Consider the following 115,343-nt stretch of genomic DNA (forward strand, 5'->3'; position numbering starts at 1 on the left):
CGATGGTAGTTGGGACCTTGTCCCTGTGAGAGTAGGACGTTGCCAGGCAATTCGGAGGATTAGCTCAGCTGGGAGAGCACCTGCCTTACAAGCAGGGGGTCGGCGGTTCGATCCCGTCATCCTCCACCATTTAGCCGACTTAGCTCAATTGGTAGAGCAACTGACTTGTAATCAGTAGGTTGGGGGTTCAAGTCCTCTAGTCGGCACCAGAAAATCATGGCGGTTGTGGCGAAGTGGTTAACGCACCGGATTGTGGCTCCGGCACTCGTGGGTTCAATTCCCATCAGTCGCCCCATTTTTTCTTTTGAAATATATAATATGCGGGTGTGGCGGAATTGGCAGACGCACTAGACTTAGGATCTAGCGCCTTTGGCGTGGGGGTTCGACTCCCTTCACCCGCACTTTTAATAAAATAACTCATACATGTCTTGCGGAAGTAGTTCAGTGGTAGAATACAACCTTGCCAAGGTTGGGGTCGCGGGTTCGAATCCCGTCTTCCGCTCCAATTTCCAATATGACATGCCGGGGTGGCGGAACAGGCAGACGCACAGGACTTAAAATCCTGCGGTGGGTGACCACCGTGCGGGTTCGACCCCCGCCCTCGGCACCATATGCGCCCGTAGCTCAATTGGATAGAGCGTTTGACTACGGATCAAGAGGTTAGGGGTTCGACTCCTCTCGGGCGCGTTTTTATTAACGGGAAGTGGCTCAGCTTGGTAGAGCACCTGGTTTGGGACCAGGGGGTCGCAGGTTCAAATCCTGTCTTCCCGATTTTTTCAAAATATGGGGCCTTAGCTCAGCTGGGAGAGCGCCTGCCTTGCACGCAGGAGGTCAGCGGTTCGATCCCGCTAGGCTCCACTTATTTGAATATCACTTATGGCGGTGTAGCTCAGCTGGCTAGAGCGTACGGTTCATACCCGTGAGGTCGGGGGTTCGATCCCCTCCGCCGCTACCATAAGGACCTTTAGCTCAGCTGGTTAGAGCAGACGGCTCATAACCGTCCGGTCGTAGGTTCGAGTCCTACAAGGTCCACCACTCAAAGTTCATATCTCGGAGGTATACCCAAGTTCGGCTGAAGGGATCGGTCTTGAAAACCGACAGGCGGCGAGAGTCGCGCGGGGGTTCGAATCCCTCTACCTCCTCCATTTTTTCTAAATTAAATATTATATCATCGCGGGGTGGAGCAGTACGGTAGCTCGTCGGGCTCATAACCCGAAGGTCGCAGGTTCAAATCCTGTCCCCGCAACCAAATGGTCCCGTGGTGTAGTGGTTAACATGCCTGCCTGTCACGCAGGAGATCGCCGGTTCGACCCCGGTCGGGACCGCCATTTTTTTATATAAAGGCTCGGTAGCTCAGTCGGTAGAGCAGAGGACTGAAAATCCTCGTGTCGGCGGTTCGATTCCGTCCCGAGCCACCATTTTGAAATCGCAAGCCGGCTTAGCTCAATTGGTAGAGCAACTGACTTGTAATCAGTAGGTTGGGGGTTCAAGTCCTCTAGCCGGCACCACTTTCAAAATGAGCCATTAGCTCAGTTGGTAGAGCATCTGACTTTTAATCAGAGGGTCGAAGGTTCGAATCCTTCATGGCTCACCATTTTTAATTTAATGCGGGTGTAGTTTAGTGGTAAAACAAGAGCCTTCCAAGCTCTGGTCGAGAGTTCGATTCTCTTCACCCGCTTTTTATGGGCCTATAGCTCAGCTGGTTAGAGCGCACGCCTGATAAGCGTGAGGTCGATGGTTCGAGTCCATTTAGGCCCACCATAATTATTCCGCAGTAGCTCAGTGGTAGAGCTATCGGCTGTTAACCGATCGGTCGTAGGTTCGAGTCCTACCTGCGGAGCCATACTATAGAGAAGTACCCAAGTGGCTCAAGGGGCTCCCCTGCTAAGGGAGTAGATCGCGAACGCGGTGCGAGGGTTCGAATCCCTTCTTCTCTGCCATATTTTGGCCCGTTGGTCAAGTGGTTAAGACACCGCCCTTTCACGGCGGTAACACGGGTTCGAATCCCGTACGGGTCATACTAAAAGAGATAGCATAATCTGCTATCTCTTTTTTGTTGTATAAAAGTGGACTTTGGATAGTCTGCTTTTTTTATGGGGCTAATGTTGTCGGGTTTTGTCGGTAAGTCGATATATTGCAAAAATCGCTGATATAATTTGAGTTACGGTCGATATATTTAAAAAATCGCTGATATATTTGGAGTTATGGTCGATATATTCAGAAAATCGTCGATATAATTTCACTTACCGAGGTATGTGTAAGAAAAACTCGTTCACAATCTAATCAAAATCCCTAAATTGGTATGGATTCCACACCTAACCTGATAAGTTTACACTCTATGTGAAAAAGTTCACAAATAGGTCATAATTTGTGAAGTAATTCACAATAATCCGTGCTACAATATGAATGTAAAGAAGTTAAACAACATTAAATTAGTATTTTAATTACTTACTTAAACAATAATAAAAAATAGATGTAAACAATTGAAAGGGGAAATTAACATGAAAAAAGGTATCAATCGCGTAGTATTAGTAGGAACAGGAGCTGTAGGCTGTAGTTACGCTTACTCAATGATCAACCAAGGTGTAGCTGAAGAATTCGTACTTGTAGATGTTAATGAAGCAAAAGCAGAAGGGGAAGCAATGGACTTAAGCCATGCGGTACCATTCTCTCCAGCACCAACAAAAGTTTGGAGCGGTAGCTATGCAGATTGTAAAGATGCAGATCTAGTTGTTATCACTGCTGGATTACCACAAAAGCCAGGCGAAACTCGTTTAGACTTAGTTGAGAAAAATACAAAGATCTTTAAACAAATCGTTCGCAGTATTATGGATAGCGGATTCGATGGAATCTTCTTAATCGCAACAAACCCAGTTGATATTTTAACTTACGTAACTTGGAAAGAATCTGGCTTGCCAAAAGAGCGCGTAATTGGTTCTGGTACAACTTTAGACTCTGCTCGTTTCCGTTACATGTTAGGTGACTACTTAGATGTAGATCCACGTAACGTTCATGCTTACATCGTTGGTGAGCACGGTGATACTGAACTTCCAGTATGGAGCCACGCTACTGTAGGTGTACAAAAACTAGAAACAATCTTAGCGAACAACGAACAGTATAACCAAGAAGATTTAGATAAAATCTTTGAAAATGTACGTGATGCAGCTTACCATATTATCGAGCGTAAAGGCGCAACTTACTACGGAATCGGTATGTCACTACTTCGTGTAACTAAAGCGATCTTAAGCAACGAGAACAGCGTATTAACTGTATCTGCATACCTTGAAGGTCAATATGGTGAGAAAGATGCTTACGTAGGTGTTCCAGCTGTTATTAACCGCGAAGGTGTACGTGAAATCGTAGAACTTGAATTAAACGAAGAAGAAAAAGCGAAATTCGCTCATTCTGTAAAAGTATTAAAAGAAACAATGGCACCAGTACTATAATAATTGCTAAATAATTCAGAGGCGGGAAACTGCTTCCTACCTCTGAATTTATATAAATTTATATAAATTAATATAAATTCCTTTTCCGGTTTCCCTTGTATATCCCCAATATACCCCTTTTGCTGGATAAGGGTCGTTTATAGAAAAAAGCACTCTATTTTTGAATAGAGTGCTTTTGTGCGTTATCCCACTAATTGCGAGCAGAGTTTCACTTTATTCTTTAGGAGTTAACCTTGTGGCAATTTTTCCTAAACGCCATTCATCTCCCGCATACTCATTAAACCATGTCCTACCTATTCCTTGAGGTGGGAGTTTTCCGTCGGGAAATGATAAAATTTGTGACAAAAAATGTTGAGAAATATTTTTAAACAATAGATTATTTCGCTTGTATTTTACGTGAGAAATAGCGTGAAAAATGGAGAGAAACTAATAAAATAAATATTGAGCAAAAATGAAGGGCGAGAAATAGTAAGGGAAATAAAGCGTTTGCAATGAATATTCGTCAAAATTCGATATTTTACACGATAAATGTAAACATTTTAAGTGAAATTAAAGAAAAAAACGAATATTTTTTAAAAAACAACAAGGATATTTCAGTTTTTTGCAGAAATGATAAAGAGTAAAAAATTTCTGTCATCTTAGTGAGGTGAACATATTGGATGTAATAAATTGTGAAGAAGTGAAACGAGATGAGTTTCATACAGAAAAGTACTATGACAGTTATAACATCTTTGGGGCACATATTGTGACGGAAGATGGGATGCAAGGGGTACGATTCACAGTATGGGCTCCTCATGCGAAAGCAATGAGTGTTGTTGGGGATTTTAATGAATGGGATTATAAGCAACATAAGATGCTACAAGTGACAGAAGAGGGGATTTGGTCCTTGTTTGCACCGCATATTGAAGAGAATGAGATATATAAGTATGCGATTGAAACGATGAACGGTGACGTTATTTTAAAAGCAGATCCTTACGCAGTATATGCAGAAGTACGACCAAATACGGCATCTGTAGTTTTTGATATAGAGGGATATGAATGGAATGATAAAAACTGGATTCGTAAGAGAAAGAAAAAATCGATTTATAAAGAAGCGATGACAGTTTATGAATTACATTTCGGTTCTTGGAAAAAGAAAGAAGATGGCGCTCTGTATTCTTACAGAGAAATGGCTGAGGAGCTCATTCCGTATGTGGTGGAACATCAATTTACACATATTGAAATTATGCCGCTTGTTGAGCATCCATATGATCGTTCTTGGGGATATCAAGGAACGGGATATTATGCAGCTACAAGTAGATTCGGCACGCCACATGATTTGATGTATTTTGTCGATGAATGTCATAAATATGGAATCGGTGTCATTTTAGATTGGGTACCGGGGCATTTTTGTAAAGATGCTCACGGTTTATATTTGTTTGATGGGGCACCGACTTATGAATATAAAGATATAGATGTACAAGAAAACCAGGTATGGGGAACTGTTAATTTTGATTTAGGGAAGAGAGAAGTACGTAATTTCTTAATTTCAAATGCGTTATTTTGGATGAGATATTTCCATATTGATGGTTTCAGAGTAGATGCAGTTGCGAATATGCTGTACTGGAATAAAGAAGGAAAAGAGCAAAGCAATGAACACGCTGTTTCGTTCTTACGAGAGTTAAATGAAGCTGTGTTTGCAGAAGATGAAGAGTTTCTTATGACAGCAGAAGATTCAACAGCTTGGCCACTTGTAACAGCTCCAACATACGAGGGTGGACTTGGATTCAATTATAAATGGAATATGGGTTGGATGAATGACGTGCTGAAATATATGGAATGTGCGCCAGAGTACCGGAAATACATTCATGAGAAAATGACATTCTCTTTAATATATGCTCACTCTGAAAACTTCATATTGCCGCTTTCTCATGATGAAGTCGTTCATGGGAAAAAGTCGTTATTAAATAAAATGCCGGGAGATTACTGGGATAAGTTCGCCCAACTTCGTTTATTATATGGATATTTCTTTACTCATCCAGGTAAGAAATTACTCTTTATGGGTGGAGAATTCGGGCAATTTGATGAGTGGAAAGACCTTGAAGATTTAGATTGGAATTTACATGATTTTGAAATGCATCGTTACATGCATGATTACTTTAAAGAGCTCATAGCATTGTATAAGCGCTCAAAACCACTTTGGCAGTTAGATCACTCGTCTGAAGGATTTCAGTGGATTGATGCTAATAATAATGAGCAAAGTATTTTCTCGTTTATCCGCCAAGGGGATAATCAGGAAGATGCGTTAGTTGTCGTATGTAATTTTACGAAAGCTACATATGAAAACTATAAAGTAGGTGTACCAGATTTCGAGTATTATAACGAAATTTTAAACAGTGACGCGGTGCAATATGGCGGATCGGGGCAAGTTAATAAGAAACGTCTCAAGACGATTCTAGAGCCATATCATAATCAAGCGGCACATGTAGAAATTACAATCCCACCATTTGGCGTATCCATATTACGACCAGTGAAGACGAGAAAGGGGAGCAAAAAACAAGATGGCTCAAAAACAAAAGTGCGTAGCAATGTTACTAGCAGGGGGAAAAGGTAGTCGTTTAAGTGCATTAACAAAAAATTTAGCCAAGCCAGCTGTTCCATTTGGTGGTAAATATCGCATTATTGATTTTACGTTAAGTAACTGTGCAAACTCCGGTATTGAAACGGTGGGGATTTTAACACAATATCAACCGCTAGAACTTCATAATTATATTGGAATCGGAAACGCTTGGGATCTTGATCGTGTAAACGGTGGAGTCACTGTGTTACCCCCTTATGCGGAGTCTTCAGGTGTGAAGTGGTATACAGGTACGGCAAGTGCTATTTATCAAAACTTAAACTATTTAAGTCAGTATGAACCAGAATATGTCCTTATTTTATCAGGCGATCATATTTATAAAATGGATTACAGCAAAATGCTAGATTACCACATTGAGAAAGAGGCGGACGTTTCGATTTCTGTTATTGAAGTGCCGTGGGATGAAGCAAGTCGCTTTGGCATTATGAATACAAATGAAGAGATGGAAGTTGTTGAATTTGAGGAGAAACCACAATTTCCAAGAAGTAATCTTGCATCAATGGGAATTTATATTTTTAACTGGGCTATTCTAAAAGAATATTTAGAGATGGATGCAAGAAACCCTGAATCTAGTAATGACTTCGGAAAAGATGTACTTCCGCTCTTGTTAGATGAAGGGAAGAAGTTGATGGCGTATCCGTTTGAAGGATATTGGAAAGATGTTGGAACGGTGAAAAGCTTATGGGAAGCGAATATGGATTTACTTCGCGATGAAACATCGTTGAACTTGAACGATCGTAATTGGCGCATTTATTCTGTAAATCCAAACGAGCCGCCTCAATATATTGCAGAACAAGCAAAAGTAGAAGAGTCACTTATTAATGAAGGATGCGTCATCGAAGGGGACGTGAAGCATTCTGTTTTATTCCAAGGAGTGACGGTGGAAGAAGGTAGTATGGTAATCGATTCTGTCGTTATGCCGGGGGCAAAGATTGGTAAAAACGTTGTGATTGAAAGAGCGATCGTTGGATCGGAAATGGTTATTGAAGATGGGACAATAATTCGTCCAGAAAAAAATGTTGATGATGTAGTACTAATTGCTGAAGGAAAATAGAAAAGGGGGATGAAATGAATGGGAGAAAAAATGTTAGGAATTATTAATGCAACCGGAAGTTTTCCTTCCTTAAAGAAAGTAACAGGGCATCGTTCATTAGCGGCGTTACCGTTTGGAGGCCGTTACCGCCTCATTGATTTCATGCTTTCAAATATGGTGAATTCTAATATTCATAGCGTGGCGGTTTTTACAAGTCATAAAAATCGTTCTTTAATGGATCATGTCGGTTCAGGAAAACAGTGGGATTTAGATAGAAAGCGTGATGGACTGTTTTTATTCCCACCGAACTGCCAATGTGATCATGACGAATTTGGATCTTTTGCACATTTTAGAAGACATATTGATTATTTTCTAAGAAGCAGAGAAGAATATGTTGTTATTACGAATAGCCATCTTGTAACAGCGTTAAACTTTCAAGCGGTGTTAGAGCGACATATACATACGTCTGCAGATATTACTGAAGTTTGTCATGAAGGGGTTTCGCTTCAAACATATGTGTTAAAGAAACAATTATTGCTAGACTTATTTGAGACATATAAAGATGTGGAGCAATACAGTTTATTTGATGTAGTGAGAGAAAAGAGCGGGAAATCACTGCATATTACTACGTACGAGCATACAGGATATGTAGCTATTATTGATTCTATTGAAAGTTACTATAAACATAGCCTAGAAATTTTGCAGCCTTCTATTTGGAAGCAATTATTTAAGAAAGAAGCACCAATCTTTACGAAAGTGAAAAATGAGCCACCAACTCGTTATATGAAGGGTGCAGTAGTGAAAAATACGATGATTGCAAACGGCAGTATTATTGAAGGTGAAGTAGAAAATAGTGTTGTCTCCCGTTCTGTTAAAATTGGAAAAGGTTCAATTGTTCGTAATAGTATTATTATGCAAAAGAGCCAAATTGGAGATAATTGCATAATAGACGGTGTTATTATTGATAAAGATGTGAAACTTGGCGACGGCGTAGTGTTAAAAGGAAATGCTGATGAGCCATATGTTGTAGAAAAAGGTAGTGTACAAAATAGTACAATCAATAGTTATTCGTAAATAGCAGGTGCATAATTAGTGGGGGATTTAGAAAACCCCCACTAATTAAGGTTTTACTCTATATGAAAACGTGAAGGGAGGAAGCTGTAAGAAGAGCGATTTATGATGTATACGCTTTTCGTGCAGTGGAACAACAGGTGAATATTTTATTTGCAGTATCAGAATGTGTACCGTTTATTAAATCCGGAGGTCTAGCTGATGTAGCAGGCGCGCTCCCAAAAGAATTAAAAAAATTAGGAGTGAATGTTCGCATTATACTTCCAAACTACAGTCTTATCCCGAAAGAGCTAAGAGAAGGATGTACGCTTCATAAAGTAATTAACGTTCCTCTTGGATGGAGAAACCAATATTGCGGGATTTTAAAAGGTGAGCAGGATGGGATTACGTATTACTTAATCGATAATGAATATTATTTTAAGAGAGATTCTCTATATGGCCATTATGATGATGGGGAGCGTTTTTCTTATTTTTCAAAAGCAGTTTTAGAGTGTATTCCGCATCTTGATTTCGAAGTAGATGTTCTTCATAGCCATGATTGGCATACAGCTATGGTTAATTTCTTACTTCGTGAAAAGTATCAAGATAACCCGTTATATGAGCATATTAAAACGGTATATACGATTCATAACTTGCAGTTCCAAGGTGTATTTCCTCCTGAAGTGATGTACGACTTACTGGAGCTTGGTCATGAATATTTTCATAGTGAACAGCTTGAGTTTTATGGAAACGTGAACTTTATGAAAGGCGGTATTATCGCATCTGACCAAATTACAGCGGTTAGCCCGACATATAAAGAAGAGATTCAATATGAGTTTTTCGGTGAGAAGTTAGATGGATTGCTAAGAGAATATAATGATAAGCTTAGTGGCATTGTAAATGGAATTGATACGAGCGTATATAATCCAGAAACAGATCCATATATTACGGCTCAGTATAGTGCAGAGTCGCTAGATGAAAAGAATGAAAATAAACGCGCATTGCAGCGTTATTTTGGTTTACCAGAAAAAGAAGATACACCAGTTATTTCGATGGTAACACGATTAACGAAGCAAAAGGGGCTTGATCTAGTACGTACTGTATTCCGTGAAATAATGGAAGAAGATGTACAATGTATTATTTTAGGGTCAGGCGATTCTGAATACGAGCAGTTCTTTGAATGGATGGCATACGAGTATCCAGAAAAGGTAAAAGTATATATTGGATTTAATGAAGCGTTAGCGCACCAAGTGTATGCGGGAAGCGATTTGTTTTTAATGCCATCGCTGTTTGAACCGTGTGGACTTGGACAACTTATTGCGCTAGCATATGGCACGATTCCAATTGTAAGAGAAACAGGCGGATTAAATGATACTGTACATTCTTACGATGAGGACACTGGAATTGGGAATGGCTTTAGCTTTACGAATTTTAATGCGCATGACATGTTACATACGATTCTTCGTGCAATTGAGTTTTATCAAGATAAACCGGTATGGGATAAGCTTGTAAAGCAAGCGATGACTGAAGATTATAGCTGGGGGAAATCTGCTCTTGCATACAAGAAATTGTATAAAAGTCTCATGGAATAACATTGAGGTGGTGAAAAAATGTTTACTCATGTTGAAAGCTTCAAATCCGCTTTTCTAGAAAAATTAGAAATGATGTATGGGAAAAGTTTCAAAGATTCTACAACTCGTGATCAGTATAATACGCTTGGTCATATGGTACGTGAGTATATGAATAGTCAATGGATTGCAACGAATGAAAGTTATCGTTCTGGAGATCAAAAGCAAATGTATTATTTATCCATTGAGTTTTTGCTTGGGCGTTTGCTAGGCAGTAACATATTAAATTTAGGCATTCGAGATGTATGTGAAAAGGGGCTTTCTGAACTTGGAATTTCTTTGCACGAGTTAGAAGAGAGTGAAGCAGATGCTGGCCTTGGTAATGGTGGCCTTGGACGTTTAGCAGCCTGTTTCCTCGATTCACTCGCTTCTTTAAACTTACCAGGACATGGCTGTGGTATTCGTTATAAGCATGGCCTGTTTGATCAAAAAATTGTTGACGGCTATCAAGTAGAATTTCCAGAACAGTGGCTTCTTCATGAAAACGTTTGGGAAGTAAGAAGGTATGACCAAGCCGTAGAAGTAAGTTATTTTGGAAACGTTGAACCACTAGAAATTGATGGACGTTTAGAGTTCAGACATACAAATGCAGAAGTTATTATGGCAGTACCATATGACGTTCCAGTTGTAGGGTATGAAACAAGTACTGTAAATACGCTTCGGCTTTGGAATGCGGAGCCAGTTCCTTTCCCGCAAAATTGTAAAGATATTTTGAAATATAAGCGTGAAACAGAGGCCGTATCGGAGTTTTTATATCCAGATGATACGCATGATGAGGGGAAAATACTTCGTTTAAAACAACAGTATTTCCTCGTATCAGCAAGTTTGCAAAATATCGTTCGTATGCATAGGGAGAGATACGGTAGTCTTCGTCAGTTACATGAAAAAATTGCGATTCATATAAACGATACACATCCGGTTCTAGCAATTCCAGAACTTATGCGTATTTTATTAGACGAAGAAAAATTGACATGGGAAGAAGCTTGGCACATAACAACGCAGACGATTTCCTATACGAATCATACAACGTTATCAGAAGCGCTTGAGAAATGGCCAATTCACATTTTTAAACCGTTATTACCGAGAATTTATATGATTATTGAAGAAATTAATGAACGTTTCTGTCATGAGCTTTGGGACCGTTATTCGTACGATTGGAAGCGCATTGAGGACATGGCCATTATTGCGCATGACCTTGTGAAAATGGCTCATTTAGCGATTGTTGGTAGCCATAGCGTTAACGGTGTGGCGAAAATTCATACGGAAATTTTAAAGCAGCGTGAAATGCGATTGTTCTATGAATTTTATCCAGATAAGTTTAATAATAAAACGAATGGAATTGCTCATAGGCGCTGGCTAATGAAGGCGAATCCGCAGCTGACGAATCTTATTTCGGAAGCGATTGGTGAAGAGTGGAAGAAAGAGCCAATTAAGCTGCAAGCACTGCAAAACTTCATATATGATACTAGTTTTCAAGAAAGGCTTGCAGGGGTAAAACAAGAGCGTAAGATTATTTTAGCGGAGCGCATTCATAATAAAATGGGGATCACTATTGATCCAAATTCTATTTTTGATGTGCAAGTGAAAAGGCTACATGCCTATAAACGACAGTTATTAAATGTTTTTCATATTTTGTACTTGTATAATCGTTTAAAAGAGGATACTAGTTTTTCATTTTACCCGCGTACTTTTATTTTTGGGGCTAAAGCATCACCTGGCTATTATTATGCGAAGAAAATTATTAAATTAATAAATGAGCTTGCAAGAAAGGTGAATACCGATCCGTACGTAAGTCAATTTATGAAAGTTATCTTTCTAGAAAACTACCGAGTTTCTTTAGCGGAAGATATATTCCCGGCGGCAGATGTAAGTGAACAAATTTCAACTGCGAGTAAAGAAGCATCGGGAACAGGTAACATGAAATTCATGATGAATGGTGCAATTACACTCGGAACGTTAGATGGAGCTAATATTGAAATAAAAGACCGGGTCGGTGATGATGCCTGCTTCATTTTCGGCTTAACAGCGGATGAGGTTCTTCATTACTACCAAAATGGTGGATATCGTGCAAGTGACTATTACCACCACAATATGCACATTAAAAAAGTAGTAGATCAGTTAACGAATGGTTTCTTTGCACAGTCGGGAGCTGAATTTGAAGCGATTTATGATTCTCTCGTTATTCAAAATGATGAATACTTCGTTCTTCGAGATTTTAGCCCATATGCTGAAAGACAAGAAGCTGTCGGAAGGGCCTATGAAAATAGGAAGAAATGGCTGGAAATGTCGATTTTGAACATTGCACAATCTGGGCATTTTGCGAGTGATCGAACAATTTTGCAGTACAGTAATGAAATTTGGGGTATTGGTAATACTGTTAAACTTTTTTAGATAAAAGCCCCTTTTGAAGGGGCTTTTATTTGTTCAATTTTAAAACAGGGATACGTTTGCTTAGAAAAATAAAACGAGCTTAATGAGATTAAGCTCGTTTTACTTATGTTGCTTAAGAAAGAAATGGGATAGCGGTATATATTATACCTGTTCCGTCATATTCCCCTGTCGCAAAGTATGAAAATGTAAAGAAACCTGTAAACGAAAAAATTATTATAAGAAAAAGTGCAAAGATAAATTTTAGCATGTAAGGTCCCCTCATCCGAAAGTAATTTCATAGATTATTATAGTATACAAATGTTTATTTTCCAATTGTTTACTGGTTAAAAATGAGAGGTCAGACATGTTTTGTATGTTGTAATGGAATGATTATTCGTAATGGATTTTGTATTTTTCGTAAATGTCATGTTGTGATGGACGTGTGCATATTCCCAGTCTTTCTCATTAAAATGGACATTTCTTGGAGGGAGAAGCGGAACGACATCGAATAAGTTGACGAAACGAAAGCTACTAGCTACTTGCAGTTTATAATAATTTCGAAAGGCAATATCTCCAACTTTTGGAGAGGCGAATGTATAAAGACCGTACTGTGCGAAGGCAGTATTTATACGGGCATCTAGTATGTGTAGTGTAGCGAGTGCACCTCCTAAGCTATGGCCTGTTGCAAGAAGTTTCTTATGGGCTGGTAATGACACGAGCATATCCATAATAGGATCCCGGCAAGATTCATAAATTGAAAGAAAGCCGTTATGGACATTTCCGCTATTTAAAGCGTATGGGTATGGCCTTTGGTTGACGAGTGAATCGATAATCCAATCTGTATCTGTTTGTGTGCCCCTAAAAGCTACAATGATTGTATCCTCAGATTCTAATATGAATCCAAACCATTCCATCGTTTGAATTGCTTTTCCTTGAAAGCCTTGTACATATTGGAATCCATCAGGTATTTCAAAAATCCCATTTTGTTTATATTGTTCATACGTTAGATCGCAGCAAGATGCTAACAATATGGCAGTATCTTTATCAAAGGATAAAGGAGTACGCATCAAGAAAGCCCTCCTTAAGAAAAGGTATAGTTCAATATATGCAGTGAGGGACTTGATTCATTCTTTTGAAAAAAGGCTTGAACCTACAGTTACGTGAGGGAGTATGATTTTTGTAAACATATTGTTAGGAGGAATGTAGGATGAGCGAAAAGGAAGGCTATTCAATTGGTGAGTTTTCAAAGAGAACAGGCACATCAATACGGACACTACAGTATTACGATGGAATTGGATTGCTTAAACCTGAAAAAAATATGAGTTCAGGACACCGTGTATATAAAGATCGAAATATATTAGAGCTTCAAAAAATAGTGAGTCTAAAAATATTAGGATATAGTTTAGAAGAAATTCGTGTCATGCTCAATATGAAAAGTTTGAATATAAGTTTAAAAGAAACATTGCAAAACCAAAGAGCAGCTTTTGAAGAAAAGAAAAAACAAATTGAAGTTTCGATAACAGCAATTGAAAGAACGATAATATGTCTTGAAGAAGAAGAGCAGGTAGATAGTGGCATATTAATGAGTCTAATTAACAGTATTCAAAAAGAAAACGAACAACGCTTATGGCTGGAAGAATATATACCGAAGGAAATGGTTGATGGATTATATAATAAGCCTGAAGAAGAGATGATAGAACTAGATAAAGAGTTTGTCCGCTTATCAAAAGAAGTAAAAAGGCTATTTGGAAAAAATGTTGATGATCCAGAAGTACAAAAGCTTGCCGATCAGCATATGAAGGCAACCCTTAAGTATGTCGGAGAAGAAACGATGTATTCTTTAAGTGAAAAAATAGAGGATATAGAAGAACAATATAATAAGATAATGCCCTCTCCTTATACAGTGGAGGAAGAGCTATGGCTTAATGAAGTGATGGAATATTATATGATTCAAAATGGTTTATACAGTCCAAAAGAAACAGATAGTTCCCTATGAAGGGGACTATCTGTTTTAGTGTTTTACTCTTTCCCATCTAAAAGGCGACCAATTCCGCCTAAAACGCTGCCTTCACCGCTATTTTGAGCTGCTGGGCTTGTAAGGCGTGCTGCTAAGCGGCTAAGTGTTAAGGACTGAATCCAAACTGTTCCAGGACCTTCTAACGTTGCGAAGAATAAACCTTCGCCACCAAATAGAGCTGTTTTTACTTTTCCAACGAACTCGACATCGTAGTTAACATCTTTCGTCATTGCAACGAGACAACCTGTATCAATGCGAAGTTTTTCACCAGGTTTTAATTCACGCTTATATACTGTTCCACCTGCGTGCATGAAAGCGAGTCCGTCACCTTCAAGTTTCTGCATGATGAAACCTTCACCACCGAAGAAACCAGTTCCAATTTTCTTTGTAAATTCGATTCCGATAGAAACACCTTTTGCTGCACAAAGAAATGCATCTTTTTGGCAGACTACTTTCCCTTGATATTCTGTTAAATCAACAGGAATAATTTTTCCAGGATAAGGAGCGGCGAATGATACGTGTCGTTTGCCATGACCTGTATTTGTAAATACAGTCATAAACATACTTTCACCCGTAACGAGACGTTTACCTGCGCCCATTAATTTCCCAAATAGACCACTAGATGGTCCAGAACCATCACCGAAAATCGTTTCCATTTCGATATGATCTTCCATCATCATCATTGCGCCAGCCTCAGCGATAACGCTTTCTTCTGGATCTAATTCAATTTCAACAAACTGCATATCATCGCCATATAATTTATACTCGATTTCATGTGCTTGCATGTTTTCACCTCATCATATGTAGTAATTATATTGTACAGAAATCAAAGGAATTAAAATACTGTAGTTTTGTTAATTTTTGAATAAAAATAGAATGGAAATTTAAGATTATACTAGGATTATAAAAATGATAGGATGAAAGTATTCTCATTTGACGTTTTGGATATAGCGTGATATAGTGAAAACACTATTGAGCTACATAATGTGGTACGGAAATAAAGCACGTTGTATTAAAGGCTGTAAGCTTGTTATACATTCATGTCCTTTATATCCACCTTTTCATGTGGATTCATAGTTTCATTTTTATTTAGGAGGTACATGACATGCAAACAGGTAAAGTTAAATGGTTTAACGGCGAAAAAGGTTTTGGCTTCATCGAAGTTGAAGGCGGAGAAGACGTATTCGTACATTTCTCAGCTATTCAAGGCGACGGCTTCAAAACTTTAGAAGAAGGTCAAGAAGTTTCTTTCGAAATCGTTGATGGAAACCGCGGACCACAAGCAGCTAACGTTACAAAAAACTAATTAGCTAGCGAAAAAAAGCATTCCGAACTTCGGAATGCTTTTTTTATGCTTTAGAACCAGACTCATCTGAAGATAATTCACCTTTAAAGGTGCGTTCTTCAAAATCATCAAGCAATTGTTCATATTCTTCATGTTCCTCTGTAGCGAAAACTTGTGGGTTTTTTCCATACATATCTGTTCCGATAAAGTTTTCGAAATCCTCTACATAACCAACATTTTCTTCACTATTTACGTACATTCCATTATAGTTTTTTGAATCCTGTCTTTCTAAATCGGATGGTGTTTCTGATGTTCCGTAATTTGCGACGTCTTGCCAAGCATCTTCAGCATCGTATTCAACAGAATGATCTTCGTCGTGCTTGTGAAACGAAGGAGCTAGCACCTCTTCTTCAACTGGGCGCGTGTTCATATCTAATTTATTTGTAGTGTGCTGAATACACGTTGTAGCAGTTGGCATTGCTTCTAATCTTTCAAATGGAATTTCCTCACCAGACACTTCGCAAATTCCGTACGTACCAGCTTCAATTTTTTGCAGAGCATGTTTCGTATCTTCTAACTGTTTATGCCAAAATTCGATGAGTCCGAAATCTTTCTCACGTTCGTACAATTCTGTAGCCATATCACCTGGATGGTTGTCATAGCTAGACAATTCTCCTACTGAATCACGTTCAGATGCACGGTTTTCATTTTCATGAGTTTGTATCGTTTGTTCGACTTCTTGCTGTTGTTTTTCTAAAATAGATTTAAATTGATTTATTTGTTGTGGAGTTAACATAGTCGTCCACCTTCCTACAATTCAGTTTCTTTACATAGTATGAGCGTTGAGAGTAGGAATTATGAGATGAATTTCAGCCGGGAAGTTGGTATATGAAAAAAGGAGCTGCGTAAGCAGCTCCTTTCTATAGGAAATATCCAAGTAATAATCCGATTCCCATTAGGAGACCGAAAATTGTATTTGTTTTTGCTGTTGAAATCATCGCAGGTACCATTTCCATTGGAATGCTTTTGCCGATAAAGCCTTTCGTCGCTTTAAATGCTTTCGGTGCACTTAAGAATACGATAAGCATCCATGGTGATACGATGTTAACGATGATTAAAGCGATTGTCCAAATGTAGGAAACGATGAACATAGAAGCAAGTACACCAACTGCTCTTTCGCGTCCAACGAGAATTGCCAATGTTTTACGGCCATTTTCTTTATCACCATCTAAATCACGAATGTTGTTAGATAGTAAAATCGCACCAATTAAAATGGAGCTTGGGATAGATAGTAAAATCACTTCTGATGTTACTGCTCCTGTTTGGATAAAGAATGAAATACCAATAATAATGACACCCATAAATAATCCTGCTGTTAGCTCTCCAAATGGTGTGTACGCAATTGGAATGGGGCCACCAGTGTAAAGGTAAGCAACGGCCATACAAACAAGACCAATCGCAGCAAGCCACCAGCTAGAGTTCATACAAATATAAACACCTAATAGCGTTGCGATGCCTAAAAATCCGAATGCTAAGTTAAGCACGGTTTTTGGTTTAATGCCATCGCGGACGATAGCACCGCCAATTCCAACTGAACCTTCATGATCGAGTCCTCTTTTATAATCAAAGTATTCATTAAACATGTTCGTTGCTGCTTGAATGAGAAGGCAAGCAAGAAGCATCATAAAGAAAAGAGGAAGATGTATTTGATTTATACCTCCGACCTGCATTGCATAAGTTGTTCCGATGAAAACAGGAACGAAAGCTGCTGTTAATGTATGGGGACGTAATAAACTCCACCAAATGCGCCAGCCGGTTTGTTTACTTGGCTTTTGCGCTGTAGGAGAGGAATTCGTTTCGACGTTCATTTCCATGTTGAACCCTCCTTGGTCACATATTATACACAATTAAGTGTAGAAAAAGCATCATTTAGTGTCAACGTTTATTTTCTAGGAAGAGAAGGTGAATTTCTCAGAAATGCTAAACGTTGACAGGCCTTTCCTTTGAGGTGTATCTTAAAATCAAGCGTAATTATGACTATTTTTCGCCCATAGGGGGGAGACAATTGTGATTCAAACGAAACAAAAAGGCTTACAAGAAGTTCTTGTTACAGCTATTAAGCGTGCGACTGATGAAAAAACATTAGTTAGTTTTGTAAAACAAATAGATTGGGTGGATCCACTTCTGTTTTATGCAGCAGGAAAAAGGGTCACATTCGAAAATAGATGTTATTTTGCAGACCCAGCTCAGCATGTAATATTTGCTGGAATTGGCTCTGTTTTCACTATAGCAAATTCTTCTCACAAACGCTTTCAAACTGCTCGTGACGAGTGGGATAAAGTAAAAGAGAAAGCATTTGTACAAAGAGAAGGATACGAATTTGGAACAGGTCCTCTTTTATTTGGTGGATTTTCATTTGACCAAGAAAAAGAAAAAACGAATCTTTGGAAAGAATTTGATGATACCACATTTTCACTACCAGCATTTTTATTAACTGTAAAAAATGAAAAAGCGTGGTTAACCATTAATCAGTTCGTTTCAGCTGAAGATTGTGCAGAAACTCTGCATAACGAAATTATTTCTGTAGAAGAGAAAATTTTACAAGAGAGTAAATGTGCACTAGAAGGATCAAAATTAACAGTTACTTCTAAAGTAGAAGTTGATCCGAAGGGCTGGATGAATGCGATTGGAAAAGTTCAGGATGAAATGAAGCAAGGGAACGTGCAGAAGGTTGTATTAGCAAGGGAGCTAAAATTAACGATGGATCAGCATATTGATTCCGTTCTTGTTTTAGAAGCGCTTCGCATTGGGCAACCGGATTGTTACGTATTTTCTTTTGATTATAAAGGAGCATGCTTCTTAGGGGCGACACCTGAGCGATTGATTCGAAAAGAAGGCAAGAAGTTTACATCGATGTGCCTTGCTGGTTCAATTGGTCATGGCAATTCTATAGAAGAAAGTAAACAAAATGGTGAGACGCTTCTTCATGATGAAAAGAATTTGGCTGAACACGGTTACGTAGTTAACATGATTCGAGGTGTGCTAAGTGAGCATTGCGAATCTGTTAATATTCCGGAGAGCCCGGGCTTATTAACGACGAAAAATTTAATCCATTTATATACGCCAGTAGAAGCAAAAGGTGATGCAAGTCTTTTAGCGATGGTAGAAGAATTACATCCAACGCCAGCTCTTGGTGGTACACCTCGTCATGAGGCGTTGAAATTAATCCGTGATGTAGAGCTTTTAGATAGAGGATTATATGGTGCCCCAATTGGCTTTATAGATGATGAAGGAAATGGTGAATTTGCGGTTGCACTTCGCTGCGGATTATTAAACGGCGAGAAAGCATCCTTATTTGCCGGCTGTGGTATCGTAATTGATTCAGTAGCGCAGTTTGAATATGAAGAAACAAGTTTGAAGTTTAGACCGATGCTTGGTGCTTTGGAGGAATTAATGAAATGAACAATCATATAGAAGCATTATCATATTATTTAGGCGCGTTCGTGGACGAACTGACGCGTCTAAATGTATGTGATGTTGTCATTAGTCCAGGCTCACGGTCAACGCCGATTGCCTTACTAATGGAACAACATGAAGGAATGAAAACATATTTACATGTAGACGAAAGATCAGCAGGATTCTTTGCGCTCGGTATTGCGAAAGCAAAAAAACGTCCTGTTGCACTATTATGTACGTCAGGGACGGCAGCAGCGAACTATTATCCAGCTGTATGTGAAGCTTTTCATTCACGAGTGCCGCTTATCGTATTAACGGCGGATAGACCGCATGAATTACGAGATGTGGGTGCACCACAGGCGATGAATCAATTTAATTTATACGGTACTTTTGTGAAGCAATTTATGGAGATGGCACTTCCAGAGGCGAGCGAAACGATGTATCATTACGCTCGTATGACGACTCAGCGTGCGATAGCAAACGCACTTCTAGCACCGCAAGGACCTATCCATCTCAATTTTCCGCTTCGCGAGCCGTTAATCCCAGATTTTTCATTAGAAAGCTTATGGGATAAAGGGCGTGGTGAATATACAGGAGTAGTTCAGCGAGGAAATGTGACGATGCCGAGTGAATATGTAAATTCTCTTGTGGGGCGCCTTTCACATATGGAAAAGGGGCTTATTATTTGTGGAGACGGCAGTCATCCAGAAATCATAGAAGTTGTTATGAAAGTAGCTGAGAAAACAGGGTATCCAATTTTAGCAGATCCACTTTCTAACCTCCGTAGTGGTAATCATGATAAAACGATGGTTATAGATTGTTACGATACATTTTTACGAAATGAATTGTTAAAAGAAACGTGGAAGCCGAATGTTGTAATTCGTTTCGGCGGAATGCCTGTTTCTAAAGCATTAACGCAGTTCATCAAAAAACAAACGAAAGCAGTTCATATCGTTATAGATGAATCAGGACAATGGAGAGATCCAGCTCTTGTTGCGACAGAAGTGGTACAAGCAAGTGACATTGAATTTTGCAGAGCATTACTAGAGAAAATGCCAGTTATGAAAAAGAATGATTGGTTCGGAATGTGGAAACATATAAACGAGAAAACGAGAGAAACACTTCGTGAGATGGAAACATATGAAACGGCATTTGAAGGAAAAGTAATTACGGATATTGTACGTGTATTACCAGAAGGGGCAACGTTATTTGTGAGTAATAGTATGCCAATTCGCGATACCGATTCATTTTTCTTCACATCGGATAAAAACATTCAAGTAATGGCGAACCGCGGTGTAAATGGTATTGATGGAATTATTTCAACCGCTTTAGGAGCTAGTATTATTTGTGATCCGCTCGTATTAGTAATCGGTGATTTATCATTTTATCACGATTTAAACGGATTATTAGCTGCAAAATTACATGAATTAAATATAACGATTGTTGTTGTAAATAATGATGGTGGAGGTATTTTCTCATTCTTACCACAATACGAGAAAAAGGAACATTTCGAATCATTATTTGGAACACCAATTGGGCTTGATTACGAGCATGTTGTCAAAATGTATGGTGGTTCATTTAGCCGTGTGAATGGATGGGAAAACTTCCGAGAAGAAGTACAAACTGGAACGAAAACGAATGGATTACACGTTGTGGAAATTTGTACGAATCGCGAAGAAAACTTGAAATTACATCGTGAACTATGGGCAAAAACAATGGACGTTATTACTATATCTTTGCAAGGTGAATCAAAATGAGAGTAACATTGCAAGGTGTATCGCATGAATATGAAGTAGTCGGAAGCGGGGAACCACTTCTACTTCTTCATGGTTTTACGGGAAGCATGGAAACGTGGCGTTCCTTTATTCCTTCTTGGAGCGAGCAGTTTCAAGTCATTCTAGTAGACATTGTTGGACACGGGAAAACGGAAAGTCCTGAAGATGTGACGCATTATGATATTCAAAATGTGGCGCTGCACATGAAGGAACTACTGGATCATCTTCATATTGAAAATGCACATGTACTTGGCTATTCAATGGGTGGTAGACTTGCGATTACGATGGCATGCTTATATCCAGAATATGTGCGTTCGCTTCTTTTAGAAAACTGTACAGCTGGACTTGAGAGTGAGGAAGAGCGAAAAGAACGCAGGGAAAAAGATGAACGACTTGCCGATAAGATTGAGCAAGAAGGTATCCGAAGTTTTGTATCGATATGGGAAAATATTCAGCTATTTGAAACGCAAAAATGTTTAGCGCAAAACGTAAAAGAAGCGGTGCGAAAAGAACGACTTGCTAATAATCCAAAAGGACTTGCAAATAGTCTTCGCGGCATGGGAACAGGGGCTCAACCTTCATGGTGGAACGAATTGCAAAACCTAAAAATGCCTGTCTTTTTACTGAATGGAGAAAGCGATGAAAAGTTCTTTCGCCTATTAAAAAACATAGAAAAATGCATCCCTCGCGCGAAATTTGTCAAAATTGATGGTGCTGGCCATGCAATTCATGTGGAACAACCGGAAAAGTTTGATACAATAGTAAAGGGATTTCTAAAAACTATGCAGTGATACTTTTTTCAGCAAGAAGGAAGTTGCACTTATAGCGGAGATCAGAAATATAAAAGGAGGTAATAGTAATGACTATTGAATGGGTAAAAGAAGGCAATTACGAAGATATTATTTATTCAACATACAATGGCATCGCAAAGATTTCGATTAACCGCCCTGAAGTACATAATGCATTCCGTCCTAAAACGGTAATGGAGTTAATTAATGCTTTTGCGCACGCTCGTGATGATGCAAATGTTGGCGTTATCATTTTAACAGGTGAAGGTGGACGTGCATTCTGTTCTGGCGGCGATCAAAAAGTTCGCGGTCATGGTGGCTATGTAGGTGACGACCAAATCCCACGTTTAAATGTATTAGACTTACAACGTCTAATTCGCGCAATCCCTAAACCAGTTATCGCAATGGTAGCAGGTTATGCAATCGGTGGTGGACACGTACTTCATATCGTATGTGACTTAACAATCGCTGCAGACAACGCTGTATTCGGACAAACAGGTCCTAAAGTAGGAAGCTTTGACGGTGGATACGGAGCTGGTTACTTAGCTCGTATGGTAGGCCATAAGAAAGCTCGCGAAATTTGGTACCTATGCCGTCAATATAGTGCACAAGAAGCGGTTGATATGGGCTTAGTAAACACAGTAGTACCATTAGAAGAACTTGAAGCAGAGACAGTACAATGGGCACAAGAAATTTTAGCAAACAGCCCAATGGCACTTCGTTTCCTAAAAGCTGCATTCAACGCAGACACAGACGGTTTAGCTGGTATTCAACAACTAGCTGGAGACGCAACGTTACTGTACTACACAACTGACGAAGCAAAAGAAGGCCGCGACGCATTCAAAGAAAAACGCAGCCCGGACTTCGGTCAATTCCCTCGTTTCCCGTGATCAAAAGCGGAAGCGGCTCGCTTAGAATGTGAGACGCTCCCAAAAGATCAAACCGGAAACAAAACAACTAAGAGACTTGATTTCATATCAAGTCTCTTTCTTTCATGAAAGGAGAATGGATGATGGAGACGATGCCGAATTGGTTAATGCAACGTGCATTTTTAACACCTGATCGCACTGCAATTGAAATAGAGGATGAAAAGGTTACTTTTATGCAGCTGCATGAAAAAGTAGTATCTGTTTGTGAACACCTTTCGCATGTAGGAGTGAAGCGGGCGCAAAAGGTGGCTGTTCTGATGAAAAATGGTATGGAGATGATTACAGTTATTCACGCCTTATCTTATATAGGTACAGTAGCTGTGCTTTTAAATACGCGTCTTTCAAGAGAAGAGCTACTTTGGCAAATGGATGATGCTGAAGTTGTTTGTTTAGTGACGGATCAACATTTTGAGGCTAAAGATGTTCCCGTATATTCATTCGCTGAAGTGATGAATGGAGCGAAGGCGGAAGCCTCTATACAAGAAGAATTCTCTTTAGAAGAAGCGATGACAATTATTTATACGTCAGGGACGACAGGGAAACCGAAGGGCGTTATTTTAACGTACGGTAATCATTGGGCAAGTGCAGTCGGTTCCGCGCTTAATTTAGGGCTTCGCGATGATGATTGTTGGTTAGCTTGTATGCCAATGTTCCACGTTGGCGGGCTATCTCTTTTAATGAAAAATATTATGTACGGTATGCGCATTTTAATCGTTCCGAAATATGATGCTAATTTCATTCATAAAGCACTTCAAACGAGGGGCGTTACGATTATTTCTGTCGTTTCTAAAATGTTAACAGATTTATTAGAACGACTTGGAGAAGGAACATATCCATCTTCTTTACGATGCATGTTACTTGGGGGAGGACCAGCGCCGAAACCGTTATTAGAAACGTGTGTGGAAAAAGGAATTCCCGTGTATCAAACGTACGGTATGACAGAAACGTCGTCGCAACTTTGTACGTTATCAGCAGATTATATGTTAACGAAAGTAGGATCAGCCGGAAAACCACTATTTCAGTGTCAGCTTCGTATTGAAAAAGACGGCGTAGTAGTACCGCCCCATGCTGAAGGTGAAATTGTAGTAAAAGGACCGAACGTAACAGGTGGCTACTTTAACCGTGAAGATGCGACGCGTGGGGCGATCAGAAATGGCTGGCTTCATACTGGTGATCTCGGTTATTTAGATGAAGAAGGATTTTTATACGTATTAGATCGCCGCAGTGATTTAATTATTTCTGGCGGGGAAAATATATATCCAGCTCAAATTGAAGAAGTATTGCTCTCTCATCCGGCGGTAGTGGAAGCGGGTGTTGTTGGTATGGCTGACGAAAGTTGGGGCCAAGTACCAGCTGCTTTTGTTGTAAAAAGTGGAGAGGTAACAGAAGAAGAAATTCTTCGTTTTTGCGAAGAGAAATTAGCGAAATATAAAGTGCCGAAGAAAGCATGTTTCTTAGAGGAATTACCACGAAATGCTTCGAAGAAATTGTTAAGACGAGAGTTAAGACAATTAGTGGAGGAGATGTAGGTGGAAATAAAAAAAGCGACACTTTATATAACGGAAATGCCACTTGTCATTCCGTTTGCCGCAAGTTACGGAACTTACGAAAAGCGTGAGAGTATCGTCATTGAATTAGAAGACACGGATGGATATGTTGGTCTTGGTGAAGTCGTTGCATTTTCCGAGCCTTGGTATACGGAAGAAACGGTGAAGACAGCACTGCATGTACTTCAGGATTTTTTATTACCAGATTTATTGAAAGCTGAAATCCCTCATCCGAATGAAGTACCGTCTTTGTTCAAACATATAAAAAGAAACCGAATGGCAAAGGCCGGAATAGAAGGAGCCGTTTGGGATTTATATGCGAAGCGTCAAAAGCAGTCGTTAGCGACATTAATAGGTGGAACTAGGACTGAAATTGAAGTCGGCGTTGTGATCGGGATCAATACGGTTCCGGTTATGTTAAAACAAATCGAGAAGTACGCGGCAGAAGGATACGAGCGCTTTAAAGTGAAAATAAAGCCAGAACATGATTACGAATTACTGAAAGAAATTCGCAAAGAGTTTCCGCACATCCCATTAATGGCTGATGCAAATTCAGCTTACGCATTAGCGGATACGGAGAAGTTGAAACGACTAGATGAATTTCAATTGATGATGATTGAACAACCGTTAGCGGATTATGATTTTCTTGATCATGCACAGTTGCAAAAGAAAATTGAAACACCGATTTGTCTAGATGAAAGCATCCATAGTTTAGAAGACGCACATGTTGCGATTACGCTTGGTAGTTGCCAAATCGTTAATATTAAACCAGGGCGAGTGGGCGGATTAACAGAATCCATTCAAATCCATAATTATTGTATGGAGCATAATATCCCGGTTTGGTGCGGCGGTATGGTGGAAATGGGGATTTCACGAGCGCAAAACGTTGCGCTTGCTTCATTGCCGAACTTTACGATTCCTGGAGATATATCTGCTTCTAGTAGACATTGGGAGAGGGATATTATTTCACCTGAAGTGATGCTTCAGGGCGGGAAAGTGATTGTACCGCAAAGTATTGAACGTGAGTATGAAGTTGACCGCGGAAGATTGGAAGAAATAACGAAGCAGCGGATTGTGTTTGAAAGATGAAATAACAAAGGTTACTCTTATGAGTAGCCTTTTCTTATTGTACAAATTGGATAGACTAGTTTACAATCGAGCGTATGAAAACGGAATGAAGTAGGGGGACTAAAATGAAGCGTATTTCAATTTTAATAGCTGATGATGAGGCGGAAATTGCTGATTTAATTGCGATACATTTAGAAAAAGAAGGTTACCACGTCGTTAAAGCAGTTGATGGAGAAGAGGCAGTTCATGTTATTGAAACTCAGCTAATCGATTTAGTGGTTTTAGATATTATGATGCCGAAAATGGATGGGTATGAAGTGACGCGCCAAATTCGCGCCAAGCATCATATGCCAATCATTTTCTTAAGTGCGAAAACATCTGACTTCGATAAGGTGACAGGTCTTGTACTAGGTGCAGATGATTATATGACGAAGCCTTTCACACCGATTGAATTAGTTGCACGTGTAAATGCACAACTGCGTAGATTTCTTACGTTAAATCAGCCGAAAGTAGAAGAGAGTAAATCTGCTTTGGAAATTGGCGGAGTTGCTATTGACCCTGAGCGCCGAACTGTAAATGTGTACGGAGAGCCAATTGAATTAACACCTAAAGAGTTTGACATTTTATATTTATTAGCGAGTCATCCGAAGAAAGTGTACAGTGTGGAAAATATTTTTCAGCAAGTATGGGCAGAAGGGTATTACGAAAGTGGAAATACAGTTATGGTACATATCCGTACTTTGCGGAAAAAACTTGGAGAAGATAAAAGAAAGAATAAGTTAATAAAAACAGTGTGGGGAGTAGGGTATACTTTCAATGGCTAAAAAGATGAGAAGCTTTCGCTCTAAGATGGTTATGCTATTTGCGTTAAGTATGATATTAGCTGGTGGGGTAACGTATTTGATGTATGAGGGATTACGGCTCTATTATAAATTAGCAGTTCGTTATGAGGATCCTTTAGCTCAATTTCGTTCAATGGTAAGACAAATTGGGGATATTAATTTCTTTTTAATTATATTTATCCCTCTATCTATTATGTTTTTCTTCTTCCTTACAAGGCCGTATTTAAAATATTTTGATGAGATTTCTAAGGGGATTCATCATTTGGCGAACGGAGATTTTACAAATCAAGTTCGCGTTTCATCAAATGATGAGTTTGGATATATTGCTCGTGAAATAAATGTAGCGAGTGAGAAATTAAAAGAAGCAGTTGAACGAGGAGACTTTGCGGAAAGTAGTAAGGATCAGCTCATTGTTAACTTAGCTCACGATTTAAGAACGCCATTAACATCTGTTTTAGGTTATTTAGATTTAATTCTTAAAGATGAGAATTTGACGAAGGAGCAAATTAAACATTTTTCCACAATTGCTTTTACGAAATCGGAAAAGCTTGAAAGCTTAATTGATGAATTATTTGAAATAACGAGAATGAATTATGGCATGTTGCAAATTGAAAAAAGACCAATTGATATAAGTGAATTACTCATACAGTTAGAGGAAGAATTGTATCCGTCATTAGAAAAAAAGGATTTAGAAGCGAGATTGAATATGGATTCGCATTTACCTATTAATGGTGACGGGAAATTATTAGCACGAGTATTTGAAAATCTTTTAACGAATGCAATTCGCTATGGGTATGATGGAAAGTTTGTTGATGTGAACGGATATATTGAGAGTGAAGAGGTAGTCGTACAAATTATTAATTACGGAGATAGCATTCCAGAAGAAGATTTACCGTATCTTTTTGATATGTTTTATACAGGTGATAAAGCTAGAACGGAGCAACAAGGTAGTACAGGCCTTGGGTTATTTATTGCGAAAAATATTGTCGAGCAGCATAACGGTACCATTTCTGCTGACAGTAATGTAATTAGAACGATATTTGAAGTGAGATTGCCAAAAGAAGAGAGTTCAATAATTTAATAAAAATTTAAACTTTACCCCACTTTTTATTTTAATAGTTTTTTCTATTCTAGACGTAAGTTACGTTAAGGAGGAACTAGAAATGAAAAAGTGGGTATTTATTTTTCTTTTTATATTATGTACAGTCTGTGTAGGCTTTTATATATCACCGTTATTTCAAAAGGAGATCGATGTTAAAATCGCAGAAAAAGATAATAAGGTAAAAGCTGCAAATACTGAAAAGATAGAGGTTACAAAAGAAGAAATTTATAAAGGTGATCTATTATTAGTTAATAAAGATTACCCAGTAAAAAAAGATAGTATTAGGTCCGATATTATAAATGTAAATCACAATAGTGAATTAGTAAGAGGCTATGTGATATTTGATAGAAATCTTCGTTTATCAAAGGACATTGTGAAAAAGTTTTTGAACGTTGTCGATGCAGCTGGAAAAGATGGAGTACAGCATTTCCTAATGAGTAGCGGTTATCGAGATTTTAAAGAACAAAGTAAATTATATAAAGAAATGGGATCTGATTATGCACTCCCAGCAGGATATAGTGAACATAATTTAGGATTATCACTGGACGTTGGGTCTACTCAAAAAAAAATGGAGAAAGCTCCTGAAGGAAAATGGATTGAAGAGAACGTATGGAAACACGGATTTGTTTTACGTTATCCAAAAAATAAAAGTAATATTACAGGCATTCAATATGAGCCGTGGCATATACGTTATGTTGGCTTACCACATAGTGCGATTATGCAAAAAGAGAAAATTACATTAGAGGAATATTTAGACTTCCTAAAAGAGAAAAAAGAAATTTCAACTGATGTAGAAGGGAAGAAATATACGGTTTCTTATTATAAAGTTTCTGGGAACATGAAAGTGAATGTTCCGGTAAATAAGCAGTATGAAATTTCGGGCAACAATATGGACGGGGTTATTGTGACGGTTCAGGAATAGAGAAAAAGGCTGATCCGTTTTGGGTCAGTCTTTTGGCATATAAGAAATGGATTGCCGTTTTTTGTCGGTAAATCGATATTCCTTGTCGAATCGTTGATATAATTTCCTGTACTATCAACATTTTGTGGATTGTTTTTTTATTCACCATTAAACATTATAACGTTATATTTACTTCTCCCTTTTTTTATGTTACGCTAAATATGTGAAAGAGATATAAAATGAAACTTTAATGTAAGCGTATTCTTATGGCTTCTTATAGAAAAGGGTGGAAATACAATGACAGAACGATTCGTGCTACGTAATGTGAAGCGTGTGAACGGGGAAGAGATTGACATTGTAGTTGAAAATAATAAAATCGCACAGGTGACGAAAGCTGGTGCTGGCGAGGGTGGAAAGGTTCTTGATTACTCAGGTACTTACGTATCGAGTGGATGGATTGATTTGCACGTTCATGCTTTTCCAGAGTTTGATCCGTATGGCGATGAGGTAGATGAAATTGGCGTTAAGCAAGGGGTAACGACAATTGTTGATGCGGGAAGCTGCGGGGCTGATCGCATTGCGGATTTAGTATTAAGTAGAGAAAAGGCAAAAACGAATTTATTTGCCTTTTTAAATATTTCTCGCATCGGTTTGAAACGAATTGATGAATTATCCAATATGGAATGGATAGATAAAGAGAAAGTAATAGATGCAGTAGAAAAGTATAAAGATGTAATCGTTGGATTAAAAGCGAGAATGAGTAAAAGTGTCGTTTGTGATAGTGGAATTGAACCGCTTCATGTGGCGCGCTCGTTATCTCGCGAAACATCATTGCCGATTATGGTACATATCGGTTCAGCGCCTCCGCGTATCGAGGAAGTTGTACCTCTTTTAGAAAAAGATGATGTGATTACACATTACTTAAACGGGAAAGAAAATAATTTATTTGATGAAGAAGGAACACCACTACCTGTGTTATTAGATGCATTGAACCGCGGAGTACATTTAGATGTTGGGCATGGCAATGCTAGTTTTTCTTTTAAAGTAGCAGAAGCAGCGAAGCGTCACGGCATTGCCTTTAATACAATTAGTACAGATATTTACCGGAAGAATCGTGTATATGGTCCAGTTTATAGTATGGCTAACGTTCTTTCGAAATTCCTTTACTTAGGTTATCCGCTAGAAGAGGTAATTGATGCGGTTACGAAAAATGCGGCAGAGTGGCTGAAAAAACCAGAGCTTGGTCGTATTCAAGAAGGAGATATTGCAAACTTAACTTTATTTACGGTGAAAGATGAACCGATTACGTTAATTGATTCAGAAGGGGATCAGCGCATTGCTGAAAGAAGAATTGATACGAAAGGGGTTGTAATCAATGGGTTATTCATTGAATGCTAAGTACGGATTAAAAAGAGTTATTAATGCGAGCGGTAGAATGAGTATTTTAGGTGTATCCGCTCCGACAAATACAGTCATGGATGCGATGAAACATGGTGGACAAAATTATGTGGAAATTGCCGATTTAGTAGATAAAGCGGGAGACCATATTGCGAGGATTTTAGATTCAGAGGCAGCGGTCGTTGTGAACTCAGCATCGAGCGGAATTGCGCTTTCTATCGCTGCTCTTGTGACAGAGGGAAAACGCCGTAAAAGTGAACGACTTCATCAAGAGGTTATTGCGAAAAATGAAGTGATTATGCTGAAAGGTCATAACGTTCAATACGGTGCTCCTGTTGAAACGATGATTTATTTAGGCGGAGGTAAGCTCGTTGAAGTCGGTTACGCGAATGAAGGGAAAGCGGAACATATTGAAGATGCGATTGGTGAAAATACAGCAGCTATTCTGTATGTGAAATCGCATCATGCAGTGCAAAAAAATATGATTTCTGTTGAAGAAGCGTGGGAAGTTGCACAGCGAAATAATGTACCACTTATCGTTGATGCGGCAGCTGAAGAAGACATTCAAAAATATGTGAAGTATTCTGATCTAGCAATTTATAGCGGTTCAAAGGCGATTGAAGGACCTACTTCTGGTATTGTCGGCGGTAAACGAAAATATATCGAATGGCTAAAAGTGCAATTACATTGCATCGGAAGAAGTATGAAAGTTGGGAAAGAGACGACTTTCGGTTTACTTCAAGCACTGGATGAATACGGAGTGAAAGAAGATAAGAGTGAACAAGAAAAAGAATTGTTGCAAGTACTTATGCCGCTAAAAGAGTTAAACGGTGTAAATGTAACAATCGTTCAAGATGAAGCAGGAAGAGCGATCTTTAGAGCACGTATTCAAATTAACGAGAAAGAGTTAAATAAAACAGCAAAAGATGTTGTGACCGCATTACGCGAAGGGGAAATCGCAATTTACACACGTGACTACGGAGTAAGACAAGGATTCTTTGATATTGATCCACGTCCACTTCAAGGTGATGATATACATGTGATTGAAGAAAAAATGAGAGAAATTGTAGGGGGAAACTAAAATGACAAACATTCAAAAACGTTTTTATAAAGGCCGCGTAGCATTAAATGTATTAGCGAACAATATCCGAAATGCGAAAGACATTTTTGAAGCAGCAGAAGGTTATGTAGTAGTCGGCGTTTTATCAAAAGATTACTCAACAGTAGAAGAAGCAGTTACAGCAATGAAAGCATACGGAAAAGAAATTGATGATGCTGTATCAATCGGACTTGGAGCAGGAGATAATCGCCAAGCAGCGGTTGTAGCTGAAATTGCGAAGCATTATCCTGGTAGTCATATTAACCAAGTGTTTCCTTCAGTTGGAGCGACACGTGCAAATCTTGGCGGAAAAGATAGCTGGATTAATAGTTTAGTATCACCAACAGGAAAAGTAGGTTACGTAAATATTTCTACTGGTCCAATTAGTGCAGCTGGGGAAGAAAAAGCAATCGTTCCAATTAAAACAGCAATCGCACTTGTACGTGATATGGGCGGAAATTCATTGAAATACTTCCCGATGAAAGGGTTAGCTCATGAAGAAGAATATCGCGCTGTTGCAAAAGCATGTGCGGAAGAAGGATTTGCATTAGAGCCAACAGGCGGAATTGATAAAGAGAACTTTGAAACAATTTTACGTATTGCTTTAGAAGCAAACGTAGAGCAAGTTATCCCGCATGTGTACTCTTCTATTATTGATAAAGAAACTGGTAATACGAAAACAGAAGATGTTCGTGAGCTATTAGCGGTAGTGAAGAAGCTAGTTGATCAATATGCGTAAGAAAATTGCAGCATTCGGTGAAGTAATGATGCGCCTGCAAGTGCCGGGATATGAATTGCTATCGCAAGCTAACACACTAAATTATTCTTTTTCAGGTACAGGTGTAAACGTCGCAGCAGCGCTTTCTCACTTAGGTCATGAAGGGTTTCTTATTTCAACTTTACCGGAGAATTCAGTTGGAGATGCTGCGGTATCACATATTCAAAAGTTAGGCATTCAGGCACCGTTTATTTCAAGAGGCGGTAAATATGTGGGCATGTACTTTTTAGAAAATGGATTTGGAGCACGTGCAAGCCGCGTTACGTATTCAAATAGACTAGAAAGTAGTTTCAATACAGCATCTGAAGAGATGTACCAATTTGAAGAAATCGCCAAGGAGATTGATATCGTTCATTTTTGCGGAATTACACTTGCGATGAATGATACTGTTCGTCATCATATGAAATCTTTAGCGAAAGCAGTTAAGGAAAACGGAGGTACTGTTGTTTTTGATTGCAACTATCGTCCATCCCTTTGGGGAGAAGATGGGTATGAACAGGCGAAACCTCATTATGAAGAAATGCTAGGCCTTGCGGATATTGTAATGATGAATGAAAAAGATGCGATGTTTGTTCTCGGAATGAAAACAGAAGAGACTGATCGAGAAGCACAGCTTGTCGATCTTATTCCAAAAGTGGCTGAAATATATAATATCGCTACAATTGCGGGAACGCATCGCTCTATTAATAGCGATAATACACACTCACTTCGCGGATTCATATGTAAAGATGGGACGTTCACTTTTGCAAAAACACTTACGTTTTCTGTATATGATAGAATAGGTGCTGGAGATGCTTATACGAGCGGAATTATTCATGGCGAGATAGAAGAATTTGCACCAGAGAAAGCTGTTTCATTTGCATCAGCAGCTGGAATGCTTGCACATACAATCGTCGGTGATACGCCAATGTCATCAGAGAAAGATATACTTCGGGCAATGACGGCATCAGTAGGTGATGTAGAAAGGTAGTGGGTGTAACGGTGAACGTAACGAGAAAAAGAGGTCCATTATATTTACAAATTAAAAATATTATTCGTGATCGAATATTACATGGTGTTTATGCCATTCATACAAATATTCCTTCTGAACCACAATTAGAAGAAGAGTTCAAAGTGAGTAAAATTACAGTGCGAAACGCAATTAAAGAACTCGTTCAAGAAGGATATTTAGAAAAGAAAAGTGGTAAAGGAACGAAAGTCATTCGAAATACTTCTGCGACAAAGCTTTCAAAGGGAAAGAAATTCACAGAAGTGTTAGTGGAAGAAGGCTATAAAGTACAAAAGAAATTGCTAAAGGCAGAAGTCGTTCATAATGAAGAAGGAACAGTGCCGTTTCGATTATTCGGTAAAGAGAGTTTTCGTATTGAGCGTCTATATGCTTTAAATGATACTCCGTACATTCATTATACGCACTATTTCTCAGCACAAATGGCAAGTACAGACTTATCGGACTTTGACTTACAATCGCTTTATGATTTAGTCGAGGACCGAGGTATACATTTAGAAAACTTCAGAGATGAATTCGCTGTTGGATTTGCACCCAATTTCGTTGCAGAAGCGTTAGGAGAAAAAGAAGGAACAGCGTTATTAAAACGTATGCGTTATTCTTACGATGAAGTAGGCGAAGTAATTGAATATAGTGAAGGCTACTACAATACGGAAATGCAGCATTATGTAGTTAATTATGACGTATAAAAAAGAGGGGATATTCCCTCTTTTTTTATAAAGTAAGGGGAATGAGAGATGAATATATACTTATTAATCGTCACGTTAATTGCGATCGCAATTGTTATTTTAGGGGTATCGTGGTGGAAGTGGCATGCATTTATTAGTTTAACAGTTGCTAGTTTGTTTTTAGCTATTATGTCTGGACTGAATTTAACGAAAATAGTGACTGCCTATGAAACTGGTGTTGGTAGTGTACTAGGGCATTTAGTTGGTATTTTAGCTCTCGGTACGATTTTGGGTAAAATGATGTCTGATTCAGGGGCTGGCATGCAAGTAGCAGATTTCTTCATTCGATTCTTCGGGGTGAAAAAATTACCTTGGGCAATGTTATTTGCGGGATTTGTTATAGGGATTCCAGTGTTTTTTGAAGTAGGGATCGTCATCTTATTACCACTTGTTATTTCAATTCGAAAAACGACGAAGCAAAACATATTATTAATTGCATTACCTGTCATTGCGGGATTATCTATCGTACATGGGCTAGTGCCCCCGCATCCAGGTGCGATGACAGCAATCGGTATTTATAACGCGAACTTAGGAAAAGTGCTTTTATATTCATTAATTATCGCGTTACCAACAGCTATTATAGCAGGGCCAATATTTGCAAAGTGGGTACATAAGAGAGTTATACCTGAAAATGAACCGGAGCTTGTTCGAGTTACGACTGTATCAACCGATTTACCAAGTCGTAAGGTTTCGTTTTTTATTATATTACTGCCAGTAGTTCTGATGATTTTATCAGTAGTTGCACCATATATTTCATTACCGAAAAAAATAACTGAATTTTTCGTCTTCATAGGAAGTCCGGTAATCGCTTTACTTATTTCATGTTTCGCAGCGTTTTATTTGCTTGGCATAAAACAAGGGATTAATAAAAAGATGATTAAAAAATTAACAGATGAAAGTTTACTACCTGTCGGATCTATTATTTTAATAATCGGTGCAGGCGGTGGATTTAAACAAATATTAATTGAAAGCGGTGTTGGAACAGCCATCGCTCAAATGGCAGAACATATTTCATTATCACCAATCGTCTTAGCGTTCATGGTAGCGGGATTAATCCGAATTGCAACAGGTTCAGCTACTGTAGCATTAACGACAGCAGCTGGAATTGTTTCACCGGTTATTCAGCACATGTCTGGTGTGAATTTAGAATTACTCGTTATAGCGACGGGTGCAGGTTCATTAATGTTTTCTCACGTAAATGATGCAGGATTCTGGCTTGTAAAAGAGTATTTAGGATTAACGGTAAAAGAAACATTTAAAACGTGGACGGTGCTAGAGACGTTGTTATCATTTATTGCATTCGGGTTTGCGCTTTTACTTAATATGTTTGTTTAAAAGAAGGGGGTGCCTATTTAAAGGTATCCTCTTTTGTGTTGGGGCTCTTTTCATGAAACAAGCCCGTTTTTAGGAGTGCCAAGCTTCCGATTTGCCCTGAAAACATAATATAAATGGAATCCCCTCATTTAGAGCAAGTTGAACTTGTTATGAATGATACTAAAGGAGGAATAGAATAATGGGCGAAAAGTGTGAACACAGACATGATGATTGCGACCGCAGATGTGATGATTTCGATCGCAGACGTGGCTGCGGAGGCGGTTTTGCGCTTCTAATCGTATTGTTTATTTTATTAATCATTATCGGTGCTAGCTGCTTCGGCGGAGGCGGCGGAGGCGGTTATGGTGGCTATGGCGGTGGCTATGGCGGCGGCTATGGTGGATATTGCTGCTAATTATTTAAAAACTATTGAAAATAGCCTTGTGCATATTGCACAAGGCTATTTTATTCACGTTTTAATATGCTGTGATAATTTACTGATGTAAAGAGAACGGATTAGGAAGAAGAAAATAATCTCGAAAATCCCGAATAAAGTGAGTACGATGAATGATTCTTTTAGTAAAGAGAAAGAAAACATGCTTTGTAAAAACTGAATCGCAAATACTGTATGAATGCCAGCAACGATATAAGGAACAAAAAATAAAATCCCTAATTGAATCGTTGCAGAGCGAAACATTTCTGATTCAGTTAATCCAAGCTTGATAATTGTAATATACTTTTGTTTCTCGCTCGTTAAGTCATTATACATACGGAAATATAAAACGCTAGCTGCACCAATAAAGAAAATAAAGCCGAGAAACGCCCAAATAAAGAATTGAGCAACCGCATTTCCTTTACCGTAAATGAGTTCATCCGTAGCCGTATATATGAAGAAAGGAACTTGCGCTTTCTCTTCTTTATGTTTTTCGTAGAACTCACGTGCATCATCACCAATAACACGTAACATATTTTTTGTTGGAACCATTGCATTTTCCCAGTTTTCTACGAAGTAGTTATAGATTACGGTTGTTTCAATATGAGGAATCATATTATCAAATACATAATCTTGTGCAACAACTAAATGTGGGAATGCAAAGGATGGTTCGATCCCCTTATTAATAAATCCTTTAATATGAAATTCTTTTTTATTAGATCCGATTGTAAGTGTATTTTGTTTTGCAAATGGATTTGAGACAAGATTTAAGAGCTCTGGTGAGTGGCGGGAAATAATATAAATTTGTGTAGAATCAAGTGTTATTTCCGGTCTCTGCAGTTGTTTAGCAATTGCGTTGTAATCACTCATTTTCATAAGCATAATGTCTTCTTTTGAAGCTGTATCTTTTAATACTGTAAACTTATATTTTTTGTACTCGAAATTGCTATTTGTAAGCTCAGTTTCAATTGTAGTAATGTGCTTTTGTTCAAGTGAATTATTGCCTTCTGATGTATATGTGAAGGGAATGGGATATCGTTCTAGTATCGACGTTTTTGTATTATTATTAGCAGCAAATAGTCCGATAATAATCGTAAATGCAAGTGCAGATAGCATAGAAACGATAAAGAGTACATTAATATTACTACGGGTACGAGAAACTAAATCTGAAATCCATAACATATTTATTTGTTTCAAATAAAACTTTCTTCGTTTCTTTAAAATATAGATAAAAAGAAGAAATGTTTGTGAAAAGAAAAAATATGTCCCAACTACTACGAGGGGTAAAATAGATAACATAATAAAGAAGACAGATCCATTTTGTACATTTTTTTCTGTTACATAGCCTTGCGGGTAACCGGCAATATAATAGCATAGCCCTAAACAAATTAAAGCGAATAAAGAGATGAGTATAGACGGCCTTTTTTCGGCTGTCATTTTCTTATTACCTTTAATGAGATGGGCTGTTTTACGAGTACGGATGAACATCGGTGTAAATGTAGAAACGATTAAAAATAAAATGATAAATGTTATGGTTGTAACGATGATTGCTTGTGTTGGCCAATATAAATAGAGCCCTTTCGCACCTGTTAATTTCGAAGTGACTAATAAGAAAAAGTTAGAGAACACAAGGCCGCCTTGAATACCGATAAAGATAGATAAAATCCCGATTATCATGTTTTCGGTAAATAAAAGTCTTTTTAGTTGTCTCTGTGAGATACCAAGAATAGTGAGTATCCCGAATTGTTGCTTTCGTACATTTAAAAATGTTCCGATTGAATATAAGAGAAAGAAGAACGAGAACATAACGATAACAAACTGTGCTGTACTCGCTAAATTCATTAGAGGATCCCGTTCTTGAAAGCTTTGTACATTTTGTAAGCGCGGATGATACGCATATACAGTAAATGAAAAGAAAACCATAATGGAAAACGCACTGCTTACAAAATAAGCGAAATATGCTTTAGAATTACGCGTGACATTTTTAAATGCAAACTGCCAAAACGTCATCCACGTCTTCCTCCTAATAATGCTAAAACATCTAATATTTCTTGATAAAACTTCTCGCGATATAATCCGCGGTGTAATTCATTGTAAAGGCCACCATCTTTAATGAAAATAACTCGGTTACAATAGCTTGCTGCAAACGGATCGTGAGTAACCATTAAAATCGTTGCATCCTCTTCTTTATTTAATTTCGTAAATAATTCCATTACATCAATTGCCGCTTTCGAATCTAAGTTTCCTGTCGGTTCATCCGCAAGTAGAAGTGATGGGTGATGAATAACAGCACGTGCTACTGCGGTACGCTGTGCTTGTCCTCCAGAAACTTCAAAAATACGTTTGTCCAAAATATGATCAATTCCAAGTTTCTTTGAAATGTTATCGAGTTTCTCGTCCATTTCTTTCAAAGGGACATTATCTAATGTTAAAGGTAGTACGATATTTTCACCGATTGTTAGTGTATCTAATAGGTTAAAGTTTTGGAAAACAAATCCTAACTCTTGGCGACGGAAAATAGCAAGCTTCTCTCTGCGGAACGTGTGCGGTTGTTTTCCATTAATAATAACTTCACCAGAAGTAGGTGAATCAATTGTAGAGATAACGTTTAAAAATGTAGATTTCCCGCTTCCAGATGGCCCCATAATCGCAACGAATTCACCTTTATCTACGTGTAAATTTATATTTTTTAAAGCAGTATGAGGAACTTTTCCTTCATACACTTTTGAGACGTTTTTTATGTGTAATACTTCTTCCATAATAATCACCTTTCTATTCGTTAAAACTTAATATGTTGTGATAATTTTTGCATATAAAAGGAACGAATTAAAAGGAAAAAGAGAATTTCAACCGTTCCAAAGATTACAAGTACAACTGTAATCTCAGCGAATAATGAGAGATTTAATATTTCTTGCAACATCTTTGTCGCAAACATCGTATGGATGGATGCCATAATGTAAGGAACAAAGAAAAGAATCGCAAGTTGAATTGTAGCAGATTGCTTCATTTCGGTTTCTGTTAAACCGATTTTTGTAATCGTTATATACTTTTCTTGCTCATTTGTTAAATCTGTATACATACGGAAGTAAAGAACACTGCCAGCACCGATAAAGAAAATGACACCTAGGAAAGTTCCAATTAAGAAGAACGAAGCGACATTTAGTTTTGTTTTGTATAGAGAATCGCTCGCTTCACTTGCATGGAACGGTGGGTGCTCTGCTTGGCTAGCTTCATTATCTTTATTAATTTTTGTTGTAAATGCTGAACCGATGTCATGTGCTTTTTCCCAATCGTTCACTTTGAAACTATATACACTCATCTGTTTTGAAACGTTTGATAATGCTTTTACATTTTCATCAGATAATACGAGTAACTGTGATATTAAGCTATTGGGGAACGGGTTATAACTTTTATATTCTTTTACTTGTAACTGTAAAGAATTTTGATTCAGCGTAAGAGTATTTTTTGCTTTTTGATCATGAATGGTGCCAATAACTTGACTGTCTAAATCTTTAATAAGGATATAAGATTCATTATTTTTTACGTTGAGATGTTCCCAGTTTAATGCATTAGCCAGTATGTTGTAGTCTCTTTGTTTAATTGCATAATAGAGCTGCGGGCTTTCTTCCGCCGAAGATACTTCATATATATCCGTTTTAAATTTCTTATAAGTAAACTGCTCTTCGTTAAATGTTTGTTCTAGCCAATTTAAATGTTCATCAGCTAACGTATTTTCAGTATGTGATAAATAAGTAAACGGGAAAGGGTTTTGTCTTATTTCATCAAACTTTGTGAATTTCCCAAACCCATATAAGAATGTAATCATTGTGAAAGCGAGTGTCGATAACATCGTCACAATAAAGAGCATGTTAATATTCGTCCGAATACGGGCTGCTAAATCAGAAATCCAAAGCATATTAATACGTTTCATATAAAATTTTCTTCTCGTCTTTAATATGCGAATGAGTAAGAAGCTAATTTGTGAGAAGAAAAAATATGTCCCAGCTGCAGCAAGTGATGGAATGACAAATATACTGGTGGCAGCGTATAAAAGTCCAGCGATATCTCCTAGTGATATAAAATATAGCGGGTTTGCTGCTAACACATATCCAGATAGTAAACATGTCGCGCCAAAGAGAGAAATGAGTACAGATGCTTTTCTTTCTTTTTGTTTTTCACCTTCTTGCAAAAGTCGTACAGCTTTTCTCGTACGAATCAGCATCGGTGTAAAGGAAGATACGAGAATAAAGAGTCCGAGAAAGATTACCGTTGTTAAAATAATAGCACTTGTAGGCCAGTACAAATATAGACCAGGTACATGTGTGATTTTGGCAGTAACCAATAGAAAGAACTGTGAAAAGACAAGGCCAAATTGAATGCCAAAAAATATGGATAGGACACCAATTAACATGTTTTCTAGAAATACGAGCCTCGTTAACTGCTTTGGAGATATGCCAAGTACTGTTAAAATCCCGAACTGTTTTTTTCGTACTTTTAAGAAAGTACCGATCGAATATAGCAAGAAGAAAAATGAAAAGAATACAATGACAACTTCTGAAACTGTCATTAATATGCTCAGAGCATAATTCACGTCTGTCATATGAAGCTTCGGATGAAACAAATAAACTGCAAATGAGAAAAAGATTGCGATGGAAAACGCACTGCTTACAAAATAGGCGAAATAAGCTCTGGCGTTCCGCGTCACGTTTTTAAATGCAAACTGCCAAAATGTCATTCACTTAAGCCTCCTAGTAGGGTGAAGATGAAAAGAGTATGAGAGATACTCTTTTCATCAAGTTTGTCTTAAATAATTTGTCCATTCGTATACTGTGATAATTTTTGCATATAAAGTGAACGAATGAATAAGAAAAATAAGATTTCAACGAATCCAAAAATAATAAGAACGGCTGAAACTTCTTTGAACAAAGATAAACCAATTACATCTTGTAGCATTTTCGTTGCAAACATTGTATGAATGGATGCCATAATGTAAGGAACGAAAAATAAAATACTAAGCTGAATGGTTGCAGAGCTTCTCATTTCTGCATCTGTTACGCCAACTTTTGAAATCGTTACGTACTTCTCTTGTTCGTTCGTTAAATCAGTATACATTCTGAAGTAAAGAACGCTACCTGCTCCAATAAAGAAAATGACACCTAAGAATGTCCCGATTAGGAAGTATACAGCACTTCCTGATGTGATTCTATATAATGAGTCTGCTGATTCATAGGAGCGTATAAGGGGTCCTTCGTATTGGAATTCCTGTCGATCTTTTTGTATTTTTTTCATAAAATCATTAGCAATTTCATACGTCTTTTCCCAGTTTTGTACGTTATAATTGTACGCTGATACATGCTTTGTTGTACTTGGTAAGTTGTTTACAACAACATCAGGTAAAATTAAAGTTTGATATAAAAAGTCAGATGGAATGGCCCCTGTTTGTTCATAGCCCTTGACTTGTAATATCGTATTTGTGCTAGAAAGTGTAATGGATTTTCTATTGTAGCTTGGTTCAAACTGGCTGAATAAGGTGAAATAAGCACTACCGCTTAAGATATATGCTTCGTTATTGCTCATGAATAGTTGTTTCATTTGCAGGGCAGCTGCAAGTTTATTATAGTCACTTTGTTTCATTGCATAGATGTCATTGTAAGTAGTTATACCTTCATCTTCTTTCAGTGATGTTTCATATAAGTCGGCCTTTATCTTTTTATAAGAGAAATTTTCCTTTTGTAACTGCTGTTCAAGCCAAGTTAAATGCTCGTTCACAAAAGGATTTGCGTCATATGAAAAATAGGAAAATGGAAAAGGTGAACTTCTCGTAACATCTAGCTTTATAAACTTTCCAAATCCATATAGAAATGTAATCATTGTGAAGGCGACTGTAGATAGCATCGCTACAATAAAAAGCATATTAATATTCGTTCGAATACGGCTTGCTAAATCTGAAATCCAAAGCATATTAATCCGTTTCATATAAAACTTTCTTCTTTTCTTTAAAATATAAATAAGTAAGAAACTAATTTGAGAAAAGAAAAAATATGTCCCAATTGTAACAAGTGCTGGAATCACGAAAATACTTGAAACCATATATATAACGCCTACTTGCGGGTTTATTGAGAAGAAATATTTAGGATTTACAGCTAAAATATAACCACCTAATAAACAGGTAGCACCAAATAGAGAAATGAATATGGATGGTTTTCTTTCTTTTTGTTTTACATTGTTTGTTTTTAAAAGGTGCACTGCTTTTTTTGTTCGAATAAGCATTGGTGTGAATGCAGATACAGCGATAAAGAGACCAAGAAACACAATCGTTGTTAAAATGAAAGCGTTCGTAGGTATATATAAATATATCCCTGGTACGTGTGTAATTTTCGCTGTCACTAATAAGAAAAATTGTGAAAATACAAATCCAAACTGCATACCGAAAAAGATAGATAAAATACCAATTAACATATTTTCAGTGAAAACGAGTCGATGTAATTGCTTTTTTGATATACCTAAAACAGTTAAAATCCCAAATTGCTTTTTACGAACTTTTAAAAACGATCCGATTGAATAGAGTAGAAAAAAGAACGAGAACAAAACAATGACAACTTCTGAAAAAATCATTAATCCTGAAATTTCAGAGATCATAGTGAAATTTTGTAATTTCGGATGAAACAAATAAACAGCGAAAGAAAAGAAAACAGCAATCGAAAATGAACTGCTTACGAAATAAGCGAAGTAAGCTCTTGAATTACGTGTTACATTTTTAAATGCGAATTGCCGAAAATTCATATGCTATACCTCCAAGTCGAAAGTATAGATGTATTCTTATTACAAAAAATGTATGAGAGTAAATTCTCATACATTTTGCTAGCATATGTTATGTTCATGCCTTGGTCACCTTCTCCGTGTTTTCTGCTGGATTGTTTGCAGCGTTGTGGAAGATGATTTTAATCGTCGTTCCTTTACCAGCTTCAGAGTCTAGCTTTACAGAATGACCTAAATAATCACAAATTTTACTTACGATATAAAGTCCCATACCAGTAGATTCTCCGAATGTACGACCATTTTTTCCAGTGTAAAATGGTTCAAATACTCTTCGAACATCTTCTTGCGGAATACCAACGCCCTCATCACGAACTTCCAAAATGATATCTTTTCCATTTCGATAAGCTGATAAGAAAACCTTCTTTCCGCGTTCACCAGAATAACGAACAGCATTTGTCATCAACTGATAAATGATGAACTTTAGCCATTTCGCATCAGAAGCAACTTTTAAATCTGAATGAACTTCTAAAACAGGGAAGACCCCATTTCGAATGAATAGTTCTTTTAATCCGTTAATATTTTTTGTTACAGCATCTTTTAATGAAACCGTCTCAACATGGAAGTCTTCATGGAAGTTGTTTAATCTTGCCATGTATAAAGCCATATCAAGTCCTTGATTTAGTCGCTCTAACTCTTTTTTAAATTGCGGGATTAAATGTTCATCTTCCATTTCAAGCACCATAAGTTGCATAATAGAAACTGGCGTTTTCATTTGATGTACCCAGTGGTTAATAAATAATTGGTGTTCTTGTTGTTTTACTTCAAATGCTTGTAGGTCTTTTTGGAATAGACGATATTGCGTACGAACGAGCTCATTTACACCGTGGGGCATAGGAGCAGTCGCTCTTTCAATAAATGCATCTTCCATTTTCTCTGGTGGTTCACTTAATCTGTGGTACATTCTACGGTTACGAACGTAACGATAAGCGAGGAAACAGATGAATAAGTATAAGCTTAAAACGATGAAGTAAAACTTATTATTTTGAAATCCGTCTACTGCATCATAAAGAACGAAAATGATTCCGAAGTTTAATACATATAGTAGGAAAAATGCAAAATGATCACGTAAAAATAGCCTCATGCTTATTCACTCCAAGTTGTGTTAAAACGATACCCAAGTCCACGTACTGTTTCAATAGCATTTTCAATACCAAGCTCATTGAACTTTTTACGAAGACGCGTGATGTTTACGTTTAATGTATTTTCCTCAACGAAGCTTTCGTCGTCCCAAAGAGCGGCTAGTAAATCTTCACGACTCGCTGTACGAGGGAATTTAGATAATAACATTTCTGCTAAAATAGCTTCTTTCTTCGTTAAAAGAACTTGCTCAGCTCCAAAATGAATTTCTGGACGCTCAGGGAATAGTTTTAGTCCTTCAACCTCAACGATACGCTCAGAAATATTTGGTGCATAATCACCGTAAATACGTCGTAATTGCCCTTTAATTTTTGCCATTACAACGTCATAGTGGAACGGTTTCGTAATATAATCGTCCGCACCGCTTTCAATCGCCATAATTTGTTCCATTTCACCAGCACGAGCTGAAATGAAAATAATTGGACAAGTAGATTCATGGCGAATTTGACGGCACCAGTAGAATCCATCAAATTTCGGTAAGTTTACATCAAGTAAAACAAGATGTGGTTTCACAGCGTTAAACGATTCCATAATATCGTCGAAGTTCTCTGCAACAACAGCATCATAGCCATATTTTTGAATGTGAGATTGTAGTAACGATGAAATATTTGGATCGTCTTCAACGATTAAAATTTTATACATATGTATATTCCTCCTAAAAAAACAATTGTAGCTATAGTGTATCATGTGTTTCAAGTCTTTTCATTATGTTGAAATGAGAGCTATATAAATATAAAGATTTTAAAAACAACATAGAACTTGTCTTTTTAGGAGAGAGAGAGGAGCCAGCCATGCATAGAAGCGGTCAGAGCCTTTTTTTGCCCCGTACGAAGTAAAAAAAAGAAATCAAATGAATAGGGTTTTCCTGTTTGTATAGCATAGCTGTGGTGTATTTATATGACGAAAGAGTAAACAGTATATAAAAATAATATAGAACCTATCTTTTTAGGGGAGAGAGAGGAGCCAGCCATGTATAGAAGCGGTCAGAGCCTTTTTTTGCCCCGTACGAAGTAAAAACAAAGAAATCAAATGAATAGGTTTTCCTGTTTGTCATACATATCATAGCTGTGGCGTATTTATATGACGAAAGAGTAAACATATAGGTCAAAAGTGGAAAAAGTAAAAAGGCTATGGATACAATTGACAATTACTGGTTTTCAATTTAATATTTAGATAAATATCTAAATGTCTAATTAGTGAAAGGGAGAAAGACATTGAATCAAGCATTCAAAGCATTAGCAGACCCAACAAGGCGAAAAATTTTAGATTTATTAAAAGAAGGCGATTTAACAGCTGGCGAAATTGCTGAACAGTTCAATATGACAAAGCCAAGTATTTCTCATCACCTAAATGCGCTTAAAAATGCTGAACTTATCCAAGATGAAAAAAGAGGGCAATTTGTTATGTACTCTTTAAACACAACTGTATTTCAAGATTTATTGACCTGGGTGTTTACATTTACGAATAAGGGGGAAGAGGGGAAATGAAAAAACATCTTTTTGCAATTATATTAGTTCTTATAACTTGTATCGCATGGGCGTTTGCTTGGCCACATTTGCCGGATACAATCGCGACACATTGGAGTGGTGGTAAGGTAGATGGCTATTCTTCTAAACTTTACGGAATGATTTCTATGGTTGGAATTATGATTGCGTTATATGTATTTCTAAATGTGATACCAAAGATTGATCCAAGGAAAGCAAATTACGAGAAATTTTCTAAAGCTTTTATGATGATGAATAACGGGATACTCCTGCTACTATTTGTAGGAAATATAGATATTATTACAAGTGGACTAGGATATAATTTATTCATTAATCGAGTTCCAGAATTATTAGTTGGTGTTTTATTTTTAGTGATGGGTAATTATTTACCGCAGTGTAAGCCTAACTTTTTCGTTGGGATGCGTAATCCTTGGACGTTAAGTAATGAAGAAGTATGGCGGAAAACACATCGATTTAGTGGAAAAGTATTTGTAGCTTTAGGACTCATTATGATTATAAGTGTTTTCGCTCCAGCTGATTGGAGATCTTATATGATGCTAGGGATTATAGTAGTTGCTGTCCTCATAACAAATTTATATTCTTACGTTTTATATAAAAAAGAAATGCAATTGTGAGCAATAAGGGATTGAACTGTACTAGTCAAATTTTATATTTATAGTTTCTATGTGTTAAGAGATTTTAATACTCAGTGGGGATAACGAAAAAGCTTGCTGAGTAAATTTTTCGCTTTTAGGTCTGAAAATTCAGTTAAAAAGATAGTTTGGGGGAAATCACATGTTAGAAATTATAAATTTTAGTAAGACATACAAAGGTGGAAAAAAAGCAGTAGATCAGTTAAATATTACTGTTCAAGCAGGAGATATCTTTGGATTTATTGGACATAACGGTGCGGGGAAAAGTACAACAATTAAGTCGTTAGTAGGAGTTATAGATTTTGAAGAGGGTGAAATTTTTGTTGATGGACATTCGGTAAAAAAGGATCCGATTGCATGTAAGAGAGTGATGGCGTATATTCCCGATAATCCAGATTTATATGAGCAATTAACAGGGATTCAATATTTAAACTTTGTTGCGGATGTTTTTAAGGTGTCTGCAAAAGATCGGGAAAAGGAGATACAAAAGTATGGAGATGCTTTTGAGATTACACCGTACCTAGGTGATTTAATATCTTCTTATTCACATGGTATGAAACAAAAAGTGGCGATTATATCAGCGGTTTTGCATAAACCGAAATTATTAGTTTTAGATGAACCTTTCGTTGGTCTTGATCCAAAGGCTGCTGTAGTGTTGAAAGGTATTATGAAGGAGCTTTGTGAAAAGGGAAGTGCGATTTTCTTTTCTACGCATGTTTTAGATGTGGCGGAGAAGTTATGCAATAAAATAGCGATGATTAATAGAGGGAAATTAGCACTTTTAGGGGAAGTGAATTCTTTAATAAAGGAAGGTTCATTGGAAGAGCTCTTTATGAAGGAGCTTGCTAATGAATATTAGTAGTCTAGGTCTTTTAAAAATCCGCTTGATAACGCAGCTTGGTTTAAATACTTTTAAATACGAAAAAGATAAGAAAAAGAAGCAGAATAAGATTTTACTGACAGCATCTATTGCCTTGGTGGGTTTCATGTTAATGCTATATTGTGGTGCTTCAGCATATGGGTTGGTGAAGCTAGGGATAAGTGAAATTATCCCAGTTTATGCACTAGTTATTAGCAGTATATTGACGTTGTTTTTCACTATATTTAAGGCAAATGGAGAAATTTTTGCTTTTAAGGATTACGACCTTTTAATGTCATTACCGATTCGTGTAAGTACTGTTATTACAAGTAGGTTTTTGTATTTATATTTGCTGAATACGATCTTTTCAATCATAATTATGCTACCAATGGGAGTTGTTTATGGCATACATGAGAAGCCAGCAGTTTCTTTTTACTTTATGTGGTTCATCAGTATGTTTATAGCATCTTTAATTCCAACAACAATCGCAGCAATCTTTGGAGCTGTGATTACGGCAATCGCTTCTAAATTTAAAAATACGAATAAAATAACTACGATTTTAAGTTTTATAGTAATTATTACATTCGGTTTCTTTATGCTAAAAAACGGAAATGCTCAATATAGCCTTAATGATATGAATGGGATTGGTGCAATTGTTTCAGAGCAACTCACTAAAGTGTATCCATTAGCTAACATGTTTCAAAAAGCAATTGTTCATGCTGATATTGTAGCGTTCACCCTGTTTGTTGGGATATCGGTTATTTGGTATTATCTTTTTGTAAAAATACTTTCGTTAAAATATAAGCAAATAAACACAGAGATTACCACTTATCATATGCTTTCGAATTATGAGATTCATAGCATGAGAAAAGAAAGTGTATTGGCCGCATTGTATAAAAAAGAGATGAAGCGTTTCTTTTCTTCTACAGTGTATGTCATAAACAGTGGAATGGGAGTCGTGATGGCGATAGCTTTCGCGCTAGCTATAGTTGTAGCAGGACCAAGTCAACTAATAGCGTACCCTGGAATTGAGACCCTGTTGCAGAAGGTTGCGCCATTTGCTATTGCAGCAGCGATTTCGATGACGTGTACAACATGTGTGTCATTGTCATTAGAAGGAAAAAATGTATGGATTATTAAGTCGTTGCCTATAGCGCCAAAGATGATTTATGACAGTAAAATTCTTATGAATCTTTCATTAAGTATACCTGCATCACTTATTAGTGCCGTATTACTCATAATAGGGTTAAAACTAGATGTTTGGAGTTCTCTTTTAGTCGTAATAACACCAATAGCATATTCATTCTTTTCGGCAGTATGGGGAATTTTTATTAATAATCGATTTGGTTATTATGATTGGGTATCAGAAACTCAAGTAGTAAAACAAAGCATAGGATCGTTTGTCGGTATGTTTGGTGGATTAATTACGGCTGTTATACCTGCCTTTTTAATCGGTACTGCTACGATCTCGAACTACAGAGTATTTACTTTTGTAGTTGTTACAGTGCTTGCGATTATTACTATTTTCTTGTATAAGAACGAGTCGAGAAGAAGTATAAAGTGAAACTTTAATCAGTGGGGGTTTTGTTCATCCCCCACTGATTATTAGCCTTCACCAATTGGGCGTTTACGGGCAGTTATCTCCCACCTAACTTCCTTGCATTCGCCGAATTTTGAGGTGGGAGTCTTACTGCCAGTTAATGCGGGATAAAATAAAAAGCTGCTTTTCCTGTAAAGAGGAAGAGCAGCTTTTATTTTGAAAAGGTTTAGAACTTTATATTACTTTTTTAAAACAGGTACCCATATCTCACTTCTGAAATTCGTTGAGGATACATCTTTGCTTTCATTCCACAATATTTCCGGTCCTTCCGCTAGTTCATAGTTCGAAGAAGGGAACCATTCGGAATAAATACGTCCCCACACATTTTGTAATGCATCAGGAAATGGACCGACAGCTTCAAATATAGCCCATGTTGAAGCTGCGACTTCAAGTTGTTTGAATTGCTCCGGACAACCTTTTGTCGTAGCTACTCCAATATAGTGATCGAGTTCTCCTTTTTCCTCCATTCTTCCTTCTGAAAAATTCGTAGAAGCACTAATAATTCCTGTAGGTTCAATATTTGAAAGGGACTTTAATATGTCGATCGATTGGCTGTCTAAACTTTTCCACATAGAAGCAATTTCTTCGTTTACACCGTTAAAAACAATCGGTACTCGTTTTTGTATGCCAATGATTTGAAATGGATCTTTTTCTTCAATTCGATAGTTCATCTCATTTCCTCCTTGAATGGATAGTTGGAAGGTCATTGGTGAATAAGATTTCAAAGAACGAATTGTACTTCGAGCTTCTGAAGGCGTTATTCCGTGCAAGTTTTGAAATGCACGTGTAAATGAATCTGGTGAGTTGTATCCATATTTTATAGCGACATCAATGACTTTTGCATTGCTATCTTTTAGTTCAAAGGCAGCAAGAGTAAGGCGTCTACAGCGAATATATTCTGATAGTGATATGCCAGCTAAAAAAGAAAACATTCTTTTGAAATGATATTCGGAGCAGAGAGCTATTTTTGCGACTTCTTTAAAATCAATTTCATGTGTAAGGTTGTCTTCAATATACTGCATTGCCGCATTCATATTTTTAAGTGAATCCATTATATGACCTCCTCTATAAATAGAATATCAGGAACAAAATAGCTCCATCCGACATTTCATGCACAACTTTGTAGGGTACATTTTTAACCTTACAAAATTGTAATGTTCCTGTAAGGAGAATGAATGGATGGCATGATATCCCAATGTTATAGTAACAAAGTACTTTAGCTCATTAGGTTAAATTTTGATTTCTCCGCTTATGTGCCTTACATAACTGTCATGTTTGTGTAAGAAACATCGATAGTGGCAAGAGTAGAGAGTGTATATAGTTGAAAATAGAGAATAGAAGAAATGAGGGATGTCGAGATGAAAACAGTGTTAGAAGCAAAAAATATTGAAAAAGTGTATGACACAGGTGGTAATAAATTTGCAGCTTTAAAAGGTATTAACTTACAAGTAAAAGAAGGTGAGTTCGTTGGAATTATGGGACCTTCTGGTTCTGGTAAGACGACTCTTTTAAATGTCCTTTCTACAATTGATAATGCGACGAACGGTGAAATTTTAATTGATGGAAAAGATATCGTGAAGATGAATGATGATAAGTTGGCGTTATTCCGCCGTGATCATTTAGGATTCATTTTCCAAGATTATAACTTATTAGATACGTTAACGGTAAAAGAAAATATTGCTTTACCACTTGCGTTATCAAAGGTGAAGGCGAGTGAAATTGATCGTCGTGTTCTTGAAATCTCGAAGAAGTTCGGTATTGATCATATTTTAAGTCAGTTCCCATATCAAGTATCTGGTGGACAGAAGCAGCGCTGCGCAGCATCACGTGCGATCGTTACAAGTCCTAGTATGATATTCGGGGACGAGCCGACTGGAGCACTTGATTCAAAATCTGCAACAGACTTATTAGAAAGTATGAAGTCGTTAAATGAATATGATAATTCTACAATTTTAATGGTAACGCATGATGCGTTTGCGGCTAGTTATTGTAAACGAGTTATTTTCATTAAAGATGGTGAGTTATATAAAGAATTACACCGTGGTGAATTAACACGTAAACAGTTCTTCCAAAAAGTCGTTGACGTAATGTCTTCCATTTCTGGAGGTATGGCTGATGACCTTATCTAGCATTGCCCTCCGCAACATACAGCGGAACTTTAAAGACTACTTTGTATATTTTGCATCTATGATATTTAGTATCGTAATTTACTTTACATTTAAAGCACTGCAATATAATTCACAAATGGAAAAAGCAGCGGAAGCTTCTAAAAAAATTAGCGGTGCATTCCAAGTTTCCAGTGTAATGCTAATCATTTTCGTAGCAGTGTTTATTATATATTCGAACGGTTTCTTTACAAGAAAACGTAAAAAAGAAGTTGGACTATATTCCTTATTAGGTATTCGAAAAAGACAAATTGGTAAAATGCTTTTTTATGAAAATATGTTAATGGGATTAATGTCTTTAATTATCGGGATTGCGTTCGGTAGCGTCCTTTCGAAACTATTCCTTGAATTACTAGTAAGTATGATGGGGTTAAATTTAAATGTTCATTTTGAAGTACCGATGGCTGCAATTGTTGATACAGCAATTATTTTCTTTGTGATTATTTTATATACATCACTTCAAGGGTATCGTTTAATTTATCGCTTTAAGTTAATTGAACTTTTCCGCGCAGAACGTGAAGGAGAAGCAATGCCAAAAGGATCCGTAATTATGGCGTTAATTTCAGTTTTCTTAATCGGCTCAGGTTATTTCTTAGCGTTAATGTTTATGAAGGCAGTTATGTATGCAAACTTTATGGCAGTCGCACTTTATATATTACTTGCGACAGTATTAGGTACGTATTTACTATTTATTTTCTTTACAGTATTCGTATTGAAACGTGCAAGAAATAATAAATCATCGTTTTATAACGGTATGAATATGATAACGACGTCACAGTTACTATATCGTATTAAAGGAAATGCAAAGTCACTTGCGACAATTTCTATTTTAAGTGCAGTAACATTAACAGCGGTTGGTACGTCAGTTACGATGTATTACAACACATTTACGCAATCAAAAGCAGCCATGCCATACAGTTATTCTTATGAGAGAAAAGATGTAGAACTGGATAAGAAAGTAAATGCGATTCTTGCGGAGGAGAAGCAGGATCACCCTGTAAAAGATCAATTTGAAATTGAAACGGTTCCTGTCAAAGGGAAGTTCGAAGGAGATAAAGTTGATTTCATTCTTAATATGAATTACACGATTTCAGAGAAATATCAGTTTATATCTCAATCTGAATTCAACAAACTTGCGAAAAAAATTGATGCGGAAACAGTAAATATAGCTACTGGCGAAGCATTTATATATGATAGTTCTTATATTGAAGGATATGAGTTTAGCCCTGAATATAAAGGAAATAAAGCGGTATTCCAAATTGGAAATGAAACGAAGACATTGACGATCCAAGGTGCAAATAATAATGCAATTACGAACTTAGGTGAATTAGTTGTTGTCGTTTCAGATGAAATGTATGAACAGGCGAAGCAAGCATTTGGAACACGTGTTGTAAAAAATATTGATGTAAAAGATGAAAGAAACAGTAAAGTATTAACAGAAAAATTAACAAAAGTGATGCCAACTGGTGAATCAGAAATGGCACCACCATTTAGAGACTTCTATACTGGTTTCCATATGGGACTTGAAGCAACTGGACTAATGATGTTCATCGGAATGTTCTTAGGACTTGTATTCTTACTAGCAACAGGTTCTATTATTTACTTCAAACAGCTAACAGAAGCAAGTGCAGATCGTGAGCGTTACGTTGTCCTTCATAAAGTCGGTGTAACGAAACAAGAAATGAAAAAAGCTATTGCAAAACAAGTGAGCTTTATCTTTGCAATTCCACTAGTAATCGGAATTCTACACAGTTTGTTTGCATTAAAAGGTTTAGGGAACATACTACCATTTGAAATTATGATTCCGCTTCTAATTAGTATCGGAGTATACAGCGTTATTTATATCGGATATTACTTCTTAACAGTTCGCTCTTATTATAAGATTGTGAGCGCGAAGTAATAGACGGTAGCTGCAAGGAAATAAGAACGAGAAAAATAGTCATTCACCTGATTTTTTTAGTCAGGTGAATGACTATTTTTATTTTGATAAGCGCTAGTGAGAAATAAACAAAATAACATTTGAGGAGGGAGTAGGAAAATAGGATTTACACTATAATCCCTTTATTATAATAATAAAATGATGCAAATGAAGTGTTACATATTACTTGATGGGAATAGCATGAATTTTATAGACATAATTAATGCGCATCAATTATGTCTATAAAACTAAAGGTATGTTTATAGTCAAAGGTATCTATGCATATTACATAACGCTTCAAAGGGTGTATTTCAATTACAGTCATACATATTGTGGGAAAATAACCATCTTCATAATAAGTGATTAATATTTCTTTTTCGGAAATGAATGACTGTAATAGAAGGTCTTCAATCCGCTCTCTATCATTTCGTGGTGATACTCTTGGCGGTTCTTTGCGTGTGCCAGCAGATTGTTCAGGTGTAATAGTCATCTGATTCAATTTCGAAGTGTCGCTATCTTTTGATATATTTGCGCTACTCATGCCTTATATTCTCCTAACAATATATTTTCTGTATCTTTTTAACTTAGGAAGAACAGTTACTATTTGATCATTATTAATGCAAGCGCTAAGTTTCTTATTTTCTTGAACTGAATACATTGTATAAGCAGCCTATTTTGAGAAGTAGACTGCTATAAAACTTATATAATGAAGAAATTATGGCGAATTAGCTTAGCATTAAAAAATTACCAAATTTATTAACTTATTTATAGTAATTTATTTGTCATTATTGTACTTTTTTGAAGGGGCTAGAACTTTATTAGTATTAAGGAGAATAAAGGCGTGTAAAGATAGATAGAAAGAATGTAAAAAAGAAGAAACAAATTGATTAATTTTGAGGTGGGGGTATTAGCACTCACAAATAGCGGGATAAATTGAAGTGGTGAATTCTGTAGATAGGTGAGATGGTATTACACATATCTCACCTAATGTTAAGAAATTAATTTTATATTACGGTATGATTTTCACGATATTGTCTAGGAGTCATACTAGTAATTTTTTTGAAGACTCTTGTGAAATAACTTTGGTCATTAAAATTAAGCCAGGTACAAATATCTGATAATGGATACGTCGTTAATGTTAATAACTTTTTGGCTTCCTCGACTCGTTCCCTTTGAACATACTCACTTAAAGGAATCCCTACTTCTTTTTTAAACAATTTAGATAAATAGGTAGGAGAGATATCTAAAAGGTTAGCAAGATCATTGAGAGATATATCGTCGTAAATATGTTTGTGAATATGATTTAGGCATGTAGTTATTGAATTAGAATATGCTTGATTACTATATTCTTTAACACGTTCTGCAAAAGTACATAAGGCATCTTCAATTAATCTATTTACGGAGTACATATTATCTAGTTTTTCAATGGTTTGGATATATAAAGTACCAAGTGAAAAAGCAATATCTGATGGAAGATTACCCTCTATCGCATATCGAATAGCTAAAGTAATTGCGATAATACCATTATTTTTTTGGTTTCTGAGTTGATCTCCTTTTGAGGAAATTGCCGCATCTTCTTGTGGGAATGAGTATGCATATTGTATTACTTTTTCTTTATTTCCTTCTTTAATTGCTGAAAAAAATTTACGTTCTAATGCCATGTTGTAATTTTTAGGGTCATTCCGTCGGCGTTTTGAAATATATAAATCGGGATTTACAATTTTATAAGAAACGTCCTCTAGAACTTTGTTTTTTTCCCACACAATATCTATATCTAATTTTTCATTGAAAATTACGTAATGTAAGAAAATGCTTATATCAATGAGAGTACTTTTTTTAATCTCAGGTAGAAACTGATAGTAGTCTATTCCTTGTTGCTTTTTATTATTAATATTGGAATACTCCATAAGCTTGATAGCCATTTCATCTGATACTTTTGGATAGGTAGTGGGCCCGATTATCATAGTTCCTTTTACATGTTCATGATTTGTTATATGAATGATAATGAAATTCTCAAGATACTTATTCCCTTTAAGAATTGGAAAGTTACAAGGAGCGTTTTCCTGATAAATCTCACTTAGATGTTCTTCCTTAGAAGAATAAAAAGGACTACAAATAGTATTAGAAGTAGATTCATATAAGATTTTTCTGCTAGTAGATAAGAACTGAACAGGTACATGAAAAGTTCTATGCACAAGATCACATAAGTATTGTAGGTCGATGGGATTATTCATTATTTTCTATCTTCTCCTTTTAACATCCATTATATCAAATAAATAGATTTATTAAGTGTAAATATTTACAAAACATTTCATGTATAAGAACAAACGCAATACATTGAAAATATTGTAGCAGTGGCGATAAAGTAGGGCGTGTATTTGTATAGGAGAAAAAAGAGTACAGTTAGGAGTAAATAGCTAGAATAAAGGCTTATGTTCATGGAGAGTAGTGTAAAAGGTTAGAATAAAAAGAAGGAGAGTTATTTTGTAGAATAACTCTCCTTCTTTTTAATGTAATGGTTTCTCATTAGATAAATTAGGCTTTGTTTGAAAAACGATTATATAAATAGTTAATATAATTGTATCGATCAGATTAGCTAATATAGTCATAAAATCACTTGTTGGAATGAGGAGAACAAAGATTGAAAGTATGGCAGAAACAAGTGGAATGAACTTTTGTAGAGTAGTTAACTTTCCATCTTTATGAAGCTTTGAAGACATAAAGAAGCTAATTAAGAAAACAAAAGATGTAAATAATAAACCTAAATACCCCCAACCATCTTCAATATACCAAGGTAAAAAGCTCATTCTTGATGTGAAAATAAATAGATTTAATATTAACATGCTAATCATTAACGTATTTAATATAGTGGTAGTAGTCTGTTGTTTCATTTGAATTACACTCCGAAATTTATTTTTATTGAGACATCTTTGCCATTTCTGTAAATCTTTCTTCAATTTCATCCAATTCGAATGAATGACATATTCTGCGGTCTTCTGTATCTAAAATTCTATAATGTTGAGATAAAATGTTTTGTTGTATTTGATAACCGTTTAATTCCTTTATTTGCCGCCACCACACCTTTCCTCCTAAAGTCTTCGGGAAGTTCGTATTGTAATGTGTAAAAGCGATCGTTTTTATAATTTCATTCACATCGTCTCCGAATGTCATCTGGACTGTATCGCTCTGTTCAAAGAGTGTTACGACACAAACTGCGCCTGTCCATGTTAGAGTGCGTCTACCCTTTTCAATTTCTACTAATGTTTTCTTTGATAAACCAATAATCTCTGACATTTTATCCTGTGATAAATCGCTCTCAACACGAATGAGTTTTAATTTTGAATTGACTAATTCAATAAATTCTTGTTTATCCATAATACAGCTCCTTTTCTCTTTTAGTGTAAAATTACACTAAAAGAGACTTTTTTGTCAACAATAGTGTAAAGTTTTACTTTTTTGTGGTTTGAAGTGAAATGATAGTTCAATAAAGAATGGTGAATTGTATGTATTTTCTTAGGATTAGTATTTTTACTTGCAACAGAATCTATCATTTACTTCAAACAATTAACAGAAGCACATGCAGATTGCGAGCGTTACATCGTTCTTCGTAAATTAGGTGTAACGAAAAAAGAAATGAAAAAGGCAATCGCAAAGCAAATGAGATTTATCTTCTTCATTCCTTTAGTAGTTGGAATTTCACACATTTTATTTGCGCTAAAAGGTTTATCAACAGTGATTCCTTATGAAATTGCAGTACCGTTATTAATTAGTATTGGTGTGTATAGTGTCATTTATATTGGATATTATTTCTTAACGGTTCGTTCTTATTTTCGGATTATGAGTAAATAAAAATAGTGATAAAGTTTTTCGGGAAACGAAAGAGAACATAGTGAAAATTATGTTCTCTTTCGCTTTTTTTAGTTAAAATGGGGTGTGCATAACAATGATATTTTAAATGGAGTGTTATATTTAGAAATTCTTATCATAGTAGGATGCCTATTAATAGGTATCATTTTTATTGGTCTAAGTATTTATCGCTTTGTAAAAGAAATAAAAGAAAAAGATTCAAAGAAAGATAAATGGATAGTAGTAGGACAAAATATTCTAGGGCTATTTAGTGATCCGCTGCACGGAGCACCGTTCTACTTTTTAATTGGTGCGCTCTTTTTTGTAGTGGGGCTTTTATTTCTCTTTATGGGAATGGGCTGGGGCTGGGTTGAAATTGATTAGTTGGCGCTAGAGCATTAATTATATACAAGTATGTAAGAGGTATATTAGTAAAAATATTTTATAGTCGTAGTATTAAGTAGGAGAGAGTAAATGCCAATTATAAGAGATATCCGATTAAGTTTTCTAAAAAGAAAAGAGAATATAAGTAGTCTAGAGGTATTAAAATTAACATCCTCCAGCAACTACGATGAAGAGATATCTTTTTTAATAGAAGAAATAAAGAGTGGAAAAAAGTTTGAACAGGGAATAGAATACACAAATATTATTGAAGGTTATCCTGTCAGTATGAAGTCTTTCATAGAGCTAGATCGAGAGGTTTTAAGAGTTTTATTGCCAGATAAAAAAGGAATTCTTCGAACTGCATTAGAGTGTGATGAATATTATAAGGCTCAATTAGATATTATTGAGGAAAGTTGATAAAAAGAGCTTGAAATAATTCAAGCTCTTTTTCATGATTATTTATGTTCTAAAATACGTTCAATCTCATATACACTTAATTGACTGGCTTTAGCAATTGTTTCAAGCGGTAAACCAAGTTCATACATATTTTTAATCATTTGTGTTTTCTCCTGCTCAATTCCTTTCTCAATCCCTTTCTCAATCCCTTTCTTTAATCCTTTTTCGAGGCCTTTTTCCATACCTCTTTTCATTCCTTCTTTTTCTGCGTGGGCAAATTTTGCAGCCTCATCCATTAAAACTTTTTCCCGCGCTTCATAGGCTTGTCGGAAAGAGGAATCTTGACTCATACGTTCCCATTTATTTATCGCTTTTTGTAAAATAGGATCTCGGTTCATAGCAATGTCCTCCAATGTTTTAGTTAAGTGCTCATCCTCATTTGCTGAAAGTAATAAGAGCCATCTCGCAAACGGATCTTTCCACGGATTGACTTTTTCTTCATGCCATTGCAGTGTTAATTTTGGAATTTCTACAATGTGGATTTCTATGTCGTCACTCAGGGGTTTCTGTTGTTGTATATTCCATAATATGCTCGTTGTATGGAAGGCAGGGGGTTCTGAAAACATTATGAAGTTTAATAAATTTATGGTGATGGTTTTATGAAGTGCGCTGTATGGCATACCTTTTTGTAGTTGAGATATGTATAGTCTTCCCCAATAATATAAACTACGTTTAATCATATCGTGATTATTATTGAGTTGTATTTCTACATTTACTTTCGTTCCTGTATTGAGCGTAGCTGAAATGTCTAAAATTGATAATTTAGCATCTTCATGTTCTGGATGTAAATGTGGATCTTCTAGTTGTAGAGAAGCAATGGGTGACTCTAATGATTCTTGTAACATAGCATTTAAAAAAGCGATTAGAATATCTTCACTACCATTCGTACCAAACAATTGTTTAAATGCAAAATCAATGCGTAAATTAACTAACTGTTGGTTGAACACAGCTTTTCCTCTCCCTTGTCTCAAGTTGTTTCTTTCCTTTATTGTACATAAAAATAACTAAGACATGCAAACAGACCATTTTGCTATTTTTTTAGTAGTATTATTAGAATGTGAAAGGCAAGTATATCTATGCTATACTCTAGTGAAATTGAAAAAATGTTTTTGTTTATATCGAGGTGAAGGTGATACATATGAAAAAAGATATTTTAAATATATTAGATAAAAAACAAAGTAACTATGAATTTCTTGCTTTTGATAATGACTATATGGATATTTCACAAGTGAAATTCTCTCTTTTCTTTAAAGATAATAAGGATTGGTTAATGGTGTTTCAGGTTGTCGGTGTAGGATCATTAGGTGTATTTAATGATATTCAAGTATACGGTGATAGAATAAATCACTCAATTGGTGATGATGGTATTTTGCAATTAAATGATGGAGATTATGAGTTGTTTGATGATGAAGGTGAATTTATACCTGATATTTATAACGGCAGTGTGAAAATTCGTGAGCATCATTTTGAATATCAATTTACAGAAGAAGCTTATGTGAATAATGGAATAGAAGTACAAACGACAGAGCATTATCCAATATACTTCATGCGTATGCTTGCTACTAATGACGAAGCTAGAACATTATTATGGTGGAGTAAAGAAGAAATTTTAGAAGAGTTCGGTTTAGAAGGTGACTGGGAAGTAGCGTATGAAACGGAAGAATGGCAACATGTTGAGGACGAGAAAGTAAGTGGAAATGAATTCTTCCAATCAGTAGCCGCTGCAATAGAGAAGAAAGATCCAAGTGTTATTGTGAATAAGGATTCTAATACGCATTGGAAAAATTGGGTGGAGTTTGATTTTGAAAACTTATATTAAAAATGAAAGAGCAGATCAAAATGCCTTTCTAATAAAAAGACGAGCTAAATGTTAAAACTTTAGCTCGTCTTTTTGTATTACACAACCGCAGGATTATAAATCATCGTAAAGTGCCCTTGTAACAATTCAATCTGACACGGTGTATGAAGGGAACTTTCTCCATCTGTATCTACTTCTTTTTCTTCTTCTGTTTCAATATGAATGGATTTCGCTTTTACGTGGAAGATATCATTTTCATTTGAGTCTTCAAATAGTTTCTTTCCGATATAATCTTTAAATGCCTGAATCCCTGTGGATTTAACGACGAAAATATCAAGTGTTCCGTCATCACATTTTACGTTCGGAATAAAGGAAGGAATACCACCGAGATATTCACCGTTTCCAACCATAACAAGGACAGCTTCGTCGTCATATACTTGTCCGTCGTAAGTGATTTTTACTGGGAATGTTTCAGCATTTTTTACAGTTCGAATGGTGCTTAAATAGTAACCAATTTTACCAAGCTTTGCTTTCTCTTCTGCATCAATATTGTTTGATACTTCAGAGACGAGTCCAATACCCCAAAAGTTTAAGAAGTGTTGTCCATTTGCTTTTGCGACATCAATTGGTTTTACATGTCCTTTTGTAATGAGTTTTGCTGCTTCTGCAATATTTTGCGGAACACCAAGTGTGCGAGAGAAGTCGTTGCAAGTTCCGCCTGGAATGATTGCAAGTGTAGGTCTAGTTTCAAGAGGGGCTAAGCCATTTGTGCATTCAAATACAGTTCCGTCACCACCGAAGACGATAATTAAATCTACTTTACTAGCAAACTCCTGACAATATTTTGTTGCATCACCTTGTTGTTTCGTATGTAGGATGTGTAAATCAGGAAAAGCCGTAGCAAGAGGTGGTACGATTTTCGTTAAGTTCGTATGTAAATCGCCTTGTCCTGCTTTCGGATTTACGATGAGGAGTACTTTTTCAAATTTTGTCTTTATCATTTTTATTCTCTCCCTTTGTCTTTTACGAATCGTGATAGAAAATAAACTTCCATCAATTATTGATGGAAGTTTATTTTTTTATATTATTCCGTTACAACTGAAGCGATAAATGGTAAGTTACGATATTTTTCTGCACAGTCGATACCGTAGCCAACGATAAATTCGTCTGGAATTTGGAAGCCAACATATTCAGCTTTTAAGTCCACTTTACGACGCTCAGGTTTATCAAGTAACGTACAGAATTTCAATGCTTTTGGTTTATGCATAAAGAAGTGATCTTTTAAGAAGTGAAGTGTTAAACCAGAATCGATAATGTCTTCTACGACAATTACGTTTTTTCCAGTAATGTTTACATCGATATCTTTTAATAGTTTTACTTTTCCAGTTGTTTCTGTTTGATTTCCGTAGCTAGATGCAGAGATAAAGTCGATTGTTAATTCGTTTTTAATGTGACGAATTAAATCAGCAGCGAATACGAAAGATCCTTTTAATACAGCGATTACTACGATTTCTTCTCCTTCAAAATCACGTTCGATTTGAAGAGCTAGTTCTTTTACTTTTTCTTGTAATTGTTCTTCAGAAATTAAAGTGTCTTTTATTTCAATTTTCATTTGAATCCTCCTACAGTGTAAAACTTGTGAACATTTCGACTGTAAAGGATAGAAAGGGAAAAGTCAAAGAAGTTATAAGGTTTTTACAGAAAGTCCCACAAAATAGTCAGATGATATGATATACTAATCACATTAAGAAAACGCTTCCATAAAGGGTGATTATGATGAAAAAGAAACAGTATACAAGTGTAACATTTATAAAAGCATTGCTTTTAACAATTGTTCTTGGCATGTTGGCTTACATAATTGATGTACCTGTAATTCGCATTTCACTAATTGGAATGACTTTAGTATTAGGCGCAATTTCCCACGGTATGATGTCACAGCTGCAAGAAGCTGGACTTGATGATATGAAAGATCATATAGATAAAGTGAAACTTTAATCAGTGGGGGTTTTTGTCCATCCCCCACTGATTATTAGTTGAACCAATCGGGCATTTACGGGCAGTTATCTCCCACCTAATTTCTTCGCATTCGCTGAATTTTAAGGTGGGAGTCTTACTGCCAGTTAATGCGGGATAAGAAATGAGAAACCTTCACATATATATAGTGAAGGTTTTTTCGTTTCTTACAAAAATGTAAGGTAATTTGTAAGACAAATCGATAGTTGCATTGTAGTGTTTTGGATAAACTATAAGTGTAAGGTAAAAGGTAAGCATATTTTAGGTAAATTAAGTTTTAGGCACTCTATATGTGAAAAAGGAGTAGGAGGGCATGGAGAAACATTGGACGACTTTTTCTTTTTTAGCAACTAGTAACACCGTAATGCTAGCTGGAGAAATGGATTTTTTGCAGATGTTTGATCGAGAAGACGATCATTCTTCTTCTAAATTTACAATGAAATGGAGTAAGTGGAGCGATAGTTGTAAATTGGAAGAAGAGACCCCTAACGACAGGCAAAAAATTATTTTAACAAATCCTATTAAAGCGTGGGTCGTTCAATGTCGTAAGTGTAACGTCAAAAATCACTTCAAGAAAACTGAGCCGAGACAATTAGTTATCACTCCGGCCCTTTCTACTTCTCAATCACGCGAAAGTAACAAATAAATATTGAGATACATCCAAAGAAGCATCGTATTTATACGGTGCTTTTTTCTTGTCCATAAAAAGTCCCTTAGCGTAGGAAAGATTTGTTATGATTATAAAGGAATCTTACATTTTACATATGGTAGGAAATATGATGGAAGTAAAATTAGAAAAGGTGTGTATGATGAAAAAATATAGTGTAATTGCAGTAGCAAGTTTGTTGGCAACGAATCTATTAACATTTCCTTCTAGTTCGCTAGCGGAAATTGAAAATAAAACAGGAAATAATATAGAAGCTTTACAGAGTATACATAGTGATAGACAGAGTGAGTTGCAAAAACAATTAGAAGTTATACAAGAGCAACAAATGGAATTAGAAAAAAGAACGGATATTTTGAAACAGCAGGAAGAGTTATTTGTTAAGGTTGACGAATTAAAACAGAAAAAAGAAGAATTACTAAAACAAGATAGCGAAGATAAAGGACAATTAGAAGAAGTTCAGCAAAAATTAGATGAATTAAAGAAACAACAAGAAGAACTTGAAAAGAAGAATCCGTTAGAACTAAAAGAAAAGAAGATTGATAAAAAGAATAACCAAGAAGAAACAAAATCGAATGAATTAGAGGAACAAAAAAAGAAGGAAGAGCTTGAAGAGAAGAGTCGATTAGAAGTAAACGAAAAGAATAAACAAGAAGAGACAAATCCTGAATTAAAAGAAAAGCAAAAGAGAGAAGAATTAAAGAAACAGCAAGAGGAATTACGAATAAAACAGCAACAATTGGAGAAGCAGCAAATAGAGTTAAAACAGAAAGAAGAGCAAGCAAAACAAGAAATTGAATTAAAACAGAAAGAAGAGCAAGCAAAACAAGAAATTGAATTAAAGCAAAAAGAAGAGCAAGCAAAACAAGAAATTGAATTAAAGCAAAAAGAAGAGCAAGCAAAACAAGAAATTGAATTAAAGCAAAAAGAAGAGCAAGCAAAACAAGAAATTGAATTAAAGCAAAAAGAAGAGCAAGCAAAACAAGAAATTGAATTAAAGCAAAAGGAAGAACAAGCAAAACAAGAAATTGAATTAAAGCAAAAGGAAGAACAGGAAAAAAGAGAAGTAGAATTAAAACGGGCAGTAAGTAATTTACAAGCAGCACCACAATCATTCCCTGATGTTCCAGGGTGGGCGGAAGAGTCTGTTACTTATTTAGTGAATAAAAAAGTAATTACAGGAATGCCAGATGGAACATTTTCACCGAATAACGTATTAAGTAGGGCTGAAGCGGCTACAATTATGGCTAAAGTTTTAGGATTAGAAGTTAAAGAAGGGGACAAGCCAACCTTTATAGATTCGAAAGATCATTGGGCATCTTCCTACATTGCAGCGGTGGAAAAAGCAGGAATTATTAAAGGTGAAGGAAATGGGAAATTTAATCCGTACGGTCAAATGACAAGAGCGGCAATGGCAACAATGCTTGTACAAGCATATCAATTAGATTCGAAAGTTAATGGAGAATTACCGACATTATTTAATGATGTGAAAGATCATTGGGGCGAGAAATTCATTAATATTTTAGTAGAATTAGGTATATCAAGTGGTATTAATGGAACACAGTGGCAACCTGATAAATCGATAACACGTGCTGAGGCAGCTCGACTTGTTGCGGTGACAGATAAATCTAAAGATAGCGAAGTAAAAGTGAAAAAGGTAAATATAACGAAAAATTTCTTTACTTATAATGGTCCATCATTATCATCAGGTATTTCAAATGAATATGCATCACAAGAAGTAAGGGTATATGAAGAAAGAGACGGTGGATGGATAAAAATTTATACGGATTTGGGTTTTAAGTGGGTGTGCTTAACTGAGAAGAAAGTAAATATAACGAAAAACTTCGTTACATATAATGAATCGTCATTATCGTCTGGTATTTCAGGCGAGTATACTCCGCAAGCAGTGACAGTTGTTGAAGAAAGAGAAGGAGATTGGATTAAAATTCGGACTAGTGTAGGCTATAAATGGGTATGTCTAACTGAAAAGAAAGTACAGATTGATAGAGACTTTACTACTTATGATGCTCCGTCACGGTCTGCGACTGTTTTAGCGTATTATGGACCACAAACAGTAACTGTTGTAGAAGAAAGAGGAACGTGGCTTCGTATAAGTACATATGCAGGATATCAATGGTTGGACACGAAAAAGGAGACAAAGTATTTATCTAAAGTATTTTTTGCATATGACAGCCCTAGTTTTGTATCGCGTGTATCAGGGAAATATTCTCCGCAAACAGTAGAAGTGTATAGCAAAAGAGAAGGCGGTTGGCTTCAAATACAAACTAATAATGGTCTAAAGTGGGTTAATGAAGGCAATATTAATCGTAGTCAAGTGATATTGAATGTACCGTCAATTTATCAATTCCCAGAATTACACAATGGCTGTGAAGTAGTTTCTTTACAAATGCTTGTGGAACATCAAATTGGTCGCTCATTAAATAAAGTAGCATTTGCGTTTGAAATGCCTTTTGATCAAACGAAATTAAAGAACTATAAAACCTCATCACAAATTTGGGGAGATCCAGATGTAGGGTTTGTAGGTGATGTGACAGGAAATACGCCAGGATATTCTATTAATCCGGAACCATTAAAAAAATTGTTAGATAAATATGCAAGAGGAACGAATTTAACAGGAAATGATTTTTCAGTCTTAGAAGATTATGTGCGAAATGGGAAACCGGTTGTTACTTGGGTAACTGTAGCACTAAATAATCCAAGACCAATTACAACGTGGAAAACACCAGGCGGAAAAACAATTTATGGACGAATGAATACGCATGCGGTTGTTTTAACAGGTGTGGATGATAATTATGTGTATTATAATGATCCATTCTATGGGACAAAAAATGTAAAAGTGAGTAAGAGTTGGTTTGCAAGTATTTATAACCAAATGGGGAAGAAAGCTTTAAGTGTAGATTAAATAAAAAAGGTTATCCAAGAGATTATTTTTGGATAACCTTTTTTTATAATGAAATCTTTAACAGAACTCCATTTCATCTGCATCTTATATTTATATCTATTGTTTATTCTAATGATACATCCGATGCGACGTGATGTAAAACGTATAAGAGGAGAGAATGAAAATGAAAAAGAAACTATTACCAATTTGTGCAATGGCACTTTTAACAGTAGGTTATTCTTCGGTAGCGAGTGCTTCAACTGGAACACTGACAAAGGAAGAAGCAGCGCAAGTACAGTCAGATGTAGCTAAAAAGGAAGCAGCAATTCAGGAACAGCAAAAAAATGATGCAGAGAAAAAGCAAGCGGCCCAAGTACAAGAAAAAAGTGATGTCGCTAAAAAAGAAGAAGCAATAAAAGCGCAACAAAAGAACGAAGTAGAAAAAAAGGGAGCAGCACAAGTACAAGAAAAAGGTGATGTGGCTAAAAAAGAAGAAGCAATTAAGGTACAACAAAAGAACGAAGTAGAGAAAAAGGGAGCAGCACAAGTACAAGAAAAAAATGACGCAGTTAAAAAAGAAGTAGCAAAGCCAGCTGTACAAGGTGAAAAATTACCAAACACAGCATCAAATAATGTAGCAATGATGGCACTAAGCGCATGTCTTGTAGGGATAGGGACATTATTTGGTTTGAAGCGTCGTAATAAAGTTAAGGCGTAAATAAAATATTTTCCTATAAAGAATGGGATAATTTCATATATTAAAAATGGTAGGTTATTCCTACCATTTTTTGCATGGAGGGATGGAACATGAAGTTACTCAATTATGTCGGTATCATATTGATGGCCATAGGGCTATTCATGGGATCGTATTACGCTGTGGAATGGTATAAAGGAAAAAGCTCTGCTCAAGAATTAACGAAAGAAGAAATAAAGAGCCTTAAAAATATACAAGATAATCAACTTTCATATGAAACACCTGTAACTTCCCAAGTACCTTCTTCTCAAACACAGCATAAAGAAGGAGAAAAGGTAGCGATGTTAAATATACCGAAAATAAAGAAGAAGTTTTCTATATATTGGGGAGCGAATGATGCAACTTTGAAAAAAGGAGTTGGTATGTTTGTTAGCGATTTAACGACAACTCCATCTGGAGGAGGACATACTGTACTCAGTGGGCATCGAGATACTGTATTTACAGATTTAGGAGAGTTAAAAGAAAAGGATACTCTTATTTTAGAGTATGATAATAAAACTTACACATATGAAATTCAAAAGACATGGATTACCCATGCGGATGATCGTACTGTTATTATAAAAAAAGAAGAACCAATATTAACACTGACGACTTGCTATCCATTTGAGTATATAGGAGATGCACCAGATAGATATATTATCGAGGCGAAGTTAACTGGTAGTTATTCAAAATAAAGTGAAACTTTAATCAGAGGGGGTCTTGTCCGTGCCCCCTCTGATTATTAGCCTTCACCAATCGGGATAAAATTGTAGTTTCTGAAAGTGGGAGGGGGATACATAAGTTATGTCAAAAAACATTTTGATTGTTGAAGATGAAGATATTTTACGTGAAATATTAAAGGATTATTTTTTGAGTGAACAATATAAAGTGCTTGAAGCGAGAGACGGGAAAGAAGCTTTAGTCTTGTTTGAGGAAGAAGAAGTTGATTTAGTTATACTCGATATTATGTTGCCGGAACTAGATGGATGGTCTGTTTGCCGAAGGATTCGTAAGACATCCCAAGTACCAATTATTATGCTTACAGCACGCGTAGATGAAGATGATACGTTACTTGGGTTTGAACTTGGAGCAGATGATTATGTGACGAAGCCGTATAGCCCACCAATTTTATTAGCGAGAGCGAAACGATTATTGGAAAGTAGAAAAGCTTTGAAAGAATCTCCAAATAGTGAAGATGACACAATATGTATTCATGGAATTTATGTTCACTTCCCATCTCGTACTGTTACGGTTGATGGAGAAAGTATTGCGTTAACACATACAGAGTTTGAAATATTAGTGTATTTCATGAAAAATCAAGGAATTGTTCTAACACGAGAGCAATTAATTTCAAGAATTTGGGGATATGAGTTTGCTGGAGATGATCGCACTGTTAATAGCCATATTCGTAATTTGCGAAATAAATTAGGAGAGAAAGCAAAGCACATTACAACTGTAGTGCGAACTGGTTATAAATTTGAGGGGAACATATGAGAAAAGGGATTGTACTTAAATTATTTACCCTTACAACAGCATTATGCATGTTGATTTTAGCGACGATATTTATTGGACAAACGATATTTTTCAAACAATATTATGCGAATCGAAAAGTGGAAGATATTAAAGTCAATTTAAATTCCTTTGAAAAGAATTATTTGAATTATGCAGGAAGTGCAGAAGGAATTCAGAAACTGGAGCAAGATTTTTTAAGAGAAAATAATACGTGGATTACGACTTTAGACCAGTATGGGAATTTAAAGCATGCAAATGATTATTATTTTGAGGTCACGATAGACCGTAAGAACCAGAAAAGTTTTGGACAACAAACATTCATCATGCCCTTGTACTATCTCATCAATATAGAAGAAATTGAAAGTAAAACATCACGTGAAGTTTTAGAGCAAGAAATTAATTTTGCTGGAGTGAAAAAAGAAGATAGTTTTATTCCATTCTTTTTCGAGTTAGGCAAGGGGAATTTAAGTGGATCTAATAAACCGTTAGAAAAAATATTTAAGGAGAAAATGATTACAGCAGCTGAGGAAAAAAAGAAACCGGCCCAAGAACCACTTGTTAAGGAAAAGAAGCAAGTCGTTCAGGAACAAGCTGCTCAGGAATCAGATCCTTACATAAGAGGACGTGTTACGAAAGTACAGTTACCCGATGTAAAAGGTCCTGTGAATCCAATTTATAAAAATAGTTTATTCTTAGATAGTATAAAGGAATTTCAAACTGATTTATTACAAAAAGAGAGTAATAAAATACAATATTCAACACAAATAATGGACTATGAAAAGAATGATATAAAATATAAATTATTAATCAAACCAATAAAAGAAAAAGACGGATCAGTAGCATATATATATGCGATGGCTTCATTACAGCCTGTAGATGAGGCTGTACAAATGGTGCAAGATTATTATATCTACATCATCGCATTTGTAGTCGTTCTTATATTTCTAGCTTCGTTCTATTACTCAAAACAAATCGCAAAACCGTTATTAAAAATAAATGATACAACGAAGAAAATAGCACATTTAGACTTTACAGAAAAAATCCCGATTACTTCAAAAGATGAAATTGGTGATTTATCAAAAAATATTAATACACTATCTAATAAACTACATTCACATATTGGACAGTTAGAACAAGATATTGAAAAAGAAAGAAAGTTAGAAAACACCAGGAAAGAATTTATTGCAGGCGTTTCGCATGAATTAAAAACGCCGCTGAGTATTATGAAAAGCTGTATTTCTATTTTAAAAGATGGGGTAGCTGAGCATAAAAAAGAATACTATTTTCAGGCGATGGAAAAAGAAGTAGACAAGATGGATATACTAATTTTGGATATGCTTGAATTAGCTAAATTTGAGTCTGGCACATACAACATGAAGATGGATTCTTTCTATATCGATGGAGTGATTGAAGAAATATGCGAACAGCTTTCATCGGAGATAGAGAAAAAAGAACTGAGTGTGCACAAGCATATATGTCCAGCTGAAGTGGTTGGGAATCAAAATAGAATTGAACAAGTAATAGTGAACTTCATTACGAATGCAATACGTTATACACCAGAAAAAGAAGATATTATTATTTCCATAATAGATGAGAAGAATCGCATAGAAGTGTGTATTGAAAATAAAGGTTCCCACATTGAAGAAGAACAATTAGATAAAATTTGGGATCGTTTTTATCGTGTGGATGCGGCGCGAAAACGTTCACAAGGTGGAACAGGGCTTGGCCTTGCGATTTCAAAAAATATTTTAGAACTGCACAATGCTGAATATGGGGTGAAGAATACCGAAGATGGTGTGTTATTTTACTTCTATTTACCGAAAAAAGCGTAGACAATACATGTTACGCTTTTTTTTAAGTTATTTTCATATTATCTTTACTTAATCTTTATTTTTACGCAGTATAATCTGTTTAGAATATGAGGTTATGTAAGGAGTAGATTAGCCGTGAATAGCAATTTACTAGGTGTGATGGTATTTATTTTCTTTTGTGCATTTATTGTATTTATTATTGATATTACGATATGAAAAAAGAGCGCTAATGAAGTGACCCCTAAAAGTTAGACACGGTTATTTCATTAGGCTACTTGATCCAAATGAGTCCGGTATTGTACCGGGCTCATTTTTAATTTTGCCTTAATCCGTTTCTTATTATAATAATCTATATATTTTTCTAATTCTATTTTAAAATGCTCTATACATTCAAATTCTTTTATATAGAGGAACTCCGACTTCATAATCCCAAAGAAATTCTCTATTACTGCGTTGTCGTAACAGTTTCCTTTTCGAGACATACTCTGTACGATAGCTCTTGATTCAAGTGTACGGACGTACTGTCTCATTTGATAATGCCATCCTTGATCCGAATGCATCAGTAGCTGGTGGTTTTCAGGTAAACGTTCTAATGCTTTCTCTAACATCTCTGAAACAAGTGAATACGTCGGTCTAGAACCAATTGTATAGGTAATAATTTCACCATTATACAAGTCTAATACAGGTGATACATACAGTTTTTCTCCAAACAATTTAAACTCTGTGATGTCTGTTACCCATCTTTGATTCGGTGCATCTGCATAAAAATTACGCTCTAAAATATTGGGTGCAATTTTACCGACTTTCCCTTTATAGGATTTATATTTCTTCATACGCACAACACACTTTAATCCAAGCTCTTTCATAATACGTTGCACCTTTTTGTGATTCACTTTCTGACCACGATTCGTTAACTCATCACGAATACGACGGTAGCCATAACGACCTTCATTCTCCTCATAAATCGCTTTAATCTCAGCTTTCAAATCGGCATCTACATCTGGGCGATTCATTTTCTTTACTAAATCATAATACGTGCTTCGTGGAATATTAGCTAACTCCACGAGTGCCTTCACCGAATATTTATGCCTTAATTCATAGACTACTTGCGCTTTGTCTTGTTTAGTGACTTTTCCTTGTTTTGAACTAAGGCATTCAACTTTTTTAAGTACTCATTTTCCATTTCAAGCTGTTTAATACGTGCTTCAAGTGCTTCGACTGACCCTTTAGCTAAAGCTTGTTTTAATTGTTTATTTGAATCTTGTTTCATGGATGGACGCCCCTTTTTCTTAGATTGAAGGGCATCAATTCCTTGTGTTTCGAGTTGTTTTTTCCAAACAGAAATCGTTGAAGGGGCAGGAATGTTAAAGATAGCTGCCGTCTCAAATAAGGACATACCGTTTTCAATCATAAAGTTTAGTACGTCTAGTTTAAATTGTTGTGTGTAATTTGTACATCGTTTTAGAAAAGCTTCCACACCATTCTGCTTATATTGGTTTACCCAATTCAAAATGATTGTGCCACTTATACCGATCGCTCTACCCATTTCTCGATAACTTTCATTTCCGTTCAAATAACGTAGAACGATTTGTATTTTTTCATCAGCTGTAAATTTAGCCATAGAAAAACTGCACCTCCAGTTGTTAGACTGTGTCTAACAATTGGGGTGCAGTTCATAATTAAGCGCTCTTCTTTTTTGTATTCATTTGATAAGCACCGATGCTTTTGAATAAGCGTGGTGAAGTTGTAAATAAAAGAATTAGTAATACAGTACATAGTATGAAAGAACCGATCATTGTACTGCCGTTTACAATTAATGAATATAAGACAGCTGATTGTCCTTTAGGTGCATATTGACCAAAGAAAATAATACCAGCAATAAAGTGACAGAAATAGCGTGCAAAGCTGCCGACAAATGTGGCAAGGATAATGTAAACGAGTGCTTTTTTTCCTTTGTTTTGTTTTGGTTTATCTTTGCGACTACCAAAACTTGAATGCTTTGCATCACTGTTGTCTGAGGCAAGTGCTTTTTGAATTGGACGATAGAATAAACCAGCAAAGCCGATAAAGGCAAAGGCAACGAAGTACTCAATAAATGCTTGCACTGGTGTTAAAATGTAGGCATTACCTACGACGATTTGTAATAGCCCCCAAATTAAGCCTCCTAAGAAAGCACTTTTGAAGCCCCAGCGGTATGCAATAATAAAAATAGGAATCATAGCAAATGAGATGGAACCGCCTGTTGGAAGTTTAAGTGATAATGGTAAAATGTCGATAATCAAGGCGAAGGCTGCAAGAATAGCAGATTCGATCATCGCTTGTAAATTGGTGTTACGCATGTTGTCTCCCCCTAAATCCAAGTTGCACAAAAAAGAACATTATCATAGGAGGATACGAAATACGTAAATAAAAAAGAGGTATGTATTTCGGACGTTTGCACAATCCCTGCGTTAGCATTAACTAACAGGTTCAAAGGGTCGGAACGAAATGTTCCCTCTCAGCGGTAAGGCTCCCCCTGCGATAACGAGATTCTTTATTTGTTATTGTTTATTGTAAGCGAAATGGATGAGAATGGCAAACAAATACCTTATGACAATTATTGAAATAGAATTGTATTGAAATGTTAATAAATATGAAGTGAAAAGGTATAGTCCAAGTGAAATAGAGTATGATATAATCTTTTTGAAAATAATTATCATTCTCTTCTGAGGGGGAAGGTTATGAGCTTAGTAGATATTAAAATTGGTGAGAAAGTGTTAGTAAAAAGTATTCAGTCGTTAGATCAGTTATTAAAGCGTAGACTGGCTGCTTTCGGCCTCGCGGAAGGAAGCGAACTTCGCCTGAAACAGAAAGCGATGTTTAAAGGTCCTTGTACATTGGAGTGTCGTGGACAGTTAATTAGTATTCGTCATTGTGACGCGAAAATGATAAAGGTGGAATTAGCGTGAATAAGGTAGCTTTGCTAGGGAATCCGAATACAGGGAAAACATCATTATTTAATGCACTGACTGGTTCTTATGAGTATGTAGGAAACTGGAGCGGTGTAACAGTAGAAAAGAAGGTTGGTAAATTAAAAGATAAGCAAGGAACATTAATTGATTTACCAGGCGTCTATGATTTGAATCCAGTTTCACGTGATGAAGGTGTCGTTACGAATTTTCTACTAACAGACGAATTTCATCATATGTTAAATATAGTGGATTCTTCTCAATTTGAGCGGAATATGCATTTAACATTGCAATTACTTGAATTTGGTAAGCCCGTTTCAATTGGTTTAAATATGGTTGATGTGGCAAAGCAAAGAGGAATTGTGATTAATGTAAAACGGTTATCAGAAATATTAGGTGTAACAGTCGTTCCTGTCATCGCAAGAACTGGAAAAGGCTGTGAAGAATTACTTACTACTCTTCATGAAGAGAAACAAAAAGAGAAAAAGCCATTCATTATTTCATATGGTGTACAAATGGATGAAGGAATTGGAGAGATAATTGCTCTTTTAGAGACAGCGAATTATGAGCATCCGAGATGGTTAACCCTACAATTTCTAAGCAATAACGAAGTAGTAGAAAAAGAAATGAAAGCACTACCAATTTATAAGGAACTTATAGCCATTCGATCTCGTTTAGATGGAAAACTTGATTGTACGTTAGAAGAGCACATTTACAAGACTCGTGAAGCGTATATTGAAAAGTTAAAAACAAATGTTATGCAGCATGAGAAAGAAGGGAAAATTCCTTTTTCGGAAAAAATCGATAGGTTAATTACACATAAAATTTTAGGACTTCCAATCTTTTTAGCAGTTATGTTTTTTATTTTTCAGGTTACGTTTACGTGGATTGGTACACCTTTATCTGATATGCTTGATGGATTTTTTGGCGGACAACTTACTGATTGGGTTACAGCTGGGCTCACAAGTGTTGGCGCTTCTGACTTTATTCAAGCACTCGTTACAGAAGGTATTATTGCTGGAGTTGGTGCGGTATTAGTATTCGTTCCACAAATCTTTGCACTATTCTTCTTCATTTCATTATTAGAAGACTCAGGATATATGGCACGAATTGCAGTTGTTATGGATAGAATTATGGAGTTTTTCGGTTTAAACGGAAAAGCGTTCATTCCGATGATTATCGGCTTTGGATGTAACGTTCCAGGTATTATGGCAGCGAGAACGATTGAACAAGAAAAAGAACGTTTACTTACAGTTCTTGTAACACCATTTATGTCTTGTTCAGCACGTTTACCTGTATATGCATTATTTGCGGGAGTTTTCTTCCCTAATAGTCAGGCAACTGTTGTGTTCTCTTTATATATCGCAGGTATTGTTCTTGCGTTACTCGTTACAAAAATTATGTCTCTTACTATTTTAAAAGCGGAAAAATCTATTTTTGTCATTGAACTACCGCCATACCGTGTGCCGCAAGCGAAAACGTTATGGCTCAGCACGTGGGAGAAAGGTAAAGGATTTGTTCGTAAAGCAGGTACATTCATCTTCGGTGGTTCTGTTGTCATTTGGTTATTAAACTATGCAGGTCCATCAGGATTTGGTGTTGATATGGGAGACAGTTTCTTAGCGATGATTGGTGGATTTATCGCACCACTTTTTGCACCGCTCGGTTTTGGAACGTGGCAAGCTGCGGCATCCCTTTTAACAGGATTTTTAGCGAAAGAAGTTGTCGTTTCTACAATGGCAATTATTTATGCGGTTAAAGAAGATGTGCTAGGAAATGTAATGGGAGCACATTATACTGCGCTATCAGCCTATGCATTTATGTTCTTTATTTTATTATATGTTCCGTGCTTAGCCACAGTAGCTGTCATTAAACGTGAAACAGGGTCGATGAAATGGACAGTTTTCTCTGTCATTTATCCGCTCGTTGTTGCTTATGTATTAACGCTCATTATATACCAAGTTGGATCCTTACTCGGATTCTAGAAGGAGATGTATCGCGGTGATGGTCAATATTATAATTGGAGCTATCATTTTTGGTTATGCAGCATATACGTTAGTTAATTTTGTAAAGAGAAGTAAAAAAGGCAAATGTGCAGCATGCTCTTTAAGTAAGTCATGTCAATCGCAAACTTGTAGTCCAGATATGGAGCAAATTGCTCATAAATAGAAAAAAGCTTTGCGAATTTCGCAAAGCTTTTTTCTTTATTTTTTAATTTTTACAAGTTGTGATGCTTCTACTCCATTTGCTCCAGGTAATTCTTTGCTAGGGTCTTTATCAAACTTCAGTACACCTACAGATTTCTCTTCACCTTTCACATTTCCATATGTCGCATCATCAACGATGGCGAACATATCTGCATAAGAACGGCCATCACCGATAATTGTATTACCTTCATAGTTTAATTTTGAACCATCAAGTGTAGCATTTTCTACTTTATCTTTTGCGAATAATACACCTTGCTCTGTTGTTACAGCTGGTAATTTATCAATTGCTTTTGTGTCGTCATTTTTATCGACTTTTTTCAGTAATTCTTTCTTAACAAACTCTTCACCAGTTTTCTTATCCATTACAAGAACTTTTTTATCTTCAAGTGTTGTAAGTTTCATTTTATACATATCTTTTTCTTTTACTTCTTTTTTGTTTTTATCTGCAATTTGCGTGACTTGCTCTTCTGTTCCATATAATACAAAGCCGTTTGCTTTTTCTCCTTTTATATGTTTTATAGTAAATACAGTTTCTGTATTAGTCCTTACAGTATGAGAAGCTTTTTTGCTATTCCGTTGCTTCTGGTATTAGTGTATAAGAAATATTGAAACGTAACTATCGAGTTAGCTTACAGTAACATTACAATTATGTAATTTAGTGAAATCGCGCAAAAATAAGTTAATTTTGGAGGCAGAAATAATAAGGATATAGTAGGAATACAATATTCTATATGGAATGTCATATTATATTGGCTGTATTTTGGAAATAACATGTAAGGAAATCTTAGTTTTGTTATAATAAACACATAGGTTGTAAAAATGAATATTCTTACTGAAAAGGGAGATTTTTAATTTTCCAAGTAGTGAATTTGAAATATGAGGTATATCATAGGAGGAATTTGGATGTCTGTATTTAAACGATTAAGAGATTTAACAATGTCGAATGTGTATTCATTAATTGAAAAAGCTGAAGATCCAGTTAAGATGACGGATCAATATTTACGCGATATGCAAGCGGATGTACAAGAAGCTGAGAAAAGTGTAGCAGCTCAAATCGCACTTGAGAAGAAATTCAAAATATTATTTGAAGAGCAAGAAGCACTTGTGAAAAAACGTGAAGAGCAAGCTCATATGGCTGTTCAAGCTAGCAACTTAGATCTTGCGCGCCGTGCTCTAGAAGAAAAACAAAATGCAGAGCAAAAGATGAATGAGTATAAAGCAAGCTATGAACAAAACAAAGCTGCTGCTGATAATCTTCGCCTTAAGCTAGAAGAAATGCGTAAGCAATTAACAGAGCTGAAAAATAAACGTGAAACACTTGTAGCGCGTGTAAATGCAGCGAAAGCACAAAAGAATATTAATCAGGCGATGTCTGGATTCGATTCAAATTCAGCAAAAGCTGGTTTAAGCCGTATGGAAGAGAAAGCACTTCAACTAGAGGCTGAAGCAGAAGCAAGCGGTGAAATTTACAAGAAAGAAAAGTCGTTAGATGATGAGTTCGCAAGCTTAAACAAAAATTCTGTTGTTGACGATGAATTAGCTCGTATTATGAAGCAGTACGAGAAATAATATAGAATAGACAAAGAAACCGACATGTCTGAAGAGAATTCATGTCGGTTTTCTATTACTATTTTAGAGGAGGTTGTGTAATGACGTGGATGAATGTTTTAGCTATGCTTGTATGGACTGGAGCGAGTGCGGTACTTTTATTTGCAATTATGTGGGTTGATTCGATTTTTACAAAATACAATGATTTAAAAGAAATAAAAAATGGAAACACAGCAGTGACAACACGTTTCGTTATGAAATTATTCGCTCAAGGATACATTTTGTCACAATCGATTACGAAAGCAAATGATTTATGGCAGGCGCTTCTTGCCTCCGCAGTTTCTTTCGCTATTTTATTAGTTGTAGAAATGTTCATTGAGTTTGTGTTAAAGAAAATGTCTGGTTTAGATTTAGAAGAAGGAACGAAAGAAGGCAGCGTAGCACATGCGCTGTTAGCTGGTTCATTACATATCGTTGGGGCACTTATTTTAGGTGCTTGTTTATAAAGAGAAAAGGAGGGGTAGATTGTGAGCTTATTTAAACGTATTAAAAATATAATGAAAAGCCCAGAGCCGCCGAAACCAGAAAAGAGTCTTTTGACGTTAGCTCCTGGCGATATGATTGAAGTGTCGTTAGTCATGTACGAATTAACTGGGAAAACGAGCATGCATTCTCGTAAAGAGATTGTTTTAACTTTGCAGGACGGGAAAGATATTCGTTATTTGAAGATTGAAGACCGTGAAAATACGTATTACAAATTGTATACACCGATTGATGGTCGTTTAGATTCAATCGATGAAATTCCGACGACGATTGAAATGGATGATATAGAGTATCATATGGAAGAACAATATAATGGACGTGTTGTTGTTATGGGGAAAACGCCATTCGCTGCTTCAGAGGAACAGCACGTATGGGAATTCCAGTCTGACAACCGCAAATTATTACGTGTTGAATGGCAAAATGGTCGCACAATGATGTATGAGGGAGAAGCAATTATTCCTGCTGATGTACAAATCATAAGAGCAACATAAGGGGGCGTAATCATGTCAAACCGATTGTTTACCATGATTAAATCGTTCGTAATCCCTATACTTGCTATCGTTACATTACTTGTTATTGCCGGTTATGCTTTATCGGGCTGTCAAAGTGGTCAGGCGAAGTCAATTCAGGACCGTTATCCACTAGAGTCTGTCGCAAAGGATGGTAAACAAGAATCTTACGTGTATAGGGCCGCCAATCGGTCAGTTCCTGAAGTTGCAAAGGAACTTATAGCCGAAAGGAAACCGAAACAAGCATCTAAAGAAGACGAAAATCAAATGTTCCTCGTTTATTCTGATAAAATGTATAATTTACAAAAGGATAAAGAGAAACCATCTGATACGTTAATTGAAATAAGTAATGAAGAATTTGTCCGTCAAAATTACCAACCATCCTTCTTACAAGGATATATTATGGGGAGTATATTAAACGATATATTCGGTTCAAGAAAATCATCATACGGTGATTATCGCGGATATAATGACAGACAAAATCATAAACCGGTTATCCCGGAAAGACCACCTACGAAAGAAGAAAAGAAAATCCCGCCTCCAATTACGAAGGAAGGGAAAGGATCTATTATTAAGCGAGGCGATAATGTAGATCCGAAATCATCTGTAGGTGATAAAGGAAGTATTACGGAAAAAGGAAGTAACAAGACGCCTCCGCCTTCTACCGGAAGCAAAGGGAAAATCACGAAAAATCCAGGTGGCTCGAGCGGATCTGATGTGAAGCCGAAATCATCTATTAAAACGCCACCAAAGAATACGTCTCCCCCGAAAACAAGGGTTGGCGGTTCAGGGAAAATTTCGAAGAGAAGATAAAGTGAAACTTTAATCAGTGGGGATGAACAAAACCCCCACTGATTATAGTTTCACTTTATAGTAGGTATTCTATGGATAATATGTACATGTACTCTTTTTCTGTATATTCCGCTTCGCTTTCAACATGAAGTGAACGCCTTTCAAAAGTATGTAGATTGGATTAAAAGAGGAGGAAGATGGGGGGAGTAAAATTATATCGGTGATTATTGAAATATATCGACCGCAACTCCAAATATATCAGCGATTATTAGAATATATCGACTTACCGACAAAAACTGACAACGATAGTAACTTAATAATAAGAAGAGGCTGTGCCAAAATTTTGGTACAGCCTCTTTTTTCATAAGGATTAATGAATATCACGTTTCTTGAAATTACCGCCTTTTACTTCTGCTACGTCATAAACTGTAATAAAGGCATTAGGATCGATTTCATTAATAAGGTCTTTCATTTTACTTTCTTCTAAACGGTTAATTACACAAGAGATTTCTTTAAATTTCTCTCTTGAATAACCGCCGTAAACTTCATTGTATGTCGCGCTTCGGCCTAAACGATCACGAATTGTTTCAACCATTAGTTCAGGTTCTTTTGTGATGATTTTAAATGTTTTCGAACCACTTAAACCAACTTCAACGATATGAATCACTTTAGAAGCGATAAAGTAAGCAATCGCCGAAAGGATAGCTCCTTGAAGACCAAATACTGTTGAAACAAAAATAAAGACAAACATATTTAAGAATAAAATAAGGTCACTTGTTCCAAATGGTAACTTTCTAGAAAGTAATACGGCTAGCATATCGATTCCATCTAATGCCCCGCCGTTACGTAATGCGAGTCCCATACCGAAACCGATAATAATACCACCAACAACAGTAATTAAAAGCGTATCGCCTTCAATAATTGTTGGTACTCCGTGCATGAGAACGGTACCTACTGCTAACGAAGCAATCCCGATAATTGAGTAAAGCGCAAAGCTTTTACCGATTTGTTTATATCCTAACCAAACGAAAGGGATGTTAACGACTGCGATTAGAAGTCCTAATGGTAATCCAAATAATCTTGAACTAACGATGCTTAAACCAGTTACACCACCGTCGGATACGTTGTTTGGAATTAATACAGCTTCTAATCCGTACGCTGTGATAAGTGCTCCAATAATAATCATCAAAGCTTTTGAAGCGATTTTTAGCTTATTGGGCTTGTTTTTGATAATTTTCTCCATGTAATTTCCTCGTTTCAAACTAGTTTCTTATTTGTTACGTAATTCACACCTAAATTTCATTTTAACATTTAATTTGAAAAAATTCTCCTTTAATGGATGTATGCAGGGAATATTATCACCATATTACCTTTAAAATATTTTTGAAATGAGTATAAGAAATCCCATCCTTTCAAAGGATGGGAGGCTATTAAGAAATTATAAAACTAAGCACGGATAGGAATAAAGCGAATCCTAAAATAGCTCCGCAAACTTTCATATGACGTTTACGTCCCATTACGACAATCGCAACATATTCACGAATCATTGCGTTAGGCCAGTAATAAAACGCAGTTTTGGATCCAATTCCTTGGCTATTAAGACCAGCTTGTCTTGCATATATACCAGCACGGAAAAGGTGGAAATTGTTCGTTGTAAAAATACTTCTATACTTATCTTCAGGCTTTAAAGAATCCATAATTTCTTTAGAGAACGACATATTTTGATATGTGTTTACAGAGCGATTTTCTTGCACTGTATGTTCAAGAGGAATTCCTTTTTCAACAGCGTACTTTTGCATCGCTTCTGCTTCTGGAAGGCCTTCATCCGGACCTTGTCCACCAGAGAAAATGATTGTTGGTGGTGTATTCACAGCAGCTTGTTTCCAATAAAAGTCGATTGCTTTATTAATACGACTTGCAAGTAAAGGCGGTACTTTATCATTAATTAAGCCGCTACCAAGAACGATGATGAAATCTTGATTACGTCTTGGTCTGTTGAATTGGTATAAAAAATAAGCGGTTAAGAAGTTAGATAAGTGTATAAAGAAATATAAAGTTATAAGAGAAATACCAGCGAAAATAGGCCTTAAATGTGATGAGAATAAACTTGCTGGATTTATAATAGGGAGTAACATCAAGAATAAAATCCCTAAAGCAGCAATGAGTGTTAAACAGTTAGTGAAACGTCTTCCTTCTCGTTTCATTAAAATTCTTGCGTTAAGAAATAACCCAAACATTAAAGCAACAATACCGAAAGGAATCATAATGATAAGTGCTAAAATAGGTAAAAACATGATGTAGTATAGATTAGCATTACCTGAGTCATAAGCTGCAAGCATACAAAAAAGAAGGAAAAAACAGAAAAAGGCATTAAATAAAAAGCCGTTTATTATTTTTCGTGGATCCTTTAAGTAAGAGATAAGAAAAATAATAAATAATATAAGAGGAATAATTCCGAAATACATAAATATAGTACACCTCAATTTTTATAATGTTTTTATTGCAACCTTAATACTACATGATTTTGAAGTTATTAATAATAAAAATAAAGATTTGGAATTTTCTTGAAGATAATATGGATAGGTATGATAAAATGCATTCAAGGCGGTATATGAAAAGTGAAGTGGTTGAAGAGGCACTCTGCGGAGTGTCTTTTTATGAAAAGTATGAAAGTTGTCTTCTTTGAAGGCAACTTTTTGTTGTTTAGTATAGATAGTTTTTACTGTTGGTATAGTGGAAACTATCTATACTAAAGATTAGAAATCTTCCGTATAAATATTATCAATTTACTATATATTCCAGTGGTGTTAAGTTAAATATGAAAGGCTTTCTTTTTCAAAATATTACCCCTAATAAATTTTTGAAAAAGTCAACTGTCTCTAAAATTGCCATTCATGCTTAGAGAAAAAGCACTCTTTTGAGTGCTTTTTCTTATTGAAACATGCTATTTTTTTAGGCAGTTTTCATAAAATGAAAGTAACGAAATGAAAGTAGGTGATAAAATGCCAGCTATTGTTGAAGGGGTTATTATTGAGAACTGTAACGGGACAATCAACTTAGGTGATAAATATAACGTACATCCGATTGAAAAAACGAAAGCTTATAACGGATCAGGATCTTCAAATACGGGACTAAATGTGAGGACATTCAGTGGTATTAGTACGGCAGATGTAACGGATAACGATGTGTATGATCAAGTAATTCAATCTACGTTATAATTTTATATGTAAAATTGCATAAAGTGATGTGTTTGCTCTGTGATACAATTTAGTTGTGAGCTGTTAGTGATTCTTCTTTATCATAGTTGTTAGATTAGAAATGTAACATCTTATCGAAAATCATACGTATAAGAAAAAAGACACTTCGCTCGAAGTGTCTTTTTCATTTTAGTGATACCCTTTAGCAGAGTCTTTATGAATTTTATTTTTAAATATGCTGTAGCTCCAAAGCTGATATCCAATAACGATTGGTACCATGACGATTGCAACGAAGAACATAATTTTTAAGTTTAATTCACTACCGGCTGCGTTATATAACGTTGTACTGTATGCGTCGTTAATACGTGATGGTAACATTCTCGGGAACATACCTGCAAAACCAGTTGTCATAAACATTGCGATTGTTAAGCAAACGAATGTGAATGCAAGGCCGATTTTATGTTTGTACACCATAATAAGTGCGAGTACACTCATTAACATTGCAAGTACTGGAAGAATGAATAGTACAGGATATTCCGTGAAGTTTTGAAATAAATTTGTACGATTTGCAGTTGCGACATAGAAGATAGCTAAAATGATAGCAGCTGCCATCGAAAATGGTCTTGCGATTTTATAAGCACGATCAGATACTTCGCCAGTTGTTTTAATCATAATCCAAAGGGCACCAGATACGACGAATATAGCAGTGAAGAAAAGACCACCTAAAATACCATAATGGTTTAGTAAGCTAAGTAAAGTTCCTTCATAACCATCTTTTCCGATTTGCAGCCCGTAATACAGGTTAGCGAATGTAACACCGAATAAAAAGGCGATTAGGAAACTACCAATTGTAAATGCCCATTTACAAGTTTTTTGCCAAATTGGTGAATCGTCTTTATGCATAAATTCAAGTCCAGCGGCACGAGCAAATAGTGCAAGTAATACTAAAAATAGTGGCGTATACAGGTAACTAAACATATTTGCATATGTGATTGGGAAGGCAGCGAATGTTGCGCCACCAGCTGTAATTAACCATACTTCATTACCACCCCAGAACGGGCCAATAGCTTCTTGTAATTGATTTCGTTCTTGTCGGTCTTTCGCAACGAATGGGAAAATCATCCCGTTACCGAGTGCGTAGCCATCAAGAATGAAGTAAACTGTCCAAATTACGCCCCATAAACCGAACCAGATGACTGCAAGCATATCATGAGACATGAGCTGTACCTCCTTCAGTAGCAGGTTCTTCTAATGCAGCTGGTCCTTTTTTCGCGAACTTCAGCATTAAGTATACGTCTGCAATTAAGAGTAGAGTGTAGAACAATATTAAACTAATTAATGAGAACCAAATTTGTGGAACTGATATAGGTGACACAGATTCTGCTGTACGCATTAGTTTATAAACTGTCCACGGTTGACGACCTACTTCAGCAACAATCCAACCAGCGTTAATTGCAATATAAGGAAGTAAGACAGACCACATTGTAATTTTTAAATAACGTTTTGAGTTTTCTAGTTTTCCTTTTCGGTTTAAATAGAAACCGAACCAAGTTAATGCCATAAAGAACATGCCAAGTGCAACCATTAAGCGGAAGCTATAGTACACGAGGTTAACATTTGGACGATCTTCTTTCGGAATATCTTTTAAACCAACAATTTCTCCATCAAATGAGTTTGTATAGAAGAAACTTCCGAGTTTTGGAATTGTAAGTAGTTCAAAGTTCTTTTCATTTTTCACATCAGGAATTTGAATGATTGAGAAGCCCTGTCCTTTTCCAGTTTCCCAAACAGCTTCCATTGCAGCTCCTTTTGCTGGTTGATACTTAGCTGCTGATACACCGGATTGATGTCCCATAAAAGGTGTAATAGTTGCTGCGAATAACCCTAACATTAAACCAAACTTAAATGATTTTTTGAAGAATTCCACTTCATTTTTACGTAGTAAGTGATATGCACTAATTGCCATAACGAAGAAAGCACCGACAATATAACAACTAATTACAGTGTGGAAGAACATATTCCATGCGTATGGATTTGTAACAAGAGCCCAGAAGTCATTTAATTCAGCGCGGCCGTTACGTACTACGTAGCCAACAGGATTTTGCATAAAGCCGTTTGCTGTAATAATCCAAAGGGCAGAAATATTTGTTCCAAGTGCAACCATCCACATACAGAAAGCACGGAATTTTGGTGAGATTTTGTCTTTACCGAATAACCATATTCCCATGAAAGTAGATTCTAAGAAGAATGCAACGAGTGCTTCGATTGCGAGAGGTGATCCGAAAATATCTCCCATATATTTGGAGTACTCAGACCAGTTTGTTCCAAATTGGAATTCCATCGTAATCCCGGTTATAATCCCCATTACGAAGTTAATTGTAAATAATTTACCCCAGAAATTTGCCATTTTGCGGTATGTTGGATTCAATGTGCGGGCGTATTGAGTTTCCATACATGCTACTAAAATAACAAGTCCGATTGTCAAAGGTACAAATAAAAAGTGATAAAAAATAGTAGTTGCAAATTGAAAACGACTCAGTAACAGAACGTCGGACATAATAAATATTCACTCCTTTTTTACATTATCTACAATCAGTTTATAGTGAAAATACGTTTAAATTATGTGAGACTTGTTACAAAGGTGTGTGTATATTTTGAAAGAATTATGTCGATTATCTGAAAATATCCTATTTTTACTATAAAGCAATATCCTTTTTGAGTTTTTTAAATTTTGGTACACTACATATGTAATGTAAATGAGAGAAAAGAGGGTTTTTACTATGAAGTCATTAGAAGAGATTTTACAATACAATGAAAAATTCGTTGAAGAGAAAAAATATGAAGAGTATGAAACAGGAAAATTTCCAAATAAAAAAATGGTAATTATCTCTTGTATGGATACTCGTCTTGTTGAACTATTACCGAAAGCGATGAATATGCGTAACGGTGATGTAAAAATTATTAAAGTAGCAGGCGCTGTTATTTCTCATCCATTCGGAAGTATTATGCGTAGTATTTTAGTTGCTGTATATGAACTTGGTGCTGAAGAAGTATGTGTAGTTGGCCACCATGATTGCGGTATGGCTAAAATGCAAGCAAGCAGTACAATTGAGAAAATGAAAGAGCGCGGCGTAACAGAAGAGAAATTAGATACACTTCGTTATTCTGGAATCGATTTAGAAAGATTTTTACAAGGGTTCTCTAGTGTAGAAGAAAGTGTAGAACATAGTGTGTCAATACTTCGCAACCATCCGTTACTTCCGGAAGAAGTACCTGTTCACGGTCTTGTTATAGATCCTGACACAGGAAAATTAGATTTAGTTGTGAATGGTTACGAAAATTAAGAATGTATATTGTCATCCTTTTTATCTGGGACAGGATCAAATCCTCCTGGGTGGAAAGGGTGACATTTTAATATACGCTTACAAGTAAGCCAAAAGCCTTTGAGTGCACCATGTTTTTGAAACGCCTCTAATCCGTAATGAGAACAAGTTGGATGAAAGCGGCAAGTTGGTGGTGTCATCGGAGAAATGAACTTTTGATAAAAGCGTATAATCCCAATAAAAATCTGTTTCATAATGGTCTCCTTTTCAGCATAGTCTTAAAGTATTATAGCACGACTGTACATAATACTTTACTAATGTTGATTTCCGTTATATCATATTGGATATAACGGAATTAAATTAAAAGCGGGAGAGATGTTGTATGCCATCAGTAGAAAGCTTTGAATTAGATCATACGATTGTAAAGGCACCTTATGTAAGACATTGCGGAGTTCACAATGTAGGTAGTGACGGTATTGTAAATAAATTTGATATTCGTTTTTGCCAACCGAATAAACAAGCAATGAAACCAGATGTTATTCATACGTTAGAACATTTATTAGCATTTAATTTACGTAAATATATTGATCGTTATCCGCATTTTGACATTATAGATATTTCACCGATGGGTTGCCAAACAGGATATTATCTTGTAGTAAGCGGAACACCGACAGTTCGAGAAATTATTGATTTATTAGAACTAACATTAAAAGACGCGGTTCAAATTATAGAAATTCCAGCTGCAAATGAAACACAGTGTGGCCAAGCGAAGCTTCACGACTTAGAAGGAGCAAAACGCTTAATGAACTTCTGGTTAAGCCAAGATAAAGATGAACTTGAGAAAGTGTTTGGATAGAAGGAAAAAACTGCCTGTGAAAGGGCAGTTTTTTTATTTTGTTAAGAGAAAACTTGCTCTTCTTTTTATGAAAGTATACTAGACACCCCAACATATAAAATAAAGGCAGAACCGAGAAAATAAACAAATGCTTTTGCTTTTTGCTGTTGTTTTATTTCATCAATTCCAAAAAGGATAAACATAATACTTAAAAGGATAAATACGAATGGTAAAAGCATAGAGAAGTTTGCAAAGAGGTTAAGTAGAGCGAGAATAAGAGCGATAGTAGCTATTATAATTCGAAAGTTTTTTAACATGAAATCCTCCTTAGTAGAAGTATTGTTATCGAGAGACAAGAATAAGAATGACAATAATTAAAGTAAAGACGCCAGAAAAGAAAGAGATTGTACTATTTACTTTATTTTGTTTCTGTTTTTCTTCTGCGCTCATGATGAAAGTCATAATAGATAAGGCAATAAGCATATAGGGCATCGTAACAAGTGAGTTTGTAAACATTCCGGATAGAGCGAGAGCGATGACGATAAGAGCGGATATAATGCGAAATGTTTTTAGCATACAAATCTCCCCCTTTTTTCAAAAGTATCCTCTATTTTATTAAGTGCTTATAAATGCTACATGGGTCGAAATTTTATTTTACATGTAGCGAAAGTAGTTCGATATTAAAAAGAAGAATATAAGACTGGAAACGAAAAAATATGGAATACTCATTGATTTCCGTCCGGATTTCAGTTCATTAATTCCTAGAAGAATAAAGGAACAACTGAGAATAAATTGCATGTATGGAAGAAGTGTGAAATTATCGGTAATAAGAGAGTAAGTGCAAAGAGAGATTCCGAGAAGCATGAAAAGCATAAGAAAAATCCGTAATCCAGTTAGCATTGTATACCTCCTTTTAAATAGACTATTTAACGAAATATTTCTGAAAATCCAAGCAGTAAAGCACCAGCGCCAGCTATGAAAGCAAGTGTGCCACTAGATTGTCTCTGTTTCTTTATTTCTTCTAGACCTATAGTGAAAGTCATCAAACCTAAGAAAATGAACATGTAAGGCATAATGTCTCTGTTGCCGCTGATAAAACTATAGATTGCTATAGATAAAGCGATAAGTGAAAAAGTAATTCGAAATCCTTTTAACATAAAGGACCCTCCTTCTATTTTATGTAGGTAATGATGAGAACAAGCCAGATGAAAGCACCAGCAACAATAAAAATAAAACCGGTTCCTGAATCCTTCTTTTTTATTTGCTCAATAGCGATGAGAAACATTAAGGCCCCTAATAGAAATTGTGAAAGTGGTAGAAAGTTATTTTGACCTGTATAGAGCCCAATTGCTGACATAATTATTACAGTGAGTGCGATAATGATGCGAAGTATACGAAGCATACTATGAGTCCTCCTTATTATTTTTTGCATACGGATTATCTTCGGGTTTATCAACGGAATGTTTGTAAGAATAGCCTTTATTAATCGTCATAACGGAGAGTACTAGTACGACTAGGACGATTATAATACCGATAATTACTATTTTAAGCATAAAACCCCTCCTTTTCTTTATTTTACATAATTTTGTAATTGATGAAAACAATAGAAATTAAAAGGATGAAAGAAGGGTGTTACATGGAGAATAAAAAAACATATTATATATCAGTTGGAAATGGTCAAATTTCACAAGTGAAGACGGCGGATACGTATAATTTTGAAATTTATGCAAATGACGAAGAGATTACGGAGTTAAGAGAGTATTTTGATCAAGCGTATGAAGAGGACTTAGGTTCGTATGTACGCTCCCACGTTCCATTCGTTGAGTATCATCATGATTCGAATAATGATCGATATGATGAACAACTACAAAAAGCATATAAAATGATTTATGATCTAGGGAATCATGAAACGAAAGAATTAGTCGCGCAAATGGGAATAATCAATGGATTGTAATTGGATAATATTATGCAGAAAAGCGAGAATATGCTACAATTTGTGGTAGGAAAAACTTGTAATCATCAATAGGGGAGTAATGGCATGTACAAATTTAAAGATTATTACCACAACACTGTACAATTATCGTTTGAACGTTACCCATTTTCTCCTGAGCCAAAGCATGTTTGGGTTGTATGCCGGTACGGGGATCAATGGTTATTAACGCATCATTTACGCCGTGGTCTTGAATTTCCAGGTGGTAAAGTAGAACTCGGGGAAACACCGGAAGAAGCGGCAGTTCGAGAAGTTCATGAGGAAACCGGCGGCATAGTTTCTGATTTAACTTACTTAGGGCAATACAAAGTATCCGGAAAAGACAAAATAATCATTAAAAACATTTATTTTGCAACAATTAGTGCGGTAGAGCAACATACGCATTACGAAGAAACGAAAGGGTCTGTTTTATTAAAAAACATTCCTGATAATATTAAAACTGATAGAAAATTTAGCTTTATTATGCGCGATGATGTATTAGCGCGTACGATGAAACATATAGAAGAAATCGGCTGTTTTACGAAGTAAAGTGGCCGGTTTCTTTTTTTGTGTTCAAAATAAATGTAAATATATCTTCACATTTATTTTGGTAATATTATACAATTTTGTAAAGGCATATTTACGTTTTAGGAGGGGAAAAGATGGATAAAAGAAAAGAAACGACTGTTTCTGTTTCTATGTTCAAATTAAATGTATATGTGTTTATTATAATGATCCCTGTGATGATTGGAATTAGCTATTTACATACACTGCTTTCTGAAGAATTTCAAATCGAAATTACTTTACCGATAATGTTTCTTTTTGTAATTGCAATGATTGTTCTCGTATGTATTCATGAGGCATTACATTTAATAGGGTTTAGGTATATCGGAGGAGTTCCATGGAGTGAGTTGAAATGGGGCGTCAATTTGAAATTAGGTATTGCATACGCTCATGCTAAAAAACCAATTACAGTAAAGCATATGAAGAAAGTGTTAATGTTGCCACTTGTACCAACTGGAATTTTACCAATTATAATTGGATTAGCTATGAATTTTCCGACTCTCTCATTTTTAGGTATTTTACTAACAGCAGGTTGCATCGGTGACCTTGTCCTTTATCAAAAAGTCTCAAAATTTCCAGACGATGCACTAGTTATGGATCATCCGAGCAAACCGCAGTTTACAGTATATGAATAATAAAAGGAGGCGCTTTTGAACAACAGCCTCCTTTTATTATTGTCAGTTTTTGTCGGTAAGTCGATATTCTTTGTCGAATCGCTGATAAAAGTGGAGTTATCGCTGATAAATTTTAAAAATCGCCGATAAAAGTGGAGTTATCGCCGATAAATTCGAAAAATTGCTGATAAAGTGAAATTTATTATCGCATATTTGTGAAAAAATGATTATCATATTTTTGTAGACTGTAACGACGGAGGTTCATATGAAAGAACTGTATGGGAAATTAGTTTGTTTTATACTTTCAATTGGCTTAGTAGCTGGATGTGATATGGCGGAGCAAACTGCGAAAAGAGAGAAAAAAGATGTGTGCGAAACGACAGAAGAATGCACACAAATAGGTGATGAGACGCTTCAAAAAGTATATAAAAAGATAGATGGACTTTCAGAACTTGAAGTACTAGAGGATTATGATTTAGAAGGACATTCAAGTAATGATATGAAAGAAGCGGAAATGAAAAAAGAGGATGATGAAAATTATTTCTTTTTAGCTTCTTATTATATTGATGGTGATGAAATTGTAGATCCTTATTTCGATAAACTAGATCGCAAACGATTGAATAAGGTTTTTGCGGAGGATAAGGACGCGAAAGAAGAAGTATTAAAGCAACGTCAAGATAGAGGGTATCATGAATCGTTATGGGATATGTACAGTACTCTTATTCCAGCTAAGTATCGCACTGACATAAAAGAGTTTGATATGGTAACAGATGGATACGATGGAATTGTAGCTCATGTTATGCCGAGTATGGAGTATCCGAAAGAGTGGACTATTAGTTTAGATACGCTTGATTCTGCAGTAAATATCGATCAAGTGATGAAAACATTAATACATGAGACGGCTCACGTATTGACGCTGGGACATAAACAAATACCAGTAAATGAAAAATACTTAAAGGCTTTTGAAGAAGATAAAGATATTTCATCATACCAAAATAAATGTAAATCTCTTTTCTTACAAGAAGGATGTGCGAAGGAGAGCTCTTATATAAATCAATTTTATAATTTGTTCTGGAAACCAATTGATCAGGAGTGGACAGAAAAGAAAGTGGAAGAAAGCGAAGAAGCTCAAATTGAATTTTTTAAGGAAAAGCAGGGTGAGTTTGTTTCACTGTATGGGACGACAAATGTAGCAGAGGATATTGCGGATACATTTACAGCGTTTATTTTACAAGATTCAAAAAAGATGAAAGAAGGAACAGAATTAAAATATAAAAAAATTGCCTTCTTCTATCAATTCCCCGAGCTTGTAAAAATGAGAGCGGAAGTGTTAGCGGGATTATATGATATTTCAAGGGATATAGAGCAGTCATAGTTTAGTGGTAATTATTTGTTGGTAAGTCGATAAAATTGGAGTTATGTTCGATATATTTTTGATTGATCAAATGAAAACGCGAGGGTGTTCCGTTCTTTGCGTTTTTTCACGTTCATAAAATTGAAAATTCTGTCTTTTTTTAAAAAAGAAGAAGGAACTGAATCATTAAAAGAGAATTAGTATAAAAACGTCACAAATTAGACACAATTATAATGCGCATAGTATAGGGGCTATAAGTTTACTCTCGAGGAGGTAATGAAACGTATGAAAACGATTCTTGCTGTTGCTGGTCTCATTTGGGTAATGTCTCACGGTTTTCCGATTTTTGAAGGGGAGCAAATTCGTAGTGCATTAAATAAAGAGTTTAATGATTATCATATTATTGATCGAAAAGATAATGTCGTTACGGTGCGTGTGAAAGATTGTTTCCATACAGTTACGGTTGCTAATGGGAATGTTACAGATGATTCAAAAATGTGTGACAAAAGGTAACAGAAAGAAGCTGACTCTAGCGTATCGCTCTAAGTCAGCTTTTTTTTCGTTTTCCAATAAGAAGTTTTTCAAATGCCTCGACAAATACATACATAAGAGTTGCGAGGACGCAAGTGAGCAATACACTGAGTAAGACGAGTGTGAAGTTAAAGACTTGGAATCCGTAGCTAATTAAATAGCCAAGTCCTTGTTTAGAAACGAGGAGTTCCCCGAAAATAACACCGACCCATGATAAGCCAACATTCACTTTTAACGTTGAAATAATTGCAGGGAAAGATGAAGGGAGAATAACGTGTTTATAGCATTGCCATTTATTTGCGCCAAATGTGTCCATGACCTTAATATAGTTGGAATCGACTTCTTGAAATGCGCTGTAAATAACGAGAATGGTAATGATGATGGAGATGATTACCCCCATTGCGATAGAGGATGAAATATTTGGACCGAAAATAACAATGATGATTGGACCGAGTGCAACTTTTGGCATTGCATTTAGGACGACGAGATAAGGATCAAGTACGCGGGCCAAAAGTGGCATCCACCAAAGGAGAGTAGCAATAATAGCTCCGAGTACAGTTCCGAGAATGAAGCCTACTCCTGTTTCAAGTAATGTCGTCCATATGTGAATCCAAAGTGAACCGTCAATCCATTTCGTTAAAAAGAGATCCCAAATACTTGAAGGAGAGCTAAAGAGTAAAGGATCAATCCATTCTTTTTTACTAGCTATTTCCCATAGTGCAAAGAAAAGAACAAGAAGTACAAGTTGTAAAGAGCGAGCTAACCATGCATGTTGTCTTTCTTTTTTCCGAAACTGTTCATGTAGTTGTTTTATATTATCCAAGTCGCTCCAACTCCTTCCATATTTCTTGGAAGAGGGATGGGAAGTCATGGTGGTGGCGTGCTTCTAACGGCGATAAGGAACGGATACTTTCTGGGACAATGAACGTTTTTGCAATTTTCCCAGGGTTCGCCTGCAGCAAATAAATACGATCACTCATCGCAATTGCTTCTTCAATATCATGTGTCACAAGTAGGGATGTTTTCTTATAGTTACGTAGTAATGTGAAGACGAGATCTTCTAGTTTTAATTTTGTTTGATAATCAAGTGCGGAAAATGGTTCATCTAGCAATAAAATTTTTGGATCGGTCGCTAATGTTCGAACGAGTGCAGCGCGTTGGCGCATACCGCCAGATAGTTCACGTGGGTATTGCTGTTCTATATCATATAGGCCGACTTGTTGTAAAAGCTTTAATGTATGTTCTTTCGTATTTTCATCATAAATCTTTCGAATATGAAGTCCGAGCATAATATTTTCTTCAATTGTTTTCCACGGAAACAAGTAATCCTGCTGGAGCATATAGCCCATAGATGGGGTCTTAGTTGTAATCGGTTCACCATCTAAAAATACGATACCTTCAATTGGATCAAGTAGCCCTGCGATGATGGAGAGGAGCGTTGTTTTTCCGCAACCACTTGGGCCAAGGATTGAAATGAATTCCCCTTCTTCTACGTGCAAACTCATATCTTCAAGAATAAGTTTGGCATTTTCTTTTGCAAAAAAGCAGTGAGAAACGTTACGTATTTGTAAAAAACTCATATATTTCGCCTCTATTTCTTAATGACGCTTTCAGCAATTTTTGTATTGACGAGCGCTTCATGTGGAACTTCTTTTTGTAATTCACCAGATTCTTTCATAATCGTTTGGAGCTGTTTCCATTCTGCATCATCTAATAATGGATTTGTCGCATAAGAGTGTTGTTTTTTGTAGCGCTCAATTACTTTCACTGAAATGTCTTTTGAAGTGTCTTTAAATAGTGGTGAAACGGCCTCTGCAATCTCTTCTGGACTATGTGTATCAACCCATTGCTGCGCTTTATATAGTGCGCGCGTGAATTTTTCTGCAGCAGCTTTATCTTTCTTTAAGAAACTTTCTTTTGCCATAAACGTTGTATAAGGAACAGTACCAGATTCAGCTCCGAAAGACGCGACGATATAACCTTTTCCTTCTTTTTCAAGTATACTTGCAGTCGGTTCAAAGAGCTGTACAAATTCTCCTGTACCAGATGCAAAGGCATTTGCAATATTAGCAAACTCGATATTTTGAATTAAGTTCGTATCTTTGCGAGGGTCAATGCCATTTTTCTTTAAAACGTATTCTCCAACCATTTGCGGCATGCCGCCTTTACGCTGTCCTAAAAACGTAACACCCTTTACGTCATTCCAATTAAAAGAGTTTAATTTTTTACGTGAAACTAAAAATGTGCCATCTGTTTGTGTAAGCTGTGCAAAATTAATGACAGGATCTTTTGCTCCTTGTTGATGAACATAAATAGACGTTTCTGAACCAACGAGCGCAATATCAATTCCGCCAGATAAAAGGGCGGTCATCGTTTTATCTCCGCCAGCTGTTGTTTGTAAGTCAATATTTAAACCTTCATCTTTAAAAAATCCTTTTTCAATTCCAACATATAATGGTGCGTAGAAAAGAGAGTGGGTAACTTCGCCAACGCGAATTTTTTGAGCTTGTTCTTTCGTACTTTCCTTTGTACTACTACAAGAAGCGAATGTGAAAACAGCTAGTAACATGATGCAAAAAACGGTTATTAATTTTTTCACTATATGACACCTCCTAGAAGTCAATCTACAAGCATAATATGTAGGTAAGTGCCCATATGTGAGTATAGATAGCAGGAATTTTTTAGGGAATAAAGAAGTACAAATATAAGGGGTGATAAAATGGATTATGAATACGATGATAGCGTACATTTACATCTTGATTATTTCGGAACTGAATGTGATATGGAATCGATTGCTTATAAGAGGAAGCATGAAGACGTGTGGGATGTGTATTTTAATTTTGGAGTATACGGTATTCAGAAAGATGATGTAGGGGCAGGAATGTTTATGGACGAATATGCCGGTTATTACGTTTTTTCTGTACATGCTCGTGATTTGAGCTGGGAATTTGGAAGTGCTCAGTTTGAAGAGTGGGTGTTGAGGAACCGTATAGTAGAAAAAACGCTGCAAAAATAGGGAGGAATTTCGTGATTGGATTTCTCATTTTATTATTATTTGCGTAACTGGAATTTACATCATGCATGTGCTTACTTACCGATTTGCAAAGAAAAATATTCATAAATATAAAAGATTGAAATTGGTTCATATGTGGTTAGATATGACTATGAAAAAGGGTCCGAGATTAGATTTTTTTGATTTTATCTTTATAGTAATCGTAAGTATCATATGGAAAATATGGATGCTTCCTCTTGTATAGTAAACATGCTAATCATTTCATCATTTTTCCCGCTCATAATAAATAACGAAAAGAACCTGTCACATGACAGGTTCTTTTGTTATATGGGAAATTCAATGTATACGACAAATTACGACAAGGGGGTTCATACATATTTGTTACTCTATTAAAGGTCATTATTTGTAATGTATATATAGGAGGATTTTTTAATGTTAAAAAAATTAGTATTATTTTTACTTACAGGCTTATGTGTAGTTGCTTTAACAGCTTGTAAAGATGAAGAGGAAAAGCTGAAAGCAGCGGAAGAACAGAAAATAGATGAGAAGAAAATTGAAGAAGATAAGAAGGCTGAAGAAAAGCGCAAGCAAGAAGAACAACAAAGAGTAGAGGAAGAAAAACGTAAGCAAGAAGAACAACAAAGAGTAGAGGAAGAAAAACGTAAGCAAGAAGAACAACAAAGAGTAGAAGAAGAAAAGCGTAAGCAAGAAGAGGAGCAAAAAGTAGAAGAAGAAAAGCGTAAGCAAGAAGAGCAACAAAGAGTAGAGCAAGAGAAACGTAAGCAAGAAGAGCAGCAAAGAGTAGAAGAAGAAAAACGTAAGCAAGAAGAGCAACAAAGAGTAGAAGAAGAAAAACGTAAGCAAGAAGAGCAACAAAGAGTAGAAGAAGAAAAACGTAAGCAAGAAGAACTACAGAAGGCTCAGCAACAGCATTCTGCACAACAAGAGAGAACACAAAAACAAGAAAAAACAACACAAGCAAAAGATGGGAAACCGACAAGATCACAAATTTCGGTTGGTTCACATGTAGTTATTCAATTAGATAAAGATTATAGTAAAACAGTGAGTGGTGTTGTGAAAGATATTTTAACAAATACAGAAACACATACGTACGGAATTAAAGTTCGATTACAAGATGGACAAATTGGCCGTGTTCAAAGTGTTGGATAAATAAAAAAGAGGTCGTCCATTTTTGGACGACCTCTTTTTTATTATGCTTGGTTAGTGCGGAAAAATGGAAGCTTCTGCACAGCGTAAACTAACCCATATGCAAGAATTAAGCACATAAGAGGGTTAATGAAAAATCCGTAGCGATTAATTGCTAAGAATAAGTTTGAGAAGATGATGTAAATAACAGAACTTGCTACTAGCATCATAACGCGTTTATGTTTAAATGAATTTAGCATGCAGCAGAAACTGCTCAAGAATGTGCCTATGATGAAGACTTTATGACACATTTGCATAAATTTATGAATATGGTATTGGTCTACAGCAGGAGCTGTTTTGAATAATTCAATTGTTTTACCAACAGTGAACCACGAGAACCAATATGTAAAGTCCGTCTTAAATCCATTTTTGATTAACTCTTTTGCGTATGCATTTTTATCCTCTAAGCCCTGGGCTTTCATTTGGTTAACTACATTTTCATAGCCAATTTTGTTAAATGGATCTGCACCGGCAATTAATGGGTCCGCACCTTGGGTTGAGAATAAGATAAATTGATTGAACGCTAAATAGTTACGAACAACCCAGGCACCGATAATAAAGAATGGGCCAATGAGCCATAATAATCCAATTCGAATTGAGTCTTTAAATCCATATGTGAACAAGACGACAAGAACAGGAATGAGCATCATTGGAGCTGGATTTGGACGGAACATAAGTAAAATGGAAACGACAATTCCGAACCATATATGGAATTTTACTTTATTATATTTCCATGCGAGAACAAATACATATACACTTAACGTTAATAAGAATATTGAAGGAACTTCGGTTAATAACGTACGGAAGTATGTATAGTTACTTGGATAAATAGCATATAAAATACTTGCGACAATTCCATAAATATTCTTTTCAAATAACTCTTTTCCTATTAAGAATACTAATAACACTGTGCCGAGGTTCAGTATCATATTAATGACGGTTGCCACGTAATAGTAAGGAAGTGATGTAACATCAGAAATAATCATAGCGCCAGCTAATAATAGTGGCTGACCTGGTGTGATGTATGCATTTTTCCCAGGAACTTCACTAGGCTCCATATAAACATATCCAAAGACACCGTGTTTTAATAGCTGTTCAGCTGTTAACGAATAGTTGAACGCATCATATGCACCATATGTTACTTTGACTACCTCTCCATTTAATCCTGGCTGTTTTACTAGACAAAAAACATGCAACAGAAAAGAAAGCGCCAAAATTACATATAACGCTTTAGGCAAATTTTTAAACTTATTTAACAAAAATGAGCAGCTCCTTTTTTATTAATTCTTTCTTATTTTCATGATAAAACCCCAATAGTATTAAGGCTTTCCAAAACATAGTTATTATATCATAAAGTGGAGCGTAGTAATTTGATTTTTCAATACTCCATAGTTTGAATTCCAAAATTTAACTGATTATTAAGGGATAATTAAGAAAATATATTTATAGTAAAAGTAAGCGGGAAGACGAAATACACGTTATATGTTATTTTTAGAGAAAGTATTTTTAAGATGCGGGGTGAAATTAATAGATAGAAAGGAGAGAATGAAGTGAAGTATGGTTCCACACTTTATCATCTTCCGAGAAGGAATATATTAATTTCTACCATGTTAAGTGGCATGGTGACCTTACTAGTAACAACTGTGCTGTTTATGATTTTAAAGTTTTTTAATTTAGATATGATTAAAGGTATTTTTAATCATAAGTTGATTTTAAGTAGTATGATGATTTTAATATGGGGTGTAATATTATATTTTGCGCGTTCAAATGAAAAAGGGACGTTCATAATTAAATCGTCCCTTCGAGTGTATCTTATATTATTTTTTATAGCTCATGTAGTAACTTTATTTTATATTGTATTACAAGTTAATATGGACTTCGTAGAAGCGATGAATTGGATTTACAATTATAATATGCAGTTTATATTTAGCTTACTAGTAATTTATGCACTATATGTTTTTGTATATAGTGTGCTAGGGAAAATTTTTCTGAGTGTTATTTTAACGAGTTGCACGTTAGTCATTTTAGGTATTGTAAACCATTTAAAGCTTATTTTTAGAGGGGACCCACTATATCCTTCTGATTTTACACAGATTGGACATATGCAATCTGTTATACCAATGGTGATGGATTATTTTAGTTGGGGTTATATTCTTCTCGTTATTGTAATTGTTGTTGCGTGTATTTTGGCGGGTATGTATGTGAGGAAGTATATTCAAAATGTAAAAGTTCATGCAGGCGTACGAGTTCTATTTATAATAGGATCCGTTTTTATTTTATATGTGTATGGTAATTTTACGAATACGTTTATGAATAAATGGTTTCAAAAGTCAGGTATAGAGTTCGTTTTGTGGAATCAAAATGAAAATTATGCTTCGAATGGTTTTGTGCTAGGCTTTATAAGTAATTTAGATACGACAGTCATTGAAAAGCCGAAAGATTATTCAAAAGAAAATATGCTTCAAATAGCAAACGATGTAAAGCAACAATATAGTAGCAATATAGGGACGCAGAAGCAAAAAGAGAAACCGAATATTATTTTTGTAATGAGCGAGTCGTTTTGGGATCCAACGAAATTAACGAATCTTTCCTTTAGTGAAGATCCTTTACCTAATTTGCATCATTATATAGAAAGTTTTCCTGGTGGACAAACTATTTCTCCTACATTTGGAGGAAATACTGCGAACGTTGAATTTGAGGCGTTAACGAGTTATTCAATGAGTTTGTTAAAGCCAGGATCTATACCATATCAGCAAGTCGTTACAAGTAAGATAGAAGTTCCATCTATTCCTCGAGCGCTGAAAAAAGAGGGGTATTACACAAGCGCTATTCATTCGTTCGGTCGCTCATTCTTTAAACGTGATGATGTATATAAAGTGTTAGGATTTGATAAGTTTAATGCACAAGATACGATGGAAAATGTAGAAGTTGATGGAGATTATATTAGTGATTTATCTATGAGTAAAGAGATAATAGCTGAATTAGAGAAGCAAAAACAACCTACTTTTATTCATGCAGTTACGATGCAAAATCATTTTCCATTTACAGAAGGAAGATTTGGCGAAAATCAAATTGAGATTAGTGGATTAGAAAATGAAGAATCGAAGGCTGAATTAGAGACTTATACAGAAGGTTTAAGACGTTCAGATGAAGCTCTTCAATATTTAATAGAGCAACTAGATAATTTAGATAGACCTACATTACTAGTATTCTTTGGCGATCATCTCCCATCACTAGGAACAAATAAATCTCTTTATAAAGAGACTGGTTATATAACAAATGAAAAAACGCCAAGTGAACGATTAGCGATGGCACAAACGCCGTTATTAATGTATGCAAATTTTGATATACCAAATGACAATTTAAGCTTAGTAAGTCCAATTTATTTTTCAAATCTTGTCTTTGATTATGCTGGATTAAATAAGGTACCGTTCTATCAATTTTTATCGAAGTTATATGAAGAAATTCCCGTACTTCGTGATGAATTGAAGATAGGAAAAGACGGAGAAGCAATAAAAAGTTTAACAGCGAAGCAAAAAGAAATGTTAAAGCAATATGAGTTTATTCAATATGACTTACTCGCCGGAAAGCAATATAGTAAGGATATATTATTTAAATAAGCGAAAAAAGAACTTGTATACGATACAAGTTCTTTTTTCATAGTATTTAACGGGATAACCAGACAAGCTAGGTTTAGGGAGTATTACTTGTACATTTAGTATAAATTAAAATAGAATCGGTTTAATAATTGATTTGTGAGAAGTATGTGAATTTTTCATTTAGTATATAATTGGATAATTTGTTTAATGCGTAAAAAAACTCTTTAAGGTTTCTAAGAGTTTTTTTATCTAGATATATATTGAAATTTCAGAAAAATAAGTTGCGATAAAGTTGTGTGGTAATTTTAAAAAAAGAATTTGCCATTTTGGCAAATTCTTTTTTGTTGAGGAGGCATTGTTAATTTGTTATGAGTTTATAAATTTAATAAGTTCTTTATTCAATTCATCAGCTTGATCGATTGGAGAGCCATGACCGCTATTTGTAAGAGGATATAGCTCAGAGTTTTTAATGCGTTCTTTTGTTAACTCAGCACTTTTGTAAGGGATGAGTTGGTCGTGAACACCGTGGAATATTTTTGTTGGGACGTTAATTTTACTTAAGTCCTTCGTTACGTCTTCGTTTGCAGCAGCTTGCAAAATTTTGATGAGAGCATAAGAAGCGGACTGCATACCGAGATAAGAAAACCATTCTAACGTGGCAGTTCCTAAGTTTCTATTAAAAAATGATAAAGATACATCATTAAGAAATTTAGGTAAATTCGCATACATTTGAGCAATCAGGGCATCTGCTTGCTCTTTCGGTACGCCGTAAGGGGATTGTTGGTTTTTTACGAAAGAGGGGGAGACGGCATCAATTAATGCAAGTTTAGAAATACGGCGACCGTTATAACGTGACATGTATCGAATAGAAAGAGCACCGCCGACTGAGAAACCAACTAATGTAGCATTTTCTATTTGAAGTGCTTCTAATACAATTGCGATATCATCAGCTAAACGATCATAAGTGTAACCGGTCCATGGTTTATCAGACTGTCCGTTTCCTCGTATATCCATGGCGATGCAGCGGAAACCATGTTGTGGTAAGATATTAAATTGATATTGGTACATTTGATGATTTAAAGGCCAGCCGTGTACAAAGAAAACAGTTTTACTGTCAGGACCTGGGTTCATATCTTGCACAAAAATGTGTACATCTTTTTCCACTGTAACGAACATGACGTATCCTCCTCATACATTTTAATAGGCTCTTTCCCAAAATCGCTGTTTTGTCATTGCCTGAATAAATTCATTCGCAAGTAAGGTAGGGTTTTGTTCTGTTATAACGCCAGGTTTTCCTTCGATGTTTAAAGATTGAATAATAGTAGTTCCATTTTTGAAAGCGCCAATTGGCTTAAAGTGATTATACGATTCTACGACAAAAGAACTTGCTTTGTTAAGAAAATGATCATCAATATTTCCACCAATAAGAAGTAGCCCATCATAAAGAAGCGGTGATCCTGTTAAGAAAGTATCATTCACTTCCCACTTTACATTTTGAGAGCCTTGCACAAAACCTAATCGTTCGGAAATAATAACGGGCTGAAGACCGGCTTGTTTGAATTGATTTATAATATATTGTGCGTTTTGACCGTCATATCCGTTTGCGACAATGACGCCTACTCGTAATGTATTTGGGCTGAATGTTGTATGTTCCATACTTAGTGCTGGTGAGGATTTTGTAACATTTGATTCTTGAACATTTGGCACTGTTGCTCCGACTGCTTCAGCTACTAAAGTAGCTAATTCCGTACTTATATGACCAATCATATCTACGACTTGTTGGCGAACTGATTTACTTTTTACTTTGCCTAATTCAAAGGAGAAGGCCTGTATAATATGGGTTTTTTCGACGTGGCTCATACTATTCCAAAATAAACGGGCTTGTGAGAAATGGTCTTTAAAACTAGCGGCTGTTTCTCTTATTTTATGTCCAGAAACAGTAGAAGGATATGTAACGAAACCGCCTTTCGTACCAGGTACAGTAAAGGGAGAGTTATTAGCTAAAGAGTTATTATGGTAAGCGACTTTTCCTTTATCAATTATATATTTAGACGCACCATCTCTTTGATTGTTATGAAAAGGACATACCGGGCGGTTAATCGGTAACTCTTGATAGTTTGTACCGACGCGGGCTAATTGCGTATCTGTATAAGAAAAGAGTCTACCTTGTAAGAGAGGATCATTTGTAAAATCGATACCGCGGACGATGCTTCCAGGGTGCAGTGCGACTTGTTCTGTTTCCGCAAATACGTTATCGACGTTCCGATTCAACGTCATTTTTCCGATGATTTTAACAGGGAAGTCTTCTTCTGGCCAAATTTTCGTTGCATCTAATATATCGAAATCGTATTTAAATTCGTCCTCTTCTTCTAAAATTTGAACGCCAAGTTCGTACTCAGGGTAGTTTCCAGCATTAATATTTTCCCATAAATCACGGCGATGGTAATCCGGATCAGCACCGCCTAGTTTTTGAGCTTCATCCCAAATTAACGAGTGAACGCCAAGTTTAGGCTTCCAGTGGAATTTTACGAATCGTGACTTTCCGTGTTTATTAACTAAGCGGAATGTATGAACGCCGAACCCTTGCATCATTCGAAAACTTCTCGGAATTGTACGATCAGACATAATCCACATCATCATCGCAGCTGATTCTTGATTATTGGCGATAAAGTCCCAAAAAGTATCATGTGCTGTTTGCCCCTGGGGAATTTCATTATGTGGCTCTGGTTTAAGAGCATGAATAAGATCCGGAAATTTAATACCATCTTGAATGAAGAAAATCGGAATGTTATTACCCACTAAATCGAAATTTCCTTCCTCTGTATAAAACTTAACAGCGAATCCTCGTACATCTCGGTTCGTTTCATTTACACCTTTTGATCCAGCAACTTCAGAAAAACGAATAAAAATAGGTGTCTTTTTAGATGGGTCTTGTAAAAAATGAGCCATTGTTAAGTCTTCTAAAGAATCATATAGCTCAAAAATACCATGTGCTCCGTAACCGCGGGCATGAACGACTCTTTCAGGAATTCGTTCACGGTCAAAATGAGCGAGTTTTTCTCGCATAAGGAAATCTTCTAAAAGTGTAGGACCACGATCGCCGGCGGTTAAAGAGTTTTCATCATTTGAAATTTTGACACCCGTATTCGTCGTCATCTCTTTTCCTTCATTGTTTTTCGTAAAGGATTGTAACTGTTCTGTCTTCTTATTTTCACGACCATCCATATAAAGCACCTCCCATATTATACGTATTATTGTTCATGGTTTTTATGCTTACATATGGCCTGAAGAAGTATATTATCTATGGATTGATTTTCCTCATTTGTTCAATTTATCTTTGTTTGTCTATGAAAATCATTTATTATAATAAATGGTATTCTTTTGAAGGGGTGTTGAAGTGGGAGAGAGTTTTCTATCAGCTAAAGAAGAAAAGAAAAACGCTAAGATTTTCTTATGGGTAATGCATGTTATTTTAATTGTATACGAGGTTGCATACGCGATTATATTAGAAGATACAATGCCTTTAGGAAATTGGCATAAAGTGATATGGAAGCTTGCATATATTATGGCTATATTAGGTATTAGTGTTTACTTATTTGAGAGAGGAAAAGCATATTTAGTTAAATATACATATTTATTTGCATACATAATCGCAGAGATTTTTAATATTGGATGGTATGCTTTTCATAATACAATAGCATTTGATGAAGGGAATGTAATTGAATATATTTTCATTTTCTTCGTACCGATCTTTTTGAGTAAAAGATATTTATTTGTCTTAGCGCCATTTCTTATAGGGAAATATATGATATACCTATTTGTATTTGGAGAACTTAACCTGTTTATGTCTCTTGTTATAAATATGGTGTTACTTTTCGTGTCATTTATTATTTTAAATCGATTTTTACAATATCTTTCAGCAGTAAAGGGACGTATTGTAGAGGCAAGTCAGTCACAAAAATTGGCGGTTATCGGAAAAATGGCAGCGACAGTCGGACATGAAATTAAAAACCCACTTGCTTCATTAAAAGGGTTTACGCAATTACAAAAAGAGAAACACAAAAAAGATGCAACATATGAACAAATGATTCTCGAAATCGAAAATATGAATAATATGATTAGTGAATTAATGGAGGTTGCTACATGTAAACCTTCTGTTTATGAAAAACACATTGTAAGTGATGTTTTAGTACAAGCGGTAGAAAATATGCGCGAAAAAATGAATGAGTTAAATATAAATTGCACCTTTAATGAAGAGCAAAATAGAAGTGAAATTGAATGTGATAAACGCAAATTAAAAGGAGTATTTTTGTATGTTATTAAAAATGCTTTAGAGGCAATGGAACATGGCGGAACATTAAAAATACAAGTTGAAAATAAAAAAAGAGATTATGTAACAGTAAGTATAGTAGATAGTGGTTTTGGGATAAAAAAGGATAATTTAGGACGAGTTAAGGATGCTTTTTATACAACGAAGCAAGATAGAATTGGATTAGGTCTTACGGTAGCAGAGCGAATTATGACAGAGCATCTTGGAGAATTACACATTTCTAGTGAAGTAAAGAAAGGAACGAGAGTAGAAATATTGCTCCCGAAAAAATGTGAGCGCAATGTGACACAAGATTAAGAGGTGTTGTTAAAGGAGTTATCATATGGAAAAAGGCAATATATTTGAAAAAGAAGAGATAAAGGCATTAATAATATTTTTAAGCTTATTCTTCGTTATATTTTTTGCGTATGATTTTGCTGAAAAGGCTATTGTCCTTCTATCAGATAAAAATCAAAAACTAGCAGATGCTTTTGGAGAAGGATTAGGTTTATGGCTATATAGTTTGATGGTTGGATTATTCTTTATAGGACATTATTTTATGAAATGGAAAAAGCCGTATATTGTGAAGTATATTATTTTAATTGGCTATAATATATTGGATTTTATTAATAACTTCATTATTTATTACGGAAGTGATGCGGAATTTGATGGCGGGAATATAGTAGAAGGATTCTTTATTTTATTTGCACCGATATTTGTGAATAAGAGGTACTTTTGGTTAGTTGCCGGAACTATTGTTGGAAAATATGCACTTATGGGATTCGTTGTTCAATCCTTTATCGTTCTTATCCCAATAGCATTATATAGCGTGTTTGTTATTATATGTTGGATTATATTTTTAAGATTTCAATCTTACGTTCGTACACTTGAAATGATGGACAAAGAAATACAAAATGTAGAAAAATTAGCGATGGTTGGAAAAATGGCAACAGTAATTGGCGATAAGATTAGAAGACCGTTAGAAAAATTGAAAAAACTTGTGAATAAGCAAGCGAAAAAATATCCGGAAGATAAGATTTATAGTGAAATTATGAGACAGGAAGTAGAGCGAATTTATACAATTGCTACAGAACTAAATGGGTTTGAGAAATCTAAATCGGTAGAATCCGAAACTCATAATATTAAAGAAATCATCTCTTATGTTATCAGGGTTATGGAAAAGCCAGCTTTAGAACAAGGGATAAAAATGCATGCTATTTATAGTAAAGATATACCTTCAATTACATGTGATGAGAAACGATTGAAACAAGTATTTTTTAATTTAATTAAAAATGCGATTGAAGCAATGTCAGTTGGCGGAACTATTACTGTAAAAGTTGTAGTGGAAGATGTGATCATTGTTCAAATTATAGATGAGGGATGCGGCATTCCGAAAGATAAAATTCCAAAGCTAAATGAAGCTTTTTACACAACGAAAGAAACTGGAACAGGCTTAGGATTAGTAGTTACGGAAAAAATCATTAAAGATCACCACGGTAAATTGAACTTTGAAAGTGAAGTTGGAGTTGGAACGACTGTTGAGATTATGTTGCCGATTTAATTATAGTGTGATATTTAAAAAAGGGGAAATCACTTTCTTGAGAGTGATTTCCCCTTTCGTTTTGGATGGAAGTACGGAATCCAATAAAGGGGATGTTTACAAGATTGACATAGTGTGCAAATTCACGATCTAAAATATGGGTATTTTAAAGCGAGAGTATATAATGAATTTGTCTGTTATTTGTTTAATTTATTTGTAATTTTTTGGACGCGGTAGCGATTTTTTTTGTGAAATGAACGATTTGTAAGTGTGGGCTATATATCAGTGATTAGAAAAACAGAATATATGGCACTTGCCGTAATCCCAGGGGTAATATAAAGAGATATCGCATCCCCCCTCGAAAACAGGTTTCCAGTTGTAATACTAGTCCAAGTTACAGTGGCAGGTCCAGATGCTGGAGTAGGGTTATACACTTGAGGTTGTCTAGAGCCAATATCCGTAGGTTTAATTGAAAATGTCATAGTCCCCGTAATTTTATCTGTAGTAGTTAAAGTGATAGTAGATAGGATGTAACTAGAGGTAGGGGCAGAGAGGTTTGTTGGGACATCCTTGCAAATATCAATCGTATAAACAGCAGCGGGCAAGTTATTAATATTTATAGATGCAGCAAAACCAACTATATTCCCAGCTCCAGCAGTTACATACGGAATAACGTTAGAATCAATTCCTGGAGAACCTGCTATACGTTGAAACCCAGCATTCGTCCCTTGAAAAACAATACTTTTCGCTGATGAACCACCAGCAGGTCCAGTGATGCCAGTAGAACCAGTGATGCCAGTAGAACCAGTGATGCCAGTAGGTCCAATGATGCCGATAGAACCAGTGGCACCAGTAGGCCCAGTGCTACCAGTAGGTCCACCTTCTACTAATACGATATAATCTGGGGACACATTCGGAAACCCTTGAGGTGCATCTTTTTTTACAACATAGCCGCTACTTGTGTAAGTCACAACTTGTCCCGTTTTATAGTTAGGGGCGGCTGCTAGACTAAAAGCGGTAGTACTTTGTAAACCGGCTCCGATAGGTCCGGCATTGCCAGTAGGACCTGTAGCACCAGTAGGTCCAGTGCTTCCGATAGAACCACTGTTGCGTCTACCGTCACAACTAAAGCAATTGCGTTGGTACATATATTGTCTCCTTTCTATAGTTTTGAAAATCTAGTTTTAAAAGTAGAACTACTATATATATATTGTAGATTCTATATTTTTGTGTGGTCGATCATATTGTGTATATGGATTTCTCCTGGAATAAATGATTAAGTGATTGTTCTATTTCTTTTAAGGCTGGCATGTTTGGTAATCATCCTTAAGATAGTTCGTACTTTGTTAGTTGTTTTTATTGTTTGTAGCAAAATAAGAAGCGGATGTAAAACAAATAAAACCTAGAATCCAGCCAATAGAAGGAGAATAGAGAAGTATATGTTGTAATACCATTCCGCTAGAAATAAAAAAGCTACCTAATAGACTTAAGAAAATGGGATATCGCTGTGGTTTGAACATCAGTGATATAACCTCCTTTACCACATACATTGTATATTAGTCTTAATTTTCTGTATGTAAAATTCAAGAAAAATGGTGGTACAATATATAAATGATACGAGAAGAGAGGATGTAGATTCACGCATGTACGTTACTGTAACAGAAGCAGCATATAAAAAGATTATGGATAAGATTCCAAGTGAAGCGAAATATATGAAGTTATTTTACGATAATGAAGGTTGCGGTTGTGTTATGAGCGGGATTATTGATTTAGTAGCCGTTTCAGAGAAAGATGAGCGCGATGTAGATATTGAATCAAGCGTACTAAACTTTATTGCAGATCGCACAAAGCTTGTATTTATGGATGATAAATTAACAGTTGATTGGCATGAAGTTGGAGGGACTTTTCAGCTGAAGAGCCCAAGCCAGTTTTATAATCCAAATATGAAGTTACATATTCGAGTATAATGAAGAGAGAGGGAGTATATAATATGCTCCTTTTTCTTATGGATTTTTTCACATAATGAAATGTACATGTGATTGAATTTTCTGTATAATTCTCTTTGCGGAGGGGATTACGCATGAGAAGATGGGGAATTGAATTATTAATTTTAAGTGTCGTTATTATTTGGGGGATTAACTATACGATTGCGAAATACGGACTTTTAGAATTTACGGCGATTGAGTTTACTGCAGTTCGAATGATGGCAGCAGCACCACTACTGTTATTATTTACGTTCTTTATCGAAAAGTCACTTTATATGGAGCGAAAAGATATACCAAGATTAATCATCGTTAGCACGGTAGGTATTGTACTGTATCAAACGCTATTTATGGAGACTGTTAAATATACATCCGCTACAAATGCTTCGTTACTCATTTCTATTTCACCTATTTTTACAACTTTATTTGCGATTTTTTTGAAACAAGAAAAATTTTCTTCGCGAAAGTTAATCGGTTCTATGATTGCTTTTGTTGGTGCTACATTAGTTTTAGTAGCGGGGCATTCACTCGCTAGTTCTTTCTACGGAAATGGGATTGGACTTATTACATCAATATGTTGGGGACTTTATCCCGTTTTAGCAGGGCCGCTTATTAAAAAATACTCTGCACTACGTGTTACTGCATGGTCGGCATTAGTTGGAGCGATTCCGCTCTTATTATTAAGCGGGCCACATGTATTTGTCATGCCATTTCACATTACACACGGAATGACATTGTTTGCTTTACTATATTCTATTTTCTTTGTAACAGTATTTGGTTTAGTGATGTGGTATGTTGGTGTGCAAAAAATTGGGGCATCACATACGATGGTATATATGTATATTACGCCGCTCGTAGCGGTTTTATTTGCAGCTATATGGGTAAATGAATATGTATCGTTACAACAAATAATCGGTGGAATGATCATTTTCTTCGGTCTATGGTTTGTGAAATCAGAGAAAGTAGAAGCGCATTCTATCGTGCAAGAACATATATCAAAATAGGAAAACAGATCACCTATGATCTGCTTTCCTATTTTTTTATTTTTGGTAAAAATATGAGAAATAAAATGGAAGTAATAAGTGGGATTAAATTAAGAATAGGAATACGGAAGAGTGTAATTAGAATAATTCCTGGAAGAAGAACACCGAGGACAGCGTAGAAGATACTATGTTTTTTCGTGTACCAATATAATGAAAGTCCAATAAGTGCAGGGACAATGAGGTGAATGAGAGCCATTAAAAAATAAATCATTAGACGCCCCCTTTATTTATGTGCTTATTACATCATATCCGTATGTTCATAGATTGATATCACTTTTTTCATAAATGGACGGAAAATGTTTGGAAAAACGTCACATTTATGAGGGATTCTACATTAGAAATCTTGTATAATATTATTTTCTAAAAGCATTTTAACAACATAAACATACTGTTTATGTTGTTTTTAATTTGGATGAAATAGATTTTAAGTAGCATGGACTCGAAAGAAATGAGTTATATAACTTTTGTTGGATAGATAAAAACTATTGAAGGGGAGTACAACATGATTAGTATGTCATTAAGGTCGTTTAAAATTCAATCGTATTATCTACTAGGTATTCTGTTATTAGGCTGGATGTTAACACCCTTTTCAGCACATTTTCTAGGTGCAGGAATTGGACTTATTGTAAGCATGTATTGTGTTTGGATTTTAGGAAGGCGTATCGAAAAACTTGGGGATAGTATCGTAAAGAAGACGAAAGCGCCGACGCTTGGTATGTTTAATCGCTACGCAGCGGCGATCCTTGGTGCAATTATTATGTACGAAATTGAGCATCATATGGTAATGTGGGCATTTGCAGTAGGTATTCTGGGTGGCTATTTCTTAATCGTTGTGAATTTAGGGTATTATAGTATGAAGGATGAAGAAGAATTAACAAAGAGCTAAAAGCTTCTTTTTAGAGGGAATAGAGGATCTGGCGATGGATAGAAGCGGTCAGATCCTTTTTTGTTCCCATGCGATGTGAAACCAGAAGGATGTAGTGAGTCGGAAAAGAGTTTATGTGTTCGAAGCTGTGGTTTGTATGTGTGAAAATCCAAGTATATAAATTGAGAATTAGGTTTGGCACCTTTTTAGATGGAATAGAGGATCTAGCTGTGGATAGAAGCGGTCAGATCCTTTTTTGTTCCCATGCGGTGTGAAACCAGAAGAATGTAGTGAGTCGGAAAAGAGTTTATGTGTTCGAAGCTGTGGTTTGTATGTGTGAAGATCCAAGTATATAAATTGAGAATTAGGTTTGGCACCTTTTTAGATGGAATAGAGGATCTAGCTGTGGATAGAAGCGGTCAGATCCTTTTTTGTTCCCATGCGGTGTGAAACCAGAAGGATGTAGTGAGTCGGAAAAGAGTTTATGTGTTCGAAGCTGTGGTTTGTATGTGTGAAAATCCAAGTATATAAATTGAGAATTAGGTTTGGCACCTTTTTAGATGGAATAGAGGATCTAGCTGTGGATAGAAGCGGTTAGGGCCTTTTTTGTTCCCATGCGGTGTGAAAGCAAGAGGAGCGAATGAGCGAGAAATCTGTTTGCCGTGGTTTGTATGTGGGTAAATTAAAGAATATATAGAAAGAAGCTTACGTTTTTCACGTAAGCTTCTTTTTTATGTAAGTATGTGTAACCGTTAAGCCGCATTGGGTTTTGTCGGTGAGTACGCGAAACTTTTGGCTACACGATACTTATTCATATGAGTAAAGGGTTATTGCAACAGAAAGTTTACATATTAAGCGATTGGACCGCCTAAGTTAATAATATTTTCAGAAACGCTATCGAATTTTTTGAAGTTTTCTTTAAATTCGTTTGCAAGCTCAATTGCTTTCGCTTTGTAAGCATCTTTGTCAGCCCAGGTTTGTTCAGGCATTAATACTTCGTCAGGTACACCTGGAACGTGACAAGGTACTTCAAGGCCAAAGATGTCGTGTTTTGCAGTTTCAGCTTTAGCAAGTTCACCGCTTAGTGCTGCTTGAATCATTGCACGAGTGTAACCTAAGTTCATACGTTTACCAACACCGTATTCGCCACCAGTCCAGCCAGTGTTTACTAAGAATACTTTTGCATCATGTTTCTCGATTTTTTCACCAAGCATTTCAGCATAACGAGATGCATCAAGCGGTAAGAATGGTGAACCGAAGCAAGTAGAGAATGTTGCTTGCGGAGATGTAACACCGCGCTCAGTTCCTGCTAGTTTACTAGTGTAACCGCTTAAGAAATGGTACATAGCTTGCTCTTTTGATAACTTACTGATTGGAGGCAATACGCCAGATGCATCAGCAGTTAAGAAAATAATTGTATTTGGATGTCCTGCAACACTTGGCAGTACGATATTGTCAATCGCATGCATAGGGTATGCGGCACGTGTATTTTCTGTTAAAGTAGTATCGTTATAGTCAGCGATGCGTGTTTGACCGTCAATGACAACGTTTTCTAAAACTGAACCAAATTCGATTGCATCGAAGATTTGTGGTTCTTTCTCGTGAGAAAGGTTTACACATTTTGCATAGCAACCGCCTTCAATATTGAATACACCGTTATCAGACCAACCGTGCTCATCGTCACCGATTAATTTACGGTTTGGATCAGCAGATAATGTTGTTTTGCCTGTTCCAGATAAACCGAAGAATAGTGCTACGTCGCCCTCTTCGCCTACGTTTGAAGAGCAGTGCATAGAAAGAATATCTTGTTCAGGTAGTAAGAAGTTCATAATAGAGAAGATTGATTTTTTCATTTCTCCAGCGTATTCTGTACCACCGATTAGTACGATACGTTTTTCGAATGAAACCATAATGAATGCTTCAGAATTTGTACCGTCAATTGCTGGATCTGCTTTGAAGTTTGGTGCAGAAACAATTGTGAACTCTGATTCGTGAGTTGTTAATTCTTCTTCAGTTGGACGAATAAATAATTGATGTACGAACAAATTATGCCATGCATATTCGTTAACAACTTGAATTGGTAGGCGATAGTTGTGATCAGCGCCAGCAAATCCTTTGAAGATGAATAACTCTTCTTTTTCTTTTAAGTATTCTAAAACTTTTATATATAATTTATCAAAATGTTCTTCAGAGATCGGTTGGTTCACGGCTCCCCAAGCAATTTTGTCAGCAACCGATGCTTCCTTCACAATAAATTTATCTTTAGGAGAACGTCCTGTGTATTTTCCTGTTGAAGCAGAAACGGCACCAGTAGAAGTTAATTTCCCTTCGTTTCGCATTAATACTTTTTCCACTAATTGCGGAACACTTAATTGAATCTGTGCATTGCTTCCGTTCAATAATTCATGTAAACCAATTTGGACATTCACAGTACTCATATTTATATACCATCCTTTTCATTTAATGAAATATTTCTCGTAATCCCCATCAAGAGTATAACACAATTATATAAATAATGTATACTATTTATTTGTTTTTGTTTGTGTGAATGTATCATTTCCTTATTAATATTTCATTCTATGCGTATTGAGAAAAACTTTCAGGAAAATGTGAATATTAATTGACAAATGAATATCATTTCTTTAGTATAGGTTGGGACGGATACTCTCTTATCCCGAGCTGGCGGAGGGACAGGCCCGATGAAGCCCAGCAACCTCACTTGTAGTGGTAAATACAGGTGAATAGGTGCTAAAACCTGTGCGAGGCTAACGGTCTCGAACGATAAGAGCAAAGGGCAAAAAGCAGTATGCAAGTAGCAAATTAAACCTTTCCTCTATGTTAAGTGGGAAAGGTTTTTCTGTATGCTTGTGTGGGAGAATAAATGTATGTCGCAGTTTGTGGCAAATTAAGGATGAGTTCCGTACAATATATACAATTACTGTAGGGAGGTTTACCACATGACAAAAAAACGTCATCTGTTCACATCTGAGTCTGTAACTGAAGGACATCCAGATAAAATTTGTGACCAAATTTCTGATTCAATTTTAGATGCGATCTTAGCAAAGGACGCAAATGCACGTGTAGCTTGTGAAACAACTGTAACAACTGGTTTAGTATTGGTAGCGGGGGAAATTACGACTTCTACTTACGTAGATATTCCAAAAATCGTTCGTGAAACAATTCAAGGCATTGGTTACACACGCGCAAAATATGGATTCGATGCAGAAACTTGTGCAGTTTTAACATCTATCGATGAGCAATCTGCTGACATCGCTATGGGTGTTGACCAAGCACTAGAAGCACGCGAAGGTCTAATGACTGACGCTGAGATTGAGGCAATTGGTGCGGGAGACCAAGGTTTAATGTTTGGCTTCGCATGTAATGAAACACAAGAATTAATGCCACTTCCAATCTCGCTTGCTCACAAATTAGCTCGCCGTTTAACTGAAGTACGTAAAGATGACACATTATCATACTTACGTCCGGATGGAAAAACGCAAGTTACAGTTGAGTATGATGAAAATGGTAAACCTGTACGTGTGGATACAATTGTAATTTCTACACAGCATCATCCAGATGTTACGTGGGAAGAAATCGATCGCGATTTAAAAGAGCACGTAATTAAAGCTGTAGTTCCAGCAGAATTAATGGATGGAGAAACGAAATTCTTCATTAACCCAACTGGCCGCTTTGTAATTGGTGGACCACAAGGTGATGCTGGTTTAACAGGACGTAAAATCATTGTTGATACTTACGGTGGATACGCTCGCCATGGCGGTGGTGCATTCTCTGGTAAAGATGCAACGAAAGTTGACCGTTCTGCAGCATACGCAGCTCGTTATGTTGCGAAAAACATCGTAGCAGCTGGTCTTGCTGACAAAGCAGAAGTACAACTTGCATACGCAATCGGCGTAGCGCAACCAGTATCAATTTCAGTTGATACACTTGGCACTGGTAAAGTATCTGAAGACGTACTAGTAGAACTAGTTCGTAACAACTTCGATCTTCGCCCAGCTGGTATTATTAAAATGCTAGACTTACGTCGCCCAATTTACAAACAAACAGCAGCTTACGGCCACTTCGGACGTACTGATGTAGATCTTTCATGGGAACGTACAGACAAAGCAGCTACTTTAAAAGAGCAAGCTGGTCTATAATATATGAAGAAAAGCTTTGCGCGGTGAGCGCAAAGCTTTTTTTATTTGGTTTTATTTACTACTTGGATGCAAAAACTACAATAAACTTCTCCGTCTAGATCAATATACTTTCTCATATTTGTCATACCACTTGCCGGAAATGGCATATGAATCCATGCTTTTTCATACGTTTGTATTTCCTTTTCACATGATTTGCAAAGGATTGGTTTCCTACGGAACATAGACGGTCACCCTTTCAGTTGACGCGCTTTTCCTGCGCAAAAAGTACTGCTCAGTAAAAATAGCGTTGCGAATATAATACTCACTAATGTAGCGTATGGAATTGCGCCTTTTAAAGAAAAGCCGACAGTGATTGAAGCGATAAATAAGAGGATGAATGTCGTTGTTAATTTTTTATAAAGTTCCATAGTATGTGAACCTCCGAATTGTTTTGCATTGTAAATTTAAAAATTAAACCTATTATGTAGAAAACATAAGAAGAGATAAATAGTAGCTAATGATGTGAAAGCTAGGAGTGTAAGAAATGGAAATAGTATACCTATTTAAATTCCTTTTTGTGGGTGATCATACTTATATTGTATCATGACGTATCGGTGGCTTCATACAGAATTGTGTAAAGATATGTATGATAAAATGAAGAAAAGCTTTTAAGAAGGGGAAGATGAAAAATGAGTGTAACTGAACATAAAAAACAAGCGCCAAAAGAAGTGCGTTGTAAGATCGTGACGATTTCCGATACACGTACGGAAGAGACGGATAAGAGTGGTCAATTGTTACATGCATTATTAATAGAAGCAGGACATAAAGTGACCTCTTATGAAATTGTGAAAGATGATAAAGAAAATATTCAGCAAGCAGTGTTAGCAGGTTATCACAAGGAAGATGTTGATGTCGTGCTAACGAATGGCGGAACTGGTATTACGAAACGGGATGTAACGATTGAGGCAGTGTCAGTGTTATTAGATAAAGAAATTGTTGGATTTGGTGAGTTGTTCCGTATGATAAGTTACTTAGAAGATATCGGAAGTAGTGCGATGTTAAGTAGAGCAATCGGCGGTACAATCGGGCGTAAAGTTGTCTTTTCAATGCCAGGGTCTAGCGGAGCGGTTCGTCTTGCGATGAATAAGTTAATTTTACCGGAATTAGGTCATATTACATTTGAGCTGCATCGCCAATGAAAATTGCAGGAATTGTATTAGCCGGCGGACAGTCTAGTCGTTTTGGAGAGCCGAAAGCATTGGCGATTTGGAAGGGAACTACTTTTGTTGAGCATATTGTGAAAGTAATGGAAAGCGCTGTGCAAGAAATTGTAGTAATTAGTCATTCTGATATAAAAGAGCGATTAGAGAATTTAGTACAAGTTCCTGTTATAGAAGATATTCCGCACTATAAAGGAAACGGACCGCTCGCTGGAATTGTATCAGGAATGGAATATGTAGAAGCAGATTGGTACGCTATTATGCCTTGCGATGCGCCGAACGTTTCACAAGAGTGGTTTACGATTTTGTTAGGACAAACGAGTAATGAATATGATGCAGTTGTGCCTATTATTAATGGAAGGAAACAACCGTTACTTGCCGCGTATCATAACCGTGTGAAAGAGAAAATTTACACTTTACTTCAAGAAGAGAAAAGAAGTATGGGGCAGCTTTTATCACAATCTAATGTGAAATATATTGCTGGAGAAGATGTACAAGCAAATGCAGCATGGTTTATGAATGTGAATACGAAAGAAGAATACGTACAGGCTCAAAAAGAACTTTCAAATAAATGAAAGGTTTTTTGATATACAGCAATTGGGGAACAATTGCTGTATATCGGTATGTGAGTAAGTAGATTTTAAGGGGAATCTCTTAAAATCTCTATACAGTAAAAACTGTATAACCATATATTAATTTTTATGGTTTTTTATTACAAGTATGTTTAGTTATGTATGATTCTGTTATAATTAATATAGAAATAAGGCTATGGTTCACCTTGTGTACCATTTATCAAACTAAAATTTACAATTGTGTAATAAACTCCCTGTCTTTCGTTGCAGGGAGTTTATTTAAGTTTTAAGCCAGTAGTTCTGATTCGTTTTGGTGAAGAACTTCTTCATATTGGTTAAGTAAACGATGAAAGATTTCATCCCAACTTTGTGATTTCGCATAAGACGAGGCGGCGACTCCCATTTGTTTCAATCTTTCTTCATTGTTTAATAAAGAATAAATAGATGATAAAAATGAGTCCACATTTTTGGGCTCACATAGAAAACCTGTTTTTCCATCTTTAATAATATTTTTAACCCCGCCACTATTCGCGCCAATAACAGGTGTACCACATGCGAGTGACTCCAGTACGACGTTCCCAAATGTTTCAGTAGTAGATGGAAATACCATTAGAGCGGAGGAAGCGTAGACTTCAGCTAAATTCGTACCTTGTAAATATCCAGTAAAGGTTACATTTGTTTTTGGAACATTTTCATGCAGGTCCTTTGCGAGAGGACCATCTCCAGCGATGAGCCAATGAATATCGTCACGTTTGTTGTTTGTCGTTTGAATAAGTGTTTGAAGAGTGTCGATATCTTTTTCAGGAGCAAGGCGTCCGACGTAGGAAAGAATATATTTCGCTGTAATATTATATTTTTTTCGGAATAGGTCTTTATTGTAAGTTGGATGAAAGAGAGTACAATCTACACCACGTCCCCAAATATAGAGCTGCTGAAATCCTTTTTTCTTTAATTGATGTAATGTTTCAGGAGAAGGAACAAAGTTTTTTTGCATATGACTATGAAACCACCTTAAATAGTTCCATAGCATATTGGAGAGAAATTCGATTTTGTAATAGCGTAAATAGGCGTCAAAATCAGTATGATAAGAACCGACCACTGGGATATTTAACTTTTTGGCATAATATAACCCGCAAAGGCCCATATTGAAAGGCGTAGCGATATGAATGATATCAGGTTTAAAGGCAAGAAGTTCCCGTCTAATGCGCGGAGTAGGAAAGGCAAAGCGACATTCTGGATATAATATAGTTAACGGGATACTTCTCATTTTGTTCACATTCGTTACGAAATTATCTTCTGCCGTATGCTGAGGGGCGAAAACAGAATAGGCGATATTTTCTTTGTGAAAATATTGAGTTAAACGTTCTAAAGTTTTCGCCACACCGTTGACTTGTGGTGTAAATGTATCGGTAAATATGGCGACTCTCATCATATCGCTCCTTTACATGAGTGGAATGAGTTGATAAAAAGAGATGATGCCAGAGCAAGTGCCAAGGCACATGCCTACAAATACATCTGACGGATAATGAAGCCCTAAATAAATACGGGAAATACCGACGCATAATGCTAACGGTAATAGAAAAGCAAGCAAGTTTGGATTATAGCAAATAAATGGAATGAGGACAGAGAAAACAGCCGTTGTATGTCCGGATGGAAAAGAATGATCTTTTAAAGGCTGTACTGGATATTTCGCATCTTGAATTGTTAAATAAGGGCGTTTTCGTGGATACCATCTTTTTAATATTTGCACTGGAATATGGCTAATTGTTAAAGAAATAGCAGTTGCAATTGCAGCTTGATGCAAATTCCCTGTTGCGAAAATTAAAAAGAAAAGTGTGAGTGCAATGGAAAAACTCGCACCACCGATATGGGTAATATTGCTGAAAAAGATGTTTAATGTTTTTTGATCAAAGTAGCGATTAATTCCTTTGAAAATGTAACATTCTATTTTATATAGTCCACTGACCTTCATGAGATTTTTCCTCCCTCATTTACATATATATGGAGTTATTAACTTCTATTTTAATAAGATTTTATTGAGGGAATAATAATGTTTTGTAAAGAAAAAGTTAGATTTTTTCATAAAGTGAAACTATAATCAGTGGGGGTTTTGTTCATCCCCCACTGATTATTAGCCTTCACCAATCGGGCGTTTACGGGCAGTAGGGCTTCCACCTAACTTCTTTGCTCCATCCGAATTTTGAGGTGGGAGTTTTACTGCCCACAAATAGCGGGGTAAAAAAAGCTGCCAGTCTTACGGCAGCGATAAAATCACTTTTGTAACGATTTATAATATTGTCCTTTTTCAACGTATTGTGTGCGGATACGTTCCATATCTTTACGGTCTTCTTCTGTTAATTCGCGAATGACCTTCGCAGGGCGACCGAAAGCTAACGTATTAGGAGGGATTTTCTTTCCTTGTGAAACGAGACTACCTGCACCGATGAAAGCTCCTTCACCAATTTCAGCGCCATCTAATATGATAGATCCCATTCCGATTAAAGCATCTTTTTCAATTTTGCAGCTATGTAAAATAACTTGATGCCCAACGGTAACGTCATCTTCTAAAATAAGAGGATACTGGGGGCTTTGGTGAAGTGTACATTGATCTTGTACATTTACTCTATTTCCAATTATCGTTGGTGATACATCACCGCGGATGACTGTATTAAACCAAATGCTAGATTCTTCGCCAATGGTCACATCGCCTGTAATGGTAACATAGTCAGCGATAAAAGCACTACTCGAAATTTTCGGATTTTTTTCTTTGTAAGGATATATCATGTAAAGCCTTCCTTTCCTAGAGACTAGTTTTAGTGTATCAAATTATGAAAAAGAGTGAAATGGGGGAGTTTCGTATGTGGAACTATGAAGCGGAAGAAGCGAAAGCCGTCATTATTATCGTGCATGGTGCTATGGAATATCATGGGCGTTATGAAGCAGTTGCAGAAATGTGGAATTATAGCGGTTATCACGTCGTTATGGGGGATCTCCCAGCACACGGAACAACTTCAAGAAATAGAGGACATATCGATTCATTTGATGAATACATAGAGGAAATAAAGTTATGGGTGAAAGAAGCAAGAAAATATAGATTGCCTATTTTTTTATTTGGTCATAGTATGGGAGGACTTGTCGTTATTCGTATGATGCAAGAAACGAAAAGAGAGGACATAGACGGTATTGTATTAAGCTCACCTTGTTTAGGCGTATTAGCTGCACCTTCTGCTCCGCTTCGTGCTGCTTCAAAAATATTAAATGTCGTTGCTCCAAAATTGCAATTTGCAACAAATCTCACTGTAGAAATGTCAACTCGTAATCATGAAGTGAGGGATGCGATGGAGAATGATTCATTGTTCTTGCGCAAAGTATCAGTACGTTGGTATAGTGAATTGATTAAGTCTATCGAGATTGCTCATGAGAAAATAGATGATTTTCCAGATGTTCCACTCTTGCTAATGCAGGCGTGTGAGGATAAACTTGTAGATAAAACACGTGTCCGTACATGGTTTGATAATGTTAAAATGAGTGATAAGGCATATAAAGAATGGCCTAATTGC

111 protein-coding genes, 22 tRNA genes, 3 pseudogenes and 2 riboswitches (1 of these 138 running past the window's edge) are annotated in these 115,343 nt (G+C 36.0%); of the genes and pseudogenes, 91 read left to right on the forward strand and 45 right to left on the reverse strand.

All coding sequences use genetic code 11. The features are described 5' to 3' along the window. Positions 1-53: 53 nt before the first annotated feature. The 28 genes from MKX77_RS00005 (at position 54) to glgP (ending at position 12,165) form a co-directional block, all read left to right on the forward strand. Positions 54-129: transfer RNA gene (locus tag MKX77_RS00005), tRNA-Val, on the forward strand. Positions 130-133: 4 nt separating this feature from the next. Then, a tRNA-Thr gene (locus MKX77_RS00010) sits at positions 134-209 on the forward strand. A 10-nt stretch (positions 210-219) separates the two neighbouring features. Further along, positions 220-295, forward strand: a tRNA-His gene (locus MKX77_RS00015). Positions 296-320: 25 nt separating this feature from the next. Beyond that, positions 321-401 (forward strand) — tRNA-Leu (locus MKX77_RS00020). A 29-nt stretch (positions 402-430) separates the two neighbouring features. Next, positions 431-505 (forward strand) — tRNA-Gly (locus MKX77_RS00025). A gap of 16 nt (positions 506-521) precedes the next feature. Further along, positions 522-610, forward strand: a tRNA-Leu gene (locus tag MKX77_RS00030). A gap of 3 nt (positions 611-613) precedes the next feature. After that, positions 614-687: transfer RNA gene (locus tag MKX77_RS00035), tRNA-Arg, on the forward strand. 10 nt (positions 688-697) lie between these two features. After that, positions 698-771 (forward strand) — tRNA-Pro (locus MKX77_RS00040). 14 nt (positions 772-785) lie between these two features. Further along, a tRNA-Ala gene (locus tag MKX77_RS00045) sits at positions 786-858 on the forward strand. Between the two features lie 20 nt (positions 859-878). Continuing rightward, positions 879-955, forward strand: a tRNA-Met gene (locus MKX77_RS00050). Between the two features lie 3 nt (positions 956-958). Continuing rightward, a tRNA-Ile gene (locus MKX77_RS00055) sits at positions 959-1,035 on the forward strand. Between the two features lie 17 nt (positions 1,036-1,052). Next, positions 1,053-1,145 (forward strand) — tRNA-Ser (locus tag MKX77_RS00060). 27 nt (positions 1,146-1,172) lie between these two features. After that, a tRNA-Met gene (locus MKX77_RS00065) sits at positions 1,173-1,249 on the forward strand. Between the two features lie 3 nt (positions 1,250-1,252). After that, positions 1,253-1,328: transfer RNA gene (locus tag MKX77_RS00070), tRNA-Asp, on the forward strand. A gap of 14 nt (positions 1,329-1,342) precedes the next feature. Continuing rightward, a tRNA-Phe gene (locus tag MKX77_RS00075) sits at positions 1,343-1,418 on the forward strand. Positions 1,419-1,432: 14 nt separating this feature from the next. Then, positions 1,433-1,508, forward strand: a tRNA-Thr gene (locus MKX77_RS00080). A 10-nt stretch (positions 1,509-1,518) separates the two neighbouring features. Further along, positions 1,519-1,594: transfer RNA gene (locus tag MKX77_RS00085), tRNA-Lys, on the forward strand. A 13-nt stretch (positions 1,595-1,607) separates the two neighbouring features. Next, positions 1,608-1,678, forward strand: a tRNA-Gly gene (locus tag MKX77_RS00090). Between the two features lie 6 nt (positions 1,679-1,684). Continuing rightward, positions 1,685-1,761 (forward strand) — tRNA-Ile (locus tag MKX77_RS00095). 7 nt (positions 1,762-1,768) lie between these two features. Continuing rightward, positions 1,769-1,843, forward strand: a tRNA-Asn gene (locus tag MKX77_RS00100). A 6-nt stretch (positions 1,844-1,849) separates the two neighbouring features. After that, positions 1,850-1,940, forward strand: a tRNA-Ser gene (locus tag MKX77_RS00105). Between the two features lie 6 nt (positions 1,941-1,946). Then, positions 1,947-2,018, forward strand: a tRNA-Glu gene (locus tag MKX77_RS00110). Positions 2,019-2,501: 483 nt separating this feature from the next. Then, positions 2,502-3,446, forward strand: coding sequence for an L-lactate dehydrogenase (locus MKX77_RS00115; protein WP_341305486.1), 945 nt, complete (start codon positions 2,502-2,504; stop codon positions 3,444-3,446). 655 nt (positions 3,447-4,101) lie between these two features. Next, positions 4,102-6,039, forward strand: coding sequence for a 1,4-alpha-glucan branching protein GlgB (gene glgB / locus MKX77_RS00120; RefSeq protein ID WP_341305487.1), 1,938 nt, complete (start codon positions 4,102-4,104; stop codon positions 6,037-6,039). Then, positions 5,987-7,117, forward strand: coding sequence for a glucose-1-phosphate adenylyltransferase (gene glgC / locus MKX77_RS00125; protein WP_000057600.1), 1,131 nt, complete (start codon positions 5,987-5,989; stop codon positions 7,115-7,117). The genes glgB and glgC overlap by 53 nt, the downstream gene beginning before the upstream one ends. A gap of 18 nt (positions 7,118-7,135) precedes the next feature. Then, positions 7,136-8,170: a glucose-1-phosphate adenylyltransferase subunit GlgD gene (gene glgD, locus MKX77_RS00130; protein WP_215554580.1), complete on the forward strand. Its 1,035-nt coding sequence runs from the start codon at positions 7,136-7,138 to the stop codon at positions 8,168-8,170. A gap of 137 nt (positions 8,171-8,307) precedes the next feature. Further along, positions 8,308-9,738: a glycogen synthase GlgA gene (gene glgA / locus MKX77_RS00135; RefSeq protein WP_341305488.1), complete on the forward strand. Its 1,431-nt coding sequence runs from the start codon at positions 8,308-8,310 to the stop codon at positions 9,736-9,738. Positions 9,739-9,756: 18 nt separating this feature from the next. Next, positions 9,757-12,165 (forward strand): glycogen phosphorylase, encoded by a 2,409-nt coding sequence (gene glgP, locus MKX77_RS00140; protein WP_341305489.1) that lies wholly within the window; start codon positions 9,757-9,759, stop codon positions 12,163-12,165. Positions 12,166-12,488: 323 nt separating this feature from the next. On the opposite strand, the gene MKX77_RS00145 is transcribed toward glgP, so the two are convergent. After that, positions 12,489-13,211, reverse strand: a complete 723-nt coding sequence (locus MKX77_RS00145) for a lipase family protein (protein ID WP_002145144.1) — start codon at positions 13,209-13,211, stop codon at positions 12,489-12,491. A 140-nt stretch (positions 13,212-13,351) separates the two neighbouring features. Here MKX77_RS00145 and MKX77_RS00150 point away from each other — a divergent pair, with 140 nt between their 5' ends. Further along, a complete protein-coding gene (locus MKX77_RS00150) occupies positions 13,352-14,140 on the forward strand; it encodes a MerR family transcriptional regulator (protein ID WP_341305490.1) in 789 nt (262 codons plus the stop codon). A 23-nt stretch (positions 14,141-14,163) separates the two neighbouring features. On the opposite strand, the gene MKX77_RS00155 is transcribed toward MKX77_RS00150, so the two are convergent. Continuing rightward, positions 14,164-14,946: a TIGR00266 family protein gene (locus MKX77_RS00155; protein WP_341305491.1), complete on the reverse strand. Its 783-nt coding sequence runs from the start codon at positions 14,944-14,946 to the stop codon at positions 14,164-14,166. Positions 14,947-15,266: 320 nt separating this feature from the next. Here MKX77_RS00155 and cspD point away from each other — a divergent pair, with 320 nt between their 5' ends. Further along, positions 15,267-15,467, forward strand: a complete 201-nt coding sequence (gene cspD, locus MKX77_RS00160; protein ID WP_001193051.1) for a cold-shock protein CspD — start codon at positions 15,267-15,269, stop codon at positions 15,465-15,467. Between the two features lie 43 nt (positions 15,468-15,510). Here cspD and MKX77_RS00165 read toward each other — a convergent pair whose 3' ends face one another. Together MKX77_RS00165 and MKX77_RS00170 are read right to left on the reverse strand one after the other, a co-directional pair. Next, positions 15,511-16,242, reverse strand: coding sequence for a yteA family sporulation protein (locus tag MKX77_RS00165; RefSeq protein WP_002145149.1), 732 nt, complete (start codon positions 16,240-16,242; stop codon positions 15,511-15,513). Positions 16,243-16,366: 124 nt separating this feature from the next. Further along, positions 16,367-17,320, reverse strand: a complete 954-nt coding sequence (locus tag MKX77_RS00170; protein ID WP_341305492.1) for a 1,4-dihydroxy-2-naphthoate polyprenyltransferase — start codon at positions 17,318-17,320, stop codon at positions 16,367-16,369. A 193-nt stretch (positions 17,321-17,513) separates the two neighbouring features. Between MKX77_RS00170 and MKX77_RS00175 the strand changes: the two genes are divergently transcribed. The 16 genes from MKX77_RS00175 to MKX77_RS00250 all read left to right on the forward strand — a co-directional run bounded on the left by MKX77_RS00175 (position 17,514) and on the right by MKX77_RS00250 (position 34,592). Next, positions 17,514-18,908: an isochorismate synthase gene (locus tag MKX77_RS00175; protein ID WP_341305493.1), complete on the forward strand. Its 1,395-nt coding sequence runs from the start codon at positions 17,514-17,516 to the stop codon at positions 18,906-18,908. Then, positions 18,905-20,659 carry a 2-succinyl-5-enolpyruvyl-6-hydroxy-3-cyclohexene-1-carboxylic-acid synthase gene (gene menD / locus MKX77_RS00180; protein ID WP_341305494.1) on the forward strand — a complete coding sequence of 585 codons (1,755 nt, stop codon included), beginning with the start codon at positions 18,905-18,907 and terminating at the stop codon, positions 20,657-20,659. Before MKX77_RS00175 ends, menD begins: the two co-directional genes overlap by 4 nt. Continuing rightward, positions 20,656-21,468 (forward strand): 2-succinyl-6-hydroxy-2,4-cyclohexadiene-1-carboxylate synthase, encoded by an 813-nt coding sequence (gene menH / locus MKX77_RS00185; protein WP_341305495.1) that lies wholly within the window; start codon positions 20,656-20,658, stop codon positions 21,466-21,468. Before menD ends, menH begins: the two co-directional genes overlap by 4 nt. A 68-nt stretch (positions 21,469-21,536) precedes the next feature. After that, on the forward strand, positions 21,537-22,355 hold the full coding sequence (menB, locus tag MKX77_RS00190) for a 1,4-dihydroxy-2-naphthoyl-CoA synthase (RefSeq protein WP_215554572.1): 819 nt from the start codon (positions 21,537-21,539) through the stop codon (positions 22,353-22,355). A 122-nt stretch (positions 22,356-22,477) separates the two neighbouring features. Further along, positions 22,478-23,923, forward strand: a complete 1,446-nt coding sequence (locus MKX77_RS00195; protein WP_341305496.1) for an o-succinylbenzoate--CoA ligase — start codon at positions 22,478-22,480, stop codon at positions 23,921-23,923. Continuing rightward, positions 23,924-25,030: an o-succinylbenzoate synthase gene (gene menC, locus MKX77_RS00200; RefSeq protein WP_341305497.1), complete on the forward strand. Its 1,107-nt coding sequence runs from the start codon at positions 23,924-23,926 to the stop codon at positions 25,028-25,030. 104 nt (positions 25,031-25,134) lie between these two features. Then, positions 25,135-25,833: a response regulator transcription factor gene (locus MKX77_RS00205; protein WP_341305498.1), complete on the forward strand. Its 699-nt coding sequence runs from the start codon at positions 25,135-25,137 to the stop codon at positions 25,831-25,833. Next, entirely contained in the window at positions 25,826-26,932 is a 1,107-nt protein-coding gene (locus MKX77_RS00210) for a HAMP domain-containing sensor histidine kinase (protein ID WP_341305499.1), read from the forward strand. Before MKX77_RS00205 ends, MKX77_RS00210 begins: the two co-directional genes overlap by 8 nt. A gap of 82 nt (positions 26,933-27,014) precedes the next feature. After that, the gene (locus tag MKX77_RS00215; protein ID WP_341305500.1) at positions 27,015-27,875 is read left to right on the forward strand and encodes a M15 family metallopeptidase; all 861 of its coding nucleotides are present in this window, start codon (positions 27,015-27,017) and stop codon (positions 27,873-27,875) included. A gap of 276 nt (positions 27,876-28,151) precedes the next feature. Continuing rightward, a complete protein-coding gene (locus tag MKX77_RS00220) occupies positions 28,152-29,252 on the forward strand; it encodes an amidohydrolase/deacetylase family metallohydrolase (protein WP_341305501.1) in 1,101 nt (366 codons plus the stop codon). Beyond that, positions 29,230-30,333 carry a DgaE family pyridoxal phosphate-dependent ammonia lyase gene (locus tag MKX77_RS00225; RefSeq protein ID WP_341305502.1) on the forward strand — a complete coding sequence of 368 codons (1,104 nt, stop codon included), beginning with the start codon at positions 29,230-29,232 and terminating at the stop codon, positions 30,331-30,333. Before MKX77_RS00220 ends, MKX77_RS00225 begins: the two co-directional genes overlap by 23 nt. A gap of 1 nt (position 30,334) precedes the next feature. Next, complete coding sequence (gene dagF, locus MKX77_RS00230) at positions 30,335-31,090, forward strand: 2-dehydro-3-deoxy-phosphogluconate aldolase (RefSeq protein ID WP_341305503.1); 756 nt, start codon at positions 30,335-30,337, stop codon at positions 31,088-31,090. Then, the gene (locus MKX77_RS00235; RefSeq protein WP_341305504.1) at positions 31,083-32,099 is read left to right on the forward strand and encodes a sugar kinase; all 1,017 of its coding nucleotides are present in this window, start codon (positions 31,083-31,085) and stop codon (positions 32,097-32,099) included. The genes dagF and MKX77_RS00235 overlap by 8 nt, the downstream gene beginning before the upstream one ends. Then, positions 32,099-32,824 (forward strand): GntR family transcriptional regulator, encoded by a 726-nt coding sequence (locus MKX77_RS00240; RefSeq protein WP_199674570.1) that lies wholly within the window; start codon positions 32,099-32,101, stop codon positions 32,822-32,824. Before MKX77_RS00235 ends, MKX77_RS00240 begins: the two co-directional genes overlap by 1 nt. Positions 32,825-32,872: 48 nt before the next feature. After that, positions 32,873-34,198: a gluconate permease GntP gene (gntP, locus tag MKX77_RS00245; RefSeq protein ID WP_215554564.1), complete on the forward strand. Its 1,326-nt coding sequence runs from the start codon at positions 32,873-32,875 to the stop codon at positions 34,196-34,198. 178 nt (positions 34,199-34,376) lie between these two features. Next, positions 34,377-34,592, forward strand: a complete 216-nt coding sequence (locus tag MKX77_RS00250) for a YjcZ family sporulation protein (protein WP_215554563.1) — start codon at positions 34,377-34,379, stop codon at positions 34,590-34,592. Positions 34,593-34,646: 54 nt separating this feature from the next. Here MKX77_RS00250 and MKX77_RS00255 read toward each other — a convergent pair whose 3' ends face one another. The 6 genes from MKX77_RS00255 to MKX77_RS00280 all read right to left on the reverse strand — a co-directional run bounded on the left by MKX77_RS00255 (position 34,647) and on the right by MKX77_RS00280 (position 43,208). Next, positions 34,647-36,620, reverse strand: a complete 1,974-nt coding sequence (locus MKX77_RS00255) for an ABC transporter permease (RefSeq protein WP_341305505.1) — start codon at positions 36,618-36,620, stop codon at positions 34,647-34,649. Next, positions 36,617-37,369, reverse strand: coding sequence for an ABC transporter ATP-binding protein (locus MKX77_RS00260; RefSeq protein ID WP_341305506.1), 753 nt, complete (start codon positions 37,367-37,369; stop codon positions 36,617-36,619). Before MKX77_RS00260 ends, MKX77_RS00255 begins: the two co-directional genes overlap by 4 nt. 20 nt (positions 37,370-37,389) lie before the next feature. Beyond that, positions 37,390-39,345 (reverse strand): ABC transporter permease, encoded by a 1,956-nt coding sequence (locus MKX77_RS00265; RefSeq protein ID WP_341305507.1) that lies wholly within the window; start codon positions 39,343-39,345, stop codon positions 37,390-37,392. A gap of 68 nt (positions 39,346-39,413) precedes the next feature. Then, positions 39,414-41,393, reverse strand: a complete 1,980-nt coding sequence (locus MKX77_RS00270; RefSeq protein ID WP_341305508.1) for an ABC transporter permease — start codon at positions 41,391-41,393, stop codon at positions 39,414-39,416. A 94-nt stretch (positions 41,394-41,487) separates the two neighbouring features. Further along, on the reverse strand, positions 41,488-42,510 hold the full coding sequence (locus MKX77_RS00275; RefSeq protein WP_215554559.1) for a sensor histidine kinase: 1,023 nt from the start codon (positions 42,508-42,510) through the stop codon (positions 41,488-41,490). A 2-nt stretch (positions 42,511-42,512) separates the two neighbouring features. Further along, positions 42,513-43,208: a response regulator transcription factor gene (locus MKX77_RS00280; RefSeq protein ID WP_215554558.1), complete on the reverse strand. Its 696-nt coding sequence runs from the start codon at positions 43,206-43,208 to the stop codon at positions 42,513-42,515. 572 nt (positions 43,209-43,780) lie between these two features. On the opposite strand from MKX77_RS00280, the gene MKX77_RS00285 reads away from it, so the two are divergent. The 4 genes from MKX77_RS00285 to MKX77_RS00300 all read left to right on the forward strand — a co-directional run bounded on the left by MKX77_RS00285 (position 43,781) and on the right by MKX77_RS00300 (position 47,126). Further along, positions 43,781-44,053, forward strand: a complete 273-nt coding sequence (locus MKX77_RS00285) for an autorepressor SdpR family transcription factor (RefSeq protein ID WP_002089211.1) — start codon at positions 43,781-43,783, stop codon at positions 44,051-44,053. Further along, a complete protein-coding gene (locus MKX77_RS00290; RefSeq protein WP_002191025.1) occupies positions 44,050-44,685 on the forward strand; it encodes an SdpI family protein in 636 nt (211 codons plus the stop codon). The genes MKX77_RS00285 and MKX77_RS00290 overlap by 4 nt, the downstream gene beginning before the upstream one ends. A gap of 160 nt (positions 44,686-44,845) precedes the next feature. After that, on the forward strand, positions 44,846-45,562 hold the full coding sequence (locus MKX77_RS00295; protein WP_341305509.1) for an ABC transporter ATP-binding protein: 717 nt from the start codon (positions 44,846-44,848) through the stop codon (positions 45,560-45,562). Beyond that, complete coding sequence (locus MKX77_RS00300; protein WP_341305510.1) at positions 45,552-47,126, forward strand: permease; 1,575 nt, start codon at positions 45,552-45,554, stop codon at positions 47,124-47,126. Before MKX77_RS00295 ends, MKX77_RS00300 begins: the two co-directional genes overlap by 11 nt. 215 nt (positions 47,127-47,341) lie before the next feature. On the opposite strand, the gene MKX77_RS00305 is transcribed toward MKX77_RS00300, so the two are convergent. After that, positions 47,342-48,214: an AraC family transcriptional regulator gene (locus tag MKX77_RS00305; protein ID WP_341305511.1), complete on the reverse strand. Its 873-nt coding sequence runs from the start codon at positions 48,212-48,214 to the stop codon at positions 47,342-47,344. Between the two features lie 306 nt (positions 48,215-48,520). Here MKX77_RS00305 and MKX77_RS00310 point away from each other — a divergent pair, with 306 nt between their 5' ends. Beyond that, positions 48,521-49,291 carry an ABC transporter ATP-binding protein gene (locus MKX77_RS00310; RefSeq protein WP_000859658.1) on the forward strand — a complete coding sequence of 257 codons (771 nt, stop codon included), beginning with the start codon at positions 48,521-48,523 and terminating at the stop codon, positions 49,289-49,291. Continuing rightward, positions 49,278-51,227 (forward strand): ABC transporter permease, encoded by a 1,950-nt coding sequence (locus MKX77_RS00315; RefSeq protein WP_341305512.1) that lies wholly within the window; start codon positions 49,278-49,280, stop codon positions 51,225-51,227. Before MKX77_RS00310 ends, MKX77_RS00315 begins: the two co-directional genes overlap by 14 nt. Positions 51,228-51,465: 238 nt before the next feature. Here the strand turns inward: MKX77_RS00315 and MKX77_RS00320 are convergent, their stop codons facing one another. The 4 genes from MKX77_RS00320 to MKX77_RS00335 all read right to left on the reverse strand — a co-directional run bounded on the left by MKX77_RS00320 (position 51,466) and on the right by MKX77_RS00335 (position 54,620). Next, positions 51,466-51,786 (reverse strand): YolD-like family protein, encoded by a 321-nt coding sequence (locus tag MKX77_RS00320; RefSeq protein ID WP_341305513.1) that lies wholly within the window; start codon positions 51,784-51,786, stop codon positions 51,466-51,468. Positions 51,787-52,249: 463 nt separating this feature from the next. After that, positions 52,250-53,479: a helix-turn-helix domain-containing protein gene (locus MKX77_RS00325; protein ID WP_341305514.1), complete on the reverse strand. Its 1,230-nt coding sequence runs from the start codon at positions 53,477-53,479 to the stop codon at positions 52,250-52,252. Between the two features lie 273 nt (positions 53,480-53,752). Next, positions 53,753-54,136, reverse strand: a complete 384-nt coding sequence (locus MKX77_RS00330) for a hypothetical protein (RefSeq protein ID WP_341305515.1) — start codon at positions 54,134-54,136, stop codon at positions 53,753-53,755. 25 nt (positions 54,137-54,161) lie between these two features. After that, on the reverse strand, positions 54,162-54,620 hold the full coding sequence (locus tag MKX77_RS00335) for a helix-turn-helix transcriptional regulator (RefSeq protein ID WP_341305516.1): 459 nt from the start codon (positions 54,618-54,620) through the stop codon (positions 54,162-54,164). 132 nt (positions 54,621-54,752) lie between these two features. Between MKX77_RS00335 and MKX77_RS00340 the strand changes: the two are divergent. From MKX77_RS00340 to MKX77_RS00350, 3 genes and pseudogenes are all read left to right on the forward strand, one after another. After that, positions 54,753-55,094, forward strand: a pseudogene (locus MKX77_RS00340) (ABC transporter permease); the annotation flags it as partial. A gap of 84 nt (positions 55,095-55,178) precedes the next feature. After that, positions 55,179-55,475, forward strand: coding sequence for a hypothetical protein (locus MKX77_RS00345; protein ID WP_341305517.1), 297 nt, complete (start codon positions 55,179-55,181; stop codon positions 55,473-55,475). 204 nt (positions 55,476-55,679) lie between these two features. Further along, a pseudogene (locus MKX77_RS00350) lies at positions 55,680-55,892 on the forward strand (DUF4262 domain-containing protein); the annotation flags it as partial. 38 nt (positions 55,893-55,930) lie between these two features. Here the strand turns inward: MKX77_RS00350 and MKX77_RS00355 are convergent. Beyond that, positions 55,931-56,878, reverse strand: coding sequence for an Rpn family recombination-promoting nuclease/putative transposase (locus tag MKX77_RS00355; protein WP_341305518.1), 948 nt, complete (start codon positions 56,876-56,878; stop codon positions 55,931-55,933). Between the two features lie 191 nt (positions 56,879-57,069). On the opposite strand from MKX77_RS00355, the gene MKX77_RS00360 reads away from it, so the two are divergent. Then, entirely contained in the window at positions 57,070-57,750 is a 681-nt protein-coding gene (locus MKX77_RS00360; protein ID WP_341305519.1) for a DUF7003 family protein, read from the forward strand. Positions 57,751-57,827: 77 nt separating this feature from the next. On the opposite strand, the gene MKX77_RS00365 is transcribed toward MKX77_RS00360, so the two are convergent. Further along, positions 57,828-58,730, reverse strand: a complete 903-nt coding sequence (locus MKX77_RS00365; protein ID WP_341305520.1) for a diacylglycerol/lipid kinase family protein — start codon at positions 58,728-58,730, stop codon at positions 57,828-57,830. Positions 58,731-58,813: 83 nt separating this feature from the next. Beyond that, entirely contained in the window at positions 58,814-59,341 is a 528-nt protein-coding gene (hpt, locus tag MKX77_RS00370) for a hypoxanthine phosphoribosyltransferase (RefSeq protein ID WP_000687585.1), read from the reverse strand. Between the two features lie 161 nt (positions 59,342-59,502). On the opposite strand from hpt, the gene MKX77_RS00375 reads away from it, so the two are divergent. The 7 genes from MKX77_RS00375 to MKX77_RS00405 all read left to right on the forward strand — a co-directional run bounded on the left by MKX77_RS00375 (position 59,503) and on the right by MKX77_RS00405 (position 67,385). Further along, entirely contained in the window at positions 59,503-59,724 is a 222-nt protein-coding gene (locus MKX77_RS00375) for a hypothetical protein (protein WP_215554538.1), read from the forward strand. 331 nt (positions 59,725-60,055) lie between these two features. Continuing rightward, the gene (locus MKX77_RS00380) at positions 60,056-60,388 is read left to right on the forward strand and encodes a hypothetical protein (protein WP_341305521.1); all 333 of its coding nucleotides are present in this window, start codon (positions 60,056-60,058) and stop codon (positions 60,386-60,388) included. A 163-nt stretch (positions 60,389-60,551) separates the two neighbouring features. Next, complete coding sequence (locus MKX77_RS00385; protein ID WP_445819109.1) at positions 60,552-63,329, forward strand: S-layer homology domain-containing protein; 2,778 nt, start codon at positions 60,552-60,554, stop codon at positions 63,327-63,329. 163 nt (positions 63,330-63,492) lie between these two features. Further along, positions 63,493-64,026, forward strand: coding sequence for an LPXTG cell wall anchor domain-containing protein (locus tag MKX77_RS00390; RefSeq protein ID WP_341305522.1), 534 nt, complete (start codon positions 63,493-63,495; stop codon positions 64,024-64,026). 89 nt (positions 64,027-64,115) lie between these two features. Further along, complete coding sequence (locus MKX77_RS00395; protein ID WP_341305523.1) at positions 64,116-64,736, forward strand: class D sortase; 621 nt, start codon at positions 64,116-64,118, stop codon at positions 64,734-64,736. 109 nt (positions 64,737-64,845) lie between these two features. Further along, positions 64,846-65,535, forward strand: a complete 690-nt coding sequence (locus MKX77_RS00400) for a response regulator transcription factor (RefSeq protein WP_341305524.1) — start codon at positions 64,846-64,848, stop codon at positions 65,533-65,535. Then, positions 65,532-67,385, forward strand: coding sequence for a sensor histidine kinase (locus MKX77_RS00405; protein ID WP_341305525.1), 1,854 nt, complete (start codon positions 65,532-65,534; stop codon positions 67,383-67,385). The genes MKX77_RS00400 and MKX77_RS00405 overlap by 4 nt, the downstream gene beginning before the upstream one ends. A 245-nt stretch (positions 67,386-67,630) precedes the next feature. On the opposite strand, the gene MKX77_RS00410 is transcribed toward MKX77_RS00405, so the two are convergent. Next, positions 67,631-68,985 (reverse strand): IS3 family transposase gene (locus MKX77_RS00410; RefSeq protein WP_341305526.1). Its coding sequence is split into 2 segments (ribosomal slippage): positions 67,631-68,532 and positions 68,532-68,985, totalling 1,356 coding nucleotides; the frame shifts between segments, so codons are not numbered across the junction. A gap of 58 nt (positions 68,986-69,043) precedes the next feature. Further along, positions 69,044-69,703: an energy-coupled thiamine transporter ThiT gene (gene thiT, locus MKX77_RS00415; RefSeq protein ID WP_341305527.1), complete on the reverse strand. Its 660-nt coding sequence runs from the start codon at positions 69,701-69,703 to the stop codon at positions 69,044-69,046. 85 nt (positions 69,704-69,788) lie between these two features. After that, positions 69,789-69,890: riboswitch (TPP riboswitch) on the reverse strand. A 194-nt stretch (positions 69,891-70,084) separates the two neighbouring features. Between thiT and MKX77_RS00420 the strand changes: the two genes are divergently transcribed. The 3 genes from MKX77_RS00420 to MKX77_RS00430 are packed head-to-tail and all read left to right on the forward strand — an operon-like array spanning position 70,085 to position 72,481. Next, positions 70,085-70,312: a FeoA family protein gene (locus tag MKX77_RS00420; protein WP_000060512.1), complete on the forward strand. Its 228-nt coding sequence runs from the start codon at positions 70,085-70,087 to the stop codon at positions 70,310-70,312. Next, complete coding sequence (gene feoB, locus MKX77_RS00425; RefSeq protein WP_341305528.1) at positions 70,309-72,297, forward strand: ferrous iron transport protein B; 1,989 nt, start codon at positions 70,309-70,311, stop codon at positions 72,295-72,297. Before MKX77_RS00420 ends, feoB begins: the two co-directional genes overlap by 4 nt. Before the next feature lie 16 nt (positions 72,298-72,313). Beyond that, positions 72,314-72,481: a FeoB-associated Cys-rich membrane protein gene (locus tag MKX77_RS00430; protein ID WP_000989601.1), complete on the forward strand. Its 168-nt coding sequence runs from the start codon at positions 72,314-72,316 to the stop codon at positions 72,479-72,481. 35 nt (positions 72,482-72,516) lie between these two features. Here the strand turns inward: MKX77_RS00430 and MKX77_RS00435 are convergent. Continuing rightward, positions 72,517-73,023, reverse strand: a pseudogene (locus MKX77_RS00435) (lipoprotein BA_5634 family protein); the annotation flags it as partial. A 399-nt stretch (positions 73,024-73,422) separates the two neighbouring features. On the opposite strand from MKX77_RS00435, the gene MKX77_RS00440 reads away from it, so the two are divergent. The 4 genes from MKX77_RS00440 (at position 73,423) to MKX77_RS00455 (ending at position 75,932) form a co-directional block, all read left to right on the forward strand. After that, positions 73,423-74,088: a PspA/IM30 family protein gene (locus tag MKX77_RS00440; protein WP_002015754.1), complete on the forward strand. Its 666-nt coding sequence runs from the start codon at positions 73,423-73,425 to the stop codon at positions 74,086-74,088. Positions 74,089-74,168: 80 nt separating this feature from the next. Then, on the forward strand, positions 74,169-74,573 hold the full coding sequence (locus tag MKX77_RS00445) for a DUF350 domain-containing protein (protein WP_215554529.1): 405 nt from the start codon (positions 74,169-74,171) through the stop codon (positions 74,571-74,573). Between the two features lie 21 nt (positions 74,574-74,594). Beyond that, positions 74,595-75,101 carry a DUF4178 domain-containing protein gene (locus MKX77_RS00450; protein ID WP_215554528.1) on the forward strand — a complete coding sequence of 169 codons (507 nt, stop codon included), beginning with the start codon at positions 74,595-74,597 and terminating at the stop codon, positions 75,099-75,101. A gap of 12 nt (positions 75,102-75,113) precedes the next feature. Beyond that, complete coding sequence (locus MKX77_RS00455; RefSeq protein WP_341305529.1) at positions 75,114-75,932, forward strand: DUF4247 domain-containing protein; 819 nt, start codon at positions 75,114-75,116, stop codon at positions 75,930-75,932. 349 nt (positions 75,933-76,281) lie between these two features. Here MKX77_RS00455 and MKX77_RS00460 read toward each other — a convergent pair whose 3' ends face one another. After that, complete coding sequence (locus MKX77_RS00460; protein WP_341305530.1) at positions 76,282-77,154, reverse strand: YitT family protein; 873 nt, start codon at positions 77,152-77,154, stop codon at positions 76,282-76,284. A 187-nt stretch (positions 77,155-77,341) separates the two neighbouring features. Next, a complete protein-coding gene (locus MKX77_RS00465) occupies positions 77,342-78,376 on the reverse strand; it encodes a YdcF family protein (RefSeq protein WP_215554524.1) in 1,035 nt (344 codons plus the stop codon). Between the two features lie 519 nt (positions 78,377-78,895). Here MKX77_RS00465 and MKX77_RS00470 point away from each other — a divergent pair. Continuing rightward, positions 78,896-79,129 carry a spore germination protein gene (locus MKX77_RS00470; RefSeq protein ID WP_002015747.1) on the forward strand — a complete coding sequence of 78 codons (234 nt, stop codon included), beginning with the start codon at positions 78,896-78,898 and terminating at the stop codon, positions 79,127-79,129. Between the two features lie 168 nt (positions 79,130-79,297). Here the strand turns inward: MKX77_RS00470 and cydB are convergent, their stop codons facing one another. Both cydB and cydA read right to left on the reverse strand, forming a co-directional pair. Then, complete coding sequence (gene cydB / locus MKX77_RS00475; protein WP_193657390.1) at positions 79,298-80,326, reverse strand: cytochrome d ubiquinol oxidase subunit II; 1,029 nt, start codon at positions 80,324-80,326, stop codon at positions 79,298-79,300. Next, positions 80,316-81,665: a cytochrome ubiquinol oxidase subunit I gene (cydA, locus tag MKX77_RS00480; RefSeq protein WP_341305531.1), complete on the reverse strand. Its 1,350-nt coding sequence runs from the start codon at positions 81,663-81,665 to the stop codon at positions 80,316-80,318. The genes cydB and cydA overlap by 11 nt, the downstream gene beginning before the upstream one ends. Before the next feature lie 223 nt (positions 81,666-81,888). On the opposite strand from cydA, the gene MKX77_RS00485 reads away from it, so the two are divergent. Continuing rightward, a complete protein-coding gene (locus MKX77_RS00485) occupies positions 81,889-82,452 on the forward strand; it encodes a beta-class carbonic anhydrase (protein ID WP_341305532.1) in 564 nt (187 codons plus the stop codon). Here the strand turns inward: MKX77_RS00485 and yidD are convergent. Beyond that, complete coding sequence (gene yidD / locus MKX77_RS00490; protein WP_341305533.1) at positions 82,449-82,685, reverse strand: membrane protein insertion efficiency factor YidD; 237 nt, start codon at positions 82,683-82,685, stop codon at positions 82,449-82,451. The genes MKX77_RS00485 and yidD overlap by 4 nt on opposite strands. Before the next feature lie 128 nt (positions 82,686-82,813). Between yidD and luxS the strand changes: the two genes are divergently transcribed. Next, the gene (luxS, locus tag MKX77_RS00495; protein ID WP_193648300.1) at positions 82,814-83,287 is read left to right on the forward strand and encodes an S-ribosylhomocysteine lyase LuxS; all 474 of its coding nucleotides are present in this window, start codon (positions 82,814-82,816) and stop codon (positions 83,285-83,287) included. Between the two features lie 65 nt (positions 83,288-83,352). Here luxS and MKX77_RS00500 read toward each other — a convergent pair whose 3' ends face one another. From MKX77_RS00500 to ytzI, 5 genes are all read right to left on the reverse strand, one after another. After that, entirely contained in the window at positions 83,353-83,583 is a 231-nt protein-coding gene (locus tag MKX77_RS00500; protein WP_002112459.1) for a YczI family protein, read from the reverse strand. Between the two features lie 25 nt (positions 83,584-83,608). Beyond that, the gene (locus MKX77_RS00505; RefSeq protein ID WP_215554518.1) at positions 83,609-83,842 is read right to left on the reverse strand and encodes a hypothetical protein; all 234 of its coding nucleotides are present in this window, start codon (positions 83,840-83,842) and stop codon (positions 83,609-83,611) included. 350 nt (positions 83,843-84,192) lie between these two features. Continuing rightward, a complete protein-coding gene (locus MKX77_RS00510) occupies positions 84,193-84,423 on the reverse strand; it encodes a YczI family protein (RefSeq protein ID WP_341305534.1) in 231 nt (76 codons plus the stop codon). Between the two features lie 14 nt (positions 84,424-84,437). Beyond that, positions 84,438-84,668 carry a DUF3953 domain-containing protein gene (locus tag MKX77_RS00515; protein WP_341305535.1) on the reverse strand — a complete coding sequence of 77 codons (231 nt, stop codon included), beginning with the start codon at positions 84,666-84,668 and terminating at the stop codon, positions 84,438-84,440. Position 84,669: 1 nt separating this feature from the next. After that, entirely contained in the window at positions 84,670-84,819 is a 150-nt protein-coding gene (gene ytzI, locus MKX77_RS00520) for a YtzI protein (protein WP_215554515.1), read from the reverse strand. Between the two features lie 83 nt (positions 84,820-84,902). On the opposite strand from ytzI, the gene MKX77_RS00525 reads away from it, so the two are divergent. The 5 genes from MKX77_RS00525 to MKX77_RS00545 all read left to right on the forward strand — a co-directional run bounded on the left by MKX77_RS00525 (position 84,903) and on the right by MKX77_RS00545 (position 88,280). Next, on the forward strand, positions 84,903-85,220 hold the full coding sequence (locus MKX77_RS00525) for a hypothetical protein (RefSeq protein ID WP_002089150.1): 318 nt from the start codon (positions 84,903-84,905) through the stop codon (positions 85,218-85,220). Positions 85,221-85,304: 84 nt separating this feature from the next. Continuing rightward, a complete protein-coding gene (gene mutTA, locus MKX77_RS00530) occupies positions 85,305-85,784 on the forward strand; it encodes an antimutator 8-oxo-(dGTP/GTP)ase (protein ID WP_000276388.1) in 480 nt (159 codons plus the stop codon). Between the two features lie 113 nt (positions 85,785-85,897). Beyond that, positions 85,898-86,434: a DUF3267 domain-containing protein gene (locus MKX77_RS00535; protein WP_341305536.1), complete on the forward strand. Its 537-nt coding sequence runs from the start codon at positions 85,898-85,900 to the stop codon at positions 86,432-86,434. A 244-nt stretch (positions 86,435-86,678) separates the two neighbouring features. Beyond that, positions 86,679-87,788: a recombinase family protein gene (locus tag MKX77_RS00540; protein WP_341305537.1), complete on the forward strand. Its 1,110-nt coding sequence runs from the start codon at positions 86,679-86,681 to the stop codon at positions 87,786-87,788. A 264-nt stretch (positions 87,789-88,052) separates the two neighbouring features. Beyond that, positions 88,053-88,280 (forward strand): hypothetical protein, encoded by a 228-nt coding sequence (locus tag MKX77_RS00545; protein WP_002089142.1) that lies wholly within the window; start codon positions 88,053-88,055, stop codon positions 88,278-88,280. 34 nt (positions 88,281-88,314) lie between these two features. Here the strand turns inward: MKX77_RS00545 and MKX77_RS00550 are convergent, their stop codons facing one another. From MKX77_RS00550 to MKX77_RS00560, 3 genes are read right to left on the reverse strand one after another with little or no spacing between them, the layout of a single operon-like run. Then, complete coding sequence (locus MKX77_RS00550; RefSeq protein WP_131232038.1) at positions 88,315-89,121, reverse strand: ABC transporter permease; 807 nt, start codon at positions 89,119-89,121, stop codon at positions 88,315-88,317. Continuing rightward, the gene (locus tag MKX77_RS00555; RefSeq protein ID WP_215554511.1) at positions 89,114-89,878 is read right to left on the reverse strand and encodes an ABC transporter ATP-binding protein; all 765 of its coding nucleotides are present in this window, start codon (positions 89,876-89,878) and stop codon (positions 89,114-89,116) included. The genes MKX77_RS00550 and MKX77_RS00555 overlap by 8 nt, the downstream gene beginning before the upstream one ends. A gap of 11 nt (positions 89,879-89,889) precedes the next feature. Then, entirely contained in the window at positions 89,890-90,897 is a 1,008-nt protein-coding gene (locus tag MKX77_RS00560; RefSeq protein WP_341305538.1) for an ABC transporter substrate-binding protein, read from the reverse strand. 120 nt (positions 90,898-91,017) lie between these two features. On the opposite strand from MKX77_RS00560, the gene MKX77_RS00565 reads away from it, so the two are divergent. The 3 genes from MKX77_RS00565 to MKX77_RS00575 all read left to right on the forward strand — a co-directional run bounded on the left by MKX77_RS00565 (position 91,018) and on the right by MKX77_RS00575 (position 92,481). Continuing rightward, positions 91,018-91,314 carry a DUF3986 family protein gene (locus tag MKX77_RS00565; protein ID WP_341305539.1) on the forward strand — a complete coding sequence of 99 codons (297 nt, stop codon included), beginning with the start codon at positions 91,018-91,020 and terminating at the stop codon, positions 91,312-91,314. Positions 91,315-91,375: 61 nt separating this feature from the next. Continuing rightward, positions 91,376-91,555: a hypothetical protein gene (locus MKX77_RS00570; RefSeq protein WP_445819098.1), complete on the forward strand. Its 180-nt coding sequence runs from the start codon at positions 91,376-91,378 to the stop codon at positions 91,553-91,555. A gap of 188 nt (positions 91,556-91,743) precedes the next feature. Next, positions 91,744-92,481, forward strand: coding sequence for a YwbE family protein (locus MKX77_RS00575; RefSeq protein WP_341305540.1), 738 nt, complete (start codon positions 91,744-91,746; stop codon positions 92,479-92,481). A 41-nt stretch (positions 92,482-92,522) separates the two neighbouring features. Here the strand turns inward: MKX77_RS00575 and MKX77_RS00580 are convergent, their stop codons facing one another. Then, complete coding sequence (locus MKX77_RS00580; protein WP_215554504.1) at positions 92,523-93,776, reverse strand: glycosyltransferase family 39 protein; 1,254 nt, start codon at positions 93,774-93,776, stop codon at positions 92,523-92,525. A 291-nt stretch (positions 93,777-94,067) separates the two neighbouring features. Between MKX77_RS00580 and MKX77_RS00585 the strand changes: the two genes are divergently transcribed. Further along, positions 94,068-96,137 carry an LTA synthase family protein gene (locus tag MKX77_RS00585; RefSeq protein ID WP_341305541.1) on the forward strand — a complete coding sequence of 690 codons (2,070 nt, stop codon included), beginning with the start codon at positions 94,068-94,070 and terminating at the stop codon, positions 96,135-96,137. A gap of 345 nt (positions 96,138-96,482) precedes the next feature. Here MKX77_RS00585 and MKX77_RS00590 read toward each other — a convergent pair whose 3' ends face one another. Both MKX77_RS00590 and MKX77_RS00595 read right to left on the reverse strand, forming a co-directional pair. Then, the gene (locus MKX77_RS00590; protein ID WP_341305542.1) at positions 96,483-97,292 is read right to left on the reverse strand and encodes an alpha/beta fold hydrolase; all 810 of its coding nucleotides are present in this window, start codon (positions 97,290-97,292) and stop codon (positions 96,483-96,485) included. 21 nt (positions 97,293-97,313) lie between these two features. Then, positions 97,314-99,341 (reverse strand): catalase, encoded by a 2,028-nt coding sequence (locus MKX77_RS00595; protein ID WP_341305543.1) that lies wholly within the window; start codon positions 99,339-99,341, stop codon positions 97,314-97,316. A 172-nt stretch (positions 99,342-99,513) separates the two neighbouring features. On the opposite strand from MKX77_RS00595, the gene MKX77_RS00600 reads away from it, so the two are divergent. Together MKX77_RS00600 and MKX77_RS00605 are read left to right on the forward strand one after the other, a co-directional pair. After that, positions 99,514-100,743, forward strand: a complete 1,230-nt coding sequence (locus MKX77_RS00600; RefSeq protein WP_341305544.1) for an ATP-binding protein — start codon at positions 99,514-99,516, stop codon at positions 100,741-100,743. A gap of 25 nt (positions 100,744-100,768) precedes the next feature. Beyond that, positions 100,769-101,986 (forward strand): ATP-binding protein, encoded by a 1,218-nt coding sequence (locus MKX77_RS00605; RefSeq protein WP_341305545.1) that lies wholly within the window; start codon positions 100,769-100,771, stop codon positions 101,984-101,986. Positions 101,987-102,240: 254 nt separating this feature from the next. On the opposite strand, the gene MKX77_RS00610 is transcribed toward MKX77_RS00605, so the two are convergent. After that, positions 102,241-103,113, reverse strand: a complete 873-nt coding sequence (locus tag MKX77_RS00610) for a collagen-like protein (protein WP_341305546.1) — start codon at positions 103,111-103,113, stop codon at positions 102,241-102,243. Positions 103,114-103,608: 495 nt separating this feature from the next. Between MKX77_RS00610 and MKX77_RS00615 the strand changes: the two genes are divergently transcribed. Together MKX77_RS00615 and MKX77_RS00620 are read left to right on the forward strand one after the other, a co-directional pair. Then, on the forward strand, positions 103,609-103,932 hold the full coding sequence (locus tag MKX77_RS00615; protein ID WP_215554497.1) for an iron-sulfur cluster biosynthesis family protein: 324 nt from the start codon (positions 103,609-103,611) through the stop codon (positions 103,930-103,932). A 113-nt stretch (positions 103,933-104,045) separates the two neighbouring features. Continuing rightward, positions 104,046-104,951 (forward strand): DMT family transporter, encoded by a 906-nt coding sequence (locus tag MKX77_RS00620; protein ID WP_215554496.1) that lies wholly within the window; start codon positions 104,046-104,048, stop codon positions 104,949-104,951. 28 nt (positions 104,952-104,979) lie between these two features. On the opposite strand, the gene MKX77_RS00625 is transcribed toward MKX77_RS00620, so the two are convergent. Further along, positions 104,980-105,201, reverse strand: a complete 222-nt coding sequence (locus MKX77_RS00625) for a hypothetical protein (RefSeq protein ID WP_215554495.1) — start codon at positions 105,199-105,201, stop codon at positions 104,980-104,982. Between the two features lie 291 nt (positions 105,202-105,492). Between MKX77_RS00625 and MKX77_RS00630 the strand changes: the two genes are divergently transcribed. Beyond that, positions 105,493-105,876, forward strand: a complete 384-nt coding sequence (locus MKX77_RS00630) for an ATP synthase subunit I (protein WP_341305547.1) — start codon at positions 105,493-105,495, stop codon at positions 105,874-105,876. 830 nt (positions 105,877-106,706) lie between these two features. Here the strand turns inward: MKX77_RS00630 and pckA are convergent. Then, a complete protein-coding gene (pckA, locus tag MKX77_RS00635) occupies positions 106,707-108,293 on the reverse strand; it encodes a phosphoenolpyruvate carboxykinase (ATP) (RefSeq protein WP_215554494.1) in 1,587 nt (528 codons plus the stop codon). A 228-nt stretch (positions 108,294-108,521) separates the two neighbouring features. Beyond that, a riboswitch (SAM riboswitch) is annotated at positions 108,522-108,643 on the forward strand. 169 nt (positions 108,644-108,812) lie between these two features. On the opposite strand from pckA, the gene metK reads away from it, so the two are divergent. After that, on the forward strand, positions 108,813-110,012 hold the full coding sequence (gene metK, locus MKX77_RS00640) for a methionine adenosyltransferase (protein WP_193645485.1): 1,200 nt from the start codon (positions 108,813-108,815) through the stop codon (positions 110,010-110,012). Between the two features lie 41 nt (positions 110,013-110,053). Here the strand turns inward: metK and MKX77_RS00645 are convergent, their stop codons facing one another. Beyond that, positions 110,054-110,233 carry a hypothetical protein gene (locus MKX77_RS00645; protein ID WP_341305548.1) on the reverse strand — a complete coding sequence of 60 codons (180 nt, stop codon included), beginning with the start codon at positions 110,231-110,233 and terminating at the stop codon, positions 110,054-110,056. A gap of 6 nt (positions 110,234-110,239) precedes the next feature. Beyond that, positions 110,240-110,419, reverse strand: a complete 180-nt coding sequence (locus tag MKX77_RS00650) for a hypothetical protein (RefSeq protein ID WP_341305549.1) — start codon at positions 110,417-110,419, stop codon at positions 110,240-110,242. Between the two features lie 261 nt (positions 110,420-110,680). On the opposite strand from MKX77_RS00650, the gene MKX77_RS00655 reads away from it, so the two are divergent. Both MKX77_RS00655 and MKX77_RS00660 read left to right on the forward strand, forming a co-directional pair. Further along, a complete protein-coding gene (locus MKX77_RS00655; protein WP_215554491.1) occupies positions 110,681-111,190 on the forward strand; it encodes a MogA/MoaB family molybdenum cofactor biosynthesis protein in 510 nt (169 codons plus the stop codon). Beyond that, the gene (locus tag MKX77_RS00660) at positions 111,187-111,786 is read left to right on the forward strand and encodes a molybdenum cofactor guanylyltransferase (RefSeq protein WP_341305550.1); all 600 of its coding nucleotides are present in this window, start codon (positions 111,187-111,189) and stop codon (positions 111,784-111,786) included. Before MKX77_RS00655 ends, MKX77_RS00660 begins: the two co-directional genes overlap by 4 nt. A 283-nt stretch (positions 111,787-112,069) precedes the next feature. Here the strand turns inward: MKX77_RS00660 and MKX77_RS00665 are convergent, their stop codons facing one another. From MKX77_RS00665 to MKX77_RS00675, 3 genes are all read right to left on the reverse strand, one after another. Beyond that, on the reverse strand, positions 112,070-113,212 hold the full coding sequence (locus tag MKX77_RS00665) for a glycosyltransferase family 4 protein (protein WP_341305551.1): 1,143 nt from the start codon (positions 113,210-113,212) through the stop codon (positions 112,070-112,072). Between the two features lie 12 nt (positions 113,213-113,224). Beyond that, complete coding sequence (locus MKX77_RS00670; RefSeq protein ID WP_002167520.1) at positions 113,225-113,755, reverse strand: phosphatase PAP2 family protein; 531 nt, start codon at positions 113,753-113,755, stop codon at positions 113,225-113,227. A gap of 299 nt (positions 113,756-114,054) precedes the next feature. Next, a complete protein-coding gene (locus tag MKX77_RS00675) occupies positions 114,055-114,567 on the reverse strand; it encodes a gamma carbonic anhydrase (protein ID WP_107887332.1) in 513 nt (170 codons plus the stop codon). 74 nt (positions 114,568-114,641) lie between these two features. Here MKX77_RS00675 and MKX77_RS00680 point away from each other — a divergent pair, with 74 nt between their 5' ends. Continuing rightward, a protein-coding gene (locus MKX77_RS00680) for an alpha/beta hydrolase (protein ID WP_341305552.1) crosses the window boundary here: on the forward strand, positions 114,642-115,343 show its 5' portion. It continues 102 nt past the right edge of the window; 702 of the gene's 804 nt are visible here — the first part of the coding sequence; the start codon lies at positions 114,642-114,644; its stop codon lies off the right edge, out of view.

The organism is Bacillus sp. FSL R9-9410 (assembly GCF_038050385.1).
Lineage (GTDB): Bacteria > Bacillota > Bacilli > Bacillales > Bacillaceae_G > Bacillus_A > Bacillus_A cereus_U.

Coding starts and splice junctions, on each gene's coding strand:
- MKX77_RS00115 (WP_341305486.1), top strand. CDS start 2,502: ATGAAAAAAGGTATCAATCGCGTAGTATTAGTAGGAACAGGAGCTGTA.
- glgC (WP_000057600.1), top strand. CDS start 5,987: ATGGCTCAAAAACAAAAGTGCGTAGCAATGTTACTAGCAGGGGGAAAA.
- glgD (WP_215554580.1), top strand. CDS start 7,136: ATGGGAGAAAAAATGTTAGGAATTATTAATGCAACCGGAAGTTTTCCT.
- glgP (WP_341305489.1), top strand. CDS start 9,757: ATGTTTACTCATGTTGAAAGCTTCAAATCCGCTTTTCTAGAAAAATTA.
- MKX77_RS00145 (WP_002145144.1), bottom strand. CDS start 13,211: ATGCGTACTCCTTTATCCTTTGATAAAGATACTGCCATATTGTTAGCA.
- MKX77_RS00150 (WP_341305490.1), top strand. CDS start 13,352: ATGAGCGAAAAGGAAGGCTATTCAATTGGTGAGTTTTCAAAGAGAACA.
- MKX77_RS00155 (WP_341305491.1), bottom strand. CDS start 14,946: ATGCAAGCACATGAAATCGAGTATAAATTATATGGCGATGATATGCAG.
- cspD (WP_001193051.1), top strand. CDS start 15,267: ATGCAAACAGGTAAAGTTAAATGGTTTAACGGCGAAAAAGGTTTTGGC.
- MKX77_RS00165 (WP_002145149.1), bottom strand. CDS start 16,242: ATGTTAACTCCACAACAAATAAATCAATTTAAATCTATTTTAGAAAAA.
- MKX77_RS00170 (WP_341305492.1), bottom strand. CDS start 17,320: ATGGAAATGAACGTCGAAACGAATTCCTCTCCTACAGCGCAAAAGCCA.
- menD (WP_341305494.1), top strand. CDS start 18,905: ATGAACAATCATATAGAAGCATTATCATATTATTTAGGCGCGTTCGTG.
- menH (WP_341305495.1), top strand. CDS start 20,656: ATGAGAGTAACATTGCAAGGTGTATCGCATGAATATGAAGTAGTCGGA.
- menB (WP_215554572.1), top strand. CDS start 21,537: ATGACTATTGAATGGGTAAAAGAAGGCAATTACGAAGATATTATTTAT.
- MKX77_RS00195 (WP_341305496.1), top strand. CDS start 22,478: ATGGAGACGATGCCGAATTGGTTAATGCAACGTGCATTTTTAACACCT.
- MKX77_RS00205 (WP_341305498.1), top strand. CDS start 25,135: ATGAAGCGTATTTCAATTTTAATAGCTGATGATGAGGCGGAAATTGCT.
- MKX77_RS00210 (WP_341305499.1), top strand. CDS start 25,826: ATGGCTAAAAAGATGAGAAGCTTTCGCTCTAAGATGGTTATGCTATTT.
- MKX77_RS00215 (WP_341305500.1), top strand. CDS start 27,015: ATGAAAAAGTGGGTATTTATTTTTCTTTTTATATTATGTACAGTCTGT.
- MKX77_RS00220 (WP_341305501.1), top strand. CDS start 28,152: ATGACAGAACGATTCGTGCTACGTAATGTGAAGCGTGTGAACGGGGAA.
- MKX77_RS00225 (WP_341305502.1), top strand. CDS start 29,230: ATGGGTTATTCATTGAATGCTAAGTACGGATTAAAAAGAGTTATTAAT.
- dagF (WP_341305503.1), top strand. CDS start 30,335: ATGACAAACATTCAAAAACGTTTTTATAAAGGCCGCGTAGCATTAAAT.
- MKX77_RS00235 (WP_341305504.1), top strand. CDS start 31,083: ATGCGTAAGAAAATTGCAGCATTCGGTGAAGTAATGATGCGCCTGCAA.
- gntP (WP_215554564.1), top strand. CDS start 32,873: ATGAATATATACTTATTAATCGTCACGTTAATTGCGATCGCAATTGTT.
- MKX77_RS00250 (WP_215554563.1), top strand. CDS start 34,377: ATGGGCGAAAAGTGTGAACACAGACATGATGATTGCGACCGCAGATGT.
- MKX77_RS00255 (WP_341305505.1), bottom strand. CDS start 36,620: ATGACGTTTTGGCAGTTTGCATTTAAAAATGTCACGCGTAATTCTAAA.
- MKX77_RS00260 (WP_341305506.1), bottom strand. CDS start 37,369: ATGGAAGAAGTATTACACATAAAAAACGTCTCAAAAGTGTATGAAGGA.
- MKX77_RS00265 (WP_341305507.1), bottom strand. CDS start 39,345: ATGACATTTTGGCAGTTTGCATTTAAAAACGTGACGCGGAACGCCAGA.
- MKX77_RS00270 (WP_341305508.1), bottom strand. CDS start 41,393: ATGAATTTTCGGCAATTCGCATTTAAAAATGTAACACGTAATTCAAGA.
- MKX77_RS00275 (WP_215554559.1), bottom strand. CDS start 42,510: ATGAGGCTATTTTTACGTGATCATTTTGCATTTTTCCTACTATATGTA.
- MKX77_RS00280 (WP_215554558.1), bottom strand. CDS start 43,208: ATGTATAAAATTTTAATCGTTGAAGACGATCCAAATATTTCATCGTTA.
- MKX77_RS00290 (WP_002191025.1), top strand. CDS start 44,050: ATGAAAAAACATCTTTTTGCAATTATATTAGTTCTTATAACTTGTATC.
- MKX77_RS00295 (WP_341305509.1), top strand. CDS start 44,846: ATGTTAGAAATTATAAATTTTAGTAAGACATACAAAGGTGGAAAAAAA.
- MKX77_RS00300 (WP_341305510.1), top strand. CDS start 45,552: ATGAATATTAGTAGTCTAGGTCTTTTAAAAATCCGCTTGATAACGCAG.
- MKX77_RS00305 (WP_341305511.1), bottom strand. CDS start 48,214: ATGGATTCACTTAAAAATATGAATGCGGCAATGCAGTATATTGAAGAC.
- MKX77_RS00310 (WP_000859658.1), top strand. CDS start 48,521: ATGAAAACAGTGTTAGAAGCAAAAAATATTGAAAAAGTGTATGACACA.
- MKX77_RS00315 (WP_341305512.1), top strand. CDS start 49,278: ATGACCTTATCTAGCATTGCCCTCCGCAACATACAGCGGAACTTTAAA.
- MKX77_RS00320 (WP_341305513.1), bottom strand. CDS start 51,786: ATGAGTAGCGCAAATATATCAAAAGATAGCGACACTTCGAAATTGAAT.
- MKX77_RS00325 (WP_341305514.1), bottom strand. CDS start 53,479: ATGAATAATCCCATCGACCTACAATACTTATGTGATCTTGTGCATAGA.
- MKX77_RS00330 (WP_341305515.1), bottom strand. CDS start 54,136: ATGAAACAACAGACTACTACCACTATATTAAATACGTTAATGATTAGC.
- MKX77_RS00335 (WP_341305516.1), bottom strand. CDS start 54,620: ATGGATAAACAAGAATTTATTGAATTAGTCAATTCAAAATTAAAACTC.
- MKX77_RS00360 (WP_341305519.1), top strand. CDS start 57,070: ATGAAAAAAGATATTTTAAATATATTAGATAAAAAACAAAGTAACTAT.
- MKX77_RS00365 (WP_341305520.1), bottom strand. CDS start 58,730: ATGATAAAGACAAAATTTGAAAAAGTACTCCTCATCGTAAATCCGAAA.
- hpt (WP_000687585.1), bottom strand. CDS start 59,341: ATGAAAATTGAAATAAAAGACACTTTAATTTCTGAAGAACAATTACAA.
- MKX77_RS00375 (WP_215554538.1), top strand. CDS start 59,503: ATGATGAAAAAGAAACAGTATACAAGTGTAACATTTATAAAAGCATTG.
- MKX77_RS00380 (WP_341305521.1), top strand. CDS start 60,056: ATGGAGAAACATTGGACGACTTTTTCTTTTTTAGCAACTAGTAACACC.
- MKX77_RS00385 (WP_445819109.1), top strand. CDS start 60,552: ATGAAAAAATATAGTGTAATTGCAGTAGCAAGTTTGTTGGCAACGAAT.
- MKX77_RS00390 (WP_341305522.1), top strand. CDS start 63,493: ATGAAAAAGAAACTATTACCAATTTGTGCAATGGCACTTTTAACAGTA.
- MKX77_RS00395 (WP_341305523.1), top strand. CDS start 64,116: ATGAAGTTACTCAATTATGTCGGTATCATATTGATGGCCATAGGGCTA.
- MKX77_RS00400 (WP_341305524.1), top strand. CDS start 64,846: ATGTCAAAAAACATTTTGATTGTTGAAGATGAAGATATTTTACGTGAA.
- MKX77_RS00405 (WP_341305525.1), top strand. CDS start 65,532: ATGAGAAAAGGGATTGTACTTAAATTATTTACCCTTACAACAGCATTA.
- thiT (WP_341305527.1), bottom strand. CDS start 69,703: ATGCGTAACACCAATTTACAAGCGATGATCGAATCTGCTATTCTTGCA.
- MKX77_RS00420 (WP_000060512.1), top strand. CDS start 70,085: ATGAGCTTAGTAGATATTAAAATTGGTGAGAAAGTGTTAGTAAAAAGT.
- MKX77_RS00440 (WP_002015754.1), top strand. CDS start 73,423: ATGTCTGTATTTAAACGATTAAGAGATTTAACAATGTCGAATGTGTAT.
- MKX77_RS00445 (WP_215554529.1), top strand. CDS start 74,169: ATGACGTGGATGAATGTTTTAGCTATGCTTGTATGGACTGGAGCGAGT.
- MKX77_RS00455 (WP_341305529.1), top strand. CDS start 75,114: ATGTCAAACCGATTGTTTACCATGATTAAATCGTTCGTAATCCCTATA.
- MKX77_RS00460 (WP_341305530.1), bottom strand. CDS start 77,154: ATGGAGAAAATTATCAAAAACAAGCCCAATAAGCTAAAAATCGCTTCA.
- MKX77_RS00465 (WP_215554524.1), bottom strand. CDS start 78,376: ATGTATTTCGGAATTATTCCTCTTATATTATTTATTATTTTTCTTATC.
- MKX77_RS00470 (WP_002015747.1), top strand. CDS start 78,896: ATGAAAGTAGGTGATAAAATGCCAGCTATTGTTGAAGGGGTTATTATT.
- cydB (WP_193657390.1), bottom strand. CDS start 80,326: ATGTCTCATGATATGCTTGCAGTCATCTGGTTCGGTTTATGGGGCGTA.
- cydA (WP_341305531.1), bottom strand. CDS start 81,665: ATGTCCGACGTTCTGTTACTGAGTCGTTTTCAATTTGCAACTACTATT.
- MKX77_RS00485 (WP_341305532.1), top strand. CDS start 81,889: ATGAAGTCATTAGAAGAGATTTTACAATACAATGAAAAATTCGTTGAA.
- yidD (WP_341305533.1), bottom strand. CDS start 82,685: ATGAAACAGATTTTTATTGGGATTATACGCTTTTATCAAAAGTTCATT.
- luxS (WP_193648300.1), top strand. CDS start 82,814: ATGCCATCAGTAGAAAGCTTTGAATTAGATCATACGATTGTAAAGGCA.
- MKX77_RS00500 (WP_002112459.1), bottom strand. CDS start 83,583: ATGTTAAAAAACTTTCGAATTATAATAGCTACTATCGCTCTTATTCTC.
- MKX77_RS00505 (WP_215554518.1), bottom strand. CDS start 83,842: ATGCTAAAAACATTTCGCATTATATCCGCTCTTATCGTCATCGCTCTC.
- MKX77_RS00510 (WP_341305534.1), bottom strand. CDS start 84,423: ATGTTAAAAGGATTTCGAATTACTTTTTCACTTATCGCTTTATCTATA.
- MKX77_RS00515 (WP_341305535.1), bottom strand. CDS start 84,668: ATGCTTCGTATACTTCGCATCATTATCGCACTCACTGTAATAATTATG.
- ytzI (WP_215554515.1), bottom strand. CDS start 84,819: ATGCTTAAAATAGTAATTATCGGTATTATAATCGTCCTAGTCGTACTA.
- MKX77_RS00525 (WP_002089150.1), top strand. CDS start 84,903: ATGGAGAATAAAAAAACATATTATATATCAGTTGGAAATGGTCAAATT.
- mutTA (WP_000276388.1), top strand. CDS start 85,305: ATGTACAAATTTAAAGATTATTACCACAACACTGTACAATTATCGTTT.
- MKX77_RS00535 (WP_341305536.1), top strand. CDS start 85,898: ATGGATAAAAGAAAAGAAACGACTGTTTCTGTTTCTATGTTCAAATTA.
- MKX77_RS00540 (WP_341305537.1), top strand. CDS start 86,679: ATGAAAGAACTGTATGGGAAATTAGTTTGTTTTATACTTTCAATTGGC.
- MKX77_RS00545 (WP_002089142.1), top strand. CDS start 88,053: ATGAAAACGATTCTTGCTGTTGCTGGTCTCATTTGGGTAATGTCTCAC.
- MKX77_RS00555 (WP_215554511.1), bottom strand. CDS start 89,878: ATGAGTTTTTTACAAATACGTAACGTTTCTCACTGCTTTTTTGCAAAA.
- MKX77_RS00565 (WP_341305539.1), top strand. CDS start 91,018: ATGGATTATGAATACGATGATAGCGTACATTTACATCTTGATTATTTC.
- MKX77_RS00570 (WP_445819098.1), top strand. CDS start 91,376: ATGCATGTGCTTACTTACCGATTTGCAAAGAAAAATATTCATAAATAT.
- MKX77_RS00575 (WP_341305540.1), top strand. CDS start 91,744: ATGTTAAAAAAATTAGTATTATTTTTACTTACAGGCTTATGTGTAGTT.
- MKX77_RS00590 (WP_341305542.1), bottom strand. CDS start 97,292: ATGTTCGTTACAGTGGAAAAAGATGTACACATTTTTGTGCAAGATATG.
- MKX77_RS00595 (WP_341305543.1), bottom strand. CDS start 99,341: ATGGATGGTCGTGAAAATAAGAAGACAGAACAGTTACAATCCTTTACG.
- MKX77_RS00605 (WP_341305545.1), top strand. CDS start 100,769: ATGGAAAAAGGCAATATATTTGAAAAAGAAGAGATAAAGGCATTAATA.
- MKX77_RS00610 (WP_341305546.1), bottom strand. CDS start 103,113: ATGTACCAACGCAATTGCTTTAGTTGTGACGGTAGACGCAACAGTGGT.
- MKX77_RS00615 (WP_215554497.1), top strand. CDS start 103,609: ATGTACGTTACTGTAACAGAAGCAGCATATAAAAAGATTATGGATAAG.
- MKX77_RS00620 (WP_215554496.1), top strand. CDS start 104,046: ATGAGAAGATGGGGAATTGAATTATTAATTTTAAGTGTCGTTATTATT.
- MKX77_RS00625 (WP_215554495.1), bottom strand. CDS start 105,201: ATGATTTATTTTTTAATGGCTCTCATTCACCTCATTGTCCCTGCACTT.
- MKX77_RS00630 (WP_341305547.1), top strand. CDS start 105,493: ATGATTAGTATGTCATTAAGGTCGTTTAAAATTCAATCGTATTATCTA.
- pckA (WP_215554494.1), bottom strand. CDS start 108,293: ATGAGTACTGTGAATGTCCAAATTGGTTTACATGAATTATTGAACGGA.
- metK (WP_193645485.1), top strand. CDS start 108,813: ATGACAAAAAAACGTCATCTGTTCACATCTGAGTCTGTAACTGAAGGA.
- MKX77_RS00645 (WP_341305548.1), bottom strand. CDS start 110,233: ATGTTCCGTAGGAAACCAATCCTTTGCAAATCATGTGAAAAGGAAATA.
- MKX77_RS00650 (WP_341305549.1), bottom strand. CDS start 110,419: ATGGAACTTTATAAAAAATTAACAACGACATTCATCCTCTTATTTATC.
- MKX77_RS00655 (WP_215554491.1), top strand. CDS start 110,681: ATGAGTGTAACTGAACATAAAAAACAAGCGCCAAAAGAAGTGCGTTGT.
- MKX77_RS00660 (WP_341305550.1), top strand. CDS start 111,187: ATGAAAATTGCAGGAATTGTATTAGCCGGCGGACAGTCTAGTCGTTTT.
- MKX77_RS00665 (WP_341305551.1), bottom strand. CDS start 113,212: ATGAGAGTCGCCATATTTACCGATACATTTACACCACAAGTCAACGGT.
- MKX77_RS00670 (WP_002167520.1), bottom strand. CDS start 113,755: ATGAAGGTCAGTGGACTATATAAAATAGAATGTTACATTTTCAAAGGA.
- MKX77_RS00675 (WP_107887332.1), bottom strand. CDS start 114,567: ATGATATATCCTTACAAAGAAAAAAATCCGAAAATTTCGAGTAGTGCT.